The organism is Pantoea sp. GM01 (assembly GCF_000282675.1).
Classification (GTDB): Bacteria; Pseudomonadota; Gammaproteobacteria; order Enterobacterales; family Enterobacteriaceae; genus Pantoea; species Pantoea nemavictus.
The window spans coordinates 1-88,044 of sequence record NZ_AKIU01000080.1 but is presented as its reverse complement, the minus strand read 5'-3'; the positions used below and the strand labels follow the sequence as shown (position 1 = coordinate 88,044).

At 55.9% G+C, this 88,044-nt stretch carries 76 protein-coding genes; 45 read left to right on the top strand and 31 right to left on the bottom strand.

Annotation, left to right across the window (positions count from 1 at the left end; all coding sequences use genetic code 11):
- Positions 1–222 precede the first annotated feature (222 nt).
- The 3 genes from PMI17_RS20565 to PMI17_RS20555 are packed head-to-tail and all read right to left on the bottom strand — an operon-like array spanning position 223 to position 3,552.
- On the bottom strand, positions 223–1,872 hold the full coding sequence (locus PMI17_RS20565) for an iron ABC transporter permease (protein WP_007892339.1): 1,650 nt from the start codon (positions 1,870–1,872) through the stop codon (positions 223–225).
- Between the two features lie 2 nt (positions 1,873–1,874).
- Positions 1,875–2,861, bottom strand: coding sequence for an ABC transporter substrate-binding protein (locus PMI17_RS20560; RefSeq protein WP_162129971.1), 987 nt, complete (start codon positions 2,859–2,861; stop codon positions 1,875–1,877).
- A complete protein-coding gene (locus PMI17_RS20555; protein WP_007892337.1) occupies positions 2,839–3,552 on the bottom strand; it encodes an ABC transporter ATP-binding protein in 714 nt (237 codons plus the stop codon). Before PMI17_RS20555 ends, PMI17_RS20560 begins: the two co-directional genes overlap by 23 nt.
- A gap of 229 nt (positions 3,553–3,781) precedes the next feature.
- Here PMI17_RS20555 and PMI17_RS20550 point away from each other — a divergent pair, with 229 nt between their 5' ends.
- Positions 3,782–5,005: an MFS transporter gene (locus PMI17_RS20550; RefSeq protein WP_007892336.1), complete on the top strand. Its 1,224-nt coding sequence runs from the start codon at positions 3,782–3,784 to the stop codon at positions 5,003–5,005.
- Positions 5,006–5,219: 214 nt separating this feature from the next.
- Here the strand turns inward: PMI17_RS20550 and PMI17_RS20545 are convergent, their stop codons facing one another.
- A complete protein-coding gene (locus PMI17_RS20545) occupies positions 5,220–6,035 on the bottom strand; it encodes a TIM barrel protein (protein WP_007892335.1) in 816 nt (271 codons plus the stop codon).
- Between the two features lie 423 nt (positions 6,036–6,458).
- Here PMI17_RS20545 and PMI17_RS20540 point away from each other — a divergent pair, with 423 nt between their 5' ends.
- Together PMI17_RS20540 and iolB are read left to right on the top strand one after the other, a co-directional pair.
- Positions 6,459–7,964 (top strand): CoA-acylating methylmalonate-semialdehyde dehydrogenase, encoded by a 1,506-nt coding sequence (locus PMI17_RS20540; RefSeq protein WP_007892334.1) that lies wholly within the window; start codon positions 6,459–6,461, stop codon positions 7,962–7,964.
- 24 nt (positions 7,965–7,988) lie between these two features.
- A complete protein-coding gene (iolB, locus tag PMI17_RS20535) occupies positions 7,989–8,807 on the top strand; it encodes a 5-deoxy-glucuronate isomerase (RefSeq protein WP_007892333.1) in 819 nt (272 codons plus the stop codon).
- Positions 8,808–8,887: 80 nt separating this feature from the next.
- On the opposite strand, the gene PMI17_RS20530 is transcribed toward iolB, so the two are convergent.
- Together PMI17_RS20530 and iolC are read right to left on the bottom strand one after the other, a co-directional pair.
- On the bottom strand, positions 8,888–9,733 hold the full coding sequence (locus tag PMI17_RS20530; protein WP_007892332.1) for a MurR/RpiR family transcriptional regulator: 846 nt from the start codon (positions 9,731–9,733) through the stop codon (positions 8,888–8,890).
- Positions 9,734–10,320: 587 nt separating this feature from the next.
- Positions 10,321–12,234: a 5-dehydro-2-deoxygluconokinase gene (gene iolC / locus PMI17_RS20525; RefSeq protein WP_007892328.1), complete on the bottom strand. Its 1,914-nt coding sequence runs from the start codon at positions 12,232–12,234 to the stop codon at positions 10,321–10,323.
- Positions 12,235–12,783: 549 nt separating this feature from the next.
- On the opposite strand from iolC, the gene iolD reads away from it, so the two are divergent.
- The 3 genes from iolD to iolE all read left to right on the top strand — a co-directional run bounded on the left by iolD (position 12,784) and on the right by iolE (position 16,824).
- Complete coding sequence (gene iolD, locus PMI17_RS20520) at positions 12,784–14,718, top strand: 3D-(3,5/4)-trihydroxycyclohexane-1,2-dione acylhydrolase (decyclizing) (RefSeq protein ID WP_007892327.1); 1,935 nt, start codon at positions 12,784–12,786, stop codon at positions 14,716–14,718.
- A 133-nt stretch (positions 14,719–14,851) separates the two neighbouring features.
- The gene (locus tag PMI17_RS20515) at positions 14,852–15,865 is read left to right on the top strand and encodes a Gfo/Idh/MocA family protein (RefSeq protein ID WP_007892325.1); all 1,014 of its coding nucleotides are present in this window, start codon (positions 14,852–14,854) and stop codon (positions 15,863–15,865) included.
- 62 nt (positions 15,866–15,927) lie between these two features.
- A complete protein-coding gene (gene iolE, locus PMI17_RS20510; protein WP_007892323.1) occupies positions 15,928–16,824 on the top strand; it encodes a myo-inosose-2 dehydratase in 897 nt (298 codons plus the stop codon).
- A 99-nt stretch (positions 16,825–16,923) separates the two neighbouring features.
- Here the strand turns inward: iolE and glpD are convergent, their stop codons facing one another.
- A complete protein-coding gene (gene glpD / locus PMI17_RS20505; protein ID WP_007892322.1) occupies positions 16,924–18,432 on the bottom strand; it encodes a glycerol-3-phosphate dehydrogenase in 1,509 nt (502 codons plus the stop codon).
- Positions 18,433–18,660: 228 nt separating this feature from the next.
- Here glpD and glpE point away from each other — a divergent pair, with 228 nt between their 5' ends.
- The 5 genes from glpE to malQ all read left to right on the top strand — a co-directional run bounded on the left by glpE (position 18,661) and on the right by malQ (position 25,370).
- Complete coding sequence (gene glpE, locus PMI17_RS20500) at positions 18,661–18,987, top strand: thiosulfate sulfurtransferase GlpE (protein ID WP_007892321.1); 327 nt, start codon at positions 18,661–18,663, stop codon at positions 18,985–18,987.
- 32 nt (positions 18,988–19,019) lie between these two features.
- On the top strand, positions 19,020–19,844 hold the full coding sequence (gene glpG / locus PMI17_RS20495; protein ID WP_036621963.1) for a rhomboid family intramembrane serine protease GlpG: 825 nt from the start codon (positions 19,020–19,022) through the stop codon (positions 19,842–19,844).
- 41 nt (positions 19,845–19,885) lie between these two features.
- Positions 19,886–20,644 carry a DeoR/GlpR family transcriptional regulator gene (locus tag PMI17_RS20490; protein ID WP_007892319.1) on the top strand — a complete coding sequence of 253 codons (759 nt, stop codon included), beginning with the start codon at positions 19,886–19,888 and terminating at the stop codon, positions 20,642–20,644.
- Between the two features lie 183 nt (positions 20,645–20,827).
- Complete coding sequence (gene malP / locus PMI17_RS20485) at positions 20,828–23,233, top strand: maltodextrin phosphorylase (protein ID WP_007892318.1); 2,406 nt, start codon at positions 20,828–20,830, stop codon at positions 23,231–23,233.
- 82 nt (positions 23,234–23,315) lie between these two features.
- Positions 23,316–25,370, top strand: coding sequence for a 4-alpha-glucanotransferase (gene malQ, locus PMI17_RS20480; protein ID WP_007892317.1), 2,055 nt, complete (start codon positions 23,316–23,318; stop codon positions 25,368–25,370).
- A 41-nt stretch (positions 25,371–25,411) separates the two neighbouring features.
- Here the strand turns inward: malQ and nfuA are convergent, their stop codons facing one another.
- Together nfuA and gntX are read right to left on the bottom strand one after the other, a co-directional pair.
- The gene (nfuA, locus tag PMI17_RS20475; protein ID WP_007892316.1) at positions 25,412–25,987 is read right to left on the bottom strand and encodes a Fe-S biogenesis protein NfuA; all 576 of its coding nucleotides are present in this window, start codon (positions 25,985–25,987) and stop codon (positions 25,412–25,414) included.
- Between the two features lie 58 nt (positions 25,988–26,045).
- Complete coding sequence (gntX, locus tag PMI17_RS20470) at positions 26,046–26,723, bottom strand: DNA utilization protein GntX (protein ID WP_007892315.1); 678 nt, start codon at positions 26,721–26,723, stop codon at positions 26,046–26,048.
- 35 nt (positions 26,724–26,758) lie between these two features.
- On the opposite strand from gntX, the gene bioH reads away from it, so the two are divergent.
- Positions 26,759–27,532 (top strand): pimeloyl-ACP methyl ester esterase BioH, encoded by a 774-nt coding sequence (gene bioH, locus PMI17_RS20465; RefSeq protein WP_007892314.1) that lies wholly within the window; start codon positions 26,759–26,761, stop codon positions 27,530–27,532.
- On the opposite strand, the gene PMI17_RS20460 is transcribed toward bioH, so the two are convergent.
- Together PMI17_RS20460 and PMI17_RS20455 are read right to left on the bottom strand one after the other, a co-directional pair.
- Positions 27,471–29,198, bottom strand: a complete 1,728-nt coding sequence (locus PMI17_RS20460; RefSeq protein ID WP_007892313.1) for an alpha-amylase family glycosyl hydrolase — start codon at positions 29,196–29,198, stop codon at positions 27,471–27,473. The two genes, bioH and PMI17_RS20460, sit on opposite strands and share 62 nt — an antisense overlap.
- A 128-nt stretch (positions 29,199–29,326) precedes the next feature.
- Complete coding sequence (locus tag PMI17_RS20455) at positions 29,327–31,654, bottom strand: Tex family protein (protein WP_036621957.1); 2,328 nt, start codon at positions 31,652–31,654, stop codon at positions 29,327–29,329.
- A gap of 203 nt (positions 31,655–31,857) precedes the next feature.
- Here PMI17_RS20455 and greB point away from each other — a divergent pair, with 203 nt between their 5' ends.
- Positions 31,858–32,346 (top strand): transcription elongation factor GreB, encoded by a 489-nt coding sequence (gene greB, locus PMI17_RS20450; RefSeq protein WP_007892311.1) that lies wholly within the window; start codon positions 31,858–31,860, stop codon positions 32,344–32,346.
- A 124-nt stretch (positions 32,347–32,470) separates the two neighbouring features.
- Here the strand turns inward: greB and yjbE are convergent, their stop codons facing one another.
- Positions 32,471–32,713 (bottom strand): exopolysaccharide production protein YjbE, encoded by a 243-nt coding sequence (gene yjbE, locus PMI17_RS20445; RefSeq protein WP_007892310.1) that lies wholly within the window; start codon positions 32,711–32,713, stop codon positions 32,471–32,473.
- Positions 32,714–33,225: 512 nt separating this feature from the next.
- Between yjbE and ompR the strand changes: the two genes are divergently transcribed.
- The 3 genes from ompR (at position 33,226) to PMI17_RS25595 (ending at position 39,495) form a co-directional block, all read left to right on the top strand.
- Positions 33,226–33,945, top strand: coding sequence for a two-component system response regulator OmpR (gene ompR, locus PMI17_RS20440; protein ID WP_001157751.1), 720 nt, complete (start codon positions 33,226–33,228; stop codon positions 33,943–33,945).
- On the top strand, positions 33,942–35,306 hold the full coding sequence (envZ, locus tag PMI17_RS20435) for a two-component system sensor histidine kinase EnvZ (protein ID WP_007892307.1): 1,365 nt from the start codon (positions 33,942–33,944) through the stop codon (positions 35,304–35,306). The genes ompR and envZ overlap by 4 nt, the downstream gene beginning before the upstream one ends.
- Before the next feature lie 274 nt (positions 35,307–35,580).
- Positions 35,581–39,495, top strand: a complete 3,915-nt coding sequence (locus tag PMI17_RS25595) for an Ig-like domain-containing protein (RefSeq protein WP_007892304.1) — start codon at positions 35,581–35,583, stop codon at positions 39,493–39,495.
- A gap of 79 nt (positions 39,496–39,574) precedes the next feature.
- Here PMI17_RS25595 and pckA read toward each other — a convergent pair whose 3' ends face one another.
- The 5 genes from pckA to PMI17_RS20405 all read right to left on the bottom strand — a co-directional run bounded on the left by pckA (position 39,575) and on the right by PMI17_RS20405 (position 45,646).
- Positions 39,575–41,194, bottom strand: a complete 1,620-nt coding sequence (pckA, locus tag PMI17_RS20425; RefSeq protein WP_007892302.1) for a phosphoenolpyruvate carboxykinase (ATP) — start codon at positions 41,192–41,194, stop codon at positions 39,575–39,577.
- Positions 41,195–41,470: 276 nt separating this feature from the next.
- A complete protein-coding gene (gene hslO, locus PMI17_RS20420) occupies positions 41,471–42,343 on the bottom strand; it encodes an Hsp33 family molecular chaperone HslO (protein ID WP_007892300.1) in 873 nt (290 codons plus the stop codon).
- A 24-nt stretch (positions 42,344–42,367) separates the two neighbouring features.
- Positions 42,368–42,769, bottom strand: coding sequence for a ribosome-associated heat shock protein Hsp15 (hslR, locus tag PMI17_RS20415; protein WP_007892299.1), 402 nt, complete (start codon positions 42,767–42,769; stop codon positions 42,368–42,370).
- A gap of 13 nt (positions 42,770–42,782) precedes the next feature.
- Positions 42,783–43,451, bottom strand: coding sequence for a GMP/IMP nucleotidase (gene yrfG, locus PMI17_RS20410; protein ID WP_007892297.1), 669 nt, complete (start codon positions 43,449–43,451; stop codon positions 42,783–42,785).
- A gap of 53 nt (positions 43,452–43,504) precedes the next feature.
- On the bottom strand, positions 43,505–45,646 hold the full coding sequence (locus PMI17_RS20405; RefSeq protein ID WP_007892294.1) for an intracellular growth attenuator family protein: 2,142 nt from the start codon (positions 45,644–45,646) through the stop codon (positions 43,505–43,507).
- A 397-nt stretch (positions 45,647–46,043) separates the two neighbouring features.
- Between PMI17_RS20405 and nudE the strand changes: the two genes are divergently transcribed.
- The gene (gene nudE / locus PMI17_RS20400; RefSeq protein ID WP_007892292.1) at positions 46,044–46,610 is read left to right on the top strand and encodes an ADP compounds hydrolase NudE; all 567 of its coding nucleotides are present in this window, start codon (positions 46,044–46,046) and stop codon (positions 46,608–46,610) included.
- A gap of 53 nt (positions 46,611–46,663) precedes the next feature.
- On the opposite strand, the gene mrcA is transcribed toward nudE, so the two are convergent.
- Positions 46,664–49,210, bottom strand: a complete 2,547-nt coding sequence (gene mrcA / locus PMI17_RS20395; RefSeq protein ID WP_007892290.1) for a peptidoglycan glycosyltransferase/peptidoglycan DD-transpeptidase MrcA — start codon at positions 49,208–49,210, stop codon at positions 46,664–46,666.
- Between the two features lie 248 nt (positions 49,211–49,458).
- On the opposite strand from mrcA, the gene pilM reads away from it, so the two are divergent.
- From pilM to trpS, 12 genes are all read left to right on the top strand, one after another.
- The gene (gene pilM, locus PMI17_RS20390; protein WP_007892287.1) at positions 49,459–50,268 is read left to right on the top strand and encodes a pilus assembly protein PilM; all 810 of its coding nucleotides are present in this window, start codon (positions 49,459–49,461) and stop codon (positions 50,266–50,268) included.
- Positions 50,268–50,810 carry a PilN domain-containing protein gene (locus PMI17_RS20385; RefSeq protein WP_007892285.1) on the top strand — a complete coding sequence of 181 codons (543 nt, stop codon included), beginning with the start codon at positions 50,268–50,270 and terminating at the stop codon, positions 50,808–50,810. The genes pilM and PMI17_RS20385 overlap by 1 nt, the downstream gene beginning before the upstream one ends.
- Positions 50,803–51,297 (top strand): hypothetical protein, encoded by a 495-nt coding sequence (locus tag PMI17_RS20380; RefSeq protein ID WP_007892276.1) that lies wholly within the window; start codon positions 50,803–50,805, stop codon positions 51,295–51,297. The genes PMI17_RS20385 and PMI17_RS20380 overlap by 8 nt, the downstream gene beginning before the upstream one ends.
- Positions 51,287–51,667, top strand: a complete 381-nt coding sequence (locus PMI17_RS20375; protein ID WP_007892275.1) for a HofP DNA utilization family protein — start codon at positions 51,287–51,289, stop codon at positions 51,665–51,667. Before PMI17_RS20380 ends, PMI17_RS20375 begins: the two co-directional genes overlap by 11 nt.
- Positions 51,609–52,868, top strand: coding sequence for a DNA uptake porin HofQ (gene hofQ, locus PMI17_RS20370; protein ID WP_007892274.1), 1,260 nt, complete (start codon positions 51,609–51,611; stop codon positions 52,866–52,868). The genes PMI17_RS20375 and hofQ overlap by 59 nt, the downstream gene beginning before the upstream one ends.
- A 481-nt stretch (positions 52,869–53,349) precedes the next feature.
- Positions 53,350–53,871 (top strand): shikimate kinase AroK, encoded by a 522-nt coding sequence (gene aroK, locus PMI17_RS20365; RefSeq protein WP_008107887.1) that lies wholly within the window; start codon positions 53,350–53,352, stop codon positions 53,869–53,871.
- 39 nt (positions 53,872–53,910) lie between these two features.
- Positions 53,911–54,999, top strand: coding sequence for a 3-dehydroquinate synthase (gene aroB, locus PMI17_RS20360; protein WP_007892272.1), 1,089 nt, complete (start codon positions 53,911–53,913; stop codon positions 54,997–54,999).
- A gap of 64 nt (positions 55,000–55,063) precedes the next feature.
- Positions 55,064–56,104, top strand: coding sequence for an SPOR domain-containing protein (locus tag PMI17_RS20355; protein ID WP_007892270.1), 1,041 nt, complete (start codon positions 55,064–55,066; stop codon positions 56,102–56,104).
- 96 nt (positions 56,105–56,200) lie between these two features.
- Entirely contained in the window at positions 56,201–57,013 is an 813-nt protein-coding gene (gene dam, locus PMI17_RS20350) for an adenine-specific DNA-methyltransferase (RefSeq protein ID WP_007892268.1), read from the top strand.
- Positions 57,014–57,078: 65 nt separating this feature from the next.
- The gene (rpe, locus tag PMI17_RS20345) at positions 57,079–57,762 is read left to right on the top strand and encodes a ribulose-phosphate 3-epimerase (RefSeq protein ID WP_007892266.1); all 684 of its coding nucleotides are present in this window, start codon (positions 57,079–57,081) and stop codon (positions 57,760–57,762) included.
- Complete coding sequence (locus tag PMI17_RS20340) at positions 57,746–58,423, top strand: phosphoglycolate phosphatase (protein WP_007892264.1); 678 nt, start codon at positions 57,746–57,748, stop codon at positions 58,421–58,423. Before rpe ends, PMI17_RS20340 begins: the two co-directional genes overlap by 17 nt.
- A gap of 15 nt (positions 58,424–58,438) precedes the next feature.
- The gene (trpS, locus tag PMI17_RS20335; protein WP_007892261.1) at positions 58,439–59,443 is read left to right on the top strand and encodes a tryptophan--tRNA ligase; all 1,005 of its coding nucleotides are present in this window, start codon (positions 58,439–58,441) and stop codon (positions 59,441–59,443) included.
- A gap of 49 nt (positions 59,444–59,492) precedes the next feature.
- Here the strand turns inward: trpS and PMI17_RS20330 are convergent, their stop codons facing one another.
- The 5 genes from PMI17_RS20330 to nirB all read right to left on the bottom strand — a co-directional run bounded on the left by PMI17_RS20330 (position 59,493) and on the right by nirB (position 65,121).
- Positions 59,493–59,939 carry a hypothetical protein gene (locus PMI17_RS20330; protein WP_007892259.1) on the bottom strand — a complete coding sequence of 149 codons (447 nt, stop codon included), beginning with the start codon at positions 59,937–59,939 and terminating at the stop codon, positions 59,493–59,495.
- 75 nt (positions 59,940–60,014) lie between these two features.
- Positions 60,015–61,379: a siroheme synthase CysG gene (gene cysG, locus PMI17_RS20325; RefSeq protein ID WP_007892257.1), complete on the bottom strand. Its 1,365-nt coding sequence runs from the start codon at positions 61,377–61,379 to the stop codon at positions 60,015–60,017.
- A 44-nt stretch (positions 61,380–61,423) separates the two neighbouring features.
- A complete protein-coding gene (gene nirC / locus PMI17_RS20320; protein WP_007892254.1) occupies positions 61,424–62,227 on the bottom strand; it encodes a nitrite transporter NirC in 804 nt (267 codons plus the stop codon).
- A 30-nt stretch (positions 62,228–62,257) separates the two neighbouring features.
- The gene (gene nirD, locus PMI17_RS20315) at positions 62,258–62,584 is read right to left on the bottom strand and encodes a nitrite reductase small subunit NirD (protein ID WP_007892253.1); all 327 of its coding nucleotides are present in this window, start codon (positions 62,582–62,584) and stop codon (positions 62,258–62,260) included.
- A complete protein-coding gene (nirB, locus tag PMI17_RS20310; protein ID WP_007892251.1) occupies positions 62,581–65,121 on the bottom strand; it encodes a nitrite reductase large subunit NirB in 2,541 nt (846 codons plus the stop codon). The genes nirD and nirB overlap by 4 nt, the downstream gene beginning before the upstream one ends.
- 287 nt (positions 65,122–65,408) lie before the next feature.
- Between nirB and PMI17_RS20305 the strand changes: the two genes are divergently transcribed.
- Positions 65,409–66,692 carry a cytosine deaminase gene (locus PMI17_RS20305; RefSeq protein ID WP_007892249.1) on the top strand — a complete coding sequence of 428 codons (1,284 nt, stop codon included), beginning with the start codon at positions 65,409–65,411 and terminating at the stop codon, positions 66,690–66,692.
- Between the two features lie 33 nt (positions 66,693–66,725).
- On the opposite strand, the gene tsgA is transcribed toward PMI17_RS20305, so the two are convergent.
- Positions 66,726–67,904: an MFS transporter TsgA gene (gene tsgA, locus PMI17_RS20300; protein WP_007892246.1), complete on the bottom strand. Its 1,179-nt coding sequence runs from the start codon at positions 67,902–67,904 to the stop codon at positions 66,726–66,728.
- Between the two features lie 263 nt (positions 67,905–68,167).
- Between tsgA and ppiA the strand changes: the two genes are divergently transcribed.
- The 5 genes from ppiA (at position 68,168) to PMI17_RS20280 (ending at position 71,516) form a co-directional block, all read left to right on the top strand.
- Positions 68,168–68,740 carry a peptidylprolyl isomerase A gene (ppiA, locus tag PMI17_RS20295; RefSeq protein WP_007892242.1) on the top strand — a complete coding sequence of 191 codons (573 nt, stop codon included), beginning with the start codon at positions 68,168–68,170 and terminating at the stop codon, positions 68,738–68,740.
- Between the two features lie 98 nt (positions 68,741–68,838).
- On the top strand, positions 68,839–69,009 hold the full coding sequence (locus PMI17_RS24980; protein ID WP_007892241.1) for a YhfG family protein: 171 nt from the start codon (positions 68,839–68,841) through the stop codon (positions 69,007–69,009).
- Positions 68,999–69,592 (top strand): putative adenosine monophosphate-protein transferase Fic, encoded by a 594-nt coding sequence (locus PMI17_RS20290; RefSeq protein ID WP_007892240.1) that lies wholly within the window; start codon positions 68,999–69,001, stop codon positions 69,590–69,592. Before PMI17_RS24980 ends, PMI17_RS20290 begins: the two co-directional genes overlap by 11 nt.
- Positions 69,593–69,632: 40 nt before the next feature.
- On the top strand, positions 69,633–70,208 hold the full coding sequence (locus PMI17_RS20285; protein WP_007892238.1) for an aminodeoxychorismate synthase component II: 576 nt from the start codon (positions 69,633–69,635) through the stop codon (positions 70,206–70,208).
- A gap of 87 nt (positions 70,209–70,295) precedes the next feature.
- Positions 70,296–71,516, top strand: coding sequence for an aspartate aminotransferase family protein (locus PMI17_RS20280; RefSeq protein ID WP_007892236.1), 1,221 nt, complete (start codon positions 70,296–70,298; stop codon positions 71,514–71,516).
- Here the strand turns inward: PMI17_RS20280 and PMI17_RS20275 are convergent.
- Together PMI17_RS20275 and crp are read right to left on the bottom strand one after the other, a co-directional pair.
- Positions 71,513–73,591, bottom strand: a complete 2,079-nt coding sequence (locus PMI17_RS20275) for a YccS/YhfK family putative transporter (RefSeq protein ID WP_007892235.1) — start codon at positions 73,589–73,591, stop codon at positions 71,513–71,515. The genes PMI17_RS20280 and PMI17_RS20275 overlap by 4 nt on opposite strands.
- Before the next feature lie 58 nt (positions 73,592–73,649).
- Positions 73,650–74,282, bottom strand: a complete 633-nt coding sequence (crp, locus tag PMI17_RS20270; protein ID WP_003852956.1) for a cAMP-activated global transcriptional regulator CRP — start codon at positions 74,280–74,282, stop codon at positions 73,650–73,652.
- A 304-nt stretch (positions 74,283–74,586) separates the two neighbouring features.
- On the opposite strand from crp, the gene PMI17_RS20265 reads away from it, so the two are divergent.
- Complete coding sequence (locus tag PMI17_RS20265; RefSeq protein WP_007892230.1) at positions 74,587–74,991, top strand: OsmC family protein; 405 nt, start codon at positions 74,587–74,589, stop codon at positions 74,989–74,991.
- Positions 74,992–75,087: 96 nt separating this feature from the next.
- Here PMI17_RS20265 and PMI17_RS20260 read toward each other — a convergent pair whose 3' ends face one another.
- The 3 genes from PMI17_RS20260 to PMI17_RS20250 form a co-directional block, all read right to left on the bottom strand.
- Positions 75,088–75,957, bottom strand: coding sequence for a phosphoribulokinase (locus PMI17_RS20260; protein WP_007892226.1), 870 nt, complete (start codon positions 75,955–75,957; stop codon positions 75,088–75,090).
- A 61-nt stretch (positions 75,958–76,018) separates the two neighbouring features.
- Complete coding sequence (locus PMI17_RS20255; RefSeq protein ID WP_007892223.1) at positions 76,019–76,237, bottom strand: YheU family protein; 219 nt, start codon at positions 76,235–76,237, stop codon at positions 76,019–76,021.
- Between the two features lie 2 nt (positions 76,238–76,239).
- Positions 76,240–77,256 carry a hydrolase gene (locus PMI17_RS20250; RefSeq protein WP_007892221.1) on the bottom strand — a complete coding sequence of 339 codons (1,017 nt, stop codon included), beginning with the start codon at positions 77,254–77,256 and terminating at the stop codon, positions 76,240–76,242.
- Between the two features lie 60 nt (positions 77,257–77,316).
- Between PMI17_RS20250 and PMI17_RS20245 the strand changes: the two genes are divergently transcribed.
- Positions 77,317–77,919, top strand: a complete 603-nt coding sequence (locus PMI17_RS20245; RefSeq protein WP_007892219.1) for a LysE family translocator — start codon at positions 77,317–77,319, stop codon at positions 77,917–77,919.
- Between the two features lies 1 nt (position 77,920).
- Here PMI17_RS20245 and PMI17_RS20240 read toward each other — a convergent pair whose 3' ends face one another.
- A complete protein-coding gene (locus tag PMI17_RS20240) occupies positions 77,921–78,901 on the bottom strand; it encodes a LacI family DNA-binding transcriptional regulator (protein WP_007892217.1) in 981 nt (326 codons plus the stop codon).
- Between the two features lie 234 nt (positions 78,902–79,135).
- Between PMI17_RS20240 and tauA the strand changes: the two genes are divergently transcribed.
- Genes tauA through tauD form a run of 4 tightly spaced genes read left to right on the top strand, consistent with a single transcriptional unit; the run spans position 79,136 to position 82,555 of the window.
- Complete coding sequence (gene tauA, locus PMI17_RS20235) at positions 79,136–80,116, top strand: taurine ABC transporter substrate-binding protein (protein ID WP_007892215.1); 981 nt, start codon at positions 79,136–79,138, stop codon at positions 80,114–80,116.
- A gap of 11 nt (positions 80,117–80,127) precedes the next feature.
- Positions 80,128–80,895 carry a taurine ABC transporter ATP-binding subunit gene (gene tauB / locus PMI17_RS20230; RefSeq protein ID WP_007892213.1) on the top strand — a complete coding sequence of 256 codons (768 nt, stop codon included), beginning with the start codon at positions 80,128–80,130 and terminating at the stop codon, positions 80,893–80,895.
- Positions 80,892–81,719, top strand: a complete 828-nt coding sequence (tauC, locus tag PMI17_RS20225; RefSeq protein WP_007892209.1) for a taurine ABC transporter permease TauC — start codon at positions 80,892–80,894, stop codon at positions 81,717–81,719. Before tauB ends, tauC begins: the two co-directional genes overlap by 4 nt.
- Positions 81,716–82,555, top strand: a complete 840-nt coding sequence (tauD, locus tag PMI17_RS20220) for a taurine dioxygenase (RefSeq protein ID WP_007892207.1) — start codon at positions 81,716–81,718, stop codon at positions 82,553–82,555. The genes tauC and tauD overlap by 4 nt, the downstream gene beginning before the upstream one ends.
- A 131-nt stretch (positions 82,556–82,686) precedes the next feature.
- On the opposite strand, the gene PMI17_RS20215 is transcribed toward tauD, so the two are convergent.
- Positions 82,687–84,591 (bottom strand): ABC transporter ATP-binding protein, encoded by a 1,905-nt coding sequence (locus tag PMI17_RS20215; RefSeq protein WP_036621953.1) that lies wholly within the window; start codon positions 84,589–84,591, stop codon positions 82,687–82,689.
- Positions 84,592–84,706: 115 nt separating this feature from the next.
- On the opposite strand from PMI17_RS20215, the gene kefG reads away from it, so the two are divergent.
- The 4 genes from kefG to slyD form a co-directional block, all read left to right on the top strand.
- The gene (kefG, locus tag PMI17_RS20210; protein ID WP_007892205.1) at positions 84,707–85,258 is read left to right on the top strand and encodes a glutathione-regulated potassium-efflux system ancillary protein KefG; all 552 of its coding nucleotides are present in this window, start codon (positions 84,707–84,709) and stop codon (positions 85,256–85,258) included.
- Entirely contained in the window at positions 85,258–87,060 is a 1,803-nt protein-coding gene (gene kefB, locus PMI17_RS20205) for a glutathione-regulated potassium-efflux system protein KefB (RefSeq protein WP_007892204.1), read from the top strand. Before kefG ends, kefB begins: the two co-directional genes overlap by 1 nt.
- Before the next feature lie 45 nt (positions 87,061–87,105).
- Positions 87,106–87,300 carry a YheV family putative zinc ribbon protein gene (locus PMI17_RS20200; protein WP_007892203.1) on the top strand — a complete coding sequence of 65 codons (195 nt, stop codon included), beginning with the start codon at positions 87,106–87,108 and terminating at the stop codon, positions 87,298–87,300.
- 193 nt (positions 87,301–87,493) lie between these two features.
- A partial coding sequence (slyD, locus tag PMI17_RS20195) for a peptidylprolyl isomerase (RefSeq protein ID WP_007892201.1) occupies positions 87,494–88,044 on the top strand: 551 nt, incomplete at its 3' end.

Here is an 88,044-nt window from a genome sequence, read left to right as displayed (position 1 = left end):
GCGCCGCCTCTCGCCGCATCCCTGCGGCTCGCCCTGGAATCCCTCACTCGCTCAGCGGGCTGGGATGTCGCCTCAACACCCACGCTGCAGCATCCACGCGTATTCTCAATCACCATCGCTGTAACGCCTGTAGGGTCGCCATTCATGGCGACCAGGTAACCTCCGTGGAGCCAGTGCGCTGCTTAACTGGCAGCATTACGGCATTCATGGCGACCGCTATCATCAGCGCGCCTGACGTCGCATTAACGCGGTGGCGGCCAGCATCAGGCTGAGGCTGGCGAGCAGCGTTAAGGTCGCCATCGCCATGCCTTGCCCCACAGAGCCCTGCTCGAACTGGCGCCAGATAAAGATCGCCACGGTTTGTGTGCCGGCCGGTGCCAGCAGCAGCGAGGTGACCAACTCGCGTGAGGCCACCGCGAACACCATCATCATTGCCGCCAGCAGGCTGGGTGCCACCAGCGGCAGCACAATCAGGCGCAGCGCCTGCAGGCGTGAGGCGCCATGCACGCGCGCGGCCGGTTCCAGCGTCGGGGCCAGCTGGCGCAATGCGCTGCTGACATAGCGCACCGGCCATGGCAGCAGCAAACAGCTGTACGATAACAGTAGAATAAACATCGTGTTATAGGGCGAAACTGGCCAGAAACCGCGATTCCACAGCAGAATCAACCCCACGCCAACCACCACGCCGGGCATCGCGGCAGGCAGCAACGCCAGACCATCCATCATCGCCAGCATGCGGGTTTTGCCTTCCGATACGCGCCAGGCGATGAGAAACCCGAGCGCGCCGGTCAGCAGCGCCGCGCCGAGCGCCAGTCCGATGCTGGTGGAGAAGGCCGCCAGCGCATCGCCTTGTTGGCTAAACAGTGCGCCAAAGTGGCGCAGCGTCAGGTTATTGAGCTGTAATCCGCCGGAGAGAGTATTTAGCAGGCCGCTCAACGCCATAGCACCCAGCGGCAGCACCACCGCCAGCAGCAGCGTGAGCACAAACGGCAGTAGCAGCAATATCTGCCAGCGACCGGCATGCGCCAGTTCCTGATTCACTGGTTTGCCGCTCACCGCCGTCACATCGCTGCTGCCGGTCAGTTTGCGCTGCAGCAACCACGCCGCGAGCGCTACCACACTCAGCATCAGCGACAATGACGCCGCGCCGGGCAGATCGATAGGCCAGTCGGCGAGTTTGGTTTCAATGCCAACGGTCATCAGCGTCAGCTTCGCCTGCGCGCCGAGCGCGGCGGGCACGCCGTACTCCTCAATCGCCAGGGTGAACGCCAGCAGCACGCCGCCCGCCAGCGCCGGTAACGTCAGCGGCAGCGTGATATGCCAGAAGCTGCGCCACGCCGATGCGCCGTGCACCCGCGCCACCCAGGCGAGGCGCTGTCCGCTCGCCAGCAGCGAACGTGACACCGCGAAATAAACCACCGGGAAGATGTTCAGGGTCATCACCAGAATCATACCGCTGCTGCTAAACAGCAGGCTGGCGAAATTGATGCCGGTGAGTTGTTCGATATAGCCGTTGCGTTGCAGCGCCAGCGTCCATGACAGCGCCACGATATAGGGCGGCGTGAGGAAGGGGATCAGGAACAGCAGATCCCACAGCGCCGCGCCCGGCAGGCGGAACAGGCCGCGCAGTGCGCCGAGCGGTAAGCCCAGCAGTAAACTGCACAGCGCCACGCCGCCGCCGATTTTCAGCGTGCCCAGCCACATGGAGAGCAGCTGCGGATCGTCCAGCAGCGCCGGTAAGGTACTCAGGGCGCCATGCCAGCTGCCTTCACTAAAGTGTGGAAACAGCGCCTGCAGCACGATAAACAGCAGCGGGAGCGCCACCAGCAGCAGTAACGCCAGCAGAATCAATCCGTTAAAAGCACGCGACATTGTTACTGCCCGAACAGCGCGCCGAAGCGCTTCAGGACTGCCGAGCGCTCGCTGCTGCCGTCCTGCAGGGTCGGTAATAGCTTAATCTCGGTAATCAGCGGACGCTGGGCTTTGATATCGGTACGCGCCGGCATCAGCCAGGCTTTCGCCACCTGTTGCTGGCCTTCATCCGACAATACGTAATCAACGAAGGCTTTGGCATCTGCGGCGTGCTGGCTGCTTTTCAGAATCATCATCGGACGCGGTGCCACCACCGTGCCGTTCTCCGGGAAGATCACCTTCACGCTCTCGCCCTGCGCAATGTTGTTATAGGTGACGTAATCGACCGCGCCAAACACCGCCGCCTTGGCGCCTTGCAGCACCGGCGTTACCGCCTGCGCATTCGGACCGCTCATGACCATGCCGTTAGCTTTCAACTGGTCAAATAGCTGCCAGGCTTTTTCGCCTTCGCTATTTTGCAGGCCAATCAGCAGATCGAGTGACGCACCTGACAGCGCCGGATCCGGCGTGGTGACCTTGTCTTTGAAGGCGGGTGCGGTGAGATCCTGCCAGGTTTTCGGCTCTGGCGTGTTGCTTTGCGTATTCCACACGATGCCCAGCGCGGAGATGCCCTGCGCCACGTAATGGGCGGTTTTGAACTGAGCCGGTACGTTCGTCGCGTTGGCGCTGTGGAACGGCAGCAGCCAACCGCGCTGTTGCAGATCTTCGGCGGTATCCCACGAGGCTGAGATCAGCACATCGGCCTGCGGATTGGCCTGCTCGGCTTCCAGGCGCGCCATCACTTTACCGGTGGTGGCCTGGAAGATATTCACTTTGATGCCGGTTTGCTTTTCAAACCCGGCGGCGAGGCTTTTCGACAGCGATCCCGGACCGGCGGTATACACCGTTAACGCCTGGGCATCGTTCATCATCATGGCGGAAGTCAAAATCATCGCGCTGATGGCTCCTTTCTGGCTAATGGCTCGTTTAACTGACTTGAGAGATGGCATTGCGGTCCCCTGAGAGGTGAGTAACGGAAACAATCTGGCCCTGCGCCAGGTGAATGATACGGTCCGCGAGGGTGTTAGCTTCCTCGCGATCGTGCGTAACGTAAACGGCGGTGATGCCCGCCGTGCGCAGCAGATCGGCCATGGTGTGAACCAGCGTTTCACGCAGGTCACGGTCAAGGTTGGAGAGGGGTTCGTCGAACAGCAGAATCGCCGGTTTCGCGACCAACGCGCGCGCCAGCGCCACGCGCTGCTGCTGGCCGCCGGAGAGCAGCGCCGGTTTACGATCGCCAAAATCAGCAAGGCCAACCTGCGCCAGGGCGGCATCGGCCTGTTGATGTGCGGCGGCTTTTTTTATGCCGCGCATGCGCAGCGGGAAGGCGACGTTCTGTGCCACCGACATATGCGGCCACAGCGCGTAATCCTGGAACACCATGCCAAGGTTACGCTTCTCTGGCGCGTCACAGTGGTGCGCCGACGCCACACAGTGCTCACCGATCCACAGCTCGCCTTCTGTCGGTTGCAGTAAGCCTGCCAGCAGTTTCAGCAGCGTGCTTTTGCCACAGCCGCTCGGGCCGAGTAGCGCCAGGATTTCGCCGGCGGGAATCGTCAGGGAGAGATCGTGCAGAATAGTCAGGTTACCCACCGACCATCTGAGATTTTTCAGTTCAATAGGCAGCGCCGCATGCGTCATCGGCCACCTCCGGTAAGAGAGTAGGCGTTGCGCACGCGCGCCTGAGGGGAAATCAGGAGCGTCATCAGATTGTTATCCTCTTTGGGATTTGATAGGGGGCGAGTCTACGAGCGCGATATGACGAAATGATGACCGTAAAACTGGGCATTTCACTGATGCGCTGTACGCCAAATGACGTATAGTTATCCTTCTGTTATAAAAATTCCGTCACCCACGAGCGCAATCACTCATGCCTGACCTGCCCGCCACCGCACCTGAAAATGGCCGTTTCCGCCTCAATTTACTGATCCTGTCCATCGTGAAGTTCAACTTTGCCAGCTATCTCACCATCGGCTTGCCGCTGGCGGTGCTGCCGGGTTTTGTCCATGACGGGCTGGGTTACAACGCTTTCTGGGCCGGATTAGTGATCAGCCTGCAATACATCGCCACGCTGCTGAGTCGTCCGCACGCAGGGCGCTTCGCCGATCTGTGGGGACCGAAAAAAGTGGTGGTGCTGGGGCTGGTGGGCTGCTTGCTGAGCGGCATCTGTATTCTGCTATCAGCGCTGAGTGAAGGGCAGGGTGTGCTGAGTCTGGTATTGCTGTGTCTGGGCCGCGTAATTCTGGGCGTAGGGCAGAGCTTCTCCGGCACCGGCACTTCGCTGTGGGGCGTGGCGCGCGTCGGTTCGCTGCATATCGGTCGGGTGATTTCGTGGAACGGCATTGTCACTTATGGCGCGATGGCGATCGGCGCGCCGCTCGGCGTGGTGATTTTCCGCAGCGGCGGTTTGCTGCTGCTCTCCAGCATTATCATCGCCATTTGTCTGCTGGCGATTGCGCTGGCGCTGCCGCGTGCGCCGGTAAAAGGCAGCAAAGCCAAGCCGCTGCCGTTCCGGGACGTGCTGAGCAAGGTGTACGGTTTTGGCCTGATTCTGGCGATGGGGTCCGCCGGTTTTGGTGTCATCGCCACCTTTATCACGCTGTTCTATCAGGATAAAGGTTGGGATGGTGCCGCCTTCGCGCTGACCATGTTCAGCGCCGCGTTCGTTGGCACGCGCCTGCTGTTTCCCAATGCCATTAATAAGCTGGGCGGGTTGCGCGTGGCGAGTATCTGCTTTGCGGTGGAGGCGATTGGCCTGTTTCTGGTGGCCGGTTCGTTCGATCCGTGGATGGCGAAGACGGGCGCATTCCTCACCGGCGCGGGTTTCTCGCTGGTGTTCCCGGCGATTGGCGTGGTGGCGGTGAAAGTGGTGCCACAGCAGAATCAGGGCAGCGCGCTCGCCACCTATACCGCGTTTATGGATTTATCCCTCGGCATCACCGGGCCAATCGCCGGTTTCATCATGAGTTATGCCGGCGTGTCGCTGGTCTATTTCCTCACCGCGCTGCTGGTGTGTTTAGCGCTGTTCTGCACGCTGCGCATGATCAAAAGAATGCCGGAAACCGCCGCAGCAGAGATTAAAGAGAGTGCGTAAATTTTCTATATAACTCAGGCATACCCTAAATAGTTTACGTCAGAGCAAGGCGGCAAGCGTGAGAATCCCCAGGAGCTTACGCCCGTAAGTGACTGGGGTGAGCACGCGTAGCCAACGCAGCTATGGCTTAAAATATGACGGGTATGAAAAAAAGGGCCTCCGACCGAGGCCTAACACTAGCAAAAGTGTCTAAAAGACACAGATAAGGGTTCTTTCAGGCTTGCAGCAATTCGATGCTGTGGCGAATCTGGCGCTCAATCTCTGCGGTGTTCCACGTCTCCAGTTCCGACGAAAACGGCTCAAACGCGTAGATCCCTTTGTAGCCGAGTATCTCCAGACGTTTCACCTGCGCCACGCTGTTAAGTACGTCGTGGTCACTGAGCATGATGCGTTCTTCATCGGTCAACTGCGCCGTTGGGCGGGTGTCTTCCACGCCGGAAAGATGCACCAGGCCAATGTAATTAATATCAATCTCCTGCGGGAACTCGTTTTCGGCGTTCTCATACAGGTGGTGATGGAAGGTATCGAGCAGCACGTTGAACGGGACGTTTGCCTGCTGAATCAGCTTTTGCGTCTGCACCGCCGAGCGCAGTGAACTCACCGGGAAACCCAGCGGTTCCACCAATCCCTGAATGCCATACTTCTCAAAGCGCGGTGCGAGCACCTGCAGCGCTTCCAGCGTCTGCTCGGACGTAACCTCAACGCCTTCATTGAGCGGACACATCACCAGCGCCTGCGCACCAATGGCGTGCGCTTCTTCAAGCAGCGCATCGGCTTTGGCCAGCAGCGTGTCATCGGCACGATTGAACGGGTAAAGCGCGTTAATCGTCACGATCTCAATATGATACTTATCCGTCAGCGCCCGCAGCTCGGCTACGCTGAGATCATCGGTTACCTTGCCGCTCGGCATATCATTACGCAGTTCAACCTTGCTTAATCCTAAGCGTTGCACCAGCTGAAAGAAGGCTTCCAGCGACAGCTGAGGCGCGATTTTACGGTTAATACAGAAACGGGTTGGATCGATGGCCATTTGCGGCTCCTGTAAAGGGTACGGATAAGGTGCTGCAAAGAGAACATTTATTTCATAATAGTTGAATTATGAAATATCAGATATTGGATCTGCCTCGCAAAAATTTCATATTTCGTTTCGCGTTACATGTGCATGCAGGATTTCAGACACAATTTCTCTGCTCACAACGGCTTAGCGACGGTGTGATTTGGTAAGGGCTTATCGCCCGCAGGGAAGCGCTACAGGCTGATTTTTACTTGGCTGTCAGCGTACAGGGAAAAAATGCGATCCATGCCGCTAAAAGGAAATTTTCCAAAAAGAAGTATTTGAAAAATTTATTTCATTGCTATAGCTTCATAGCACGCTTTAAGTATTGCCTGCACACGCAGCGTTGCGGTTTGAACCGGCTGTCTGCAGGGAACTTCACATCTAAGAGGCAACGACATGACTATCGTAGGAAACTTTATCGGCGGCAAAATTACCCACAGCGCCAGCAATGAAACCATTCCCGTGTACGATCCGGCGACTGGCAAAGTTGTGCGCGAACTGACGCAGAGCACCTCTGCTGAAGTGGAGAAGGCGATTGAAGTCGCTCACGCTGCGTTCCCGGAATGGTCGAAAACCGCTCCGTTACGTCGTGCCCGTGTGATGTTCAACTTTAAAGCCCTGATGGAAAAGCATCGCGAAGAGCTGGCAGCGCTGATTGTTTCTGAGCACGGTAAAGTGTGGTCGGATGCGCTGGGTGAACTGACGCGCGGTATTGAAGTGATTGAATTTGCCTGCGGTATTCCGCATCTGATTAAGGGTGAAAACTCACCAAGCGTGGGCACTGGCGTAGATAGCTACTCGCTGATGCAGCCGGTCGGCGTGGTGGCGGGCATCACGCCATTCAACTTCCCGGCGATGGTGCCACTGTGGATGTTCCCGATCGCGCTGGCGTGCGGCAACACCTTTATCCTCAAGCCACCGGCGCTGGATCCGTCAGCCTCGGTGCGCATGGCCGAACTGCTGAAAGAAGCGGGCCTGCCAGATGGCGTATTCAACGTGGTGCATTCGTCTAATGAAGATGCCGAGCAGTTGTACAAAGATCCGCGCATCGCGGCAGTCAGCTTCGTCGGTTCTTCCGGTGTGGCTGAGCACATCTACAAAACCGCCAGCGCCCACGGCAAACGTGTGCAGGCATTCGGCGCGGCGAAAAACCACGCCATCGTGATGCCAGATGCCGACCTCGATGCCACCGTGAACGCCATTATGGGCGGCGCGTTTGGTTCTGCCGGTGAACGCTGCATGGCGCTGCCGGTGGTGGTTGCGGTCGGCGACGACACGGCCGATAAACTGATTGCCCGTTTAACGCCGCTGATCAAAGCGCTGCGCGTCGGTCCTGGCATTCAGAAAGGTGCCGAAGAGAATGAAATGGGGCCGGTGGTGTCTGCTGCGCACCAGAAGAAAGTGCTGGGCTACATCGACAAAGGCGAGCAGGAAGGCGCGAAGCTGGTGGTTGATGGTCGCGGCATCCAGGTGGCCGGCCATGCCGAAGGTTACTACGTGGGCGGCACGCTGTTCGACAACGTGACGTCAGAGATGACCGTCTGGCGCGAAGAGATCTTCGGACCGGTCCTGAGCATCATGCGTTCCACTGATTTCGACAGCGCACTGCAACTGGTTAACAGCCACGAATTCGGTAACGGCAGCGCCATCTTCACCAGCAATGGCCACACCGCGCGTGAATTCGTGCAGAACGTCGAAGCTGGCATGGTTGGCGTGAACGTACCGGTTCCGGTGCCAATGGCGTTCCACAGCTTCGGCGGTTGGAAGCGTTCGGTGTTTGGTGCGTTGAACGTGCACGGTCCAGACGGCGTGCGTTTCTACACCCGCATGAAAACCGCTACCGTGCGTTGGCCGAGCGGTCAGCAAACCGTATCTGAGTTCAGCATGCCGACGCTGGGCTAATTTCGCTCAACAAGGAGGAACAGGATGTCTCTGATTTCGAAAGCGCAAAAACCCGACAGCAACGGTCGAATTCAACACGTCACGCCTGAGAGCGCGGGCTGGGAATATGTTGGCTTTGATGCCTATCTGCTGAAAAAAGGGCAGAGCCTGAAACTGAGCAGCGGCGACAAAGAGTTGTGTCTGGTGCTGGTGGCGGGCTTTGCGTCGGTGAAAACCCGCCACGCCGAGTTCCCGAATCTCGGTAAGCGTCTCTCGCCGTTTGAACGCACTCCGCCTTACTCGGTGTATGTGCCGCATAACGATGACGTTGAAGTGTATGCGGATAGCGATCTGGAGCTGGCGGTGTGTAATGCACCGAGCAGCGGCAACCTGCCGGCGCGCCTGATTGCGCCGGAAGATGTTGGCGTTGAGCAGCGTGGCAAAGGCCGCAACCAGCGTCTGGTGCACAACATTCTGCCGGATGACAAAGAGGCCGACAGCCTGCTGGTGGTGGAAGTGTATACCGACGAAGGCGCGACCAGTTCATATCCAAGCCACAAGCACGACCAGAAAAACAGCCCTGACGAAACCTATCTGGAAGAGACGTACTATCACCGTTTCGATCCTGAGCCAGGTTTCGCCATGCAGCGCGTTTATACCGACGATCGTTCGCTCGACGAGTGCATGGCGCCGTACAATCGCGATGTGGTGACGGTACCGCGTGGTTATCATCCGGTGGCCACCATTGCCGGTTACGATAACTACTATCTGAACGTGATGGCGGGTCCAAAACGCTTGTGGAAATTTACCTGGGAGCAAGATCACGCCTGGGTGAACAGCGATAAGTATCCGCGCAGCAAGTAAGCCGCACCAATGCAAAAGGGCAGCCATGTGGCTGCCCTTTTTGCTGGCTGGTCGCCATCAATGGCGACTCTACGAGGTATTTATTCGCTAATAACATTGTTATTCAGCGCCAGCGACACGGCGAGCGTCTGTGCCAGGCACAGCGACGCCACCTGCGAACGGAAGCCATCCACCTGCGCTTCACGTACCACAAAGCACACATCGCTGAAGGCGGCCAGCGGGCTCACCTGGCTATCGGTGATGGCGATCAGGTGCGCGCCACGCTTAGCACCCAATTCAACCAACTCCACCGCTTCACGCGCGTAAGGCGAATAGCTGATGGCTATCACCACGTCTTTGGGATTTACCATACTGAGCTGCTCGGTGAACATGCCGCCGAGGCCGTCAATCAGGAATGCCCGGCGCTCCAGATGGCGCAGCGCATAGACCAGATAGGAGGCCACGCTGAACGAGCGGCGCAGGCCGATAATGTAGATGTTCTCGGCTTCATCGAGCATTTTCACCGCGCGGTTGAGCTGGTCCGGATTCACCTGCATCGCCAGCTGTTGCAGCGCCTGGCTGTTCACCATGGTGAAGACGTTGAGGATCTCGGCCGGGCTCTCGGGTGAGGTGGCGCTGTCGTCGGTGGCGGTTTGACGGAACAGACGTGCGCGCTCGGTGTAGTTAACCGTCTCTTCCATCAGGTGCTGACGGAAAACCTGTTTCATTTCGTTGAAGCCGCTAAAGCCAAAGGCGTTGGCAAAGCGGATCAGCGTTGAAGGCGGCACATCGGCATGTTGCGCGATGGAGGCAACGGTATCGAACGCAATGCTGTTGCTGTTATCAAGAATATAACGAGCCACCTGCTTCAGGCGTTTACTCAGCGTCTCATAGCGACGACGGATATCGTCCTGTAACAGGGTAAGTTGTGTTGGATTATTGGTCATTACTTCGGCCCGCTAAAAAAGAAAATATGGCTGGATAATGAGCGCTATAGTACCAGATGGATGGAAAATTTCATTCGTTTGACATCTTCGTGACGGTTATTTCATCGGTTTATGAAATGCCTCACAGAATGTGCATGTTTTCCCCTCACCCTAACCCTCTCCCGCAAGCGGGCGAGGGAACCGATCCAGAGTCGGTGGAAGAGAGCATTCGTTCTGCAAAATTGCAGAGGACAGTTCCTTCTCCCGCAAGCGGGCGAGGGAACCGATCGAGTGAACGTTTTATCTATCACTCACATGTGGCAGCGTCTCCCTCTCCCGTGGGAGAGGGCCGGGGTGAGGGCATCAGGTCGCAGAGGACAGTTCCTTCTCCCGTTAGCGGGCGAGGGAACCGATCGAGTGAACGTTTTATCTATCACTCACATGTGGCAGCGTCTCCCTCTCCCGTGGGAGAGGGCCGGAGTGAGGGCATCAGGTCGCAGAGGACAGTTCCTTCTCCCGCTTGCGGGAGAAGGTTAGGATGAGGGCCAGCGCGCGCAGTGCCAAAAAAAAGCGGCCATCGGCCGCTTCTCTCATACTCATTCAACAACTCAACCGCGCACCGCACGCCAGTAGCCGATCAGGCGTAGATAATTACCCTTCACGGTTTCGATCAATGCTTTATCGTCCAGTTCGCCCTGCAGCCACTGACGTGACGGCTGGCCGAAGATGGTGCGGCCAACGGCAAAACCTTTCACCCACGGCGCTTGTGCTGCTGCCGCGAAACCGGCTTTCAGCGTCTCTTCTGGCGCATCCAGACCCAATAGCAGAATGCCGCGGCAGTGCGGATCGTTCTGTTCAATCAATCCACTAATGGCTTGCCAGCTCTCCGCTGACAGCGGCGGCAGTTTCCACCAGTCTGGCTGAATACCGAGGCTGTAGAAATGGCTCAGCATCTCGTAATAGTAGGATTCATTACGGTCCGGATTGCTCTCCGGCAGAATCAGCTCCAGCAGCAGTTCATGTCCACTTTTGTTACAGCCATTCCACACATCAAGAACCAGATCATCCTGCTCTTTACGCAGTTCAGCGCTGTCGTGCGGATGGTAAAACACCAGGCATTTCACCACGTGCTCGGCAGGCCAGTCGACCAGCTGCGAGCCAATGTTGCCGTGCTCAAGGCGCAGTGGCCGTGAGCTGGGCAGTTCAATCGGACGCCCAATCCACCAGTTTTTACCGGTAATCGCGTTGAGGGCTTTTTGGCCGTAAGTGGTATCCGCGAGGATGCCGCTCTTCTCATTCAAACCGGCTTCATTCGCCGCTTCTTCTGCCGCGCGCAGCAGCAGCAGTTTCAGTTGCGGAATGCGCTCTTCGCTAACGCCCGCTTCGCGCGCCATATCGGCCAGCTGCTTACGGTGGTCGAAGGCAAACACATTCAGCTCTGGCCACTGCTGTTTACGCGTGGTGACGCGATGCAGATGGTTCAGACGCGCATCCAGATCCGGGCGTTGCACCTCTTTATCGCGACTGAGGAAATCATCCAGCTCTTCTTTGGTTGGCATCGCCGGTGCACAGCCGTGGCGGGAAACCACCAGTGCGCCACAGGCGTTCGCGTAACGGCATGCCTGCTCCCAGCTTTCGTCATTCAGCCAGCCGCGCAGCAGGCCAGACATAAAGGCATCGCCCGCGCCCAATACGTTCAGGACTTCAACGCGCACGCCGCTCTGCAATTTGGTCTGTTCCCAGCTATCCGGGATATCACCTTCAAATACCACGCAACCCATCGGACCGCGTTTGCACACCAGCGTGGCCTGGCTCGCTTTACGCACATTTTTCAGCGCAGTCAGCGTATCGGTGCTGCCGCCGGCGATATGGAACTCTTCTTCCGTCCCGACCACCAAATCGAAATAGTGCAGCACTTCCTGCAGCTGTTGCGTCACTTCGCCCGATTCAATGAAACGCGTTTCGCCGTCGCCGAGTGAAGTCAGACCCCACAGCACCGGGCGATAATCGATATCCAGCGCGGTGCGTAGCCCGTTACGTTTGGCGATATCCAGCGCTTTCAGCACTGCCGCGCGGGTTTGCGGATGCGAAAGATGCGTGCCGGTGACCGCCACTGCCCGTGAAGAGGTAATGAACGCTTCGTTGATATCTTCCGGCACCAAGCCCATATCCGCGCAGTTGTCGCGGTAGAAAATCAGCGGGAAAGTCTCTTCATCTTTGATACCGAGGATCACCAGGCCGGTGAGGCGATGTTTATCAGTGATCAGCCCTTCGGTATTGCAGCCTGCACGCTGCAGTTCTTCACGCAAAAAGCGGCCATTATGTTCGTCACCAACGCGTGCCAGCATGGCAGATTTCAGGCCCTGAATGGCTGTGCCGTAAGCCACGTTACCGGAAGAACCGCCCAGATACTTATTGAAGCTGGTCATATCTTCCAGACGTGATCCAATTTGCTGACCGTAAAGGTCGACGGCGATGCGTCCGATACAAATCACATCAAGCCGCTTCTGTTGTGTACTCATACCTGTTGTTTCCTTCTGTGATAAGCAGACACTGCGGGCGCTGCCGCCCAACATCGAGCGCTTTGCTTCCGGGTTCTCAAGGTGCCTGATTGGCTTTGGTCGCAGTATGAGGAATAAAAATTCCAATTTCAATATGAAATGAAACATCCATCACGATTTTGTGAGCCAGGTAAAACTCTGGCCAGGGCGCAATGTGGCATCGCATAAACCGGGCGTTTCAGTGATAGTCAGGCTTGTGAGCCAGGTCTCAGGAAAGTGGCGATGAATCAAGGAAGCTACTGAAGTGAAATGAAATTTCTTTATGACCGGCAAATGACCTTTTATTGTTCCACTTTCCCGCCTTTCGGCGCTCATGCAGCGCACGTTTCATCGCTGAATTTGATCTCCATCGCAAAATGAAATGTTTCTTCTGTAATCGTATTTAATGAAAAAAATATTTGTTTATAATCGCCTCACGTTTCACTTAATCCGCGGGCGCCGTGAACGGCAGTTTTTACCCGAACCGCGATGTACCTCACCGCAGGTACCAGCATGTAAAGGAAGAAGCATATGGGCACAATCAGACTCACCACAGCACAGGCGCTGGTAAAATTCCTTGATAATCAGTACCTGAACGTTGACGGCGTGGAAACCAAATTCGTGAAGGGCATTTTTGCCATTTTCGGTCACGGTAACGTGCTGGGATTGGGACAGGCGCTGGAGCAGGACAGTGGCGATCTGGTAGTGCATCAGGGCCGTAACGAGCAGGGCATGGCGCATGCTGCCATTGGTTTTGCCAAACAGTCGCTGCGTCGTCAGATCATTGCCTGTACCTCCTCTGTTGGACCTGGCGCGGCCAACATGATCACGGCCGCTGCAACCGCAACCGCTAACCGCATTCCTTTATTGCTACTGCCGGGCGATGTGTTCGCTACGCGCCAGCCGGATCCGGTATTGCAGCAAATCGAACAGAGTCACGATCTCAGCATCAGCACCAACGACGCGTTCCGTGCGGTGAGCAAATACTGGGACCGCGTTAGCCGCCCAGAGCAGCTGATGACCGCCTGCATTAACGCCCTGCGCGTACTGACCGATCCGGCAGAAACCGGTGCAGTAACCATCGCGTTGCCGCAGGATGTGCAGGCTGAAGCCTGGGACTTCCCGGAGTACTTTTTCCAGAAACGTGTGCATCGTCTGGATCGTCGCCTGCCAACCGCTGCGCAGTTAGGCGATGCGCTGGCGCTGATTGCGCGTAAACACAAACCGCTGATCATTGTCGGCGGCGGTCTGAAATATTCCGACGCCGGTGATGCGCTGCTGAAGTTTGCCGAGCGCTTTAACATTCCGTTTGCTGAAACCCAGGCCGGTAAAGGCACCATCGTTTCCGATCACCCGCTGAACGTCGGCGGCGTGGGCGAAACCGGCTGTCTGGCGGCCAACCTGCTGGCGAAAGAGGCCGATCTGGTGATTGGCATTGGTACGCGCTACACCGATTTCACCACCGCGTCGAAATGGATTTTCCAGAATCCGGACGTCAGCTATCTGAACCTCAACGTCAGCAACTTCGATAGCTACAAGCTGGATGCGGTGCAGCTGCTGGCGGATGCGCGTGAGGGCCTGACGGCGCTGGAAAGCGGCTTGAAAGGTTTCGAAAATCAGTGGGGCGGCCAGATTGAGCTGTCGCAAAGCAAGCTGCTGAAAGAGACGCAGCGCGTGTACGCCGCGACCTATAACACCGACGACTTCATTCCAGAAATCGCCGACCACGCCGATCGTGAAGCACTATTCGCCGAATTTGAGCGCCTGACACAATCGGTGCTGACGCAGAGCAGCGTGCTGGGCACCTTAAACGAGCAGCTCCCAAAGGATGCGGTGATTGTCGCGGCAGCGGGCAGCCTGCCGGGCGACCTGCAGCGCGTGTGGCGCACCAAAGATTACAACTCGTACCACGTTGAGTATGGCTACTCCTGTATGGGCTATGAAGTGAATGCCGCGCTGGGCGTGAAGCTGGCGCAGCCGCAGCGTGAAGTCTACGTCATGGTCGGCGATGGTTCGTTCATGATGCTGCACTCCGAGCTGGTTACCTCGATTCAGGAAGGGGCCAAAATCAACGTGGTGCTGCTGGATAACATGACTAACGGTTGTATCAACAACCTGCAGATGGAACACGGCATGGACAGTTTCACCACCGAGTTCCGCTTCCGCAATCCGGAAGGCGGCAAGCTGGATGGCGGCTTTGTGCCGGTGGACTTCGCAGCGATTGCTGGCGGCTACGGTTGCAAAACTTACCGCATCACCACGCTGGAGCAGCTGGAGGCCGCGCTGATTGACGCGCAGCAGCAGACCGTTTCGACGCTGTTCGACATCAAAGTGCTGCCAAAAACGATGGTGCACAAATACTTCAGCTGGTGGCACGTGGGCGTGGCGCAGACCTCAACTTCGTCCCGTACGCAGGAAGTGGCTGACAACCTTAACGTGCATATCGAACAGGCGCGTAAGTACTAAATCCTCTTTTAGGCCGGGCTTCTCCGGCTTTGTTTAACCCTATTCCCAACATAATTCGAGATGCAGGAAGGCGGCAACGTACCTGCATCCTCAAGTATGAAGGGGATACTTATCCGACTCTACAGGTGTAATTATGACGCTCAAACTCGGTGTAATTGGTACCGGTGCAATTGGTCAGGAACACATTCGCCGCTGCAATAACGTCTTGCAGGGTGCGAAAGTAGTGGCAGTTTCTGATATCAACGTGGAAGGGGCGCGTGCCGCGCTGCAACGCCTGAATATCGACGCCGAGGTGTATCAGGATGGCCATCAGGTGATCAACTCGCCAGAAGTCGATGCTGTGCTGGTGACATCCTGGGATCCGACCCACGAAGAGTTCACGCTGGCGGCCATCGCAGCGGGCAAACCGGTGTTCTGTGAAAAGCCGCTGGCGCTGAGCGCCGAAGGCTGCCGTCGCATCGTCGATGCCGAGATCAAACACGGCAAACGTCTGGTGCAGGTGGGCTTTATGCGCCCGTATGATTCCGGCTATCGCGCGCTGAAAAAAGTGATTACCGACGGTGAAATCGGCGAACCGCTGATGCTGCACTGCGCGCACCGCAACCAGAGCGTCGGCGAGAATTACACCACCGATATGGCGATCACCAACACCCTGATTCACGAGCTGGACGTGCTGCGCTGGCTGACGGAAGACGATTATAAAACCGTGCAGGTGGTGTTCCCGCGTACCACGTCGAAGTCTCATGCCAAACTGAAAGATCCGCAAATCGTGCTGTTCGAAACGCAGAAAGGCATCCGTATTGATGTGGAGATTTTCGTTAACTGCGCGTACGGCTACGACATCCAGTGTGAAGTGGTGGGTGAAGAGGGCATCGCGAAACTGCCTGAACCTTCTGCTATTCAAACGCGCAAAAACGCGCGTCTCGGCGTTCCGCTGTTGACCGATTGGAAAGACCGTTTCATTGATGCCTACGACGTTGAGCTGCAGGCGTTCATTAATGACGTAAAAAGCGGCGAGTTGACCGGTCCTTCGGCCTGGGATGGCTTTGCTGCCTCCGTGGCCGCCGATGCCTGCCAGAAAGCGCAGAACAGCGGCGCGATTGAGCCGGTAACCATGCCGCCGCGTCCGGATTTCTACGCCAAATAACTGAGCTGTGCGCTAACTCCTCGGCGGCTCAGCGGCCGCCTCTGTGAATCAGGGAACTGAAGATGAACCAAGACAACGTAAAACTGGCGATTGCGCCAATCGGCTGGACCAACGATGACATGCCGGAGCTGGGCAGCGAAAACACCTTCCAGCAAACCGTCAGTGAGATGGCACTGGCCGGCTTTACCGGCAGTGAAGTGGGCAGCAAATACCCGCGCGACCCGGCGATTCTCAAGCCGATGCTGGATATCCGTGGTATTCAGATCTGCAACGCATGGTTCAGCACCTTCTTCGCCAACGGCGACAAAGCGAAAACCATCGACGAATTCACCCATCACATGAACTTCCTGCATGCCATGGGCGCGCGCGTGATTGGCTGCTCTGAGCAGAGCAAAAGTATTCAGGGCACCACGCTGGCGGTGCTGGAGCAGAAGCCGATCTTCAGTGATGAAGAGTGGCGCTTGACGGCGGAAGGCTACAACGAGCTGGCCGAGATCGCCGCGAAAAAGGGCATGCGTTTAACGCTGCACCATCACATGGGCACCGGCATCCAGACGCCCGCCGAGATTGATCGCTTTATGGAATCGACCAATGACAATGTCGGCCTGCTGTATGACACCGGCCACATCTATTACTCCGAAGGGTCACAGCAGGCGATGCTGGACGTGCTGACTAAATATCTGCCGCGTATTTTCCACGTGCATCTGAAAGACGTGCGCGACAGCGTGGTAGCGGAAGTGCGCGAAAAATCGTTGTCGTTCCTGGATGGCGTGAAGAAGGGCACCTTCACCGTGCCTGGCGATGGCGTGATCGATTTCAAACCGGTGTTCAAAATTCTTGACGATTACGGCTATAAAGGCTGGATGGTGGTGGAAGCGGAGCAGGATCCGGCGCTGGCCAATCCGTTCGAATATGCGGTGAAAGCGCGTAAGTACATCCGTGAGAATGCGGGGCTGTAAGCTTAACGACGCTCCATAAACTGCGCCGCTACAGCGCGCGGTATGACATAAAAAAGGCCGTTATCCCTGCAGGATAACGGCCTTTTTATTTGGCTCGAATTACGAGGCTAACGACAGTGCCGGTTTCTGTGCGTTGACCGCCAGCCACTCACGAATGCGCGCCTGTTCAGCTTCGCTCAGCCACATACCTTGTTTGGTACGACGCCAAATCGCATCATCCAGCTCGCGCACCCATTCGTTTTTCACCAGGTAGCGCAGCTCGGCTTCGTAGAACTCGTGACCGAAGTTCTCACCCAAATCATCAATGCTCTTCGCGCCTTCCAGCAGCACTTCGGTACGGCTGCCGTAGGTACGGGCAAAGTGGCGCGCCATACCTTCGCTGATAAACGGATAGCGACGACGCAGGCCCGCAGCGTAATCTTCACGCGTACCGGAGAAATCACCACCCGGCAATACCGCGCTTTTGGTCCAGGCTGGGCCGATATTCGGGTAGTACTTGGTCAGTTTTTCCAGCGCGTGTTCCGCCAGCTTACGATAGGTGGTCAGCTTGCCGCCAAACACCGACAGCAGCGGTGCCTGGCCGTTGTCATCATGCACATCCAGCGTGTAATCGCGGGTGATGGCCTGCGGCGAATCCGATTCGTCATCGCACAGCGGACGCACGCCCGAGTAAGTCCAGACGATGTCATCTTTGCTCAGCTGCTGTTTGAAGTGTCCGTTGAACACCTTCAGCAGGTAGCTGATTTCGTTGTCATCAATCTTCACGTCTTTCGGATCGCCTTTGTACTCCACGTCGGTAGTGCCGATGATGGAGAACTCATCCATCCACGGAATGACAAATACGATACGGTTATCTTCGTTCTGCAGGATATACGCCTGCTTTTCGCGATGGACGCGCGGCACCACGATGTGGCTGCCTTTGATCAGACGAATGCCGTACGGCGATTTCAGCTTCAGGCCGTCATCGAAGAACTCTTTAACCCATGGACCAGCCGCGTTGACCAGACCTTTGGCGCGCCAGGTATAGGTTTTGCCGCTATCAATATCTTCGGCTTCCACCATCCACAAACCGGCTTCGCGCCAGGCGCGGGTCACGCGAGTACGGGTGCGCACTTCGCCGCCCTGTTTTTCCACTTCCTGCGCGTTGAGCACGACCATGCGTGCATCATCAACCCAGCAGTCGGAATATTCGAAACCGCGCGTGATTTCCGGCTTGAGGGCCGAATCCGCGCCAAAACGCAGGCTTTTACTGCCCGGCAGCGTGGTGCGTTTGCCGAGGCGATCGTACATAAACAGGCCCATGCGGATCATCCACGCCGGACGCAGGTGCGGGCGGTGCGGCAAACGGAAGCGCATCGGGAAAGCGATATGCGGTGCCATTTTCAGTAGCACTTCACGCTCGGCTAAGGCTTCGCCAACCAGGCGGAATTCATAGTGTTCAAGGTAGCGCAGGCCACCGTGAATCAGCTTCGAGCTGTTGGAGGAGGTTGCACAGGCCAAATCCCGCGCCTCCAGCATCAGCACCGACAGTCCGCGTCCTGCAGCGTCCACTGCAATGCCGGCTCCGTTAATGCCGCCGCCGATCACGATCAGGTCTTTGGTTTCCACGTCATCTCCTCCGATGTTCGGAATAGTTCTAAAATGTTCGTTTTCGAGCGTAATAATAATCGGAAACCAACATCGACGCCAGCGGTTAACTGAATAAAAACATTTTTGCGTGATATAGCTAACATTCCGACAGGAAAAAAATCACATAACCACAGGACTTGTCAGGTTATCGCGACCGATTCTCAGGGTAAACTAGGCGCTAATTGTGACGAAGTAATGAGAGACACCATGGAAACCTTCGAGTGTATTAATGTCCTGCAGGCGCAAGAGCATCTGGCACAAGGTGCGCAGCTGGTGGATATCCGCGATCCGCAAAGTTTCATGATGGGCCACGCCGCGGGCGCGCAGCATCTGACCAACGATAACCTGGCGGACTTCATCGCCAAGGCCAATCAGGATTTACCGGTACTGGTGATGTGCTATCACGGCAACAGCAGTAAAGGCGCGGCGCAGTTCCTGCTTGGACAGGGATTTAACGCGGCCTATAGCATTGACGGCGGCTTTGACGCCTGGCGCGCGGCATTCCCGGCGCAGGTTGCCACCGGCGACGCCTAAGCCCATCGCATAAGGAAGGAGAGCACCGCATGATGCGCATCACCCAGTTTAATAATCCGCGCATGGCGCAGGCGTTTGTCGACTACATGGCGACGCGCGGCGTGAAGTTACGTATTGAGCGCGAAAGCCACTTTGTCATTATGTTGGAGGATGAAAGTAAGCTGGAGATGGTCGAAAACGAACTCGCGCAGTTCGTGCGCGATCCCAACCATCCGCGTTATCAGGCTGCCAGCTGGCATAGCGGTAATACCGCCAGCGGCCTGCGCTATGAGCGCACCCACATTTGGGCGAACATTCGCCAGCGCGCCGGTCCGCTCACCATGAGCATCATGATTGCCTGTATCGCGGTATTTATAGTGATGCAGATCGTCGGCGATGACGTGGCGCTGGACTGGCTGGCGTGGCCGGCGGATGCGTCGCAATATTTCCAGGTGTGGCGCTGGTTTAGTCATGCGCTGCTGCACTTCTCGCTGCTGCATATCCTGTTTAACCTGATGTGGTGGTGGTACCTCGGCGGTGCGGTCGAGAAACGTCTCGGCACCGGCAAACTGTTTGTGATTATGCTGATCTCGGCGCTGCTCACCGGCTGGATGCAGGCGAAGTTTAGCGGCGTGCTGTTTGGTGGTTTGTCGGGCGTGGTGTACGCGCTGATGGGATATTGCTGGTTACGCGGTGAGCGCGATCCCGAAAGTGGCATTTATCTGGAGCGTGGCCTGATTGGCTTCGCGGTGGTGTGGTTGGTGATTGGTTTTTACGGCGCGTTTGGCCTGGCGATTGCCAACGCGGCGCACGTTACCGGCTTGCTGGTCGGTTTAGCGATGGCATTTGTTGATACGCGCAACATCGCGCGTCGTTAGCAGCGCGAATAAAACAGCGGCTTCGAGCCGAGGAGAGAGATGTGAAGCAGACGCAACGTCATGACGCCATTATCGATCTGGTCCGGCGTCAGGGATATGTCAGTACCGAAGAGCTGGTAGAGCACTTTGAGGTCAGCCCGCAAACCATTCGGCGCGATCTCAACGACCTGGCCGATCAGAATAAAATCATGCGCCATCACGGCGGGGCGGCGTTGCCGTCCAGTTCCGAGAACACCGCCTGGCAGGATCGTAAGATGATGTGGTCAGCGGAGAAAGCGCGCATCGCCGAGCGTGTGGCGAGCCAGATCCCGGATGGCGCCACGCTGTTTATCGATATCGGCACCACGCCGGAAGCGGTGGCGCACGCGCTGCTTAATCACAACAATCTGCGCGTGGTCACCAACAACCTCAACGTGGCGATTCTGTTGATGGCGAAACCGGATTTTCGCGTGATCATCGCCGGAGGTGAAGTACGCACGCGCGATGGCGGCATCATGGGCGAAGCGACGCTGGACTTCATCTCGCAGTTCCGGCTTGATTACGGCATTCTCGGTATCAGCGGCATCGATATGGACGGTTCGCTGCTGGAGTTCGACTATCACGAAGTGCGCACCAAACGCGCGATTATCGAAAACTCGCGCTGCGTGATGCTGGTGGTGGATCACTCGAAGTTCGGTCGTAATGCGATGGTTAACCTCGGCAATATGAGCCTGATTGATTACATGTATACCGATCAAAGCCCGCCGGCCAGCGTGCTGAAAGTGATTGAACAGCATGAAGTTCATCTCGAGCTCTGTTGATGTTGCATAGCCAGGTCGCGATGAATGGCGACCCTACGATGTAGTGTGCGCATTTATGCGCACCGTTTTTTTTCTTAACACGCGCATTTCCCTGTCGCTTTTTTCTGCACCCGCAGCTTTACTTATCCATTCACCTCTTGCGCTCGCCCCGGCTTTACCGTTAACGGACACGAAGGGATTGATATGTCGCAGCAAAAATTCAATAAAACACGTTTCGACGCCGCTCTCACCCGCCAATGGCAACACCTTGGACTCACTTCCGCCCAGCAAATGACACCGCATCAATGGTGGCAAGCGCTGAGCAGCGTGCTGGCCGAAATGCTGGCGACCCAGCCACCGGCACCGCCGAAGCAAGGGCAGCGCCACGTCAATTATCTGTCGATGGAGTTTTTGATTGGTCGCCTGACCGGCAACAACTTGCTTAACCTTGGCTGGTACAACGACGTGCAAGCCGCGCTGGCGGAACATCAGGTTGAGCTGAGCGAACTGCTGGAGGAGGAAGTGGATCCGGCACTCGGCAACGGCGGGTTGGGGCGCTTAGCCGCCTGCTATATGGATTCGATGGCAACCGTCGGCCAGGCTGCGATGGGCCACGGCCTCAACTATCAATATGGGCTGTTTCGTCAGACGTTTGCCGACGGGCAGCAGCAGGAAGCGCCGGACGACTGGCAGCGCGATCGCTATCCATGGTTCCGTTACAACGCGGCGCTGGATGTGCAGGTCGGCATCGGCGGCAAGGTAAAAGAGAATCACGATGGCAGCCTTCAGTGGCGTCCCAACATCCTGCTGAAAGGAGAAGCCTGGGATTTACCGGTGGTGGGTTATCGCAATGGCATCACGCTGCCGCTGCGATTGTGGAAAGCCAGCAGCGCGCAGCCGTTCGATCTCACCGCGTTTAACAACGGCCAATTCCTGCAGGCCGAGCAGCAAGGCATCGAGGCCGACAAGCTGACTAAGGTGCTCTATCCCAATGATAATCATGCGGAAGGTAAGTGCCTGCGCCTGATGCAGCAATATTTCCAGTGCGCCTGCGCGGTGGGCGATATTCTGCGCCGTCATCATCTCGCCGGGCGCGCTATTCGCAGCTTGCCTGATTTCGAAGTGATTCAGCTCAATGACACGCATCCCACCATCGCCATTCCGGAAATGCTGCGCGTGCTGCTGGATGAACATCAGTTGAGTTGGGACGACGCGTGGCACATCACCAGCCGCACCTTTGCCTACACCAATCACACGCTGATGCCGGAAGCGCTGGAGCGCTGGGACGAACGGCTGGTGCGCGACTTGCTGCCACGCCACTGGCTGATCATCCGCGAAATTAATCGCCGGTTTAAAAAGCGGGTGAAACAGCAGTGGCCGGGCGATAAGGCGATGTGGCACAAGCTGGCGGTGGTAGCTGAAGGCCAGGTGCGGATGGCGAATCTGTGCGTGGTGAGCTGCTTCGCGGTGAACGGCGTGGCGGCGCTGCACTCCGAGCTGGTGGTGAAAGATCTGTTTCCGGAATATCACCAGCTGTGGCCGAACAAATTCCATAACGTCACCAACGGCATTACGCCGCGCCGGTGGTTAAAGCAGTGTAACCCGCTGCTGTCGACGCTGATTGATGACAGTTTGCAGGTGGAATGGGCTAACGATCTCGATGCGCTGGCATGGCTGGCGCCGTTCGCGCGCAAGAAAGCGTTCCGCCAGCAGTTTCGCGCCATCAAACAGCAAAATAAGCAGCGGCTGACGCTTTACGTCAAACGCGTGACCGGTATTGATATCAATCCGGATGCGCTGTTTGACGTGCAGATCAAGCGTCTGCACGAGTACAAACGTCAGCATTTGAGCTTGCTGCATATGCTGCACTGCTATCGTCAGCTGCGCGATAATCCGGACAATCCCGACTTCGTGCCGCGTGTATTTCTGTTTGGCGCCAAAGCCGCGCCCGGCTACTACCTTGCCAAAAACATCATCTATGCGATTAACAAAGTGGCGGAGGTGATCAACAACGATCCGCGGGTCGGCGATCGCCTGAAAGTGGTGTTTATTCCGGATTACCGCATTACCGCCGCCGAATTAATGATCCCGGCCGCCGATCTCTCTGAGCAGATCTCAACCGCCGGTTATGAAGCCTCCGGTACCGGCAACATGAAACTGGCGCTAAACGGTGCGCTGACCATTGGCACGCTGGACGGCGCCAACGTGGAGATTGCGCAAGCGGTGGGCGAGAAGAATATCTTTATCTTCGGCAATAGCGTGGACGAGGTTAAAGCGCTGAAGGCGGGCGGTTACAGCCCGAAAAAGCTACGTAAGCACCATCCTTACCTCGATGGTTTGCTGAAGGAGCTGGAGAAGGGCAAGTTCAGCGAGGGTGATAAACACGCGTTTGATCTGATGCTGCACAGCCTGACGAAGAGTGGCGATCCCTGGCTGGTGCTGGCCGATTTCGATGCCTACATCGCGGCCCAGCAGCAGGTGGAAGCGCTGTGGAAAAACCCGGAAGCCTGGACGCGCGCGGCAATCCTGAATACCGCGCACACTGGCCGTTTTAGCTCTGACCGATCGATTCGTGATTATCAGCAGTTGATTTGGCAGGCGGCAAGATAATCGATATTTCGGTCGCCATGAATGGCGACCCTACAAATTCCGTAAGGTGCGCATTTATGCGCACCTTGTTGAAGGAGAAAGGATGACGCTCAATAAGTTGGATCAGGCGGCACAGGATGCCGGCATCGCGCTGCGCTTTATCAATGCCCATGGCGAGCCGGAAACGATCAGCGATGCCACCAAACGCGCATTGCTGGCGGTGATGGAAACCCCAGTCGGCAAGGCTCCACCGCTACCGCCGGTGCAGGTATTTGCCGCCCGCGCCAAACGCCAACTGACGCCGCAAGGCAGCGGCAGCTTTTCCTGGCAGTTGCACAGCGAACAGGGCAAAAGCTTCAGCGGCGAGGTGCAGGGCGGCGAACCGCTCACGCTGCCGCCGCGTCTGCCGCAGGGCTATCATCAGCTGACTCTGCGCAAAGGTCGCCAGCAGTGGCAAACGCGCATCATCATTGCCCCGCGCCGCTGCTATCTGCCAGCGCCGCTGGAACAGGGCGAAAAACGCTGGGGTGCATTAGTGCAGCTCTACACGCTGCGTTCAGAAAGCAACTGGGGCATTGGCGATTTCGGTGATTTGAGGCTGATGCTGGAACAGATTGCTAAACATGGCGGCGATTTTGTTGGCCTTAATCCGCTGCATGCGCTCTATCCGGCGCTGCCAGAACATGCCAGCCCTTATAGCCCCACGTCGCGTCGCTGGCTCAATGTGCTGTATCTCGACATCAATCAGGTGGCGGATTTCCAGCACAGTCAGGACGGCCAGCGCTGGTGGAAAAGCGCTAAAACGCGCAAGGCTCTGCAGCAAGCGCGCGCCAGCGAGTTTGTCGATTACAGCGCGGTGGCTGAACTGAAATTAGCCGCGCTGCGTTTTGCCTGGCAAAACTATCAGCCACGCGCGGCAGCCGACGTCGAATTCCAGCAATTTATCGCCGACGGTGCCGAGCATCTGCGTTATCAGGCCGCCTTTGACGGCATTCTCGCCGAGCGCAGCCAGCAACATCCCGATGAGTGGGGTTGGGCAAACTGGCCGGAGGGCTGGCGTAACGCCTTGTTGCCGGAAGTGCAGCAATGGTGTGCTGCTCACGAAGAGGAGATTCAGTTCTGGAGCTGGTTGCAGTATCTGGCGCAGCAGCAGTTTGCGGCATGCTGGCAATACAGTCAGCAGCTGGGCATGGCGGTAGGGTTATACCGCGATTTGGCGGTCGGCGTGGCGCAGGGCAGTGCCGAAACCTGGCAAGATCCGGAACTCTATAAGCTTGGCGCATCAGTCGGCGCACCGCCGGATCGTCTCGGTCCGCAGGGACAAAACTGGGCGTTACCGCCGCTCGATCCGCATGTGATGCGCGCGCGCGGTTATCAGCCGTTTATCGATCTGCTGCGCGCCAACATGCGCGACTGCGGCGCACTGCGCATCGATCACGTGATGGCGCTGCTGCGTTTATGGTGGATTCCCTACGGCGAAAGTGCCGATAAAGGGGCTTACGTGGCGTATCCGGTGCACGATCTGCTGGCGATCCTCGCGCTGGAGAGTCAGCGCCATCGCTGCATGGTGATCGGCGAAGATCTCGGTACGGTACCGCAAGAGATCGTCAGCCTGCTGCGCAACAGCGGCATTTTCTCGTGGAAAGTGCTGTTCTTCGAGCAGCACGGCGACGGCAGCTATCGCCAGCCGCACGCATATCCGCGCCAGTCGATTGCCAGTGCCAGCACGCATGATTTACCGACGTTAACGGGGTTCTGGAACGAATACGACATCATTCTGCGCAGTAAGCTCGGTCATTTTGCTAAAAAAAGAATGATGCTGGCTGAAATTAAGATGCGTTATCAGCAAAGAAAGGCGTTATTGGATGCCATGAACCTGGCCGGTACAGCACATTGCCATAGCAAAAGCACCGCTAATCTGGTGATGACTCCCACTATAAATCTGGCCATTCATCGCTTTTTGGCGTGCACTGACAGTGCATTGCTTGGTCTGCAGCCAGAAGATTGGCTTGAAATGGATAAGCCGGTAAATGTACCAGGCACGGTTGATGAATATCCCAATTGGCGACGTAAATTACGTGTACCCATTGAAAAGATGTTTACCTACAAGAAAGTGACGCTATTGCTGGAAGCAGTAAATGAAGGGCGGAAAGCGTAGTTAAAACGCGCGGCAGCATCGGGTTGCTGCCGCGTGCTGAATCAGTAGTACGAGTGCTCACCGCGCTGGTGCTCGGTTAAATCACGCACGCCTTTCAGCTCAGGGAAGGCTGCCAGCAGCTCTTTCTCGATACCATCTTTCAGGGTGACGTCGATCATCGAACAACCGTTACAGCCGCCGCCAAATTGCAGAATGGCGATGCCGTCATCGGTGATTTCCATCAGCGATACGCGACCGCCGTGGCCAGCCAGCTGCGGGTTAATCTGCGCTTGCAGCAGATATTCCACGCGCTCAACCATTGGCGCATCGTCAGAGACCTTACGCATTTTGGCGTTGGGCGCTTTCAGCGTCAGCTGCGAACCGAGGTTGTCGGTTACAAAGTCAATTTCCGCGTCATCAAGGTACGGTGCGCTCAGCTCATCAACAAAGGCTGACAGTTTTTCGAACTTAAATTCGGTATCGGAAGCTTCGACTGCATCGGGTGGGCAGTAAGAAACACCGCATTCAGCGGTTGGCGTACCCGGATTAATGACGAATACGCGAATCTGAGTGCCATCTTCTTGTTTGGACAGCAATTTTGAGAAGTGCTCTTGCGCAGCATCAGTAATAACGATCATGGCGATTGCTCAATAGTTGACTAAATTACTTGGTTATAATACGCCCAACACCGACGCTCTACAAGGTACGGCACAGGCAACCAATGTGTACGCTGGCCGCGCCTTGCGCCAGCAGGATGCGGCTAATTTCCGCCACGGTACTTCCGGTAGTCACAACATCGTCGATAAGCAGGATATGGCGCCCGCGCACCGGCATTTCAAGGCGAAAGGCACCGCGCAGGTTCTTTTTACGTGCGCTAGCGCTTAATGAATGCTGCACCGCGCCGTGTCGCACGCGTTTTACCCCTTCGCGATATTCGCAGCCCAGCCAGCGTGCCAGCGGTTTTGCCAGCAGCGCCGCCTGATTATAGCCGCGTTCCCAGGCGCGCCGACGATGCAGCGGCACGCTCAGCACCAAATCTACACGCGGCAGCCGGTAATCACGACGCATTGTTAATAATTTTAACAAAATCAGCCGCGCCAGCATCACCCTGAGTGCGGTAATGCGAGAAAACTTCAGCTGCTGCACCCAATCACTCAGCGGCGGCAGATAATCACTGACGCAGGTCAGACTTTGCCACGGCGGCGGCTGGCGGATGCAGCGCCCGCAGGGTTGGGCGCCACTGGCCGGTAAACCGCAGCATGGGCATAGCGCCGGCAGCCGTGGAATTTGTTGCACGCAGCGACTGCACAAACCGTGGCCGGCAATCTGCAGCGGCAGGCGGCATAGCCAACACAGTGCCGGGATTGGTAGCATAGCGACCTCCTTTTCACTTTTCGGGAGTGTAACCGATGAGTTCGCTTTACTGGCACACCACAGGCACGGGCGAATGCGATCTTGTGCTGCTGCACGGCTGGGGTTTGAACGCCGAAGTGTGGCAAAACATTGTTCCTCGACTCAGCTCGCATTTTCGCCTGCACCTGGTGGATCTGCCGGGCTTTGGTCGCAGCCAGGGTTTTGGCCCGCTGACCTTAGCGGAAATGGCGCAGCAACTGTTACCGCAGTTACCGCCGCGCGCGGTGCTGCTCGGCTGGTCACTGGGCGGATTAGTCGCCAGCCAATTGGCTTTAACCCAGCCCGATCGTGTTACAGCACTGATCTCCGTGGCATCATCGCCGTGCTTTACCGCACGTGATGCGTGGCCGGGCATCAAGCCCGAGACGCTACAGAGTTTCCAGCAACAGCTGAGCACAGATTTCCAACGCACCGTGGAGCGTTTTCTGGCGCTGCAAACCATGGGCACCGAGCATGCGCGACAAGATGCACGTCAGCTGAAAGAGGTGGTGTTGTCGCAGCCGATGCCATCGGTCGAGGTACTAGAAGGCGGACTGGAGATTCTGCGTCAGGACGATCTGCGGGCTTCGCTCGACGACCTCACTCTGCCGTTTCTGCGCATTTATGGTTATCTTGATGGGCTGGTGCCGCGTGGTATCGCACAGGAGCTGGATACGCGCTGGCCATCTTCTTCATCGGTGGTGATGGAGAAAGCGGCGCATGCGCCATTTATTTCCCATCCGGATGCTTTCTGTCAGCAGGTGCTGAATTTTGTCCGCGCAGCCACATAAACTGCCACGCAGCCAGCGTTATTGGCTGGCTGCCATCCAGCTTCTCCCCGCTAATGAGATCCTGCACCTGGCGCGCCAGCGGCAGCTGTGTGGTTACATCATGGTTGCTGAGATTAAACACGCACAGTAAGCCTTCGCTATCCGGTTTATGGCGACGCAATACCAGCAAGGTATTCTCGCTCTCCAGCAGCGTCATCGGATTGTCCGGATGAAACGCGGACTGGCGCGTGCGCAGCTGAATCAGCGCGCTGAGACGTTCATACACCTGCTGTCGCAGCGGATTGCCGCCGCTAATCCACGCCTCCATCTCGCGCAGGCTGTACTTCTCACGGTTGATGGCGCGGTTGTGGCCAGCGGCACGCACGCCTTCGTTATCGTTGCGTGAGCCGAGAATGCTTTGAATGTAGATGGCGGGCACGCCGGGAAACGACAGCAGAATTGCATGTGCCAGCAGGAAGCGACGCAAACGCGTGTCATCGTCGTCGTTCTGCTGATTCAGCGCATCGAAATAGGTGACGTTAATTTCGTAAGGGCTGGTGGTGCCATCGGCATTGTTCTTGTAGGAGACCAGCGCGCCCTCCAGCGCTAAATCGCGTACCAGCGCCACAATCTCCACTTCCGACAAAATACCGCGCGCCGGATTCAGCCCAATGCCGTCGTGCGAGGCGAGAAAGTTAAAGAAGGTGGTGGTGCCGCCGCCTAAATCCAGCGTGCTGGCCCATTGACGCAGCGCCCGCGCCGAACCGGAGTGTATGGCGTGCAGCACCAGCGGCGGCAGTGAAAACTGGTACACCATCTGCGCTTCATCTTTGCCGTTGCCGAAATAGCTGATGTTGTCTTTGTGCGGCACATTGGTTTCGGTGACGATCACCGTGCCGGGCGCCGCTTCATTGGCGATGGCGCGAAACAGTTTCACCAGCTGATGGGTTTTCGGCAGATGAATGCAGTGGGTGCCTGGCGTTTTCCACATGTAGCCCACGGCGTCGAGCCGCACATAATCCGCGCCTTTGATCAGGTAATCCAGCAGCACGTCGACCATGCGAATCAACACTTCCGGGTTGGCGAAGTTGAGGTCGATTTGATCGGCGCTGAAGGTGGTCCAGATGTAGCGCGTCTCGCCGTTGGCCATCTCAAACGGTGTTAATAAGGGTGAAGTGCGTGGGCGCGTGACCGCGCTGAGATCGGTGGCGGGCGGCATGCTGATAAAGAAATCATCCCAGCCGGGATCCTGCGCCAGAAAATGGCGAAACCACGCGCTGTGCGCCGACATGTGATTGCAGACAAAATCGAACATCAGGCGGGTTTCAGTATGTAGCGCGCTGATATGTTGCCACTCGCCGCAGATCGGATTGACCTGGTGATAGTCGATAACCGAGAAGCCATCATCGGATGAATAAGGAAAGAACGGCAGCAGATGCACCAGGCTGAAAGTGGATTGCAGATGCTGCTGATAAAAGCGTGAAAAGCTGGCGAGGGTGGGTTGTTCCGGTTCGCGAAACTGATCGGCGTAGCTGATCAGCACCACATCTTTCTCATCCCAGTGCGCCTTGCGCGGCAGTTTAACCGTATCGCGCGCGGCACGAATGTGTGAAAGCAGGCGTTCACGCGCCGCGACGGGGAAGCTGCCGTGATAAATCTCATCGATTAAGGCGTTGATAATATCCATTGGATCGCTGGGCCACGCGGAAGCGTCATTTTTTCACACAGAATTTTTAGCGTAGTTGGGCGAGGAGATTTATCAAGGCTTATACGCGCGGAGATAGCGTGATCTCCGCGCGTTTTTAGGGCAGGATCTTAACGTTTTTTACCGAAGGCTGCGGCAAGCGCATCGCCCATCGCGCTGTTGCCGGCGGAAGCGCTGGCCGGTTTGCCACGGCCTTTGTTATTGGCCGCCGGACGCGCTGCTTCTTTGCCCGCGCTGCGGTTGTTCCCGCGCGCATTGCTTTCACCTGGCTGCTCATCCAGACGCATGGTGAGCGCAATACGTTTACGCTGCATATCCACTTCCATCACCTTCACTTTGACGATATCGCCGGCTTTCACCACCTGATGGGGATCCTCGACGAACTTGTCGGAAAGGGAAGAGATGTGCACTAAACCGTCCTGATGCACGCCGATATCAACGAACGCGCCGAAGTTGGTGACGTTGGTCACCGCGCCTTCCAGCACCATGCCCGGCAACAGATCGTTGAGCGTTTCCACACCTTCAGCAAACTGCGCGGTTTTAAACTCAGGGCGCGGATCGCGACCCGGTTTTTCCAGCTCTTTGATGATGTCCGTCACCGTTGGCAAGCCGAAGCGCTCATCGGTGAATTCACGTGCGTTGAGATCGCGCAGGCTGCCCGGATTGCCCATCAACTCATTCAGCGCCTGCTCGGTGGCGGCCAGAATGCGCTCGACCAGCGGGTAAGCTTCCGGGTGCACGGTTGAGGCATCCAGCGGGTTATCGCCGTGGTTAATACGCAGGAAGCCGGCACACTGCTCAAAGGCTTTCGGTCCCAGGCGGCTGACTTTCAATAACTGCTGACGATTCTGGAAACGTCCATTCTCATCGCGCCAGCTGACAATATTCTGCGCCATCATGCGGGTTAAACCGGCTACGCGGGTTAACAGCGCTACCGATGCGGTGTTGAGATCAACACCCACGGCGTTTACGCAGTCTTCTACCACCGCATCCAGTTTCTTCGCCAGCTGGCTTTGGCTAACATCATGCTGATATTGGCCCACGCCGATGGATTTCGGATCGATTTTCACCAGTTCGGCAAGCGGATCCTGCAGGCGGCGCGCGATGGAAACTGCACCACGAATCGAGACGTCGAGATCCGGGAACTCCAGCGCCGCCAATTCCGACGCAGAGTAAACCGATGCGCCCGCTTCACTCACAATCACTTTCTGCGCGTTAACGTGGGGGAACTGCTTCTGCACGTCGAGGAAAAAGCGTTCGGTCTCGCGTGAAGCGGTGCCGTTACCAATCGCCACCAGTTCAACCTGATGTTTGGTGCACAGTGCCGCGACGGCCGCGGCCGCTTTCGCTGCCTGACCGGTGTGCGGATAAATGGTGTCGGTGGCGACCAGTTTGCCGGTGGCATCCACCACCGCGACTTTTACACCGGTACGCAAACCGGGATCGAGACCCATAGTGGCGCGCATTCCCGCCGGTGCGGCCATCAGCAAATCGTGCAGGTTGCGGGCAAACACGTTGATGGCTTCATCTTCGGCGCGTTCACGAATGGTGCCCATCAATTCGGTTTCGAGGTGCAGCAGCACTTTGATGCGCCAGGTCCAGCTCACCACCGCCTTGCGCCAGCTGTCCGCCGGGGCGTTATTCAGGCGCAGATTGAGGTGTTCGGCGATCAGCGTTTCGCCATAGCTTTCACGCGGGGCTTCTTCAAACTGGGGATCGGCATTCAGCGACAGCTGCAGCACGCCTTCATTACGGCCGCGGAACATCGCCAGCGCGCGGTGCGATGGCACGCCGCTCAGCGCTTCGTGATGATCGAAGTAGTCGCGGAATTTCGCGCCTTCTTCCTCTTTGCCTTCCACCACGCGAGAAACCACATGCGCGTTCTTCCACAGATATTCACGCACTTTCGCCAGCAGTGAGGCGTCTTCTGCAAAGCGCTCCATCAGAATGTAGCGTGCGCCATCCAGCGCGGCGCGTACGTCGGCAAAGCCTTTGTCGGCGTCAACGTAGCCCGCGGCCAGCTGCTCGGGATCCTGCGACGCATCCTGCCACAGCGTCTCGGCCAGCGGTTCGAGACCGGCTTCAATCGCGATCTGTCCGCGCGTACGACGCTTCTGTTTGTATGGCAGGTAAAGGTCTTCCAGCTCGGTTTTGTTCAGCGTGCTGTTGATGGCGGTAGCGAGTTCAGGGGTAAGTTTGCCCTGTTCGTCGATAGATTTAAGAATCGACTGGCGACGATCGTCCAGCTCGCGCAGGTAACCTAAACGGCTCTCCAGTAAACGCAGCTGGGTGTCGTCCAGGCCTCCGGTCACTTCCTTACGATAACGTGCGATAAACGGCACGGTGTTCCCTTCATCAAGTAAGCGCACGGCGGCATCAATCTGGTCGGCGCGTGCCTTTAGCTCACTTGCGATAATCTGGCTCAGCGAATCTTTCATCATCATTAACAATGCTTACACAGGGTTAGAAATAGGGGACAGTTATACGGGCTGAGGGCGAAAATTGCCAGCCGGGGGCCAGTGAATCCGTCTTTTTCTGAATGCAGCGCGCGCTTTAAAGTCTGCTTCTTGCTGATGGCGAATCGGTCGCTTATTGTTAGCCTCTTTGCTGCGAAGAAACGCCGTTACCACGAGTTGATGTCATGAAAACCCAACTGATTACCCGCGAAGGCTATAACAAGCTGCGCGCTGAACACGACCATTTGTGGAACGAAAAGCGTCCCGAAGTGACCAAAATTGTCTCCTGGGCGGCCAGCCTCGGCGATCGTTCGGAAAACGCCGATTACACCTACAACAAACGTCTGTTGCGCCAGATCGATCGCCGCGTACGCTATCTGCGTAAATGCCTCGCCGACCTGAAAATTGTCGATTACGCACCGCAGCAGGAAGGCAAAGTGTTTTTTGGCGCGTGGGTGCAGGTGGAGAACGAGCAGGGCGACGTGAAGCGGTTTCGCATTGTCGGCCCGGATGAAATCTATGGCGAGACGATGAAAGAGTACATTTCGATTGATTCGCCGATGGCGCGCGCGCTGATCAAGAAAGAAGTGGATGACGAAGTGGTGGTGAACACGCCGGAAGGCCAGAAAATCTGGTTTGTGAACAGCATCGACTATGTAAAAGAGACGCCCTAAAAAGAGTCGGAGAATAATGGCCTGGATAACGAGGCCGGGGCGCAACTTATTCTCCGGTGGCGAAATGGGCTGACAGTAAAAGAGGGGAAAGCGCCGCAGCCTTGCCGCGCATCAATAGTATGAATTATTTGCCTGGCGTGGTCGCGGTGGTGGTTGAGGTACTGTTGCCACCTTTGTCGCCGCCGCTCATGGTCGCCAGTGCAACACCCAGCAACGCGCCAACCGCGCCAATACCGATAGCGTCAGAGTTTCCTTTCGCCGTGGTGGACGCCTGTGCGCCAGCCGCTTCGCCCGCGCTGGTGGCCGCCTGAACCTGAGTGATGCTGGTCAGTACCAGTGCGCCCAGCAGAATTACGGTTTTTTTCATCTTTCTCTCTCCACATGAACTCAATAACAGCAGGTACGCATGCAGTGTCGGAGATCGCGCTGCGATAAGAAAGACGTGTTTATTGCCTGATTTATCAGCCTTTATTTAATGCTGGCCTTGTTTTTTCCTGGCGTGGAATTGTTCCGAGAGCAGATACGCGGCTGATGGCGAAAGCACAATATTTTATGCTGCCCTTCAGCTGGTACTGGCATATTCTGCACCGTTACCTTAAGCCAAATCGCGCTGAGCGCCTTCCTGGCCGCGATTTAATGTGTAATGTTCCAGTAACAGAAAGAATAGGCGCCAAATTTTCAGATAAGCGCTAAGCGGCTTGAAAGCACAGATAAAAAACGCGAAGCGAAGCGCATTTCGGGGCTAAAAATAAATATAAGCTGCTGTTTAATATGCTTTGTAACAATTTCGGCTAGAATATAAACCATTAATGACTGTCACACTGAGGCCTCTTTTTTTAACAATATTGGCTCAGGCAATGGCGCCTTTGGGAGTTGAACATGCAAGAGAACTACAAAATTCTGGTCGTCGATGACGATATGCGTCTGCGTGCGTTGCTGGAGCGCTATCTCACCGAGCAGGGCTTTCAGGTGCGTAGCGTTGCCAACGCCGAGCAAATGGATCGACTGTTAACCCGCGAATCTTTCCATTTGATGGTGCTCGACTTGATGTTGCCAGGCGAAGATGGTTTGTCTATCTGCCGTCGTCTGCGCAGTCAAAGTAACCCGATGCCGATCATTATGGTCACCGCCAAGGGTGAAGAAGTGGATCGTATCGTCGGTCTGGAGATCGGCGCGGATGACTACATTCCAAAACCGTTCAACCCGCGTGAGCTGCTGGCGCGAATTCGTGCCGTGCTGCGTCGTCAGGCCAATGAACTGCCGGGCGCGCCTTCGCAGGAAGAAGCGGTTATCGCCTTCGGTAAATTTAAGCTGAACCTCGGCACCCGCGAAATGTTCCGTGAAGATGAGCCGATGCCGCTGACCAGCGGTGAGTTTGCCGTGCTAAAAGCGCTGGTGAGCCATCCGCGTGAGCCGCTGTCGCGCGATAAGCTGATGAACCTGGCGCGTGGTCGTGAATATAGCGCCATGGAACGCTCCATCGACGTGCAGATTTCCCGTCTGCGTCGCATGGTGGAAGAAGATCCGGCGCATCCGCGCTATATCCAGACCGTTTGGGGCCTTGGCTACGTATTCGTTCCGGACGGCAGCAAAGCATGAGGCGATTGCGCTTCTCACCCCGCAGTTCGTTTGCCCGCACCTTGTTATTGATCGTTACCTTGCTGTTCGTCAGCCTGGTAACGACCTATTTGGTGGTGCTCAATTTCGCCATTCTTCCCAGTTTGCAGCAGTTCAATAAGGTCCTCGCGTACGAAGTGCGTATGTTGATGACTGACCGGCTGCAGCTGGAAGATGGAACACAGTTGGAAGTGCCGCCGGCCTTCCGACGCGAAATTTATCGTGAGCTGGGCATCTCGTTGTATACCAACGCGGCGGCGGAAGAGAGCGGTTTGCGCTGGGCGCAGCATTACGAATTCCTCAGTGAACAGATGGGCCAACAGCTGGGCGGCCCCACCGATGTCCGGGTCGAGGTGAATAAAAACTCGCCGGTGGTGTGGCTGAAAACCTGGCTGTCGCCGGATATCTGGGTGCGCGTACCGCTCACCGAAATCCATCAGGGCGACTTCTCACCGCTGTTCCGCTACACGCTGGCGATTATGCTGCTGGCGATAGGCGGCGCCTGGCTGTTTATCCGCATCCAAAACCGACCCTTGGTGGATTTGGAACATGCGGCATTGCAGGTGGGTAAAGGCATCATTCCGCCGCCGCTGCGCGAATACGGTGCGTCTGAAGTGCGTTCAGTGACGCGCGCCTTTAACCAAATGGCGGCCGGGGTGAAGCAGTTGGCCGACGATCGTACCTTGTTGATGGCCGGTGTCAGCCACGACTTACGTACGCCGCTGACGCGTATCCGCCTTGCCACCGAAATGATGGGTGAGCAGGATGGTTATCTGGCGGAGTCGATCAACAAAGATATCGAAGAGTGCAACGCCATTATCGAGCAGTTCATCGATTATCTGCGCACCGGACAGGAGATGCAGACCGAACGTGCCGACCTGAACAGCGTGCTGGGCGAAGTGGTGGCGGCTGAAAGCGGCTACGAGCGCGAGATTGAGAATGCGGTGATGTCCGAAGATGTGATGCTGGATATCAACCCGTTATCGATTAAGCGCGCGCTGGCGAACCTGGTGGTCAATGCGGCGCGTTACGGCAACGGTTGGATTAAGGTTAGCAGCGGCAAAGAGCTGAACCGCGCGTGGTTCCAGGTGGAAGATGATGGTCCCGGCATCAAACCGGATCAGCTGCAACATCTGTTCCAGCCGTTTGTGCGTGGCGACAGCGCTCGCAGCACCAGCGGAACCGGCCTGGGCCTGGCGATTGTGCAGCGTATTATCGATGCCCATGAAGGTTCACTGGAGATTGGTGAGAGCGATCGCGGCGGATTGCGTATTCGCGCGTGGTTGCCGATCCCCGAAGGCAGCAGTAGCAGCGCAGTGGTGAGCATTAACCACAGCGCGTGATGGCCACTGGCTTCATGCATGTAGTGGCAAACCGGGCACATAGGTAACAGCGATCGATAACGCCGTCGAGGAAATTTAAGGTTTCCCCGGCGGCGTCATTTTTTATTGGCGTCTATTTAACTGATTGTAATGACATTGCTTTATTAAAGTTTGTCGATTTTGTTAAGTCTTTTAAGGTGAGTTTAAGACATTACGTATCATTTTCTTAAGCCTCTCTCTAAATACTGCGCCCAATGTTACGTATTGGACGTAGCTTTTAATTAGAGCCAAGGATATGCAGAGAAATAATCGTTCAGTCCCACCAACGCCTAACAGCGTTAATGCCCAAATTGCGTCAACCTCTTCCAGCAATGTGCCAGAAAGTATTTCCGGTATTGAACCCATCAAACCGAATGAAGCCGTAATCGACCTGATCCGTACTCCACTCAATAACAAGCTGTCATTGTTAGAGCCGAATGGTATTGCGACTGAAGGCACCATGGTATTTGAAGGCCGTGCAGCGCCAAATAAAACCGTGATTATTTACGACAATGACATTGAAGTGGGACGTGCCATTAGTCAGCCCAACGGAATCTGGGTATGGGCTGATAATACGTTCAAAGGTGGTGCTCATAGCTTCACGGTGAAAATCATCGGCGATCACAACCCGCTTTCACAGAGCTATGCCATTTCTATTGAAGCCGAGCCAGTGCAGCAGATTAAAGTGCTCACCGTTCAGGACTCTTCAGGTCCTTTCATGGATGAAATTGATGACGGTGCCATCACGAATGACTCCACTCCACGTTTCATCGGTACTGCTGCCGCGTATACCACGCTTACGGTTTATGATAACGACAAATATATTGGCAAGGTCATGGCTGATAAGGATGGGCGCTGGTCATTTACACCAATGCTTACCTCCGGCGACCACAGCCTAAAGTTTATCTCTGCAGAAAACGCTATCAGTACTGAGTTCACCCTGACGGTTCGTTCACCGGAATCACAGCCGGTAGATGCCTATATGGGCTGGGATGATTCAGGTCGCGGGTTTGTGTCGGGTGACACGATCAACGACACCACGCCACGCTTTATGGGGAGTGCGGGTGCCAAAGTACTGATTCACGTATTTGATGGAATCAAAGAAATTGGATCGGTACGTGCGGATGCAGATGGTAAATGGACGTATACCTCTCCAGAGCTACAGGGTGGACCGCATACGTTGACGTTTAAAACGGATGCCAATGTCATCAGCAAACCTTTCGCGATAAATATAATCAATCCCGCAGAATTTAAAAAAATCACCGTCTATGACGCGGTGGACGATGCGGGCAGCTATGAAAATTATATCCGCTCGGGCAGTACCACCAATGACACCACGCCGAAGCTGAGCGGTAACGCGGGCCCGAACGTGAAAATCACCGTGCGCGACAACGGGGTGGAGATCGGCACGGCCATTTCAGACGCTTCAGGCTACTGGACCTTTACGCCGACGCTGGGTGGTGGAATGCATAACCTGACCTTCACCGCCGGTGCAGGCTCAGCCAGCGATGTGTTCAGACTGAACGTGGTGACGCCGGAATCGAAAAAAATCACCGTCTATGACGCGGTGGACGATAGCGGTGGTTACGATAGTTATATCCGTTCGGGCAGCACCACCAACGACACCACGCCGAAGCTGAGCGGTAACGCGGGCCCGAACGTGAAAATCACCGTGCGGGACAACGGGGTGGAAATCGGCACGGCCATCTCAGACGCTTCAGGCTACTGGACCTTTACGCCGACGCTGGGTGGTGGGGTACACAAATTCACCTTTGTCGCCGGTGAAGGATCGGTCAGCGACGTATTTACCCTGTCGATTAATGCGCCACTGGATCCACAACCAGAACCAGAACCAGAACCAGAACCAGAACCAGAACCTGAACCGGAACCTAAGCCAGAACCAGAGCCAGAGCCAGAACCTGAGCCAGAACCTGAGCCAGAACCTGAGCCAGAACCAGAACCTGAGCCAGAACCAGAGCCAGAACCAGAACCAGAGCCAGAACCAGGTCCTGTGGTACCAATCCGCTTTAGCGATATCGTTGACATCAGCAACGGTGCTTTCCGCACGGTGCCAAATGGTGGCGTGACTTATGACACCACCCCTGAAATCAGCGGTAGTGCCGGAAAAAATCAGGTGTTGTATGTTTTTGATGGTGACACGCCAATGGGCACTGTCATCGCAAATGCCGATGGCATCTGGAGCTATAATCCGACCCTGAGCGGCGGTAGCTATCATTTCGTGTTCAAATCAGCCGATGGTTTGACGTCTTCTGAGTCGGTGAGCATCACGGTTATGACGCCTGACGCCAGCGGAAACCTGCAGCCGGGTATCGATTCTGTCTATGAAACTGACAACAATTACACTGGCAGGATTGGCAAGGATGAGAGCACAAGCAACGACCGTCCACGTTTAACCGGTATCGGCGAGCCGCTGAGTAAAATCGAGATCTGGGTAGATAATACGCTCTTAGGCACCCGTATCGTGTCACGCAACGGAACCTGGGAATTCAAGTTCACGGGCACTGGCTGGCTGGAAAACGGCGATCACAATTTTGTTGTGAAATCGGTGACTAATGGCACTCAGAGTGATGCATATAACGTTAATGTTCATGTGCCGGTTGTCATTTCGCTGGTCGCCGGTGATAGCGGTAGCAGCACAGGTTTCAATGAAACCAGTGATACCACGCCAACATTCTCCGGTGCGGGTCCACGCGGCACGCTGGTCATTTTATATGAAGGAGAAAAGATTCTGGGTTCTGCCGTCGTGGATAAAACCACAGGCAGGTGGTTAATTACTCTTACTGAAGCTGAAGCGCTGAGCGTAGATATGCACAGTGTGGTGGCGAAAGTGGGTGATAACGTTAGTGAATCCTTTGAGTTTTCTATCGTTGCTTCTGGTGAAACAGAAGAGCCAACGCCAGAGCCGGAGCCGAATCCAGAACCGGAGCCAGAGCCAGAGCCGGAACCGAATCCAGAGCCGGAACCGAATCCAGAACCCGTCATACCTAACCCGGTTTATGGTATTCGCGGAGTTAATGAGCAGTTCTTGAAAGATGTATTGGTGCCACTGAACGGTGAAACCAATGAGAGCCAGCCGCGCATCTCTGGCAAGGGGCCTGCTTGTACTGTCATCAAAATCTTTGATAACGGCATTGAGATTGGCAGTACCACAATTAACGGTGAAGGCAACTGGTACATTACCCTGCCGGAAGCATTAGGCTTAGGTGCACATAGCATCACTGCTGGTCAAAGTGCTGACAGTGCAAGCACCGCTTATGAGTTTAGTGTGGTCCCCGTGGAAACCAAGCGTGTTCAAATCGTGAAAGGTTTCGATGATTACGAGCTCGCCACAGAATATAACTTCTCAAGCTATCAGAGCGGGGGTACAAGTTATGACAGCACCCCAACGCTGTTCGGTATCGCGACAGCGGGCACCACGGTGACAATTACGGTTAACGGTACTTTCTACGGCACCGCCATTACCACCGAGCATGGACGCTGGAGCTATCAGTTCGAAGAAGCGCTCAATTTTGGTAATAACAAAATTAGCGCAACTAACGGTACTGACTATGCAGGTTCTTTCGATCTATACGCAAAAAACCCAAATGATGTCTTCATTGGATTTTTCGCCTTTAACGATGAAGAGGGCAAAAAGAGTATTGCTTATGGCTCTACTACCACGGATTCAACGCCGTTGCTGAAAGGTTCGGCGGGCCGAGATATCGAACTGACCATTTTCGATAATGGTGAACCTGTGGGTACCGTCCGCACCGATGCGTACGGTAAGTGGCAATATTCATTAAAGCTGGAAGATGGTCCGCACGAGATTGTGGTGAAGGGCGCATATCAGGTGAGTAACACCCGTCAGTTCATCGTTGAGTCAGAGATATCAACCCTCGAAGCTGTTTCGGAAAATAGTCATGATTACAGCGCCTTCGAGCAGAACGGTGCAGAAGCCCTTAACATGATGAGTCATCTCGATCTGTCCACGGCTGATCTGCTGAATGGCGATGATGCACTGTTTGCGTCGCCAGCCGAAATTGAGCCAACTAGCACGGTTCTGCCGCTGGAAATCAGCGCAGAAGAGATGATGGTGATGACTGCTACAGGTATCAGTGATAGTAATATCAGCATGAAATTGCAGGAAGAGAACGACTATCAGCTTGTTTGATTCGTAGTACTAAATCAGTAAAACAAAGCCGCTATCCCTCGCAGGATAGCGGCTTTTTTATGGCCTCAACCACGTCACATCACAGCTGCGGACCGGCCTGCACCAGCGCCTTCCCGGCGTCGTTATCGGTATACTTCTCAAAGTTAGTGATAAAGCGCTGCGCCAGATCCTGCGCGGCTTGCTGCCAGGCTGCTTCCGTTGGCCAGCTGCGGCGCGGATCGAGAATCGCGCTATCCACCTGCGGTAAATGCTTTGGCATCTGCAGGTTAAACACCGGCAGCTGTTCGGTTTCCACGTTATCCAGTTCACCGGCCAGAATCGCGTTGATGATGGCCCGTGTGTCTTTCAATGAGATGCGCTTGCCGCTGCCGTTCCAGCCGGTATTCACCAGATAGGCCTGCGCACCCGCCGCTTCCATGCGCTTCACCAGCACGTCGGAATATTGCGTGGGATGCAGCGTCAGGAACGCCGCGCCAAAACAGGCGGAGAAGGTTGGCGTCGGCTGGGTTACGCCGCGCTCGGTGCCGGCCAGCTTGGCGGTAAAGCCCGACAGGAAGTGATACTGCGTCTGTGCCGGCGTTAAGCGCGAAACCGGCGGCAGCACACCAAAAGCATCGGCGGTAAGGAAAATCACCCGCTTCGCATGGCCCGCCCTGGAAACCGGCTGCACGATGTTTTCGATATGCTCAATCGGATAGGAGACGCGGGTGTTTTCGGTTTTGCTGCCGTCGGCGTAATCCACGCTGCCATCGGCGCGCACCACCACGTTTTCCAGCAGTGCATCGCGGCGGATAGCGCGGTAGATTTCCGGCTCCGCCTGCTCAGAGAGATTGATGGTTTTGGCGTAGCAGCCGCCTTCAAAGTTGAACACGCCATCGTCATCCCAGCCGTGTTCGTCATCACCGATCAGCTGGCGATCCGGATCGGTGGATAAGGTGGTTTTGCCGGTGCCGGAGAGGCCGAAGAACACTGCCACATCGCCCGCTTTGCCGACGTTAGCCGAGCAGTGCATCGACGCAATACCTTTCAGCGGCAGCAGGTAGTTCATGATGGCAAACAGGCCTTTCTTCATCTCGCCGCCGTACCAGGTGCCGCCAATCAACTGCATGCGCTCGGTCAGATTGAAGGCGACGAAGTTCTCAGAGTGCAGACCCTGCGCCTGCCAGTCCGGATTGGTGCACTGCGCGGCGTTCATCACCACGAAATCTGGCTTGAAGTCAGCCAGCTCGCTCTCGCTCGGACGGATAAACATGTTTTTGACGAAGTGCGCCTGCCAGGCCACTTCCATCACGAAGCGCACGCTCAGGCGCGTGTCGGGATTGGCACCGCAGAACGCATCAACCACAAACAGACGTTTGCCGGAAAGCTGCTGGGTGCAGCGATCTTTCAACGCCTGCCAGGTTTCCTGCGACAGCGGCTGGTTATCATTTTTGCCGTTGCCAACATCGTTCCACCACAGCGTGTCGCGCGTGGTGTCATCGCGAACGATGTATTTATCTTTGGGCGAGCGACCCGTAAAGATGCCGGTATCCACGGCAATGGCGCCGCTCTGCGTCAGAGTGCCTCGCGCATAACCTTCCAGCTCTGGGCGGGTCTCTTCCTGAAATAGCGTGTCGAAGTCAGGGTTGTACACCACTTCGGTGGTGCCGCTGATGCCCATAGAGGCGAGGTCTTGCGATGTCAGGCCGTTAACGCGCATGTGACTGCTCCTTTAATCGGTATCTGTTACTGCGTATTTTTTATGGGGGGATTCTGCTGCCTGCCGTGCATAGCCACACAGGGCAGATCGCGCGCAGTGTACTCTTATGAGCACAGCGGAAAAGAGAAGATAGTCAGAAATGCGAGCTGGAACGTGACAAGTAGAGAAATCTGCCACTTATGTAATTAAAGTCAGCGTTATTTAGCTAATAACCATGATAAATGATAGGGATACGTTCAGAGGGAAATGCGGGCGGCTGAACCGCCCGGCAGGAAATTAATGCACTTGATCGCTGTTGTTGGTTGGCGCGTTACGAATGGCGGCAATATCCACCGCATCGTACACATAGTGCGAATTGCAGTAGTCGCAATGCATATCGATTTTGCCATCCTCTGCGAGGATTTCATCCACTTCTTCAATCGGCAGCGTACTCAGGACTTCGCCGCAACGCTCGCGTGAGCAGGTGCATTTGAAGCTAACCGGCGACGGATCAAACACCGTGGCTTCTTCCTGATGATACAGACGCCACAGCACGTCGGTGGCGGGCAGTTCGATCAGCTCTTCGCTCTTCACGGTTTCGGTCAACGTGGCGAGATGATTGAAATCATCCGGGCTCGGCTCTTGCGCTGGCAGCACCTGCAGCAGAATGCCCGCCGCGCCTTTCTCGCTGGTGCGGATAAACAGACGCGTTGGCAGCTGCTCAGAGCGCATGAAGTAATCTTCCAGGCAACCCGCCAGCGTATCCGCTTCCAGGCCCACCACGCCTTGATAACGCTCGCCTTTCTCTGGCGAGATGGTGATCACCAGATAGCCGTTACCGACCATCTCTTTCAGGCTGCTGCCCGGTGCGATCTCGGCATCTTCTTTAACGCGCGCCACGCCACGCAGCTCCTGGCGGTTGTTACCGTTGATCACCGCCAGCGTCAGCGGACCATCGCCCTGCAACTGTACGGTGATATCACCGTCAAACTTCAGCGTTGCCGTCAGCAGACTGGTGGCTACCAGCAGCTCGCCCAGCAAGGTTTTTACCGGCTCAACGTAGTCGTGATTTTTGACAATTTCACGCCAGGTTTCCGTCACGTTAACCAGCTCACCGCGCACGGCGACATTTTCGAACAGGTAGCGGTGCAGTTGATCGTTTGCAGACATAGTGTTTCTCTCGTTGGGGGCGCGTTATTTATCGCCCGACAATTTAAATTTCATCAGATCGCGGCGCTCTTTCTTATCCGGGCGACGATCGGGGTGCGGCATGGTTAACGCATTCATCTTGCGCGCCAGCGCGGTTTTCTCACGCTTTTCGATACTGGCGTCGGTTTCGGCATACAGCGCTTGCGCTTCGGTGGCGGGACGACGCTGATCGGTGACCGCGGTGATCACCACGGTGCGCTCATCATTGCCCTGACGCAGCGTCAGCTCGGCGTTCAGCTCCACCAGTTTACTGGGCTTACTGCGCTGACCGTTGTAATGCACTTTGCCGCCTTCCACCATCTCGCGAGCCAGCGCACGGGTTTTATAGAAGCGCGCGGCCCACAGCCATTTGTCGAGGCGGACGCCTTCACTGATTTTCTCTTTCATTGCGGCTCCTGCTTTAACGCAGCGTCTCACACAGCTGACGATAATCTCGTACCGCCGGATGACGCTGGAAAGATTGATCGGGCCGACCGGAATCCGGATTGCTGACGCCTAAACACCAGCGAATGCCCCAGCTTGTCGCTGCATCCAGAATCGCTTCGCTGTCATCAATGAATAGCGTGCGCGAACGCTCAAACGCAGTGTGCTGCTGAACGGCCTGCCAGAGGCGCGGATCCTCTTTCGGATACCCAAAGGTATGGGTGGAAAGTAATAAATCAAGGTGGGCAGCTAATCCGGTCTGCTCCAGTTTGACATCCAGATTATAAGGATGCGCATTGGTCAGCAGAATGGTGCGTTTGCCTGCGGCGCGTAGCGCCTGCAATAACGGCAGCGTATCTTCACGCATTGCGGCGCGATGGCGCTTTTCCCACGTCATGGCGCGAATATCCAGCGCCAGTTCCTGCGACCAGTAATCGAGACAATACCAGTTTAGCGTATGCATCACGGCCTGATACTTCTGCTCAATCAGCTGATGAGCTTCACCCAGGGTGATCGCGCGTTCACGGCTTAAGGTTTCCGGAACGTGTTCCAGCCAGAAGTGGCGATCAAAGGCGAGGTCGAGCAGCGTGCCGTCCATATCCAGCAGCACGGTATCAATCTCTGACCAGTTAAGCGTAACCTGCATTTTCTTTCTCGCCGCAAAAAAGTGGGCGACAGGGTAGCACAGAAGGGAAGGGCTCAGAACAGCGAGCGCACGCTCTGCATAGTGTTCAGATTGTGGTTGAAGCACTTGTCGTAATATTGCTGAATTTCCGCCATACGCAGACGATTACGGTGAATACGACGCAGCGCCAGCAAGCCGTTGATCACCGCGCTGGCAATCAGTACCAGCATCAGCAACGCGGTGCCTAGATAGCGCCATTGCGCCATCGCATCTGGCTCGTTATGCAGCGCGATATGACGGGTACCGTTAGCATCAGTGGTAATACTGGTGATGATGCCGCTGGCGGCGAACGGCGTATGCAGCAGCATTTCAGACATGCGCTGTAGCTCACGCCATTGCGAAGGGGCATCGAGATCAAACAGCGAAACTGACGGCTGCGGCTGCGTCACCATCTGGCGACCTTCATCACTGATGATCAGGAAACCACCCGGCGGCGGACTATTGAGGTTTTCTGCCGCGCGACGGGTCTCGCGCGCAAAGAAGGTAGAAGTAGCAGTGTTGACCAGATTTTCCAGCGCTTCAGCGCTAACCGGGCGCAGCAGCACATTCATGCCATTCAGCTTGCCGGAATCTGCGCGGTGGATCAGCGAATCCCAATCTTTGGCGTTGCCCAGATTTACCAGCGCATTTTTCAGGCGCACACAATCCTGCTGCTGGCTGCACAGCTCCTGGGTTTTCAGCACCAGATCGGAGAAGTCATCCAGCAGAATCATGCCGGATTTTTGAATCGCCGAGGCCAGCTGCGGGTTGAGCTTCGGATCGGTGTTGGTTTCCGGATGCAGCTGGCGCGTGGTGGTGTCGAGCAACGCGGAAGCTTTATCGATGATATCCGATTGCGGCTGTGGCAGCGGCGCGGCGTTGTTCCAGTAAATGGCTGAGCAGTCAAACGGCATGTAGGCGTAACTGCGATTGCTTTGGTAGTTGCCTGGCACCGAACACATACCGGTGCCGCCCACTTTCAGGCTGTCGCCGATGTGCAGTGGCAGCGCATTGAGCTTATCAACGCTGTTCACTTCGATGCTCTCGGTGCCTTTTACCCACGCGAGGCTGAGTTTGATTGGCATGCTGAGCGGAATCCAGGTGAACAGCATCACCAGCACCAGTAGCGAACCACACGCCAGCACCAGATTTTTACGCCAGCGCTGCACCGGGAAGTTACGCACTTCGTCCTGCAGCGACAGGAACCGGCCCTGACGCACCACCTGACGATTGAGGTACATCTCAACATCGGTGATCTGGCCTAGATCATGCGCCACATAAGGCTGCCAGTGTGCAGGGTAGATCAGATCAATAATGCCAAGCGAGATGTTGCTCTGCTCCTGATTTGATTCGCCGAACAATCCCCAGCGCTTGGGCGCACCGCGCAGGCAGTGGACGTCACGCAAACCATTCGCACCCGGGAAGCGGTAGAGGAACCACAGGCTGACGGCAATCATCAGGCAGCCGAGCAGGGCAATCCATACCATCAGGCTGCCGGGCAGCACCAGACTAAGGAAGAACAAGAGGAAAGCGAAACAGATGGCGACCGCTTCACGCGTGCCGTCGGCGCGTGACAGTTGATACTCTTCCGAGGTCTCTTTGCGCACCTGCAGCAGTTCAACGTTCTCGCTCTCTTCTTTACGAATAGAGGCGTTGGTTGACATCGGTCGTACCAGCGGCGGCAGCGCCGGTTGTTCAACGGCGTAGCTCACCAGTGAATGACCGTTGAGCGAAATCACCAGCGGCAGCGTTTGCGTACGGATCAACTCAACATAGTTTTCATCGGCGATGTACTGCTCCCACAGCGGCGGCAGATGCACCTCGACTTCGTCGAGATAGTAGCGCCATTTCTGCGGATCGTCGGTGGAGAGGCCATAGCGGGTGATGGAACGAGTGACAGGATAAACGTTACTGCTTTGCGCGGTGAGCGTCAGCGCTTCGGGTTCGCGTGACTTCTTTGCGGAACGGGTACTGCTGTGTTGCTGCTGTTTGGCCAGCAACGCAATGTACTTTTCAACGGCATCACGTTCTTCGTCAGTGAGCTTGCGATGAGGCGGACTGATAAACGGCAGAGGTTTCGCCAACGGCGGACGATGCCGCATAGCGTACCAATAGCCGATACCTGCGAGTAACGAACAGGCGAGCATGACTGCCAGAATGACAATGTAAGTGCTCATGCTTTGCTCAATCCAGCCAAAAAACTGCCTTCACGTTAACGATGTACTCCCGGTGAATCCATCAATACAAGTCAATTTTGGCGAGCAGAAGTGATTCTGACAAGGGAAAAGTCAGATAAAATAACGCGCAAAATCATTTAATTATAGTTTGGTAGATTATTCCTTAACGGGATGTTAACCAGATAAAACTCAATTAAATATCGGCATTATCTGAATTGTGCACAACATCGTTGACTTATTGTGAATTTTTAACTGCATAGATAACAAGAAGTTGTTAGCGGCAGTGAGTGAATGTATGTCACCATAGTTTACCTACACCGCGTCTCGCACAATAGTTCGGGCTTCGGTATGCTGGCGTCATCACGTTTCACAGGGTTGTGCTAAGTTTGAGGCTGATATGAAAACCCCAATGAAAAAACCTGACATCCTCAATGTGGAAGCGGTTGCCCGCTCCCGTTTGTTCACCATAGAAGCGGTCGATCTCGCTTTCAGCAATGGCGCGCGTCGCGTCTATGAACGCATGAAGCCTTCCGATCGGGAAGCGGTGATGATTGTGCCGATTATCGGCGATGACGTGATCCTGATACAGGAGTACGCCGTGGGTCTGGAAAGCTATGAACTCGGTTTCCCGAAAGGGCTGATCGATCCCGGTGAAAGCGCCTTTGAAGCCGCCGACCGCGAGCTGAAAGAGGAGGCGGGATTTGGTGCCACTAAACTGGAAGCGCTCGGCAAGCTGACCATGGCGCCCTCTTACTTCTCCAGCAAGATGAACATTGTGGTCGCGGAAGGTTTGTACGAAGAGAAGCTGGAAGGTGATGAGCCGGAGCCGCTGATTGTTCATCGCTGGCCGTTAAATAACCTGTTGGCGCTGCTGGAGGAACCTGATTTCCGCGAAGCGCGTAACGTCAGCGCCCTGTTTATGGTGCGCGAATGGTTGGTGAAGCAGGGACGTTTAAGCTACTAATCTTTGAGCATCGCTTAAAAAAAGAAAGCCGGCAGAGTTGCCGGCTTTTTTGATCAGAACAGTTCGTGGCTTTGGCCATTGTCCATGATGGTGGTTCCTACATCATGCACCGAATATTCCGTTGGCTGCGTGCCGTTGATGAAGTACTCCTGACGCGAGTTGCCGCCGTTGGCCAGTTTACCGGTACCGCGATCGATATTAACGGTGACGACGCCATCTGGCGGTGTCAGCGGCTGAACCGGCACGCCTTCCAGCGCGGATTTCATATAATCATCCCACGCTGGCTGAGCACTCTTGGCACCGCCTTCGTAACCGGAGATTTGGTCCGGAATCGCGCCTGACATCGTTGAACGACCGAGCGCGCGTGAATCATCGAAGCCAATCCACACTGAGGTTACTACGCCCGGACCGTAACCGGAGAACCACGCATCTTTCGAGCTGTTGGTGGTACCGGTTTTACCGCCGATATCGTTACGTTTTAAGTCTCGACCTGCACGCCAACCGGTTCCCATCCAGCCGGGTTCGCCGAAGATGTTGGTGTTCAGCGCGCTCTTGATCAGGAATGACAGCGGTGTGTTGATCACGTGCGGTGCATATTGCTGATCGCCACCCGGCTGCGGCTGCGCAGGGACTTGCTCCAGCTCCGGTTGCGGCACGGTTTGGTTCTGCGATTGCTCGGAAGTGGCGACATTCTCAATGCTCTCTTCGTTCAGCGCCACCGACTTTTTGGTATCGCCATAAATCACCGGCAAGTTGCACTGCGGGCAGGCAATTTTCGGTTTCTCTTCAAAGATCACGCCGCCTTGTTCGTTCTCAATCCTGGTGATGAAGTACGGATCGACCAGGAAGCCGCCGTTTGCCATCACCGCGTAACCGCGCACCACCTGCATTGGCGTGAACGAAGCCGCGCCTAACGCTAACGATTCGGTATGCACGATGTTCTGCGCCGGGAAGCCGAAACGCTGCAGGTATTCCGCCGCGTAATCTACGCCCATTGCACGCATCGCACGCACCATCACCACGTTTTTCGATTCGCCCAAGCCCTGACGTAAACGGATAGGACCGGCATAGGTAGGTGGCGAGTTCTTCGGACGCCAGTCGGCGCCTGCACCTGCATCCCAGCGCGAAATCGGCACGTCATTGAGGATCGATGCCAGCGTTAAACCGCGATCCATCGCTGCGGTATACAGGAACGGTTTGATATTGGAGCCGACCTGACGCAGCGCCTGGGTAGCGCGGTTAAACATGCTCTGGTTGAAGTCGAAACCGCCGACCAGTGCGCGTACGGCACCATCTTCTGGATTGAGCGACACCAGCGCGGAGTTCACCAAGGGAACCTGGCCGAGCCACCAATCATCATTCACTTTACGCACCCAAATCTGCTGACCGGCTTGCAGCACCTGCGTCACGCTACGCGGCGTTGGGCCTTGCAGCGTGTCAGATTTGTAAGGGCGCGCCCAGCGCACGCCCGCCATGCTCAATGAGACGCTACTGCCATCTTTCAGCATAGCCGTGGCCTGATCGGCACTGGCACTGGTGATCACTGCGGCATTCAACGGGCCATAAGTTGGCAAGTTTTTCAGCGCGTTCTGGATGCGGGTTTGATCCCAGCTAGCTTCACCCACTTTCCACAGCACGTTAGTCGGACCGCGATAGCCGTGACGCATATCGTAGGCCATCACATTGTTACGCACCGCCTGCTGTGCGGCTTCCTGCAGGTGGCGGGTCACGGTGGTGTAAACCTTATAGCCATCTTCATAAGCTTTATCGCCGTAACGCTTCACCATCTCCTGTCGCACCATTTCACTCAAATAAGGTGCGGAGAAGGCGATTTCCGGGCCGTGATAGCTGGCCGTCAACGGTGCATTACGCGCTTCGTTATATTGCTGCTGCGTGATGTAGTTTTGATCCAGCATACGTGCCAGCACCACATTACGACGCGACAGTGCACGCGTATGAGAATAGAGCGGGTTGAAGGTGGAAGGCGCTTTTGGCAACCCGGCAATCACCGCCATTTCGCTCAGCGACAGCTGATCAATGGATTTTCCAAAGTAGACCTGCGCCGCAGCGCCCACACCGTACGCGCGATAGCCGAGATAAATCTTGTTGAGGTACAGCTCAAGAATTTCATCTTTGCTTAGCAACTGCTCAATGCGGATCGCCAGAAACGCTTCCTTAATTTTACGCATTAAGGTGCGCTCTGGACTGAGGAAGAAGTTACGCGCCAGCTGCTGGGTGATGGTGCTGGCACCCTGCGATGCGTGACCCGACATCAGTGCAATGCTGGCAGCACGGAAAATCCCCACCGGATCGACACCGTGATGCTCGTAGAAACGGCTGTCTTCGGTGGCAATAAACGCTTTGATTAACTCAGGCGGCATCTGCTTTAGGGTCAGCGGCACACGGCGCTTCTCACCGTATTGGGCGATGAGATCGCCATCCGCGCTGTAAACCTGCATAGGCGTTTGCAGGCGCACATCTTTCAATGTGTTCACATCGGGCAGCTGCGGCTCTATGTATTTGTACAAACCATAAACCGTGCCGGCTCCCAGCAAAATGCAACACACTGCAAGGATCAATAAATACTTTACGAACTTCACCTGAGAATTCCCATCTGTTGTCGTTTGAGCAGTTTATAAGCAACCGCGCGGTAGTATAAAGACAAGCCTGACGCTTTGATATACCCGTCAGACTTGAAGTTGCCGGTGCGTTGGCCAGGTGTACTCACCTTAGTCACTAACTCATGTAAGCGGCTGGAGATTCATGCACTTGCCGACTTCCTGCAACGCCAATTCTTTCGAGTATTGGCCTAATTCCCTTCAATGGTAATGATAAGGAGATCGCGCGCATGGCTTTTGAGCGCTGGCAAATCGGACTGGACATCCAAAATGGGCAGATCTGTGCCCTTGGCATTGAACGCCGTCGTCATGGTTGGCAGTTGCGACACTGGTGGCAACAAACGCTGCCGCAAGATACGTTAAGAAACGGTGTGCTGCAAACCACGCCTGCGTTACTGGATATGTTAGGACGCTGGCAGCGCCATCTGCCGAAACGTTATTCGCTGCGCGTTGGTCTGCCGCCACAGCTGGTGTTGCAACGAACCTTACCCTTGCCGGAAACCTCGTTGCGTGAACCGGCCTTAGGGCGTTATGTGGCGGCTTCCGCACAGCGTCTTTTCCCGGTTGAGCCGGCTTCGCTATCGCTGGATTATCGATCGCCGGGTAAGGCTTCGCAGCTTTGCGTCACTGCGGCGCGGCGCGAGGTGATCGCCCAATGGCTGACACCGCTCAAACAGGCGGGTCTGAGACCTGACGTATTCGAGCTAAGTAGCCTGGCGCTGACGCAAATCGGCATGCGCATGCCTTTACGCCACAATCAGCTGTTGATTCATCCGCTTAGCGATCACTGGCTATGGACGCTGGCAGGTGAAAGCACCACCTCAGGCGCAGCCACCGAACCCCTCACTCTCGCGCAGCTGCGTGACACCTTTCCACAGATGGAGAGCGTGCTCTGCACGTCACCCCAGGTTTTGCCTGAGGAGCAGGTGAAACGCTGCAAGCCGTTTACGCTGCTGCACTATCTGCAACCGCCTTTGCCCGAGCAGGAGGGTGAGTTTGCTATCGCGCTTGGGTTGGCACTGCGCCCGGAGGATGCCTGATGCTGGCGGTCAACTTGCTTCCCTGGCGCATCCAGCAATGGCAGCGGCGGCGCCAGCAGAGCATCACGCTGCTGGCACTGACGTTGGTGTGCACCTTGCTGATCCTTTCAGCGCTGTGGTGGCGTGGCGCAATCGCACGGCAGCAACAGGCGGAAGCCCTGATGGATATCACCTTCATCCTCAACACACTGCAACAGCAGCTTGAGCAGCAGCAATCGCTGCTGCAGTTGCGTGAGTCTCTTCTTCAGGCGCAGCGCGCCCAGCAACAGCGGCAAGATCAGCACCATCGCTGGCAGCATTTCTGGCAGCAATTGCCGGAACTAATGCCTGAAACCTTATGGCTACATCGCCTTGAGCGGCGGCAAGGGCAGTTGGTGCTGGAGGGGCAGGCGCAGAGTATGGCGGCAGTGAGTGATTTTCGTCATCAATTGATAACGCAGCCGTTGTTCAGCAGCGTGAAGCAGGGCGGTGTGCAGCGCCAGTCTGGCGGCGATTATCGCTTCGCCCTGCATGCGCGCATACAGGAGTTGGCCGATGAATGATCTGCTGCAACGCTGGCTGATGTTAACGCTACCGCTACGCATCGTAGCATTACTGTTGTTATCGCTGCTGCTGTTCGCGCTGATGTGGTGGGTAGTGCTTCGTCCGCAGCAGCAGATGCATGAAACGCAACAGCAACAGCTGGGAAAAATGAGGCAACAGCAGCAACAGCGTTTGCAACAGCTGGCACTCTTTCCAGCCATTGAGCTGTTGCAGGATGAGGTCGCCACGCTGCAACAACCTGAGCCGGGCATGGCGGTGCAGCAAACGCTGGAGACAATTGTTGCTGCACGGGGTAGCCAGCTGGAAGCCTGGCATCCGGACAGCCAGCCGCAACAGCTGCAGCTGCGGCTCATCTGGCCACAGTTTCTGCCGCTGTTTAGCGAGCTCGCCACGACCCGCTTAGCCGTGCCACAGCGTTTTCAGCTGCAAGCCGAGCAGGGCGTACTGAACACGCAACTTTGGCTGGAGAGTGACGATGCGGAGTAGCGCGCTGCTGTTGCTGCTCTGCAGCTCCCTTGCGCTAGCGCGCGATCCTTTCCAGCCGCTGACAGAAACGCTTTGCCAGGCACAGGTTGCCGCGCCGCAAGGTTGGCGTTTGCAGGGCATCATTGGTGCAGCGCCGCACTATGTGGCGTGGCTGGTTTCTCCGCAGGGAAAAAGTCATCGGCTGACCGAGCAAACACCCTTTCCGCTGCCGCCCTGGCAAGTCGTGCAGCTTACGGCACGCACGCTGTTGCTGAACGCGGCACAAAGTTGTTCGCCCCAGCAAATCACATGGGTAATAAAAGGAGGTTTTTATGAAATGGATGACGTTACTGATACTGCTGTCTCTGAGCGCCCCGCTGCGCGCCAGTGACGATCGCCTGAGCCTGACGTTTGATGATGCGCCGGTTGAACGCATTTTACAGGCGCTGGCGGATTATCAGCAGACTAACCTGCTGATTGCACCGGGTGTTGAGGGCCGCCTCTCGCTGCGCTTAGATAATGTGGGCTGGGAGCGCGCGCTCGCCCTGGTGACACAGCTGGCAAAACTTACCGTGGTACAGGAAGAGGGCGTGCTGTTGGTCTACCCAGAAAGCTGGCAACAGTTGCAGGCGCAACAAGCGCAGGCAGAGCGTGAGGAGGAAAAACAGCAAACGCCTCTGGAACAACGAACCGTGACGCTGCATTACGCCAGCGCCAGCGATATTTATCGTAGCTTACAAGCCGAGCGATCCTTGATGACGCCACGTGGCAGCGTGACGGTGGACAGTCGCACCAACAGTCTGCTGTTGCGCGATACGACCGAGGCGCTGCGTGACACTGAGCGCTGGTTAAAAGCATTAGATTTACCGCTGGAGCAGGTTGAGCTGGCTGCACACATCGTCACCATCAATGAAGAGCATCTGCGCGAGCTGGGCGTGAACTGGGGCACTTCACCCGCAGAAGTCGTGACCCAGGCGCTGCGTAATCCACTGCTGGATATTCCCCTGGCGGTGGGCAATCCGGCGTTTCGTGCCGGCGTGACGCTGGGCCAGGTGAGTGGCGAATTGTTGAACCTCGAATTAAGCGCATTGGAGCAGGAGAACCAAATCGAAATTATCGCCAGCCCGCGCCTGTTTACCGCGCATCAACAGACCGCCACTATCAAGCAGGGAACGGAAATCCCCTATGAGGTGAAGTCAGGCAATAGCGGGGCGACGGCGATTGAATTTAAAGAAGCGGTGCTGGGTATGGAGGTCACGCCCGTGGTGTTAGGTAATGGACGCATCCAGCTAAAACTCAGATTGAGCCAGAACCTGCCGGGAAGGAGCGTCAACATTGGCGATAATCAGGTACTGAGTATTGATAAGCAAGAGATTGAAACCCAGGTAACGCTTCGAGATGGCGAAACCTTAGCGCTCGGCGGCATTTTCCAGCAGCAGCGTACGCAGAGCGAAAAACGCGTTCCCTGGCTGGGTGAATTGCCGCTGCTGGGGAATTTCTTCCGTCAGCAGACCGACGAGCAGAAAAAAAAGGAGCTGGTTATCTTTATTACCCCCAGACTGGTCAGGGAAGCAGCGCTTACTGCCGGATAAAGCGGAAAATTCGTTCTGTGAGGCCAACTGCGTTGACGCAGGGCTGGAATTAGCTTACAAGGTTTAGCGATTTTCAAAACGGTGTAACGGAACGCGGCAGAATAACCTTCCGAATGACGTCGGTCACAAGCGATACTGACGTCAAAAGAAATATCTCCAAAATAATTCGAGCTCCAGTAGGACGTTAAATGAGTGAATTCACTGTGCTTACATTGGTAAGCGATTACGGTGGATGACCCCGGCCAGCGTGCCTGTAGCACGAAATATAGCGGATTAGCGGAGGTGCGTTACCGTCTCGCGAACCACAGACCGGTCCTGTTAAGAGGTCGCCGGGGGCAATTTATTCGGTTGCCAAACGGCCATGAGTGTTGAGATAATTTTCCGTCTGACTCTTGTTAACGCTCATGAGGTCTCAGTTCCTGTCCCGCCAGCTATGCTGAACGCGGGGTATCATCAACGAATTCTTAGTAATACCGATAAAATGGCAGAGAAACGCAATATCTTTCTGGTTGGGCCGATGGGTGCCGGCAAAAGCACTATTGGTCGTCAGTTGGCTCAGCAACTCAATATGGAATTTTTCGATTCCGATCAGGAAATTGAGCGACGCACCGGAGCGGATGTAGGCTGGGTATTTGATGTGGAAGGCGAAGAAGGCTTCCGCGATCGTGAAGAAAAGATCATTAATGAGCTGACCGAGAAGCAGGGCATTGTCCTGGCGACCGGTGGTGGCTCCGTCAAATCCCGCGAGACCCGTAATCGTCTCTCCGCCCGTGGTGTGGTCGTATACCTAGAAACCACCATCGAAAAGCAGCTTGCTCGTACCCAGCGTGATAAAAAGCGTCCGCTGCTGCAGGTTGAATCACCGCCGCGCGAAGTACTGGAAGCGCTAGCAGGTGAACGTAATCCGCTTTATGAAGAGATCGCTGATGTCACTATTCGCACTGACGATCAGAGTGCAAAAGTGGTGGCCAATCAGATCATCAACATGCTGGAAAAGAACTAATCCAGCGCCCTGAGGGCTCAGTAATAGGTATCGGTCATCATGGAGAAGATCACTGTCTCACTCGGGGATCGCAGTTACCCCATCACCATCGCTGCCGGACTGTTTAACGATCCGGCTTCTTTTTGGCCGCTCAAAGCAGGCGACAATGCCATGCTGGTAACAAACCAGACACTGGCGCCGATCTATCTGGAACCCCTGGCAGCGCTACTCAGCAAGGCTGGAGTGAAGGTAGATCAGGTCATTTTGCCTGATGGTGAGCAGTACAAAACGTTGGCTGTAATGGACGAGGTGTTCACCGCGCTGCTGAAAAAGCCGCACGGTCGTGATACCACGCTGATTGCACTGGGCGGTGGAGTGATTGGTGATCTGACCGGATTTGCTGCGGCCAGCTATCAGCGCGGTGTGCGCTTTATTCAGGTGCCGACCACGTTGCTGTCTCAGGTTGACTCCTCCGTGGGTGGCAAAACCGCGGTAAACCATCCTCTTGGCAAAAACATGATTGGGGCGTTTTACCAGCCCGTGTCTGTGGTTGTGGATACCCATTGCCTGGCCACTCTGCCGCCGCGCGAACTCGCGTCGGGTCTGGCGGAAGTGATCAAATACGGCATTATTCTTGATGGCGAATTTTTCCTGTGGCTGGAGCAGAATCTTGATGCTCTGCTGGCACTGGATGAAAAAGCCATGGCTTACTGCATTCGTCGCTGCTGCGAGCTTAAAGCCGAAGTGGTCGCGGCTGATGAGCGCGAAACCGGTGTGCGTGCACTGCTTAATCTGGGCCATACTTTTGGTCATGCGATTGAAGCGCATATGGGTTACGGCAACTGGCTGCACGGCGAAGCGGTGTCGGCTGGCATGGTGATGGCCGCGCGTACCGCCGAGCGTTTGGGGCAGTTCACTTCAGCTGAAACCGATCGCATTATCGCGCTGCTATTGCGCGCCGGTTTACCGGTGCATGGCCCGGCGAGCATGGCGGCGGAAGATTATCTGCCTCACATGATGCGCGATAAAAAAGTGCTGGCCGGCGAGTTGCGTCTGGTGCTGCCTCTCGCTATTGGCCGCTCTGAAGTGCGTGCAGGTGTGGCTCATGATATGGTGCTGGCAGCAATCAATGATTGCCAGAAACCCTGATTATTAGAAGTGATGAGTGGTGATGCGGCGTGTGGGAAGCGCGTCGTTTTACGGAGGAGGCTAAATGGATGAGTTCAAACCGGAAGACGAGTTAAAACCTGACGCCAGTGACCGCCGTCCGACGCGGTCACGCAAATCGTCTTCTGCGCCGAAAGTGAAAGTACCGGTTTCTCGTCAGCATATGATGATGGGCATTGGTATTTTAGTTCTGCTGTTGGTGGTGCTGGGAATTGGTTCGGCGTTAACCGGTCCAGATGAGAAGAAACCAGCAACCAATACCGCAAATAATGGCGCGGCACCTTCAGCCGGTGGCAGCGAAAAGAACATCGACCTTTCAGGTTCGACGTCCATGAGCGGCCAGCAAAATGCCACACCTTCTGTTGATGGCGGCGCTGCGCAAACTACAGCGGGAGCGGCTGCACCTGCGGGCAACGACGCCCAGTCCATCTCGATGCCACCGGTATCTTCAACGCCCACTCAGGCCGAAACCGTTGATACTCCAGCAAACCAACAGCGTGTCACGCTGCCGGGCGATCTCAACACCGCGCTGAACAATCAGCAGGGTTCTGTTGATGCTGCGGCACAAGGCGCACAGGGTAACAGTTCGCTGCCAACCGCACCGGCAACGGTCAGTGGCAACGGTAAGGCGATGACGCCGCCAGCGATGCGTGCGGAAACCCCACCGCGTAATGCCAGCAACGGTGCACGCGAGACGCACGCTGCCAGCACCACCACGCACAAAGCTCCGGCAGCGACTAAATCGACGCCGCTGAAAGAGAACAACACGCACACTACGCCAGCGCGTAATGCGGCGCCTGCGAGCAGCAGCGCCAGCAAATCGTTGCCATCGGGCGGCAACTACACGCTGCAGTTGAGCGGTGCGTCGAAAGAAGAGAGCCTGAACGCCTGGGCGAGAAAACAGAACCTGAGCGGTTATCACGTGTATAAAACCACGCGCAACGGCCAGCCCTGGTATGTGTTGGTGAGTGGTGCTTACGCCACGCCAGCCGATGCGAAACGCGCTGTGGCATCGCTGCCAGCAGAAGTGCGTGCGGCGAATCCTTGGGTGAAACCGCTTAGTCAGGTGAAGAAAGAAAGTCAGTAATTGATGTGGGGCTGCGCAGATGTGGCCCCGTTTAAAGCGCAGAGCTGCTGTCGGTTTCACCACAGCCAATAATTAAGATGTAATAACCACGACAGCATGAAAAAAAATCGCGCTTTCCTGAAATGGGCCGGAGGGAAATACCCGCTCCTTGATGACATCCGTCGTCATTTGCCACAAGGTGATTGTCTAATCGAACCCTTTGTCGGCGCCGGTTCAGTATTCCTCAATACCGATTATGACCGCTATCACCTGGCGGACATCAACGGTGATCTCATCAATCTCTATAACATCGTCAAAACGCGTACTGCAGCGTTCATTGAAGACGCGCGCCAGCTTTTCAACGCCGAAGGTAACACGGCGGAAACCTACTACGCGCAGCGTATCGCATTCAATGCCAGCAAAGATGAATATCAGCGCGCGGTGCTGTTCCTGTATCTCAATCGCCATGGTTACAACGGGCTGTGCCGCTACAATCTGCGTGGGGAGTTTAACGTCCCTTTTGGTCGCTATCGTAAGCCCTATTTCCCGGAAGCGGAGCTGCTGTGGTTCGCCGAACGGGCGCAAAAAGCGACCTTTGTCTGTGAATCTTACGATGTTACTCTGAATAACGCCGCTGAAGGCTCAGTGGTTTATTGCGATCCGCCGTATGCGCCGCTCTCGGCAACGGCGAATTTTACCGCGTATCACACCAACAGTTTTAGCCTGCGCGAGCAGCAGCATCTGGCGGAACTGGCCAATAAGCTGGCGCAGCAAAATCGCATCCCGGTACTGATTTCTAACCACGATACGGTGCTCACGCGCGAGTGGTATCAGAATGCGGATTTACACGTAGTCAAAGCCCGGCGTTCCATCAGCCGAAGCATAAGTGGTCGCACTCAGGTCGACGAACTGCTGGCGCTTTTCCGCTAGTCTGTTTCGTCCGCGACCAACGCATTACGCCAGCTCCGGCTGGCGCACAAAATTGGGAGATTCGGATGAAACAATTTTTACTGGCCCCTTCAATTCTTGCTGCTGATTTCGCTCGTCTGGGCGAAGACACAGCCAAAGCGCTGGCGGCAGGTGGTGATGTGGTCCATTTCGATGTAATGGATAACCACTACGTTCCTAATCTGACCATGGGGCCGATGGTGCTGAAAGCGCTGCGCGATTACGGCATCACTGCACCTATTGATGTGCATCTGATGGTAAAACCAGTGGATGCATTGATCCCGGAATTCGCTAAAGCGGGCGCTACCTTTATTACTTTTCACCCGGAAGCCAGCGAGCATGTTGATCGCACGCTGCAGCTGATCAAAGAGCACGGTTGCAAAGCGGGTCTGGTATTCAACCCCGCGACACCGCTCGACTACCTCGACTACGTAATGGATAAGCTGGATATCATTCTGCTGATGTCGGTGAACCCTGGTTTTGGTGGTCAATCCTTCATTCCCGGTACGCTCGACAAACTGCGTGAAGCGCGTCGCCTGATCGATCAAAGCGGCTATAACATTCGTCTGGAAGTGGATGGTGGCGTGAAAATCGACAACATCGGCCAGATTGCTGCTGCCGGTGCCGACATGTTTGTCGCGGGTTCTGCGATCTTTGGTCATCCGGATTACAAGAAAGTGATCGACGAGATGCGTGGCGAACTGGAGAAAGTTAATGGCTCATTTCACTGATATCCGCGCGCTGGCGTTCGATCTTGACGGTACGCTGGTCGATAGCGCGCCGGGTTTGGCGCAGGCCATCGATCATGCGCTGGCCGATCTGCAATTGCCGCCGCCGGGTTTGGCATTAGCCTCCACCTGGATTGGTAACGGTGCCGACGTGATGATGACCCGCGCGCTGACGTGGGCGCTGGGACGCGAACCGCATGCCGAAGAGCAACGTGATGCGCGTGCACTGTTCGATAAATATTACGCCCAAACGGTGGAAGCGGGCAGCACGCTGTTCCCGCAGGTGAAAGAGACGTTGGCAGCGCTGCAGGCGCAAGGCCTGCCTCTAGCGATCGTCACCAACAAACCGACGCCGTTTGTTGCGCCGCTGCTTAAGTCACTCGGTATTGCTGATTACTTTACGCAGATTATCGGCGGCGATGATGTGGTGGTGAAAAAACCTCACCCGGCGGCCATTTTCCTCGTGCTCGGCCATTTTGGCGTGCTTCCCGGACAATTGCTGTTTGTCGGCGATTCGCGCAATGATATTCTCGCGGCCCAGGCAGCAGGCGTGCCGAATATCGGCATGACATTTGGCTACAACTACGGCGAGCCGATTGCGACAAGCCAACCCGATTTAACTCTCGACTCTTTTGACGAACTTTTGCCCGCTATCGGGCTGTGATTATCAGGACATAACATGAGCAAACCCATCGTTTTCAGCGGCGCCCAGCCTTCCGGTGAACTGACCATTGGCAACTATATGGGTGCGCTGCGTCAGTGGGTGCAGATGCAGGATGATTTCCACTGCATTTACTGCATCGTCGATCTGCACGCCATCACCGTACGTCAGGATCCGGTTGCGCTGCGTAAAGCCACGCTGGATACCTTAGCCCTGTACCTTGCCTGCGGTATCGATCCGGCCAAAAGTACCATCTTTGTTCAGTCGCACGTGCCAGAGCATGCGCAGCTGAGCTGGGTGCTGAACTGCTACGCCTATTTCGGCGAGCTGAGCCGCATGACGCAATTCAAAGATAAATCAGCGCGTTACTCGGAAAACATCACTGCCGGCCTGTTTGATTATCCGGTGCTGATGGCGGCAGACATCCTGTTGTATCAAACCAATCAGGTGCCGGTGGGCGAAGATCAGAAGCAGCATCTGGAACTGAGCCGCGATATCGCGCAGCGCTTCAATGCGCTGTATGGCGACGTGTTCAAAGTGCCTGAGCCGTTCATTCCGAAATCGGGCGCGCGCGTGATGTCGCTGCTTGAGCCAACCAAAAAGATGTCCAAGTCAGACGACAACCGTAACAACGTGATTGGTCTGCTGGAAGACACCAAAGCGGTGGTGAAGAAGATCAAACGCGCAGTGACTGACTCTGCCGAGCCGCCCGTGGTGCGCTACGACATCAAAGAGAAAGCCGGTGTTTCTAACCTGCTGGACATTCTCGCTGGCGTCACAGGCAAAACCATTGCCGAGCTGGAGCAGGAGTTTGAAGGCAAAATGTATGGCCATCTGAAAGGCGCGGTTGCGGATGCAGTTTCAGGCATGCTGACCGATTTGCAGGAGCGTTATCATCGTTTCCGCAACGATGAAGAGCTGCTCAATCAGGTGATGCGCGATGGCGCAGCGAAAGCCCGAGCGCATGCGCAGGAAACGCTAAAGAAAGTGTACGAAGCGGTAGGTTTTGTCGCACAGCCATAAACGGCTTGCAGCATAGAGCAGAACGGCGGGTCATCATGACCCGCCGTTTTTATTTGATGCGATGTAACGCCAGTTCGGCGCCATCCCAGAACAGACGGGCATTGCCGTCAGCCAGCACGCTCAACACGGCACCCGGTGCCGGTCCCCACGACTTATTGCCACAGCTCACGTTGAAACCGTAGCGGAAAGTGAAATCACGATCTTGCCCCGCGCCATTGGCGGCAGTGAGACGCGGTTTAGTTGCGCAGTTATCGACCGAAGGATTGATGCTGCGTTCGGCGGTACCGCGCGTCCAGTTGATGGCATTCGGCTTAAACGCCACGCGCGCACCCATAAACTGCGGGTCATTCTTAATGTAGATCTGACCCATCTCCTTCTTAGGTGTTACCGCCACCACCTGCCATTCGCCGACGACGTTCGACCAGGTAACGGGTGCAGCAGCGGCAACCGCGCTTAGCGGCAATAGCAACGCGCAAACCAGTGAAGCAACGCGCATGGAAACTCCTTATCAATGAGAAAGATGGCTATTAGTCTGGCGACAAAGCGCAGCGCTGTACAGTTTTTTGCCGCTTCAGAACCAGCGTAACTGTGAGCGCAGTTCCACAACGCGACCAACAATAATCAGAGCTGGACTGACAAACTGCTGCGCTAACGTCGCCAGCTCAGCCAGGGTTGCGGTTTCGACCCGTTGCTGCGGCGTGGTGCCATTCTGCACAATCGCGACTGGCATGGTCGCATTCATGCCGTGCTGCAACAGCTGCTGCTGGATCTCAGGCGCCTGCGCCAGCCCCATATAGAACACCAGCGTTTGCTGCTCGGCGGCCAGCTTGCGCCATTCGATTTCCCCGTGCTGCTGCAAATGGCCGGTCACGAAACGCACGCTTTGCGCGTGGTCGCGATGCGTAAGCGGAATGCCGCTGTAGGCAGCACAGCCCGATGCGGCAGTAATGCCCGGCACCACGCTAAACGGAATATGGTGCTGCGCCAACAGTTCAAGCTCTTCGCCGCCGCGACCAAAGATAAAGGGATCGCCGCCTTTCAGTCGCACTACGCGCTTGCCGCTCTGCGCCTGCTCAAGCAAAACCTGATTGATCTGCGCTTGCGGCACGCAGTGATGGCCCGCCTGTTTGCCGACAAAGATACGCTCAGCATCGCGGCGCACCAGATTGAGAATCGGCTCGGAGACTAAGCGGTCATACACCACAACATCGGCCTGCTGAATATGCTGCAAGCCTTTCAGCGTCAGCAATCCGGCATCGCCCGGCCCGGCGCCCACCAGCACCACTTCGCCTTGCTGCGACAGCGGCGCATCGAACAAGGTCTCGACGATATGCTCCGCGCGCGGCCGATCATTATTTGCCAGGGTTTGTGCCAGGCGATCGCTAACAAAAAAACGTTCCCAGAACGCGCGGCGCTGCGCCATGCTGGCGAAGGTGCGCTTCACACGGCTACGCAACGAACCGGCTAGTGCAGCCAGCTCACCGAGATGCTGTGGCAGCATTGCTTCGAGTTTTTCCCGCAGTAAACGCGCCAGCACCGGCGCACGACCGCCGGATGACACCGCAATCATCAGCGGTGAGCGGTCAATTATCGATGGCATAATGGCGCTGGCTTCCTGTGGTGCATCCACCAGATTACAGAAGATGCGACGCTGCTCAGCCACATCGCCAACCTGCTGATTGACCGCGTCATCGTCGGTGGCGGCAATCACCAGCCAGCAGCCGTCGAGCCAGCGCTCATCAAACGCGCCGGGTAGTAAAGTCAACTTTCCCTGTTGTGCCCACTGCTGGAAGGCAGGGGAGAAATCCAGCGCACCCACGTGCAGATCGGCACCGGCATCCAGCAGCAAACGCGCTTTGCGCTCAGCCACATCACCACCGCCAACCAATAAACAACGTTTGCCCTGCAGGCGGCAAAACAGCGGAAAGTAGTCCATAGCTCATCCTGAAAAAAGCCCGCACGGGGCGGGCTAAAAAAGTGTTATACCGCTTTGAGCGGCGCGGCTTGCGCTTCGGGCTGCGGGCGTTGCGCCTGCGGCGTGGCATACCAGTAGCCAAGGCCCATCAGCACCATGCCAGAGAACATATTGCCCAGCGTCACCCACAGCAAATTGTGGCCGATACCGCTCATTGTGAGGTCTGCATTATGCTGACCAAACCACGACAGCGCAAAGACCGTCATGTTGGCAATCGAGTGCTCATAGCCGGAAGCGATAAACGCCAGTAAACACCACCAGATGGCGATAAACTTCGCCGTCCCTTCCGTACGCACCGCCATCCAGATCGCCAGGCACACCAGCCAGTTACACAGTGCGCCTTTAAAGAACAGTGCCATGGCCGGCTGCGTGGTTTTCGCCAGCGCTGCGCTGTGGATCAGCGAGCCAGCATTTGGCAGCAGCGGACCCGCGGCATAGTAATAAATCAGCGCCACCAGCACCGAGCCGACCAAATTCCCTAACCAGGTTTGCGGCAACACGCACCACATCTGACCTTGTTTGATAGTGCCAGCTTTCACGCCAATGGTGAGGAACATGGTATGACCGGTGAACAGCTCGGAACCGGCGATGATCACCAGCGTCAGCGCAATCCCAAAGGTCGCTCCCATCAGCAGTGGACGATAAGCCGCATCGACCAGATTACCGAGGGTGAAGATCAGGATAATTGCCAGGCCCACATAGGCGCCGGCCATTGCTGAACCGATCCAAAAAGCCAGCGGACTGTGCTGAGCAGTACGCACAATGCGCGCCGCGTTGGCGGCGCATTTATTCAGGGTGTCAGTAAACATAGTGACGTCTCATAAAGTGAAGGAATGCGGTCAGGCACATATCTCAACCTTGCCTGCGCTGACGCGCACCGGATAGCTCGCCACGGAACGCGCTTCGTCTTCCAGACAAAAGCCATCACTCAGGCGGAAGCGCTGCTTTTTCAGTGGGCTTGCCACCCACAGCGCTTGCTGGTGCTCAGCAATCAAACCGCGTGATAACACGCTGGCCTGGGCGAAAGGATCAATATTGCTTAATGCGTAGAGCTGCTCATCATCGCGCGGTCGGAAAATGGCAATCTGCTGGCCTTTGACGAGGGCGCAAACGCCGGTCGCCGGGAGAATTTGGTTGAGTTCACACACCGGATGCCACTGGCTCATGCGTCGATCTCCTCAATCAGGGTGATCGCAATGCGCTCGTCGGGACGCGCCGGGCGATGCTGATCGCGTTGGTTAATATGCTGCACCAGCGGATCGCGCTGATCGCTGTTGATAAAGGTGTTGAAGTGATTGTGCTGCTGCGGATGTTGCACCGTCGCGGTCCATTCGCATTCAACTTCGCCGCGCAGGCGAGTCAGCTCGCTTTCAAGCTGCGCATTGAGGCCAAGCTTGTCGTCAACAATGACGCTGCGCAGATAGTCGATACCGCCATCCATGCTTTCCAGCCACAGCGAAGTTCGCTGCAGGCGGTCGCCGGTGCGGATGTAGAACATCATGAAGCGATCCAGATAGTGCAGCAGCGTGTCGCGATCGAGATCGGCAGCCAGCAGATCGGCGTGACGAGGTTTCATGCCGCCATTGCCGCACACATACAGGTTCCAGCCTTTTTCGGTGGCGATAATGCCTACGTCTTTGCCCTGAGCTTCCGCGCATTCACGGGTGCAGCCGGAGACGCCAAACTTCATCTTGTGCGGGGTACGAATGCCTTTGTAGCGATTCTCCAGCTCGATGCCGAAGCCAAGGCTGTCGCCAACGCCAAAGCGGCACCAGACGCTGCCGACGCAGGTTTTCGCCATGCGCAGCGCTTTGGCATACGCCTGTCCGGTTTCAAAACCGGCTTCAATCAGCTGTGTCCAGATGGCAGGCAGATCGTCACGCTGCGCGCCAAACAGGCCAATACGCTGCGAGCCGGTGATTTTGGTGTAGAGATTGTACTGGCGCGCCACGGTGCCAATCGCCATCAACCCTTCCGGGGTAATTTCACCTCCGGCTGAGCGTGGGATCACCGAGTAAGTGCCATCTTTCTGGATATTGCCGAGGAACAGATCGTTGCTGTCCTGCAGCGGTGCCAGCTGTGGCTTCAGTACGTACTCGTTCCAGCACGAGGCCAGCAGCGAACCCACGGTGGGCTTACACACTTCGCAGCCGTAGCCCTGACCATATTTGGCCAGCAGCGCGTCAAACGATTTGATCTCTTCGACGCGAATCAGGTGATACAGCTCCTGACGCGAGTAAGGGAGGTGCTCGCACAGATGATTGTTGATTTCGATGCCCTGACGGCTCAGTTCACCGTTCAGCACCTGCGTAATCAAGGGAATGCAGCCGCCGCAGCCGGTTCCGGCGCGGGTTTCGGCTTTCAACGCCGCTACGGTGTGGCAACCGCCTTGCACGGCCTTGACGATATCGCCTTTACTCACGTCGAAGCAGGAGCAGATCTGTGCGCTATCCGGCAGCGAATCAACGCCCATTGCCGGTTTCTCGCCGCTGCCTGCAGGCAGGATCAGCAATTCGGGATTTTCGGGTAACGTGATGTTATTCAGCGCCAGCTGCAGCAGATTGCCGTAATCGCTGGTGTCACCCACCAGTACCGCGCCCAGCAATGTGCGGTTATCTTCGCTGACAATCAGCCGCTTATAGATATTTTTCTGTTCGTCGAGCCACAGGTAGCTGCGCGCGCCCGGCGTGCGGCCATGTGCATCACCAATGCCCCCGACATCCACGCCCAGCAGTTTCAGCTTGGCGCTCATGTCTGCACCGGCAAAGGCATTATTGCGGCCCATCAGCCTATCGCTGGCGACCTGTGCCATTTTATAGCCCGGCGCAACTAAGCCATAAATACGGTTCTGCCAGGCGGCGCATTCGCCGATAGCGTAGATGGCCGCATCGCTGGTTTGGCAATGATCGTTAATGGCGATGCCGCCGCGCTGACCTAGCGTCAGACCGCACTGCTTAGCCAGTTTGTCCTGTGGACGAATGCCGGTAGAGAAGACGATGAAATCAACATCCAGCGCGCTGCCGTCGGCAAACTCCAGCGTTTTACCGCCTTTGGCATGATGAACGATTTGCTGGGTGTTTTTGCCGGTGTGGACGCGCACGCCCATCTGCTCGATTTTGCGTCGCAGCTGCTCGCCGCCTTGCGGATCGAGCTGCTCCGCCATCAGCACGGGTGCGAACTCAATCACGTGGGTTTCAATGCCGAGGTTTTTCAGCGCGCCTGCAGCTTCGAGCCCCAGCAAGCCGCCGCCGATCACCGCGCCGCGTTTGCTGCGACGGGAACAGGCTTCAATGGCGTTCAGATCTTCAATGGTGCGATAGACAAAGCAATCGCTGCCTTCCGCACCTTTGATGGGGGGAATCCATGGGTAGGATCCGGTGGCGAAAATCAGCGTGTCATAATGCACCGCGCGACCGGTATTGGAGTGAATCAGTTTTTCGTCGCGGTTAATGGTGATGGCGCGTTCACCAAGCAATACATTCACCTGATGCTTCTGGTAATAACCTTCGCGAACCAGGGAGAGTTCTTCAGCGGTGTGATGGGAGAAATAGGCGGAAAGGTGGACGCGATCATAGGCGACCCGGGGTTCTTCACAGAAAACGGTTATCGAAAACTGATTCGAAACATCTTTGTCGATAAGTTCTTCTATAAAGCGGTGGCCGACCATGCCGTTGCCAATAATAACGACACTGTGCTTGCTCATGCTTGCCTCAAAAATTGCGGTATCTGGGGCTACCTTAACGCGCCGCTTTAGGCGCTTATTGATATACATCAAGCGCGCCCTTATATACCTATTTAGAGGTATGTAACTGATTTTGAACAAATAAGTTAAGTGGCTTATTTGGTTGATAATTACCCAATCATTTTCTTCGCCGCACATTCCGTAGCGGCGCGATTTATCGCGCAATAAATCGCGCCGCTACGGAATGTGCCCGCGGTGATATTGGTTTTCATGCTAGCTTTAGATTTTGTGTTCTAGCGGAGAACGGCATGGCAAACCCGTCACTGAAGTGGATTAACAACCTGCGTTTAGCGGGTCAGCAAGGCTTGTGGCAAATCGAAATCGACAACGGCAAAATTGCGCACCTTCGCCCGCAGCCGTCGCAAACCGCAGCACAGCCTGACACGTTGGATGCTGAGGGCGGACTGGCGAGCGCACCCTTTATCGAGCCGCACATACACCTCGACACCACGCAAACCGCCGGTGAGCCTGCATGGAACCAATCGGGTACGCTGTTTGAAGGCATTGAACGCTGGGCGGAGCGTAAAGCGTTGCTCAGCCATGAGGATGTTAAACAGCGCGCGCAGCAAACGCTAAAGTGGCAAATCGCCAACGGTATTCAGCACGTGCGCACGCATGTTGATGTCTCCGATCCCACGCTTACCGCGTTAAAAGCGATGCTGGAGGTGAAAGCGGAAATGGCACCGTGGATCGATATCCAGATTGTGGCATTTCCGCAGGAGGGCATTCTCTCTTATCCCAACGGTGAAGCCTTGCTGGAAGAGGCGCTGCGCATGGGCGCGGATGTGGTTGGCGCAATTCCGCATTACGAATTTACCCGCGAATATGGCGTCGAGTCGCTGCATAAGACGTTTGCGCTGGCCAATCGCTACGATCGTCTGGTGGATGTGCATTGCGATGAGATTGATGATGAGCAGTCGCGCTTTGTCGAAACGGTGGCGGCGCTGGCGCATCGCGATGGCAACGGTGAACGCGTCACCGCCAGCCACACCACGGCGATGCACTCATACAACAATGCTTACACGTCGCGGCTGTTTCGCCTGCTCAAGCTTTCCAATATCAATTTCGTCGCCAATCCGCTGGTGAATATCCATCTGCAAGGGCGCTTTGATAGCTATCCCAAACGTCGCGGCATCACGCGGGTGAAAGAGCTGCTGGAGGCCAATATCAACGTCTGTTTCGGGCACGATGATGTGTTCGATCCCTGGTATCCGCTTGGCACCGCCAGCATGCTGCAGGTGTTGCATATGGGACTGCACGTCTGTCAGCTGATGGGCTACGAGCAGATCGATAACGGATTACAGCTGATTACAGCGAACAGCGCCAAAACCCTGCAGCTGGCGAATTACGGTATTCAGCCGGGCCACGAAGCCAGTTTGATTATTCTGCCGGCGGAGAGTGGATTTGATGCCGTGCGGCGTCAGGTGCCGGTGCGTTATTCGCTGCGCAGAGGGGTATTAGTGGCAGCGACGCAGCCAGCCAGCAGTGAGATCTATTTAGCGGAAAAAGAAGCGGTAACGTTTAAGCGGTGAAGAGCAGGGCGGAGCGAAGTCCGCCCGTCAAACTTAGTGGGTAACGTGGCCATGCTGGCGATGTTTGGTCACAAAGCCCAGCAGAACACACATCACAAACACCACGGCGTACAAACCGTTGGCGGTAGAGAGCGCCGCATGTGCGCCACCGGTTGCCACGATTGGGCCGGTCACCACGAACGTCAGCATGGTGCCGACGGTGCCGCAGGTCAGGATGAAGTTCACCAGTTTCGGTGAAGAGACCTTGGTTTGCAGCGAGCCCAGCGTGATGATGGTGGTGTAAATGGCGCTAGAGCTGAAGCCCAGCGTCATGATGATCCAGTGCAGCATGCCAGCATCTTTGGACGTGACGAACCAATACATCAAACCCGTTGCCAGTGCTGCCAGCACCATCAGAATGCGTTGCAGATCGAAGAAGCGCAGCACGAAGCTAAACACCCACATGCCGACCATATACGCGGTCCAGAAATTACCGACCAGTTGACCGGCAGCGGCAATATCCATGCCCATTGATTTGGTGGCGTATTCCGGTACCCAGGAGATGAAGCCGAGCTGGCCAAGGATGTAGCAAAGTGCCGCAATCGACAGGAACAGTACGCCGATGCCCCACTTCTCTTTCTCCACGCCTGGCTTAGCAGCCTCGCTTTTCAATACCGGGAACTCGATGAACAGCGTTAGCACAAAGATCGCGACATAAATCACGCCGATGCAGGCATAGACCCAATACCATGGCAGCGCACGCGCTAGCAGGATACCGGCGATAATCGGGAAAATGGTGCCCGCCATGCTGAAGAATGAATCGGTGAATAGCAGACGTGCGCCGCGTTGACGACCGTCGTACAGATGGGTGATCAGGAAGGTGCCGATCGACATGGTAATTCCGCTGACCACGCCGAGTACGAACATGCACAGCGAGAAGACGGTGAGATCGTGGCTGGTCATCAGGCCAGCCACGGCGAGGATCATCAGCACGAAGCCAAAAATCAACTGACGCTTCAGCGGCACAATCACCATCAGCCAGGCGTTCAGAAACACCGACACCAAAATGCCCGCATTAAGGAAAGTAAAGGTGTTGCTCATTTCTGAGATAGGGCGTTGGAAGTACTGCGCGATATTGTCCAGCACCATACCGGTTACGATCACCAGTGCGCCGGTGAGCGCATAGGAGAAATAGCTAATCCAGGTAAGGCCGAGCCGATTACGGTTTGTCATGTTCTGAACCTGTGAAGCGCCGAGATTGGCAAAAAAGTGTCATGAATTGTAAGTGCAACTGTGATCTTAATAAACAACGAGTGAAACAAGCAGGAACTATTTCACTAAGAGTGTGATTTTAATCACGCAAATGATTGCGCGGCGGCAAAAGTATGACAATCGCAACATCCACGTAAATATCGGTAAAACGCTGGCTCTTGGATCACATGCTCTTTACAATCAATCTCGTTTTTGAGCTAGCTCTCCATGGTAAGGAATCTTTCATGCTTAAACGTACTTTAACAGCGGCCGTTGCCCTGTTAGCGCTCTCTTCTGTATCTTCTGCCGCTCTGGCAGCCAAAGGGGATACACATGTGCTGCTCACCACGTCTGCGGGCAATATTGAACTCGAACTGAACAACCAGAAAGCCCCGGTTTCGGTGAAAAACTTCGTCGATTACGTCAACAATGGTTTCTACAACAACACCATTTTTCACCGCGTTATTCCTGGCTTTATGATTCAGGGCGGCGGATTCACGACGGATATGCAGCAGAAGCAGACTGTTGCGCCAATCAAAAACGAAGCCGACAACGGCTTGCGTAATCTGCGTGGCACCATTTCAATGGCGCGTACCGCAGATAAAGATAGCGCCACCAGCCAATTCTTCCTCAACGTGGCAGATAACGCGTTCCTCGATCACGGTCAGCGTGATTTTGGTTATGCGGTGTTTGGTAAAGTTGTGAAAGGCCAGGATGTGGTCGATAAGATTGCTCAGGTGCCGACCAAAGATGTGGGCCCGTACCAAAATGTGCCGTCAAAACCGATTGTTATCCTCTCCGCCAAAGTCCTGCCTTAATCGCGTAACGCGCCATATTCTATTGGCGCGTCATTTCATCTCCGGCAAAGCAAAAAATTGCTGCTTATACTTAGGGCTCATTGCTTGCCGGAGGCGCTATGACCAGCAAACTCACCGAGAAACAGAAAGCCACGTTATGGCAGCAGCGCCGTGCTGCGAGCTATCAAGCCAGCTGTCGCCTGGCCGGTTACACGTCGAGTGAACCTTTAATCGATGCAGAACACGCCGAAGAACGACTGGCGTCGCTGAGGAGACAATATGGCGGATAACAGCTTAGCGGTGCGCGATCCCTACCTGTGGCATAACGACAGCGTGCTGAAGAATCGCCTCGACATTCACGACGAAGCGCAGCTGCGTAAAGCCGAACTGGCCTTCAGCAGCGCGCGTCTGGCGACGTTAGAACTGGGGCCGCGCAGCATCGGCTTGCCGCGGTTGTGCCATATTCATCGCACGCTGTTTCAGGATCTTTACAGCTGGGCGGGAGAGCTGCGCACTATCGATATCTGGCGTGATGAAACGCCCTATTGCCACTGCGAATACATCGAGAAAGAGGGCAATACGCTGATGCAGGCGCTGGAAGAGGAGCGCGGTTTAGCCGACCTGCCAGTGGAAACGTTCACGGCGCGCATCGCCCATTACTATTGTGAGATTTTCGTCCTGCATCCGTTCCGCGCTGGCAACGGACGCGCGCAGCGCATCTTCTTCGAGCAGCTGGCGTTGCACGCCGGTTATCAGCTGTCGTGGGAAACACTCGAACGCGAGGAGTGGCGCGCCGCGATCTCGGCTGGCGTCGCGGGCGATCTGGATCCGCTTACTGCCCAGTTTGCGAAAGTGGTGAGCCCGGTCAGCTAAATGGGTAGAATAGCGCCGCTTTTACTGGCCGGAGGGCGCTATGCTGCTGCTAATCGATAACTACGACTCCTTCACCTGGAATCTTTACCAATACTTCTGCGAACTCGGCGCGGATGTGCGCGTGGTGCGCAACGATGCCATTACGCTGCAAGAGATTGAAGCGTTGCCGCTAACGCATCTGGTGATTTCGCCAGGCCCGTGCACGCCGGATCAATCCGGCATCTCGCTTACCGCCATTCGCCACTTTGCCGGGCGCGTACCGATTCTCGGCGTTTGCCTTGGGCATCAGGCGATCGCCCAAGCGTATGGTGCGCAGGTGGTACGTGCGCGGCAGGTGATGCACGGTAAAACCTCGCGCATACAACACAGCAATCAAGGCGTGTTCCGCAACCTGAATAACCCGCTTACTGTAACGCGCTATCATTCGCTGATTGTGGCGCGTGATACGCTGCCCGCTGAGTTTGAAATCACCGCGTGGAGCCTGCGCGACGGTGAACCGGATGAGATTATGGGCTTCCGCCATCGCACCTTGCCGCTGGAAGGCGTGCAGTTCCATCCGGAAAGCATCCTCAGTGAACAAGGCCACCCACTGCTGGCTAATTTCCTCAGCGCGTAACTTATGTTTGCCTTCGTGTGATTTTTTATGCATATTTTGTGATTATATTTTCACATTATCTCAACATATAACCCGATGAGGTCATCAATGGCAGCGGAAAAACTAGCGGTAACCCGGGAAACGTTCGATAACGTTATTTTGCCTGTTTATGCACCTGCGCAGTTTGTGCCGGTTAAGGGCAAAGGCAGCCGAGTGTGGGATCAGCAGGGCAAAGAGTATATCGATTTCTCAGGCGGTATCGCGGTAACTGCATTGGGCCATTGTCATCCGGCGCTGGTGGAGACGCTGAAAACCCAGGGCGAAACACTGTGGCATACCAGCAATGTGTTCACCAACGAACCGGCGCTGCGTCTGGCCAGCAAACTTATTGCTGCCACTTTTGCCGACCGCGTGTTTTTTGGTAACTCCGGCGCAGAAGCCAACGAAGCAGCCTTCAAGCTGGCACGTTATTACGCCTGTAAAAAACACAGCCCGTTTAAGAGCAAAATCATCGCCTTCCATAACGCCTTCCACGGTCGCACGCTGTTCACGGTCTCGGTTGGCGGGCAGCCGAAATATTCCGATGGCTTTGGGCCAAAACCGGCGGATATCGTGCATGTGCCCTTCAACGATCTCGACGCAGTAAAGGCGGTGATTGACGATCACACCTGCGCCATCGTGGTGGAGCCGATTCAGGGCGAAGGCGGCGTGGTACCCGCTACGCAGGCGTTTATGCAGGGTTTACGCGCATTGTGCGATGAACATAACGCGCTGCTGGTGCTGGATGAAGTGCAGAGCGGCATGGGCCGCAGTGGCAAACTGTTTAGCTACGAGCATTACGGCATCAAGCCCGATATTCTCACCAGCGCAAAAGCGCTGGGCGGCGGATTCCCGGTGAGCGCGATGTTAACCACCAACGACATTGCATCGGTGATGGCGCCAGGCGTACATGGCACCACCTACGGCGGCAATCCGCTGGCCTGTGCGATTGCTGAAACCGCGCTGGATATCATCAACACACCGGAAGTACTGGAGGGTGTGGAAGCGCGCCGTCAGCAATTTGTTGAAGCGCTGCAAGCCATCGACAGCAAATTCGATATTTTCAGCGAGATTCGCGGCAAAGGCCTGCTGATAGGTGCCGCGCTGAAGCCGCAGTTCGCCAGCAAAGCACGCGATATCCTCAATGCTTCCGCAGCGGAAGGGCTGATGATTCTCACCGCTGGCACCGATGTGATTCGTTTTGTGCCGTCGCTGGTAATTGAGCCAACCGATATTGCCGAAGGCATGACGCGTTTCGCGACGGCGATTGAAAAGGTGCTGGCCGCTTAATCCGCTTTCGGACGTAACACCTTGAGCCAGCGGCCATGATGCGGTCGCTGGCTCCACGCCAGTGAAGAGATGGTGTGCATGACGTTAAGGTGCTGCAAAATCCGCTTCACGTGCTGTTCGACAATCGTAACCGGCCCTTCGTTAAGATTCTCCGGCGCTTCCAGAATATTGCTGTCGTTGCCCGGCCCGTCATACGCCAGCCGCTGCTGACAACGCTGCAGCGCAATTTCACAAGATTGCAGATAACGTTCCGCCAGCTTCGCCGTCAACATGGTGTGCTCGCGCGCCAGAATCGTCATGGCGTTAATGTGCTCAACGATAAACTGGCTGTGCGTCACCCACATGCGCATATCTTGCAGATATTTCAGGTTAAAGCCCGGCTCGCTCGATGCCTGGTTCAATGAGTTGAACAGCGCATTGTGTGCCTGGTTAACCTTGATACGCTGATACGCCAGCTTCTCCGGCGACTGCTCCGGGCCAAGCAGCAGCTGCAGCGCTTCCTGATATGCTTCCAGCGCATCGTGCGCATTCTTGCGCAGCAGTCCGCTTTGCCACTGCGGCCACAGCCAAATCATGCCGGCGAAAGCAATCAGGCAGCCCATCAAGGTATCCATCATGCGCGGCAACAAGAACTGCGCGCCGTTGAGCGACAGCAGCTGCAGCGAATACACCGCAGTGACGGTGAAGCCAATCATCGACCAGCCATAATATTTCCGCGTGATCAGATAGCTCGCCAGCGTAATGCCCAGCATAAACAGCAAGGTGATCGATTCTGGCACCGCCAGCTGCAGCGAGGCCGCGGCAATCAATAAACCGGCAAAGGTGCCCAGCGCACGGTGCTGAATACGCACGCGCGTGGCGCTATAGCCGTTCTGGCTGACGAACATAATCGTCATCAAAATCCAGTACGGTTTAGGGATATTGAAGAACAGTGCCAGCGAGCTGCCAAACATCAGCATCACGGCGAAGCGGGCCGCAGTGCGTAAGGCGGTGGATTTGAACGACAGATAACTGCGCAGTGCTGGCAACAGCGGTAAACGACGTTGACGATCGGCCATCAGGTCGCGCGTGTAGAGCGGTTTCTGCGTGCGCAATACGCGGGCGATGCGGCTGAAGTGGTAGAGGCAGAAATTGCCGACCGGATTATCCGGATGCTGGCGGGCAATTTTCTCTAGTGCGCCGAGCTGTTTCTCCATATGAAAGCGATCCGGCAGCTGATGATAGAGAATGGCATCGGCCAGCACGCGTAACCGTGCGGAGATAATTTTGGCGTTCCAGCGGATCACCGCTTCAGCGTGACTCTCCTCCACCAGCTTCTGCACCTCTTCAGGCTGATGCAGGCTGACCGAGATGTGTTCCTGTAAATCCAGCGCTACCTGGAAGGCGCGCGTCAGGCGCTTGTGGCTGTTATCGCGGCTGGCCGACAGCATATGCATTTGCTGGTAGCAGGTGGTAATGAGATCGACCGCCTTTTGCTGACGTGCCAGCAGCGGTGGCAGCGCTTTTTCCGGATCGGTTAGCTGCGTCAATAAGGTGTACTTGGCATCGCAATAATCGGCCAGTTCGCGGAACAGCAGGCTGAGTGATTCGCGCATCGGCTGCTCTTTCCACAGCCAGAACCAGAACCAGTTGAATAAGCCATACCACAGCGTGCCGCCAATATAGAGCAGCGGCGGCACCCATATCGGCATACGCCCAACCAGGCTGAGCGTAAAGATGGCGGCGATTAAAGTGGCGGGCAGCAGGCGCGCATGCAGCGGGCCGATTTCGCCGGTTACGCCGATCAGCAGCGGCAGCGCCAGCAGGATCAGCGGCAGCGGAATCTGGTAAGCGGTCAAAATTTGCATCAGGAAACTGCCGGTGGCAAACAGCGAACCACCGACAATCAGGCGTTTGAAGAAGCGTTTATGCGGCGTATCCAGACCCGCCATATTGCAGCAGGCAGGCACTAACGAGAACAGCAGACCTTTTTGCAGATCGCCAAACAGCCAGCCGAGAGCCACAGGCAGGCACAGCACCAGCGTTTGCCGCAGCGCATAGTTAACTTCAGGATGATAGATGATTCGGCGCCACATCAGCTCATCGCAAATAGAAACGGCGCGATGTTGCCATCACGCCGTGGGTGAGAAGAAATTAGCGGGTGCCGTAAACGACGATGGTTTTACCGTGTGCGGAAATCAGATTCTGATCTTCCAGCATTTTCAGGATACGGCCCACAGTTTCGCGTGAGCAGCCCACGATCTGACCAATCTCCTGACGGGTGATTTTGATTTGCATGCCGTCTGGGTGAGTCATCGCATCTGGCTGTTTAGCCAGATTAAGCAGCGTTTGCGCAATACGTCCTGTCACATCAAGGAAAGCGAGGTTGCCCACTTTCTCCGATGTTACTTGCAGACGACGCGCCATTTGCGACGAAAGTCGCATTAAAATATCCGGGTTTACCTGAATCAGCTGACGGAATTTTTTGTAGGAAATTTCAGCCACTTCGCAGGCAGACTTCGCACGCACCCAGGCACTACGTTCCTGGCCTTCTTCGAAAAGACCGAGTTCGCCGATGAAATCTCCCTGATTGAGGTAGGAGAGAATCATCTCTTTGCCTTCTTCATCTTTAATCAGTACCGCTACGGAACCTTTAACGATGTAGTACAGCGTTTCCGCTTTCTCACCCTGATGGATGAGCGTGCTTTTGGATGGATATTTGTGAATATGGCAATGGGACAGGAACCATTCGAGTGTAGGGTCTGTTTGCGGTTTGCCGAGAACCATTCGCTATTATCCTCTGTTGTAATCGTGCCCAAAATACAGGGGGCATTTTTTCCCTGTCAGGCGGTTTAATCGTCGAGCGTTTCCAGTAATGGAAAAATTATTCCGGGTCATTCTTAAGCTACGCTTTTGATTCTTCCCGCCTTCGTCTGTAACGACGAAAATATTTTCAGCACTGTTTGTAGCACAGCTTTTGCGAGCTGTCTTGTGTTGTCTCGCTTCAGCAAACGGGGGAATAGTCTGGATTGCTGTTTATCAGGTGAAAGCGTAATCTGGCGGCAAAACCGCCGCTTCAGGAGAAAGAATCATGCAGGCACGAGTGAAATGGGTGGAAGGTCTTACCTTTCTCGGAGAATCCTCATCCGGTCATCAGGTATTAATGGACGGTAATTCCGGTGATAAAGCGCCAAGTCCTATGGAGATGGTGCTCATGGCCGCCGGCGGTTGTAGCGCCATTGATGTGGTGTCGATTCTGCAAAAAGGGCGCAGCGATGTCGCCGATTGCGAAGTCAAACTGACGTCAGAACGCCGCGAAGAAGCACCACGCATTTTTACCCATATCAACCTGCATTTTATCGTCAGCGGCAAAGCGTTGAGCGACAAAGCTGTAGCGCGCGCGGTTGATCTCTCTGCGGAAAAATACTGTTCGGTGGCGATCATGCTGGGCAAGGGCGTGGAAATCACCCACAGCTATGAAGTGATCGAGATTTAATGCTTCCAGGTGCGCATCAATGCGCACCCTACGAAATCATCGCGTTTTTGTAGAGTCGCCATTCATGGCGACCGGTTCCATCCCGGCGAGTAACCCTCACTCAATCCGTTTTCCTTCAATTAGTCGCTGAACCAGCGGTAGCATTATCAGCTCCATCGCCAATCCCATTTTGCCGCCCGGCACCACCAGCGTATTAATGTGGGAAATAAACGATCCCTGAATCATCGCCAGCAAATAGGGGAAGGCGATACCTTCCAGCCCGCGGAAGTGAATCACTACGAAGCTTTCATCGAGTGATGGAATTTCACGTGCGGCAAACGGGTTTGAGGTGTCAACGGTTGGCACGCGCTGAAAGTTGATGTGCGTGCGTGAAAACTGTGGCGTGATGAAGTTGATGTAATCCTCCATCGAACGCACCACCGAATCCATCACCGCCTCACGTGAATGGCCGCGCTCGCCGGTGTCGCGCACCAGCTTCTGAATCCACTCAAGGTTAACAATCGGCACCACGCCCACCAGCAGATCGACATGCTCCGCCACATTCTGCTGCTGTGTGACCACGCCGCCGTGTAAGCCTTCATAGAACAGCACATCGGTGTTTTCCGGCAGCGGTTGCCACGGCGTGAAGGTGCCGGGCACCTGATTCCACGGCACGGCTTCATCGTAGGTGTGCAGATATTTCCGCGATTCGCCCAGGCCGGTTTTACCGTAATGCTTGAACGTTTTCTCCAGTAAGCCAAAGTCGTTGGCTTCCGGGCCGAAGTAGCTGATGTGGCGGCCGAGATCGCGCGCTTTGCGGATCGCCATGTCCATTTCCGGGCGCGTGAAGCGATGGAAACTGTCGCCCTCTAATTCCGCCGCATGCAGATTAAGCTGCTGGAAAATCTTGCGGAAGGCGAGGCTGGTGGTGGTGGTTCCGGCACCGCTGGAACCGGTGACGGCAATAATTGGATGCCTGGCTGACATAACAGAGCTCCCTGTGAGGTCCGGCGATGAGCATTGTTACCACGAATTGCGCTTGGGTGCATCAGCCGCGGAATTCACCCTTCGGCATGATATTGATGGATTCATGCAGTTCTGACCACACTAACACGACGTCGCCGCGCTCTAGCTGACGCCGCACATCGGCAACTTTTTGCAGCAAACTGCGCTCCTGCTCGCCGTAATCGGTGCCTTCGCGTAACACAAAGGTTTCAATCAGATTTTCCAGCGTGTCCGCTTCGAGTTCTTGCCAGGGAATAATCACAATTACACATCCAGATACGTTGAGAGCCAATCGGGTACGCGCTGTTCCAGCCACATTTTTGGTTTAAGCAAGCTGCCGCCGACGAAGCCAACGTGGCCACCGTGCTGCGTCAGCTGATACTGCGTGGAGGCTGACAGCTGTTCGGGGCGCGGGATCACGGCATCGGTCATAAAAGGATCGTCTTGCGCATGGATGATCAATAACGGTTTGCGCACGCCGGTCAGCAGCGGCATGGCGCTAGCACGTTGATAATAGTCGTTCGCGTCAATAAAACCGTGCGCACGTGCGGTTATCGCATCATCAAATTCGCGTAAGCGGCGAAAAGCGCGCAGTTGGCTGAGATCGACCGGCAACGTGCCGGGCCAGGCGTGTAATTTACGCGTGGCGTTCTTCTTCAGCCGCGTCAGTAAATAGTGCTGATAGAAACGCGAGAAGCCGACATCCAGTTTGGTGCTGCACGGCTCGAGCGCCAGCGGTGCTGAGATGGCGATGGCGGCATCAATGGGCGCATCGTTACCTTGCAATCCCAGCAGGCAGGCCAGCATGTTGCCGCCGAGCGAAACACCCACCGCAGCCGTCGGCACCGTGCCCCATTCACGCTGCAGCCAGTGCAGGAAAAAGGTGGCATCTTCGGTCTCACCGGAGTGATAGATGCGCTCCAGGCGGTTCGGTTCGCCGCTGCAGCCGCGGAAGTGCATCACTACCGCCAGCCAGCCACGTGCCTGACACGCCTGCATCAAGCCGTGCGCGTAGGGGCTGCGAAAGCTGCCTTCCAGGCCATGAAACATCACCATGCGCGGCTTGTGACGCGCCTGCGCCGGATCTTCGCTCCACGCTAAATCAACAAAATCGCCGTCCGGCAAGTCAAGACGCTGCCAGTGCGGACGTAAGGTGACGCGGCGGCGCAGAATGCGCGGCAGCAGCGTTTGCAGGTGCGCGTTAGTGAATCCGCGCAGTGGTTTAAAGCGCTCGCCGCTGGGGCGATCAAAATAGCTTGGGTAAAGGCTTGTCTGATGCATAAGTCGCTGATAGCTTCGATGGGTTGTTCGCTTTACTGGGTGAGGAGCACCCGAATATACATGGAACTGAGTCTTTTTTTATCAATGTTAGGTTTTCTTTGGGTCGCAGCCATCACGCCCGGGCCCAATAATATGTTACTTACCGCCTCTGGTGCTAATTTTGGCTTCCTGCGCACCATCCCGCTGCTCATTGGTATCATGATTGGTATGCAAGTCATGTTGCTGATGGTGGCATTTGGTATCGGCAGTCTTATCCTGCTTTATCCCTCACTACATCTGATCCTGAAGATTGCCGGTAGCCTCTATCTGCTGTGGCTGGCGTGGAAAATCGCTACCGCCGCGTATGAAAAGCTGGAAACCGACGATGTCACGGTGAAGCAGATGCCATTCTGGCAAGGCGGTTTGCTGCAGCTGATCAACCCGAAAGCCTGGCTAATGGCGCTCGGTGCGGTGGCCAGCTTCAGCCTGGCGGGCACGGAATATCTTCATTCGGTGGTGGCGATTAGCCTCGGCATGTTGATGGTGAACGTGGTTTCCGGCGTGATCTGGATGGGCTTTGGCTCAATGATTGGACGTTTGCTGTGCAGCCCACGCGCATGGAAAATCTTCAATCTGGCGATGGGCTTGCTTACCGCGGCCTGCGTGTTGCTGATCTGGCACTGAGTTAACTGGAAGCGCGCTCGACGCGCTTCCAGGGCAATACTTCATGCACCATCGCTGAGTTTGGCTGACGAATGCGCTGCAGCAGCAGTTGCACGCTGCGTGCGCCCATGCGATTCATCGGCTGCTCAATGGTGGTCAGCGGTGGATTCAGGCTGCTGGTAAAGTTAATGCCATCAAATCCTACTACCGCTAAATCTTCCGGCACGCGCAAACCCGCTTCCAGCGCTGCATGTATTACGCCAACTGCCAATACATCCGATACTGCAAACACCGCATCGGGCGGTTCTGGCTGCGCCAGCAGTTCGCGCAACGCCGCGCTGCCGGCCTCGCAGGTAATATTCTCGGCGTACGCTACGCTGCCCCAGTTCAGTTCCAGCTGTTCCAGCGCATCGCGATAACCCTCTTCGCGCTGATGTGAATAGAGGTAGCGCATATCACAGTTGACCAGCGCAATGCGGCGACGGCCTTTGCCCGCCAGATAACGCACGGTTTCAAACGCCGCTTCTTTATTATCAATCGCCACGCTGGAGGCCTCGATTGACGGATCGTATTCGGCACACTGCACCCAGGGCGCGTCGCCAATCAGCTCCTTCAATCCCTGCAAACAGCCGGCGGCATCCATGGTGATCACGCCATCCACGACTTTACCGGTGAGCAGCGCAATATAGGCCGCTTCGCGCCGCAGCTGTGATCCTGAGTTACACAGCAGAATGTGATAACCCTGCGCTTCAGCTTCTGCCTCAATGCCCTGAACCACGCGCGAGCAGAACGGATTGGTGATGTCAGGAATCAGCACCAGTAGCATATGGCTTTGAGCAGTACGTAACTGGCGCGCCAGCAAATTGGGTTGATAGTCGCAGATGTCGATCGCCGCCAGCACTTTGGCACGCGTATCCGGACGCACGCCCGGATTGTGATTCAAAACCCGTGAAACTGTGGCTTTTGACACGCCAGCTAAATGCGCGACTTTCTCAATCGACATGGATTTGGGACCGTTAGTAGAGGGGTGAAAAATGAGAAGTCTATCAATATCACAGTCCTATTGTGAGCGCGTGACATATTTACCGATTTACCTGTTCTTTCCATTTGCACTTTTTGCATAGCCTTGCCCGATGTTGATCTAAGAACGGATCGTCATTAGGGATAATTTTTAATTCCTTTATGAAATTACTGCTGCTGGAGAAACTGCCATCACAAAAACACATTGGGGTGAACGATGATGGCAGTGAAAAAAACAATAACGGCAGTCGCAGCGGCTCTGGCCCTGATGGCGTTCCAGGCGCAGGCGGTCAACGTGACCGTGGCGTATCAAACTTCGGCTGAACCGGCCAAAGTGGCGCAGGCGGATAACACTTTCGCCAAAGAGAGCGGCGCCACCGTGGACTGGCGTAAATTCGATAGCGGTGCCAGCGTGCTGCGTGCACTGGCGTCGGGCGACGTCCAGATCGGTAATATCGGTTCCAGTCCGCTGGCCGTGGCCGCCACGCAAAAGCTGCCGATTGAAGCTTTCCTGCTCGCCTCGCAGCTGGGCAACTCTGAAGCGCTGGTGGTGAAGAAAACCATTAAGAATCCTAAAGACCTGATCGGCAAGCGCATCGCCGTGCCGTTCATCTCTACCACCCATTACAGTTTCCTCGCGGCGCTGAAGCATTGGGGCATCAAACCTTCCCAGGTGACGCTAGTTAACCTGCAGCCACCGGCGATTATTGCTGCCTGGAAGCGTGGCGATATTGACGGCGCCTACGTGTGGTCTCCGGCAGTGAATGAGCTGGAGAAAGACGGCAACGTGCTGACCGACTCCTCGCAGGTGGGTAAATGGGGCGCGCCGACGCTGGACGTATGGGTCGTGCGTAAAGACTTCGCGCAGCAGCATCCGGAAATTGTCACCGCGTTTGCCCGCAGCGCCGTAGAAGCGCAGCAGGCTTATATCGCTAATCCTGATCAATGGCTGAAGCAGTCAGATAATCTGAGCAAGCTGGCGCGCCTGAGCGGTGTGCCGGAAGCGGATGTGCCAGTGCTGGTGAAAGGCAACACTTACCTGACGGCGCAACAGCAGGTCGAGCAGCTCGGCAAGCCGGTGAACAAAGCGATTGTTGATACCGCAAACTTCCTGAAAGAGCAGGGCAAAGTGCCGGAAGCGGACAACGATTACAGCAGCTTCGTCACCACGCGATTCGTTGCACCCTTAGCGAAATAACCGGAGGCCGTATGCTCAACATCACCAACCTCAATGCGCGTTACGCCGGTCAACCCGCGCTGCAGGACATTAACCTGCAGCTGGGCAGCCGCGATCTGCTGGTGGTGTTGGGGCCATCCGGCTGTGGCAAAACCACGCTGCTGAACTTAATCGCCGGCTTTCTGCCGCTGGAATCCGGCAGCATCACGCTGGATGGCAAAGCGGTACAAGGGCCGGGCGCTGAGCGCGGCGTGGTATTTCAACATGAAGGATTGCTGCCGTGGCGCAACGTGATTGATAACGTTGCGTTCGGTTTGCAACTGGCGGGCATGGCGAAAGCGGAACGCCATACCATTGCACGTCGTTTAATCCGCAAAGTAGGACTGGAAGGTGCAGAGCAGCGTTTTATCTGGCAGCTCTCTGGGGGTCAACGTCAGCGCGTGGGCATAGCGCGTGCGCTGGCGGCTGATCCTCAGTTGCTGCTGTTAGATGAGCCGTTTGGCGCGCTGGATGCGTTTACCCGTGAACAGATGCAAACCCTGCTGTTGACGCTGTGGCGTGATACCGGCAAACAGATTCTGCTGATCACCCATGACATTGAAGAGGCGGTGTTCCTCGCCAGCGAACTGGTGCTGCTATCACCGGGGCCGGGCCGCGTAGTCGAACGCCTGAAGCTCGATTTTGGTCAGCGCTATGCCGCCGGAGAACCGTGCCGCAGTATTAAATCCGATCCGGCGTTTATTGAACGGCGTGAATATGTACTGAATCAGGTCTTTTCCCAGCGTGAGGCATTTATATGAGTGCGGTGATTGATGAGAAAACCCAAACGCGTCGTCGTGGACTGCGCTGGCCGTTCTCCCGCCAGTTCTCACTCAGCTTGCTAAGCGTTGGCTTACTGCTGCTGTTGTGGTGGGGTATCACGGCGCTGGGCTTAATTGCGCCGCTGTTTTTACCGCCGCCGCAGGTGGTACTGCAAAAGCTGATCTTGATCGCCAGCCCGCAAGGCTTTATGGATGCCACTTTATGGCAGCACTTAGCTGCCAGCCTGGCGCGTATGCTGGTCGCGCTGTTCTTTGCTGCGCTGATTGGCATTCCGGTTGGCATTGCGATGGGCTTAAGCCCAGCGATTCGCGGCCTGCTTGACCCCCTCATTGAACTCTACCGCCCGGTGCCACCGCTGGCCTATCTACCGTTGATGGTGATTTGGTTTGGCATCGGCGAAACCTCAAAAATTTTACTGATTTATCTGGCGATTTTCGCACCGGTGACCTTATCGACGCTGGCCGGCGTGAAGAATGCGCAGCAGGTGCGGATTCGTGCCGCGCAGGCGTTAGGCGCCTCGCGCTGGCAGCTACTGCGCTTTGTGATTTTGCCTGGCGCGCTGCCGGAAATTCTCACCGGCTTGCGTATTGGTCTGGGTGTCGGTTGGTCAACGCTGGTGGCAGCGGAACTGATTGCCGCTACGCGTGGACTGGGCTTTATGGTGCAGTCGGCCGGTGAGTTTCTTGCCACCGACGTCGTGCTGGCCGGGATCGCCGTCATTGCCCTGATTGCCTTTAGCTTAGAACTGGGTCTGCGCGCCTTGCAGCGCCGACTGACGCCCTGGAATGGAGAACAGCAATGAACGAACGTCTTACTTTTACCGCTCTGGGCCCGAATATCGGGGCGCAGGTCAGCGATGTCGATCTCAGCCGTCCGCTGAGCGATGCCCAGTTTGAACAGCTCTATCATGGCCTGCTGCGCCATCAGGTGCTTTTCCTGCGTAATCAGGTGATTACCCCTGAGCAGCAGCGTGCACTGGCGATTCGCTTTGGCGATCTGCATATTCACCCGGTCTATCCGCATGCGGAAGGTGTGGAGGAGATCATCGTGCTGGATACGCATCAGGACAATCCGCCGGACAACGACAACTGGCACACCGACGTCACCTTTATTGAAACACCACCGGCGATTGCCATTCTGGCTTCGAAGCTGCTGCCAGCAAGCGGCGGTGATACTTTGTGGTCAAGCGGAATTGCGGCGTATGAGGCGCTGTCCGCGCCGTTTAAACAGCTGTTGAACGGGCTGCAGGCGGAGCACGACTTTAAGAAGTCGTTCCAGGAGTACAAATACCGCAAAACTGAAGAAGAGCATCAGCGCTGGCAGCAGGCGGTTGCGAAGAATCCGCCGGTGCAGCATCCGGTGATTCGTACGCATCCGGTCAGTGGACGCAAGGCGTTGTTTGTGAACGAAGGTTTTACCACGCGCTTGCTGGGACTAAGCGAGAAAGAGAGCGATGCGATGCTTAACTTCCTGTTCTGGCACACCGCGAAGCCGGAGTTTCAGGTGCGCTGGCGCTGGCAAGAGAATGATGTGGCGATCTGGGATAACCGCGTAACGCAGCACTATGCGAATGCAGATTATTATCCGGCGCGGCGGGTGATGCATCGCGCGACGGTGTTGGGGGATAAGCCGGTTTAAGGCTGGCCCTCACCCTAACCCTCTCCCGCAGGCGGGAGAGGGAATGTTTAGGTGGTGCTCTGTATTGAATTTGTGCTCGATCGGCTCCCTCTACCGCTTGCGGGAGAGGGCTGGGGTGAGGGCGTCGTACATCACTGTGCCAGCATCTGCTCCAGCTGTTCCTGCGCATCCAGCCACGCCATTTCGACCTCTTCCAGTGCGGCCTTACTCTCCGCCTGGCGCTGTAATGCCACATTCAAATCGGCTTTGCGGCTCTGATCGTAAATCGCGCTGTCGGCCAATTGCGCTTCAGCATCGCTCAACTGGCTCTGCCACTTCGCCATCTGCTTCTCAAGCTTCTCGATCTCTTTACGCAGCGGCTGGGTTTGCGCACGCAGTTCGGCGTCGCGGCGCTTCTGATCTTTGCGCGACTGCGCGCTGTTGCCGTTATCCTGCTTCGGCGCGGCATCCTGTTGGGCTTGCTGCTTCTGTAGATCGCTCAGCCACTGCTGGTAATCCTCCAGATCGCCCTCAAACACATCGACCTTGCCGTCATGCACCAGATAGAGATCGTCGGTGGTGGCGCGCAATAAATGACGATCGTGCGAGACCACCACCAGCGCGCCTTCGAAATCTATCAATGCTTCGGTCAGCGCCTGACGCATATCGAGATCGAGGTGGTTAGTCGGTTCATCAAGCAGCAGCAGGTTGGGGCGCTGCCAGACAATCAGGGCCAGCACCAGCCGCGCTTTCTCACCACCGGAAAAACGTTCGGTGATTTCGCTAACTTTATCGCCCTGGAAGCCGAAGCCACCCAGATAGTCGCGCAGCTGCTGTTCGAGCACTTTTGGTGCAATGCGTGACAAATGCTGCAGTGGCGATTCATCAGCGCGCAGGTACTCCAGCTGATGCTGAGCGAAGTAACCGAGTTTGATGCCTTTCGCCAGGCCGACTTTGCCATCCAGCGCTTCAAGCTCACCGGCTAACAGTTTAATCAGCGTCGATTTACCCGCGCCGTTACGACCAAGCAGGCCAATGCGTGAACCTGGCACCAGATTGAGTTTGATGGCGTCGAGAATGATGCGTTCGCCATAACCCGCAGTCACCCTTTCCATCTTCAGCAACGGATTGGGCAAGCTTTCCGGCGCGCGGAAGCTAAAGCTGAATGGATTATCGACGTGTGCGGGCGCAATTAGCTCCATGCGCTCCAGCATTTTAATGCGGCTCTGTGCCTGCTTAGCTTTGGTCGCCTGAGCGCGGAAGCGATCGATATACTTCTGCAGGTGTGCGACTTTTTCTTGCTGGCTCTGGAACAGTGCTTGCTGCTGCGCCAGCTTGGCGCCGCGCTGACGTTCGAACGAGCTGTAGTTGCCGGTGTATTCGAACATCGTCTGTTGTTCGATGTGGATGATCTTATCGACCACCGGATCGAGGAAGTCGCGGTCGTGCGAAATCAGCACCAGCGTGCCTTCGTAGCTTTTCAGCCAGCGCTCCAGCCAGATTACCGCGTCAAGATCGAGGTGGTTGGTGGGTTCATCCAGCAGCAATAGGTCGGAACGGCACACCAGCGCCTGGGCAAGGTTGAGGCGCATGCGCCAGCCACCGGAAAAATCACTTACCGGCCGCATTAATTGTTCCTGGCTAAAGCCCAAACCGTGCAACAAACTGGAGGCGCGAGCGGGTATGCTCCACGCCTGAATCGCATCCAGCCTGCCGTGCAGCAGCGCGATGGCGTTGCCATCGTTGCGCGCATTGGCGTCGGCTAATTCAGATTCAAGCTGACGATATTCGCGGTCGCCGTCGATAACATACTCCAGCGCGGGTTTACTCAGCGCCGGGGTTTCCTGATTGACCCATGCCAGCGCCCAGTTACTGGGGAAAGTGGCATTGCCTGCATCGCTGCTGATTTCGCCCTTCAGCAATGACAGCAGCGTCGATTTACCGCAGCCGTTTTTACCCACTAAGCCAACTTTCTGGCCGGGGTTAATGGTAGCCGTTGCGTTATCCAGCAGCACGTTGGTGCCGCGGCGAATTTGTAATGCTGAAAAGACAATCATAAGCGCCGTATCGTCAGAATATGTTAATTTATCGGCAACATAATTCGAGAATGATTTGTTGCGTCGAGCATGGTAGCGGAATTCCTGTGCCATGACGACGCTTTGGAGGGGAACGATGTCGCAGCCACCTAAAATATTGCTGCTTTATGCCCATCCGGAATCACAGGATTCGATTGCTAATCGGGTTTTGCTGCAGTCGGCTATGGAACTTGACCACGTCACGGTGCACGATTTATACGCCCACTATCCGGATTTTTTTATTGATATTCACTATGAGCAGCAGTTGCTGCGCGAGCACCAAATCATCGTATTCCAACATCCGCTTTATACCTACAGTTGCCCGGCGCTCCTGAAAGAGTGGCTGGATCGCGTGCTGTCGCGCGGTTTTGCCAGCGGTCCTGATGGTAATGCGCTGGAAGGCAAATACTGGCGCAGCGTGGTGACCACCGGTGAGCCGGAAGCGGCTTATCACCATAGCGGCCTGAATCGCTATCCGATGAGTGACATCATGCGGCCGTTTGAGCTCACGGCGCAGATGTGCCGCATGCACTGGATGACGCCGATGGTGATTCACTGGGCGCGTCGGCAGACGCCGGAAGTGATGCGCAATTTTGCGCGGGCGTACGGCGACTGGCTGGCTTCACCGCTGCCGCAAGGAGGGGTGTGATGGAGGGGGAAACGTTACTGACGGCCGGCGTCATTTATCTGGTCGCGGCGGTGCTGATTGTGCCGATTGCGGCGCGCCTGGGCATTGGCGCGGTGCTGGGCTACTTGCTGGCGGGTATCGCGATTGGCCCGTGGGGTTTGGGTTTCATCAGCGACGTTGAGGAGATTCTGCACTTCTCTGAACTTGGCGTGGTGTTCCTGATGTTTATCATCGGCCTGGAACTTAACCCGTCGAAACTCTGGTCGCTGCGCCGTTCAATATTTGGCGTGGGCGCGGCCCAGGTGCTGATTTCCGCGGCGATTCTGGGCGGATTACTGTGGCTAACCGACTTTAGCTGGCAGGCGGCGGTGATTGGCGGGATTGGCCTGGCGATGTCGTCGACGGCGATGGCGCTGCAGCTGATGCGTGATAAAGGCATGAACCGCAGTGAATCTGGCCAGCTCGGCTTCTCGGTGCTGTTATTCCAGGATTTAGCGGTGATTCCCGCGTTGGCGCTGGTGCCACTGCTGGCGGGCGGCGACAGCGGTCACGTTGACTGGTTGAAAATTGGCATGAAAGTGCTGGCGTTTGCCGGGATGCTGGTGGGTGGGCGCTATCTGCTGCGTCCCATTCTGCGCTTTATCGCCGCATCTGGCGTGCGTGAGGTGTTTACTGCGGCGTCACTGCTGCTGGTGCTGGGGTCGGCACTGTTTATGGACGCGCTGGGCCTGTCGATGGCGCTGGGTACCTTTATCGCCGGTATTCTGCTGGCGGAAAGTGAGTATCGCCACGAACTGGAAGTGGCCATCGAACCGTTTAAAGGGCTGCTGCTTGGACTGTTCTTTATCTCGGTAGGTATGGCGCTGAATCTCGGCGTACTTTACACCCACATTGTTGAAATTTTGCTGGGCGTGGTGATTCTGGTCACGGTGAAAACGCTGGTGCTGTATGTGCTAGGTCGTATTTACGGCCTGCGCAGTTCAGAGCGCCAGCAGTTTGCCGGGGTGTTAAGCCAGGGCGGGGAATTTGCCTTTGTGCTGTTCTCTGCGGCGTCATCGGCGAAAATGTTTAGCGGCGACCAAATGCCGCTGTTGCTGGTGACGGTAACACTGTCGATGATGACCACACCGCTGCTGATGAACGGTATCGACCGTTTACTGGCGCGTCGCTTTAATGAGCCCGATGAGAATGCCGAGAAGCATTTTGTTGAGGACGATCGGCCGCAGGTAATTGTGGTGGGCTTTGGTCGTTTTGGTCAGGTGGTCGGTCGTTTGCTGATGGCGAACAACAAGCGCATTACGGTGCTGGAGCGCGATATCTCTGCGGTGAGCCTGATGCGTAAATATGGCTACAAGGTTTACTATGGTGATGCCACCGAACTGGAGCTGCTGCGAGCGGCGGGTGCGGAGAATGCGCAATCCATCGTGATCACCTGTAATGATCCGGAAGATTCGATGACCATCGTACATCTGTGTCAGCAGCACTTCCCGCAGCTGGAAATCCTGGCGCGTGCCCGAGGCCGTGTTGAAGCACACGAACTGTTGCAGGCAGGCGTTACGCTGTTCTCACGTGAGACCTTCTCCAGTGCGCTGGAGTTGGGCCGCAAGGCGCTCATTACGCTGGGGATGCATCCGCACCAGGCGCAGCGCGCGCAGCAACACTTCCGCCGTCTGGATATGCGCATGCTGCGCGAACTGGTGCCGAGCCATGATGACAACGCGCAGGCTTCGCGTGTGCGTGAGGCGCGACGTGAGCTGGAGGATATCTTCCAGCGCGAGATGCAGCATGAAAAACGCCAGATTGACGGCTGGGATGACGAGTAGGGCTACACTTAAGATATCCGTTCATTAACGACGGCAGGAAACAGTATGCGTAAACAATTTATTGCCGGTGCGGTTTGCCCGCACTGCCAGGAGAAAGACACGTTAGCGTTGTGGCGTGAAAACAATGTTGATGTGGTGGAATGCGTCGAGTGCGGCCATCAAATGCGCGAAGCGGATAAGCAAGTGCGCGATCAGGTGCGCAGCAATGAGCAAGTGATCGGCATTTTTCATCCTGAGTAGCGCAATGGCTCAGCTTTTTTTAAGCTTGAACTTACAGCGGGATTGAATTCCGCTACAATCGGCGCCATTAACGCTGAGCAGTATGCAGCAACACATTTGTTGGCATCCTCAGTCTTGAACCTTTCTGGTTGGTTATTGCTCGCAAAATTGACCAATGGGACGGGATCTTAGTTCTCAACGGTTAGGAGATATCATGAAAGTAGCAAAAGACCTGGTGGTGAGCCTGGCGTATCAGGTTCGTACCGAAGACGGTGTGTTGGTTGACGAGTCACCGGTGAGTGCACCGTTGGACTATCTGCACGGTCATGGTTCCCTGATTTCTGGTCTGGAAAAAGCGCTGGAAAATCATGATGTAGGCGATAAGTTTGACGTGCATATTCCGGCAAATGACGCTTACGGTCAGTACGATGACAACCTGGTACAGCGCGTACCAAAAGACGTGTTTATGGGCGTTGACGAACTGCAGGTTGGCATGCGCTTCCTGGCAGAAACCGATCAGGGTCCAGTACCGGTAGAAATCACCGAAGTTGAAGATGAGCACGTCGTGGTTGATGGTAACCACATGCTGGCGGGTCAGAACCTGAACTTCAACGTGGAAGTTGTCGCGATTCGCGCAGCGACCGAAGAAGAGCTGGCGCACGGTCACGTGCATGGCGCGGATGGTCATCATCACGATCATGACCACGACCATGGTCACGATCACGGCCAGGGCGGCTGTGGCACTGGCGGTTGCGGCTGCAGCCA

Excerpts from the sequence above, each read along its gene's own strand:
- yrfG (WP_007892297.1), bottom strand. The coding sequence starts at position 43,451 with ATGCAGGTTACGCTTAACTGGTCAGAGATTGATACCGTGCTGCTGGAT.
- rpe (WP_007892266.1), top strand. The coding sequence starts at position 57,079 with ATGAAACAATTTTTACTGGCCCCTTCAATTCTTGCTGCTGATTTCGCT.
- PMI17_RS20560 (WP_162129971.1), bottom strand. The coding sequence starts at position 2,861 with ATGCCATCTCTCAAGTCAGTTAAACGAGCCATTAGCCAGAAAGGAGCC.
- PMI17_RS20290 (WP_007892240.1), top strand. The coding sequence starts at position 68,999 with ATGGCGGATAACAGCTTAGCGGTGCGCGATCCCTACCTGTGGCATAAC.
- PMI17_RS20260 (WP_007892226.1), bottom strand. The coding sequence starts at position 75,957 with ATGTCAGCCAGGCATCCAATTATTGCCGTCACCGGTTCCAGCGGTGCC.
- aroK (WP_008107887.1), top strand. The coding sequence starts at position 53,350 with ATGGCAGAGAAACGCAATATCTTTCTGGTTGGGCCGATGGGTGCCGGC.
- PMI17_RS20340 (WP_007892264.1), top strand. The coding sequence starts at position 57,746 with ATGGCTCATTTCACTGATATCCGCGCGCTGGCGTTCGATCTTGACGGT.
- kefG (WP_007892205.1), top strand. The coding sequence starts at position 84,707 with ATGTCGCAGCCACCTAAAATATTGCTGCTTTATGCCCATCCGGAATCA.
- gntX (WP_007892315.1), bottom strand. The coding sequence starts at position 26,723 with ATGCTACCAATCCCGGCACTGTGTTGGCTATGCCGCCTGCCGCTGCAG.
- bioH (WP_007892314.1), top strand. The coding sequence starts at position 26,759 with ATGAGTTCGCTTTACTGGCACACCACAGGCACGGGCGAATGCGATCTT.
- malP (WP_007892318.1), top strand. The coding sequence starts at position 20,828 with ATGTCGCAGCAAAAATTCAATAAAACACGTTTCGACGCCGCTCTCACC.
- glpG (WP_036621963.1), top strand. The coding sequence starts at position 19,020 with ATGCGCATCACCCAGTTTAATAATCCGCGCATGGCGCAGGCGTTTGTC.
- PMI17_RS20530 (WP_007892332.1), bottom strand. The coding sequence starts at position 9,733 with ATGACCAATAATCCAACACAACTTACCCTGTTACAGGACGATATCCGT.
- crp (WP_003852956.1), bottom strand. The coding sequence starts at position 74,282 with ATGGTTCTCGGCAAACCGCAAACAGACCCTACACTCGAATGGTTCCTG.
- PMI17_RS20305 (WP_007892249.1), top strand. The coding sequence starts at position 65,409 with ATGGCAAACCCGTCACTGAAGTGGATTAACAACCTGCGTTTAGCGGGT.
- PMI17_RS20455 (WP_036621957.1), bottom strand. The coding sequence starts at position 31,654 with ATGAAAGATTCGCTGAGCCAGATTATCGCAAGTGAGCTAAAGGCACGC.
- PMI17_RS24980 (WP_007892241.1), top strand. The coding sequence starts at position 68,839 with ATGACCAGCAAACTCACCGAGAAACAGAAAGCCACGTTATGGCAGCAG.
- envZ (WP_007892307.1), top strand. The coding sequence starts at position 33,942 with ATGAGGCGATTGCGCTTCTCACCCCGCAGTTCGTTTGCCCGCACCTTG.
- tauB (WP_007892213.1), top strand. The coding sequence starts at position 80,128 with ATGCTCAACATCACCAACCTCAATGCGCGTTACGCCGGTCAACCCGCG.
- greB (WP_007892311.1), top strand. The coding sequence starts at position 31,858 with ATGAAAACCCAACTGATTACCCGCGAAGGCTATAACAAGCTGCGCGCT.
- tauD (WP_007892207.1), top strand. The coding sequence starts at position 81,716 with ATGAACGAACGTCTTACTTTTACCGCTCTGGGCCCGAATATCGGGGCG.
- PMI17_RS20330 (WP_007892259.1), bottom strand. The coding sequence starts at position 59,939 with ATGCGCGTTGCTTCACTGGTTTGCGCGTTGCTATTGCCGCTAAGCGCG.
- tauC (WP_007892209.1), top strand. The coding sequence starts at position 80,892 with ATGAGTGCGGTGATTGATGAGAAAACCCAAACGCGTCGTCGTGGACTG.
- PMI17_RS20565 (WP_007892339.1), bottom strand. The coding sequence starts at position 1,872 with ATGTCGCGTGCTTTTAACGGATTGATTCTGCTGGCGTTACTGCTGCTG.
- PMI17_RS20285 (WP_007892238.1), top strand. The coding sequence starts at position 69,633 with ATGCTGCTGCTAATCGATAACTACGACTCCTTCACCTGGAATCTTTAC.
- PMI17_RS20275 (WP_007892235.1), bottom strand. The coding sequence starts at position 73,591 with ATGTGGCGCCGAATCATCTATCATCCTGAAGTTAACTATGCGCTGCGG.
- pilM (WP_007892287.1), top strand. The coding sequence starts at position 49,459 with ATGGCTTTTGAGCGCTGGCAAATCGGACTGGACATCCAAAATGGGCAG.
- tauA (WP_007892215.1), top strand. The coding sequence starts at position 79,136 with ATGATGGCAGTGAAAAAAACAATAACGGCAGTCGCAGCGGCTCTGGCC.
- PMI17_RS20200 (WP_007892203.1), top strand. The coding sequence starts at position 87,106 with ATGCGTAAACAATTTATTGCCGGTGCGGTTTGCCCGCACTGCCAGGAG.
- hslR (WP_007892299.1), bottom strand. The coding sequence starts at position 42,769 with ATGAAAGAGAAAATCAGTGAAGGCGTCCGCCTCGACAAATGGCTGTGG.
- nirB (WP_007892251.1), bottom strand. The coding sequence starts at position 65,121 with ATGAGCAAGCACAGTGTCGTTATTATTGGCAACGGCATGGTCGGCCAC.
- PMI17_RS20265 (WP_007892230.1), top strand. The coding sequence starts at position 74,587 with ATGCAGGCACGAGTGAAATGGGTGGAAGGTCTTACCTTTCTCGGAGAA.
- PMI17_RS25595 (WP_007892304.1), top strand. The coding sequence starts at position 35,581 with ATGCAGAGAAATAATCGTTCAGTCCCACCAACGCCTAACAGCGTTAAT.
- iolC (WP_007892328.1), bottom strand. The coding sequence starts at position 12,234 with ATGAGTACACAACAGAAGCGGCTTGATGTGATTTGTATCGGACGCATC.
- nirD (WP_007892253.1), bottom strand. The coding sequence starts at position 62,584 with ATGAGCCAGTGGCATCCGGTGTGTGAACTCAACCAAATTCTCCCGGCG.
- tsgA (WP_007892246.1), bottom strand. The coding sequence starts at position 67,904 with ATGACAAACCGTAATCGGCTCGGCCTTACCTGGATTAGCTATTTCTCC.
- aroB (WP_007892272.1), top strand. The coding sequence starts at position 53,911 with ATGGAGAAGATCACTGTCTCACTCGGGGATCGCAGTTACCCCATCACC.
- PMI17_RS20355 (WP_007892270.1), top strand. The coding sequence starts at position 55,064 with ATGGATGAGTTCAAACCGGAAGACGAGTTAAAACCTGACGCCAGTGAC.
- PMI17_RS20280 (WP_007892236.1), top strand. The coding sequence starts at position 70,296 with ATGGCAGCGGAAAAACTAGCGGTAACCCGGGAAACGTTCGATAACGTT.
- hofQ (WP_007892274.1), top strand. The coding sequence starts at position 51,609 with ATGAAATGGATGACGTTACTGATACTGCTGTCTCTGAGCGCCCCGCTG.
- malQ (WP_007892317.1), top strand. The coding sequence starts at position 23,316 with ATGACGCTCAATAAGTTGGATCAGGCGGCACAGGATGCCGGCATCGCG.
- PMI17_RS20540 (WP_007892334.1), top strand. The coding sequence starts at position 6,459 with ATGACTATCGTAGGAAACTTTATCGGCGGCAAAATTACCCACAGCGCC.
- cysG (WP_007892257.1), bottom strand. The coding sequence starts at position 61,379 with ATGGACTACTTTCCGCTGTTTTGCCGCCTGCAGGGCAAACGTTGTTTA.
- PMI17_RS20240 (WP_007892217.1), bottom strand. The coding sequence starts at position 78,901 with ATGTCGATTGAGAAAGTCGCGCATTTAGCTGGCGTGTCAAAAGCCACA.
- pckA (WP_007892302.1), bottom strand. The coding sequence starts at position 41,194 with ATGCGCGTTAACGGCCTGACATCGCAAGACCTCGCCTCTATGGGCATC.
- nudE (WP_007892292.1), top strand. The coding sequence starts at position 46,044 with ATGAAAACCCCAATGAAAAAACCTGACATCCTCAATGTGGAAGCGGTT.
- PMI17_RS20245 (WP_007892219.1), top strand. The coding sequence starts at position 77,317 with ATGGAACTGAGTCTTTTTTTATCAATGTTAGGTTTTCTTTGGGTCGCA.
- yjbE (WP_007892310.1), bottom strand. The coding sequence starts at position 32,713 with ATGAAAAAAACCGTAATTCTGCTGGGCGCACTGGTACTGACCAGCATC.
- PMI17_RS20380 (WP_007892276.1), top strand. The coding sequence starts at position 50,803 with ATGAATGATCTGCTGCAACGCTGGCTGATGTTAACGCTACCGCTACGC.
- PMI17_RS20545 (WP_007892335.1), bottom strand. The coding sequence starts at position 6,035 with ATGGCCATCGATCCAACCCGTTTCTGTATTAACCGTAAAATCGCGCCT.
- hslO (WP_007892300.1), bottom strand. The coding sequence starts at position 42,343 with ATGTCTGCAAACGATCAACTGCACCGCTACCTGTTCGAAAATGTCGCC.
- glpE (WP_007892321.1), top strand. The coding sequence starts at position 18,661 with ATGGAAACCTTCGAGTGTATTAATGTCCTGCAGGCGCAAGAGCATCTG.
- ompR (WP_001157751.1), top strand. The coding sequence starts at position 33,226 with ATGCAAGAGAACTACAAAATTCTGGTCGTCGATGACGATATGCGTCTG.
- PMI17_RS20250 (WP_007892221.1), bottom strand. The coding sequence starts at position 77,256 with ATGCATCAGACAAGCCTTTACCCAAGCTATTTTGATCGCCCCAGCGGC.
- PMI17_RS20405 (WP_007892294.1), bottom strand. The coding sequence starts at position 45,646 with ATGAGCACTTACATTGTCATTCTGGCAGTCATGCTCGCCTGTTCGTTA.
- ppiA (WP_007892242.1), top strand. The coding sequence starts at position 68,168 with ATGCTTAAACGTACTTTAACAGCGGCCGTTGCCCTGTTAGCGCTCTCT.
- PMI17_RS20460 (WP_007892313.1), bottom strand. The coding sequence starts at position 29,198 with ATGGATATTATCAACGCCTTAATCGATGAGATTTATCACGGCAGCTTC.
- iolB (WP_007892333.1), top strand. The coding sequence starts at position 7,989 with ATGTCTCTGATTTCGAAAGCGCAAAAACCCGACAGCAACGGTCGAATT.
- PMI17_RS20375 (WP_007892275.1), top strand. The coding sequence starts at position 51,287 with ATGCGGAGTAGCGCGCTGCTGTTGCTGCTCTGCAGCTCCCTTGCGCTA.
- nirC (WP_007892254.1), bottom strand. The coding sequence starts at position 62,227 with ATGTTTACTGACACCCTGAATAAATGCGCCGCCAACGCGGCGCGCATT.
- PMI17_RS20555 (WP_007892337.1), bottom strand. The coding sequence starts at position 3,552 with ATGACGCATGCGGCGCTGCCTATTGAACTGAAAAATCTCAGATGGTCG.
- dam (WP_007892268.1), top strand. The coding sequence starts at position 56,201 with ATGAAAAAAAATCGCGCTTTCCTGAAATGGGCCGGAGGGAAATACCCG.
- iolE (WP_007892323.1), top strand. The coding sequence starts at position 15,928 with ATGAACCAAGACAACGTAAAACTGGCGATTGCGCCAATCGGCTGGACC.
- iolD (WP_007892327.1), top strand. The coding sequence starts at position 12,784 with ATGGGCACAATCAGACTCACCACAGCACAGGCGCTGGTAAAATTCCTT.
- kefB (WP_007892204.1), top strand. The coding sequence starts at position 85,258 with ATGGAGGGGGAAACGTTACTGACGGCCGGCGTCATTTATCTGGTCGCG.
- nfuA (WP_007892316.1), bottom strand. The coding sequence starts at position 25,987 with ATGATCGTTATTACTGATGCTGCGCAAGAGCACTTCTCAAAATTGCTG.
- PMI17_RS20385 (WP_007892285.1), top strand. The coding sequence starts at position 50,268 with ATGCTGGCGGTCAACTTGCTTCCCTGGCGCATCCAGCAATGGCAGCGG.
- PMI17_RS20550 (WP_007892336.1), top strand. The coding sequence starts at position 3,782 with ATGCCTGACCTGCCCGCCACCGCACCTGAAAATGGCCGTTTCCGCCTC.
- trpS (WP_007892261.1), top strand. The coding sequence starts at position 58,439 with ATGAGCAAACCCATCGTTTTCAGCGGCGCCCAGCCTTCCGGTGAACTG.
- PMI17_RS20215 (WP_036621953.1), bottom strand. The coding sequence starts at position 84,591 with ATGATTGTCTTTTCAGCATTACAAATTCGCCGCGGCACCAACGTGCTG.
- PMI17_RS20515 (WP_007892325.1), top strand. The coding sequence starts at position 14,852 with ATGACGCTCAAACTCGGTGTAATTGGTACCGGTGCAATTGGTCAGGAA.